Genomic DNA, 115,343 nt, shown 5'->3' with positions numbered 1-115,343 from the left:
CGTCTGGGCAGGGCCAGCAGCTGGAATAATCCCAGCTCCTCGACCATATAACCGAAGCCATGACGCACCAGCGCCATGGCAATCTCTCGGTATCTGCCGACATGTTTAATTCGAACAGCCATCTATTCGATCTCGTTTCCTTGGAGAGGAGGAGAGTCTTCAACAACCGGAGCCGGGGATTCATCAAGTTGAAGCTGTGGTGTCTGTTTCAGCTCAGCCAGCTTTTTTTCCAGAACCGCAACACGTTGCTCCAGAGCAGTCACATCACTCTCAGAGGCTACGCCAACTTCCTGTAACACACGCTTGACCTGCTCCTGAATGATACGTTTGAGCTGACCCTGTTCTTCATCGCCGCGCTCCATCAATCGTTCAATCAACGCTTTGGATTCTCCGGGCGCAAGCTCCCCACGTTTCACCAAATCATCCACGGTTTTCTCAATCTTTTCTTTGCTGACTACCGTAAGACCCAGACCTAACGAGAACGCCTTTTTGAACAAATCGCTCATCTTATTCATCCTCCTCTTTGGTTGTCTCTATATTACACCTCTTCAATTTGAAAATGCAAAAAGGAGAGCTGCATTACACGTACCGCGCTGCCCATTTGCCTGCCTGCAAAACCAATCGACGATACGTTTCATTCGCAAAGGATGGAACAGAATGCCCAGGCATTAAATATACAACTCGCCCCAGTCCATATTTATGTGCCCATGCCGCCGGTTTCAGGCCGTCTTTGGACTGGTACTGCAGTAGAATTTTGGTCTCGGTAAATGAACCGAACTCGAACTCATATGGCTCTTCTTCCATTGTAAAACCGGTAATCCCCTCCGTCACGGGATGACTCTCTTCCGTCACCGTGAATTCCAGCGGCGCATAAGGCGGGTGATGAAGAAACTTGGCTCCGATCATCTGTTTGATCTCATTTCGGTTCTGAAGCGAGATTCCATTATGTAAGATGACCAGCCCACCCCCGTTACTTACATAAGACAACAAACCTGCTGTCTGCTGTGGGGAGACTTTACCTCTCCAATCGTCCATGTATGAGATACATACATCAAACCCGGAAATATTTTCTTGAAGTAGCATATTGCGATTTTCACTGCATTGAACAGTAATGGTATCTTGAAATATCCGGCTGATCTCGCCATCCACCCCCTGCAGCGGATGCCAATCCGGATGAGTATAATCTCCAATTAATAATGCTTTTTTGCGATGATCCATCATAATCATCTCCTTTCTTGTGCTTCTGTTGCTTTAAATTCGTTTGCAAGCTCCGTATCCTATAAATTAACCATACTTTGTATAATCGACTACCCATGAAGCTATACTTCCTAGTATAGCCGCATTATGGTTTGGCATATCCAATCATTCCTATGCAGCATGTATTTCCCAATCTCCATGCTCGCCAAATGCTCCGTCTAACACATTCCACATTCTTCACTAAAAACCTTTAATTGTACAGTCCAATGCTCAACTTCACGACCAAAGTCTCAGGACAATCCAACCGAATTAGAGCCCTTCCGCTCATTGTCGAAGGGGTGACCGCAAGCTGATTTCACAAAGCAACAAAAATCGCCACTATTTCTTGCTGTGTTGCTATTACAGTGGATATGTTTGGATAAAAATGAAATAAGTTCTGATCCATCAACTGGACCAGAACAGAACTGAACATATTCGTAAATATGAAACCTGTTTTATCCCTATTCAAAATGTAGCTGCTCTCCGAACATGTCCTGCCAATGCTGCTCTAATATTCTTCCCGGACACCTACTGGATTGGCGGCAAAATAACGACCCAGTTCAACGATGAGCGCGCCCATCTTCTCGTCCTCTGGCACAACCAGCGCTTCAATTCCTTCTTCACGCATGGCATTCGCCGTGACTTTACCAACCGAAGCGGGGACTACCCCTTCCTTGAAGGCTGTCAGCATCTGCTCCAGTTTGCCTTGGGAAGCTGCATATTCCGTCAAAAATCGAATCTGCGGCCCGCTTGTAAAAGCCACAGCATCCAGCTGATGCTGAATGATCTCATTCAGAAGCTGCTCCAGCTCTGCCTCTTTGGGCGGTACGTGACGATATGGCAATACCTGTCGTACAACAGCTCCTTGTTCTTCTAACCAGTGAACCAGTTTGGGAGCCGTTTCACCATGCAGCTGTAACATCACCTTTTTGCCTGCCAGATCATGCGAGCCAAATTCACGAATCAGCCCATCTGTACTACCATCATCATCTCGTACCAGAGGGGTTAACTTCAGCTTCTTGAGCGCATTCACTGTTTTATAGCCCCGGGCTGCGATGATCGATTCGGATAATACACTTCGAAACTGCCCCGCCATATCCATATCCTCAGCCATGTCGAATAAGGCATCCAGCCCCATGCCTGTCGTAAAAACAGCCCAATCCGGCGGATTGGAAATCCAGGAAACCACTCCATCTCGAATGTTACGATCATCCAGAAATACTGTCCCTTGTGCAGGACGCACAAGAGGGATTCCACCCATTTTCTCCACCAATAAAGACATCTCTTTGGACTTCCGCGGTCCGGTCAAGGCTACGCGTACCCCTGCCAAATGTTGAGCCATTCATGTTCCCTCCCGTTTGTTCAGCCGAATGTTCATCAGTCTGACTACAGTATACAAGGTACTTCTGCGGAGGGAAACCATGTCTGCTCTCTTTCCAGGCTATCTATCTATAACGATTTTTTATAGTTTGTATCAGGAAGGCTGCAGATTGCCACTGCCATGTGATGTTTTGCCTTTCTTGTCTTTAGACTTATCCGCTGACTTTTGACCAGACTTCTCTTCTGACTTCCCTTCAGAATGATCTGATTCATTGGTTGCCTGCTCCTGCTTCTGCTCCTTTTCCTCTTGTTTGCCTCTGGATGCAAGCTCACCCGAGCATGAATTCGGGGCATGCTGTTTTTCCTTTTTGCGCGGACGAAGGAACAGGAATAGCACAATGGGGAATAACACCTCAAAAACAATCGCGACCCACGTCCATTCACGGGTAAACCGGTTCAGTTGAACCGCATTGCGGAAAAACCAGAACGCACATACAAATCCGAGCAGCGCAATCGGGCCGGTTAATACTTTACCCGACACTTTCGGTATCATACGCTTCAATCCCCAGCATACAAAATACAGGTCGAATGCGATCTTGGTAATCGTACATGGCAAGGTTGCTGCCGCAAGTGCCAGATCAAACCGATCCAGGAAGTCACTGATCTGTAGTTGTCTTGCCAGCTCATACGATGGATATACCAGTCTTGAGGCAATGGGTACACCAATGGAGACGATCGTTTCCACAACAATTAACATCAGCACTAAAGCCGTAACAACGGTGCCTGAAAGAATCGACTTTACCCGGAAGTCTTGGCCTCTCACCACAAATGGTAATGCAATCATCTCTCCGTAAAACGAAAAGATATACCAGCTTCCCTTACCGACTCCCGCAAGCTCAATATCGAAGTAGGGTTTCAGATTATCGAGATTGATCTGCTGAATCAGCATAAACGGAACGATGAGGGAGTTAACCAGAAAAAGAGCCACGTACAGCTCCACCATCCCAATCAGGGAGCCCAAGCCTCCGCGAACGATAAACACAGCCATGACAAGCAGAGAAAGCACGATAACGGATATGGGAGTTGTCTCCAGTAAAGTAATACTCACATAGTCCCCGGTCAGCCGGATATCTCTGGCAAACACAAAGAAAAAAAAGGCTATGTACATAAACCCGGCTACCCTTCCGAGGAAAGGGAAGCGTTCCACCATGGACTCAAACAGATCCCTGTCCGGGAAACGCCGCTGGACACGACTTAACATGTACATGGATGTAAGCATAATCAGAACGACAGGTACATAACTGAGATAAGCATGCTGTTCTGCATAAAAAATGGCCTGAGCATGAGGTTGAAGCAACGTGCCCGTTAGACTAAGCAACATCATGATTAAAACTATTTGTCGGTGGGTTACTTTCTGAATCATTTTGCCCCTCCTTTCCTGCACTGTCTTGCTTACTCCCCCTCATACCTCACTTCATCAGGGTAATGGTAGCAGCCGTTGAATCACATGACTCATCCATAAGGTTATATAAATCGTTTTGTTCAACGTCGTTACATACAACCAGCTGGCAATCCCAATTGCAATTAGACCGTAAGACAGCCAGCGATTGATAGGCGCAGCCTGTTTCAGATGACGAAAATCCATGACAAGCACCCCAATAACCATTGCCAGATAGGTGAACAACAGTGGTTTAATCATGTAAGATATCCTCCTCTACAACCCCAATTGGTTTATTGACAATGCCGACATTCTCAACAATGACATGGGGATTCACAGTTACATTCACCTCCGGGTAGAGGACATCCCAGCGATCCTTAACCTTCTTCCATTCCTTAGGCAGATGCTGATGAATAGATCGGCCAATGCCGAGAATATCCGCTTTGAATTTCTTCTGTACCAGATGCACGCCTTCCTCAATATCCTCTTTGATCTTCTGATGGATGGCTTCATTTATTCTAAGGATCTCTTCTTCCTGCCGATCCCCATAGTACGATTCGTTGTCTACAACTACACCTTTAGCGTAAAGTTCAATGGTTACTGTCACCTTGCCATTCTCTACTCGAGGGTGAAGGGAAGCATTATTTTCATTCAGTTTGATGAATAAACTCCCTTTTCCACGCGGGGCTTTAATCATTACTTCAGGTGCATTTGCTTCACCCATTGCAAGAATTAAAGCATCTGCCGGAGCCTTATCCATCATGCCAACCAGTTTGTCTTTTTTGAAAATAGCCAGACCCTCCAGCTTGATATTGGTTATAGAGTCCTTCCAATCCTTGGGTACATTATCCGAGACTGAAGCAATGGGCAAAAATGGATCAATCCCCTCGCTTAAAATGGCGTCAATAAACGTTTTGAGTGAACGCGGGTTTCGCATGTTCAGGAAACATAATTCACGTACCATCTCGGAAGGAAACTTCTCAATGGGGGCATCTGTATCAATCACTTTATAAGCCTCCCCCCGAGTGACCACAGGCATGGCAGAGAGCCGATTGAGCGGGAACCGTGTGAGTAAATCCAGCATGGGGGCGACGCCCTCTCGAGCAAGTTCTTCTCCAATAAGAATGGTTCGTCGGTGTGCATAATAAATCTTACGAGATAGTGACTTCTGACCTTCAAGCGTTGTCCCGCGCAACGTTTGAGCCGTGTTGGAGAGCAAAAACCATGACTTATCACCACTTGTTCCCCCGCCCCCTCCTTCACTGCCCGCTGAACCTGACTGCCCTGGAAGAGCAATCTGCAGGCTGGATCGGTAATTTTCACCTTCTTTGTCGACAGCAATGCCAATTACGAAGGCAACATCATTGATCTCTTCGCGATCCCAGCAGCCCGCAAGCAGGGAAGTACAGAGAATCAGCGCAATGACAGCTCTGTATTTGATTAGAAACTGCATGGAGTCACCATCCTTCCTCTGCTTCCGGCGAACCATTAATATCTCTGGTCATACGCTGACGATCCTGGTGAACCGTCGAAGGACGATTGATCATTTTCCACCAAGGCACCCGAACCAGAATATCTTTGGTATCCCTTTTATGGTATGGACTCAAGCCGGACAGATACGGCACACCAAATGATGTCATTTGTGTAAGGTGCACAGAGATGAGCACCAGACCAATCACGATGCCATACAACCCCAGCATGCCTGCCAGAAGCATGATCGGAAATCGCAGTAATCGAACGGTAATGGCAAAGTTAAATCTCGGGATGGTGAAGGATGCAATACCCGTCATGGATACGATAATAACCATTGGCGCAGATACAATACCTGCCTGCACAGCAGCTTGACCAATAACAAGGGCACCGAGGATACTGACGGCTTGCCCCACCGTTTTGGGTAACCTGACCCCCGCCTCCCGCAACGCTTCGAAGGATAGTTCCATGATGAGCGCTTCAATGAGTGCCGGGAAAGGAATGGCTTCCCTGGCACCCGCAATGCTGAGAATCAGTGTGGTTGGAAGCATGTCCTGATGAAAGGTTGTAATCGCGATATATAGTGCTGGTAGAAACAATGCAATAGCTACAAACAAAAAGCGAATCCATCGAACTAGATTACTAATGAAGAAGCGTTCATAATAATCCTCACTGGCCTGTAACATCTGCCACATGGTCACGGGTGCAATCAACGCAAACGGTGTGCCATCGACCATGATCGAAAATCGACCTTCCAGCAGATTTGCTGCGACTGTATCTGGACGCTCCGAGTAATGCATCTGCGGAAATGGAGAAAAGGGATGATCCTCAATAAGCTCCTCGATATATCCACTCTCCAGAATACCGTCGATTTCAATCTTCTCCAGACGTTTCTTGGCATCCTGAATTAATTGAGGATCAGCGACCCCTTCCAGATAGACCAACACCACATCGGTTTTGGTATCCGTCCCCAGTGTCATACTCACCATTTTGAGTGCAGGTGTCTTTAGCTTGAAACGTAACAAAGCCGTATTCATGCGTAGAGTCTCGGTGAACCCCTCTCTCGGCCCACGAATGACAGACTCCGTCTGCGGTTCCTCTACGCCCCTTCTTACCCCACCTTTGACGTTAAACAGCCACGCTTCACGTTCTCCGTCCATAACAAGTAACGCCGATGAGGCAAATACGCCCTCTGCCGCAGCAGCCCAAGTCTGAACTCGCTTCACCTGTGTTAGCTCAATCCGTGTATCATCAATCGGTACATCCGGCTCATCCGTTCGTTGCTGGACAAGTCCACGAATAAGCGGACGAAGCATATGCTCCTGCACGTCTGCAGAATTCACGATGCCCTCGACGTATACAAGAAGTCCCTGTACTTCCGGTGTAATCATGACATTGCGGAACACTACATCCGAGCAGTCCGAGAAGATTTCTTTTAACGCCTGAATTTGATTGCTATGCATTGTACTGATCGGTTGCTTCAGAATAGGCGGGGACGGCAGTCCCAAGGGTACATATTTGTTGCTGCCAGAGGCTGAGTTTGAAGTCTTGGACTTATCACTGCCTGATGATGATTTACTTGCCATATGCCGCCCCTCCATTCTTGTTTTTATACAAGGTAGCTTGTGCCAGAAGAAAGGGAATTATGTGGTTTTTTCACAAAAAAATAAGCCTTCCGCGAAGGAAGACTTAACCATTGGAATTGGAAAGGAAACTTACACAATGAATGGAACGTGCGCACAGATCATGCAGTTATCCTTGTTATTCAGTCGGCAAAATAGTCATCGGGTATATATTGAATTACTGACTTGGCATAGATGGTAAGTGTGTGCGGCTCGTTGTCATATTTAACGCGGTCCCCATCAACATAATACCAGTTCTTCGTCAGAGGCCGGTCTTTACGCTGTACGAATCGAAATACATTTAATTCCTGTCTCAATTCGATAATCTTCAAGGCGGTCTGCTCATCGAGTCCCGTTACGGTGAACAGGTATCCTGTTCCTTCCTGCTGAAAGCGATAAGACAACTCTGCATCCGTCTTGCTATTCGCCAGCCCACGCCCGGTTACCCCGTGTTTTACCATAAACCATTCCTGCTGCGCCATACGTATCGTTCCTCCTTTGATCTTGGAGTGGAAGTTGATCCATCTTTATTAAGGCAAATCAATCAACATATAAAAGGTATCTTCATGTCCTTCCAACTTCATGGAAGATGTCTGCTCCACACGTGCGGTATCTCCTGTATGGAGTATGTGTTCGTTTTGCAGGCCAAGCTTGCCCTCAATAGAAAAAATGTACATCCGGCGGCCTTCGCTCTGTTCAAACTGAAGTGTCTTGCCCTTGGACAACCGTCCAAGATAAATCGTCATATCCTGATGAACCGTGGCTATCCGCGGTCCCCCCTTGGATGACGCTACAGGCACAAGAGCGCCTTCCAAGGCAGCTGTATCATACGAAGTCGTTTCGTAAGATGGTTGCAGCCCTTTCGTATGTGGCATAAACCACAGCTGGAGAAGTCTTACCTCCTCCGTATCTGAGGCATTATGTTCTGTATGAATGACGCCGCTTCCTGCCGACATGCGCTGAATGCTGCCGAAGCCTGTTACGGCAACATTACCCAGACTGTCTTCATGTCTCAGCTTGCCATTCAATACGATGGATACAATCTCCATATCACTGTGTGGATGTGCACCAAAACCGCGACCTGGTGCGATGACATCATCATTGGCTACCCGCATGGGTCCAAAAGCTGTGTTGTCCGGGTCCTGATACTCCCCAAAGGAAAAGCTGTGACTACCGCGCAACCAGCCCCGATCAAAGCTGGAACGTGCTTCGGATGGAATGACCTTAATCATATCGCGCAACCTCCTCAAATCTATTATTGTACGTGATGAGCACTTCTTATTTTTTCTTAGTAGCATACTTATTCTCATTATATCAAATATAAAGGTAATACGTCCAAACCAAAAAAGTGAGATCCTTTCTCCAAAGTAAAAAGCTCTTTACCTATCAGTTCGATCCGGCAATCACCGTTACCTCGTCGGACTGGTAAGTAAAGAGCTTGGCCGCAAGCATATGCCTGCGCTCTAACGTTTTTCTATTCCACATTTCTATGATTCGTCTATAGTACGCTTTTATTTTATACTCTTCGGACTATACCGCATTGTCCTGTGATGCCGATCAGGCACTCGCATTCTGGCTGTTTTGACGTGCGCTTCCTTGCCGGTTGAACAGATAATCCAGCGCCAAAAAGCGGCTGCCTGTCAGGAGGAGAGTCAACGATCCTGCCATCAGCATGTAGTCCAACTCTGTTCCCATCAAAAACGGCTGACCTGCCTTCGCTGTGAACAGTGCACCCACCATAACGGCGACGAACAACAAGGCAAACACACGTGTACCCAGACCCAAGATCATGGCTGCCCCACCTGCCAGCTCAATAACGGCAACAACCGATGCCATAAAACCGGGAATACCGATACTCTCGAAGAAACCAACCGTGCCGCTGATTCCACCCTCAAATTTACTCCAGCCATGCAATAAAAAAATGAGACCAATCATAATCCTTGAGAAAAAAAGTCCAATCTCAATGGTTTTGTTATTCATCATTTATCTCCCCATTTCGTTCATATTTTTTCCTTATGAGTTTGAGTTTAAGTTTGAGTTCATGGTTGCCCTCTATCCAATTGACCAGACAAACAGAATGGATAGCAGTAGAAACACCATCGCCGAGATCATAATCGCATAACGCGGTAAGCGCAGCGTAACATCCCGTTCTGGATCCAGCAGGCGGGAAATGCGCACATTCACCGACGTATCCGCAAAGGAGGACTGAATTGTCACTGTTCTTCCCTCTCCAGATGGTGAACATGTTTGGAGAAGTTTCAAGAGAGCACTGCCAATGCCCGCTGCGTTACCCGTACGTTCAATCGCTTCATTATCCGCTAAAATCTCTCTCACGATACGATATTGCTGCGACGTATGTTTCAATACGGGAATATACGGCATCATGACAGCGAACACCGAGAGCAATGTCGTTTTCAACGGATCACGATGCCACAGGTGGTGAACCTCATGATATACGACAGCCTTCTCTTCATCGTGATCCAGCATACTCAGCAGTCCCGTTGAAAGTACAATGCAAGGCCTCCACAACCCGATGGTAAACGCAACTGGAGAAGATTTGTCCACAACAAGAAACCGGGGTTTCTTCAGATGTTGATATCTTGCATTCAGTTCTGCCGACCGAACGCGAATTTCCATTGAGCGGAGCTTCGTTACAGCAGCCCGTGTCTGGATAATTCGAACAGCCAGCATCCAGCTGGTGCCCACAAAAGTCAGCACAACCAGCAGCATGAGGAAATGACCTACAGACATCCACCCCATGCGGCTCATCCAGTGATTACACAGCCATAACAGATTTAACCGGATATCCCATCCAAATATTTTGTACATCGCATACATGAACATCTGCATGAGCACGAGTACCGGAATACCAAACCCGACGGTGAACAAAATCTTGGAACGGGTCTTCCACATATTAATCGTTATCCTTTTTCCATTGTTTGATCTTCATCTCGAGTCGTTCAATCAAGCCTTCGTCGGCTTTGTCCAACGCGTCCAGCATGTGATTCAATGCCAGTGTCCCGAATTCGTCCACCAGTTCCTGGGACAATTCCTTGGATTGATCGTTCATAAATGCCTCCCTGCTCTGTACCGGCTGATACAGCGATGTGCGGCCCTTCTGTGTTTTACCGAGCAATCCCTTATCCACCAACCGATTCATCACAGTCATAACCGTATTGAAATTGACGTCTTTATCTTGCTCCAGTGCAGTCTGCACTTCACGGATGCTGCTGCCGGGACGGGCCCACAGAATGTCCATAATCTTAGCCTCCAGCGGACCAAAAAAACGGTTAAGCCCACGCTCACCCACTTTAAAATTGAGTATTCTCATTTTCTGACACCCCTCACACTACTCATTGTAGTGCCCATAAATGAGAAGTCAACCTCTATGTCAGGTATCTTATGTAAATAATTTGTAAATTTGTTTTTCATTTGCGTATCAAATGACATAAGAAAACCGGGCTATTCTGCAAGGTTGCAGTCCTGCCCGGTTCGTATCATAACTTAGCAAAGTCGGCATAAGAACTGCCGCTTGGCCTAAGGTTTAGGTATGCGAACTTCTGCCTCTATGCATGCTTTTGTTTTATTTTGGCATATGCGCAGAGATATCTACGCCTAGGCCCTGAGCCAATCGTCCACCCAGCTGTCCGTCAGCCCGGAAGAAGTGGCATAATGCTCGCATCTGAATATCTACAGGTACGGCTTTGAGATCATTCGTTAGATTATCCAGCAGATGTTGCTGTTCAGCAGGTGTGAACGAACGGAACAGTTCCCCGGCTTGTGTGTAATCATCTGTTTTCTCAATCTTCTCTCTTGTGACATGTCCTTGCAACGGAACCTGAGTTTCACGGTAAGCCGGATCCTCCTGCGGGCTGTTGCTCGAACTGTTAGGTTCATAGTTTACAGGAGACGGATCTTGATTCACATTCATGAGTCCATCACGCTGATGATTGCGGACAGGTGCATACGGACAGTTCACTGGTATCTGCAGATAGTTAGGGCCAAGACGGTGACGCTGTGTATCCGGGTAGGAGAACAGACGGCCTTGCAACAATTTATCTTCAGACGGCTCAATGCCTGGTACAACTGCACTTGGTGAGAATGCTGCCTGTTCCACTTCAGCGAAGAAATTTTGCGGATTACGATTCAATGTCATGGTTCCCACCGTCTGGAACGGAAGCACATCCTCAGGCCATGTTTTGGTCGGGTCCAGCGGATCGAAGGAGAAATCATCCATATGTTCCGGCTTCAACAACTGTACTTGCAGCTTCCACTGCGGAAAATCACCATTCTTGATATGTTCATGCAGATCACGTGTTGCATGGTTGAAATCCTGCCCCTGAACTTCAGCAGCTTCCTGACGCGAGAAAGCGCGAACCCCTTGAACTGATTCCCATTTGTATTTTACATAGTGAACTTCGCCCTGGGCATTGATCCATTTAAATGCGTGTACTCCGAATCCATCCATCTCCCGGTAACTCGCGGGCGTTCCCAGATCAGAGAACAACCAGGTCATCATATGTGTCGACTCTGGTGACAGGGTCATGAAATCCCAATAACGTGCCGGATCTTGAATATTGGTGTCCGGGGCAGGTTTGAGAGAGTGCACCATATCCGGAAATTTAATCGCATCACGAATGAAGAAAACAGGCAGATGATTGCCGACAATATCATAGTTACCTTCCCGCGTATAAAATTTAACAGCAAACCCGCGTGGATCGCGTGCGGTCTCGGGAGATCCCGTACCATGAATCACGGTCGAAAATCGTACAAGTACATCCGTTTCTGTGCCTGGCTCTTGCAGGAAATCAGCTGTTGTGTATGCCTTCATGCTCTGCTCCAGCTTGAACACCCCATGTGCCCCTGCACCTCTCGCATGTACAACCCGTTCAGGAATGCGCTCACGGTCGAAGTGGGCGATCTTCTCGATCAGATGGTAATCCTCTAACAACGTTGGCCCTCTTCTACCCGCTGTACGTGAATTCTGGTTATCCCCTACCGGTGCTCCCTGGTTTGTTGTCAAACGATCTGTCATCCTGTCGTCCTCCTCTATAATAGGTATCATCTCTGCTGTATCTATCTACTAATTCAAATCATATTCGTCGTTTGCTAAAATATACATTTAGACTTGATCTAACTGTTAAAATGATTCTAACATGTCCCACCTATGCACTGCATGAGTTTCACATGAGCTTCCCATGAGGTTGTTGCACCAAAGATGAATGAAACATGAAGAGGGCGAAACAGGCTTCATCTATCAACGAAACATAAAAAAAGCGCAGACCGTTTATTCAACGATCCACGCGTTATCTTCTTTTTTTCATCCGCTTTCCCATTACGTCAATCAGCCAAGCGGTAACCTACACCTCTTACCGTTACGATATATTGTGGCGAAGACGCATTATCACCCAATTTTTTGCGCAAGCTTTTGATATGAACGTCCACCACATTGCTGCCGCCTGTAAAATCAGTCTCCCAAATGTCGCTCAGCATCTCTTCACGCGAGATGACTGCACCTTTGGCATCAATTAACTTGAGTAATAGATCATATTCGGTCTTGGTCAAATGAATTCGCTCATGATCACGCTGTACACTCATCCGTTCGCGATCCAGCGTCAAGTCTTTGAACCCGATCCGCTGTCCATCTTCAGGCAAAAAAGCACGCTTTGGCATGACAGGACTGCTGCCAATCATACGCTGCACCCGGTAGAGTGCCTCCTGCGGACGTGCAGGCCATACCAGCAGTTCCTCCTGAAGCATCGGTCCGCTTGCACTGCCAATCATCTTCTCTCCTACCAGATAGAGGCAAGGTGTCGTATGCTCGGCCTCGCGGTTCAACCGGCTGTGGATTCCCGTAAATGCATCGATCATTCCGGCAACGGAAAGATCATAGATCAATAGATCAAAAACAAGACGTTCATGGAGATCAGGTTCCCAGCGATGGAACACAAGTACGTCAAAACAGCTATCTGTCAAAGCCTTCACCAGTTCATGCACCTGACCCGGCATCGGACTGATCAGAATGACACGTCTCGTAATAGGGCAGTTGTCCACGAGAGGCGCGCTTCCTGAATCTTTCAGAGCAGGTTTGACACGAAGCGGTAGGCGGCGACCCGACCATTTCACCTTTACTTGATTCGTTTGGTTATGCATTCCCCGCAGACACCTCCAAATACGACATGTGCATGATCAATAGCATAACCGGTTTCTGCCGCTACTTGCTTCATCCATTGTGGAGGAACTTCTGTCATCACCTCGTCCACTTTACCGCATACTTCACACATAATATGTTGGTGATCATCCATACGAGCGTCATATCGGCTTGCTGTTTCACCAAGTTTAAGCTCCCTGATCAGCTCTTTGTCTGTTAGATATCGAAGAGAATTATATACGGTGCCATAAGCCAGATTATACCCTTGCTCTACAAGCCGATTCATCACATCGGCAGCTGTTGGGTGGTCTTCTGATTTACGTACGACATCATACACCGCTTGCCGCTGTATCGTCAGATTTAAAGTTTTCACAACCAAGTCCCCTTTTTATATGGTTTGTTTCTCAAGCATTTATTGGTCTCGAACATTTTGGTTCGTTTCAGCTCTTTGGATCACAAAAAAATTTTGATTTAGATTAAGTATAAATCTTAATGTATGTTGAAGTCAACATAGCCTCGATCAGCATTTATTTTGGAATTTTATAACGATTTAGAACCATCCCCTTCTAACATTTGGGATTATATGGTTCGCTACCACACTGATTTTCAGATAAAATAAAGAGATGTGCGTAAAAGGGGGGATGCTGGTTGTTAAGCACGTTTTTTGTCAATCTCTGTGTGATAATTACCTTTTTGTACCTGTCAGGTATTATTGCTAAATTCTACAGCATTCGCTTGCCTTTTCCCTCGCTACGCGTTCAGGTCATCGGCGGCTTCTTATTCGGTTTATACGGCACAGTGCTTATGAATTATTCTTTCCATGTAAATGACACTACGATTGTGGATCTGCGGCATCTAGCCATTGTGACTGCAGCTGTATATCTTGGCGGGATGGCTTCGGTCATTTCCGGGGTTATTATTGCCGTCCTTCGCATCCTTATGTTTGGTATAACTTCCTCCGCAATTGATGCGGCATTCATCATGACCCTTCTGGGACTAGCTGGTGTATACTTTGCCTATGCGTCATGGTCCAGATTAACCAAGATTATCACTATGAATCTGCTAGGGATGAGCATGATTTTTATCGTGCTGCTAATGAACACGCCCAGCTTGAATTCATTAATGAGAGTCTTTCCGATACAGATGACCATCGCTTTCGCTGGCGGCCTTTTCATTTATTTCATCGCTGAATTCATTAATAGATCAAACGATATGTTATTTCTGCTTGAACGACGGGCTTCCACCGACCATCTAACCGATCTGAGCAATCGGCGGCAGTTCGAACATACCCTGCGATCTGAGCTTCAGCATGCAAGGCAGTACCATCAGAAGCTGTCCCTGCTGGTTATTGATATTGATCGATTCAAAAAAGTAAACGATACGTTCGGCCACTCTGCCGGGGATGCGGTACTTAAGCAGCTTGGACAATTACTCGTCGAACATGCACGTTCTACCGATCTGGTATCCCGTAACGGTGGAGAGGAGTTTGCGATTCTTCTGCTCGATTGCGGATATCACCAGTCCATGGCTATTGCCGAATCTGTACGCAAAGCTGTAGGCAGATTTCTGTTCACACTACCTGAAGGACAGACCGTGAAACTGACCATCTCCATTGGTGTAGCCGTTTACCCAGATCACTGTGATGACCATGATGACAACGACCTGTTTGATCAGGCTGACCGTGCCCTGTATGAAGCGAAAAATACAGGACGCAACAAGGTCTGCACTCTGCCTCCCCGCAACATCACGGTGGTGGATGATGACCCGTTTTGAAATCTATACATGAAAGGGATGTCCCTCGTGCCTCAATACAAGGCAAGCCGGACATCCCTTTCGTGGTTTGAAGCAAATTATGCCTGTACAAAGTCTTTATCTTAGGATGAAGTCAGGATTTGTTCAATCTCTTCAATAACAGCAGCATCCAGCTTGATTCCGGAAGCTTTTGCGTTTTCTTTGACCTGCTCCGGACGGCTCGCGCCGACCAGTGCACTGGAAACATTATTTTGCCGAAGAATCCAGGCCAAGGCCAGCTGGCCCACCTTGAGGTTCAGCCTCTCAGCAACTTCAATTAATTGGCGCACTTTGCCAATGCGGTCTGCATTAATTTTTCCTTCATCCCAGCCGAGCTTTGCTGCCCGGCTATTCTCCGGAATTTCCGAGGCAGATGTATATTTCCCTGTCAACAAACCTTGAGCAAGCGGAGAATAAACAACCTGTCCAATGCCTTTACGCTCACCTAAAGGAATAATTTCATTTTCTATATATCGATCAAACATATTATATACTGGCTGATTCACGACAATGCGATCCAGTAGCAGGCGATCTGCTGTCCCAAGCGCAGCTTCCATCTGGGCAGCTGTCCACTGGCTTACACCCACGTACAGCACTTTGCCATGCCGCACCAGATCGTCCAATGCACGAAGCGTCTCCTCAATCGGTGTTTCGTTATGATAACGATGACAATAATAAATATCGACATAATCCGTACCCAATCGATTCAAGCTAGCCTCGCACGCCTCCATAATATGTTTGCGGGACAGCCCGTGATCGTTAGGACCCTCACCCATTTTGTTAAACACCTTGGTTGCAAGCACGTAAGATTGCCGTGAGTACGCTTTCAACGTTTGGCCCAGTAATACCTCCGCTGCTCCCCGCTCATAAGCATTGGCTGTATCAAAAAAGTTAATGCCTTCATCAAATGCCGTTTCAATCGATTTTACCGCATTTTCACGTTCTACATATCCTCCGTACGTTAACCAGCTTCCTAAACTGATCTCGCTTACTTTCAGTCCGCTTCCACCCAACCTGCGATAATCCATGAATGCATGTCCTCCTCTGAGTGTAAAATGATGAAGTTCCAACTTCTATTGTAACCCAACCTGAACCAATGGAAAAAGGTCTACTTAAAATAAGGGCAGCTAGTGTTTTTAGCACCTATTTCAATGTAGACCTTTTTTATAGAGAGTTTATGGCAAAGTAATGCTCAGTGCATTTAAAAGCTCGGTTTGCCTTACGGGCTTCGTCAGCACCGCATCAAAGGCCTCCGTCTGATGAATATCCATATGCATCCCATATGGAACGAGCACAATGACAGGCAGCCCCTCCATCTGCCGTTTCAGTGCAATGACGAAATCGACAGTAACACCTTCACGCAATCCCATGTCCACAACAGCTACGTCCGGTCTAAATCCGTCTTCGATCCATTTATACGCGGTGCAGGAATCAGAAGTCATGTGCACATCCATCTCCCAATTACGCATCAAGGAAGATACCCCTTGCAAAATATCAGGATCTTTGGCAAGCAACACTTTTTTGCCTCTCAGACGTTGCTGCACACTTGTGATTTGTGGCAAATCCCAATATCTGCGTAATGGCAGCGAAATCTGAAACTCCGTCTCATTCCCATGAAGGCTATTCACCTGAATACGACCATGCATCAGAATCGCCAGGTTCTGACTAACGGTCAGACCCAGATTGCTGCCAATCAGCTTCTCGGTGCTAAGTGTCTCCTTTTTGGAAGAGGAGGTTCGCAAACGCTTGTCAGACAACGTCTGCCCCGTGTATCCAACTCGGAGCAGGAGAAGACCTTCCTCACTCATTTGCTCTTCCTTCATCTCGGCTGTCACCAGCACAGCACCTTCCCGGGTGGAATCCATTGCATATTGCATGACATGGCCCAGGAGTTGACCAAGCTTGATCTCATCCCCGATAAAAACCTGCGACACATTCAGATTCAGGTTTAATCCAAGTTCAACCTCTTTGCTGGCTGCTGTACCGGCATAGAGATAAACGGTATTCTCAATGGTGCTGACCAGATCGAAGGGGTCATCATGAATAACTGTTTTTCCCGCCTCGTTGATGTTAAAGTTCATCATGTTGTTAAGCAGTGAAAGCAAAATATTGCCGCTCGTTTCGATCATATTCACATACTCGGCTTGTTCCTCCGACATATCGGGCGTCCGCATCAGATCCGTCAATCCCAATATACCGTTCAGCGGATTACGGATCTCATGACTCATCAGTTTGAGCATCTGTGTTTTGGTCGTTGCCTCGGACTCCGCACGCTCCTTCTCCGCCTTAAGCTTCTCTTGCAGTTGTTCCGAATCACTAAGCTTCTGCTCTTGAACGTGAAGTGCACTCTCCAGATCAACAACATATCCCAAAAATACAGCCATAGCCTCGAGTGTCTTCATATCCGTTTCACTAATCTCAAAATCTGGATCATCCATTAAACAGATCGTACCGTAAGCTTCACCCGTTCTGCGAGTAATGGGCACACCTACGAAAAATCGATTGCCGAGCCCAATCGTCACATCCATTGATCGTGTTATGGAATGCTCACAGGTATTCGGAATGGTAACGACGTTGTGATTATCTTTCAAGACAAGGCTGCAGTAAGATTCCATGAATGGAAGTACTGTACCTTTGACAATTAATTCTTCCTTGCGGTTGAAGGCTTCCAGAATGACATTGGTCACTCCGTCATTCGTGGCTACGAAGATGGTATTCACTCGTAATATGCCACTTAATACGTCCACAATATGAGCCGCTGCTTCTTCAATATTTTCAAAGAAACCTCTGTTGATGCCTTCTACCGTCCCCATGATTCACCCCTCTTGTCTTAGCTGCTTATATCCGATCGACTTAGTAGAATGTCAAATTACGTACAGGGCTCTGTTAGGAAATCCGAAAGATGTCACCAACTATATTTATCTGTTCAACACCACAGAAGTATAAGAGAATCATTGTACATACAAGATAACTACAAATTATACGCTTTTGCTTGATATTTTGATACCTTTAACCCGCGGCAAATCACGGAAATTGTTTGTCCGCCCTCTAGAGGTGTGATCATAATCACACCCAAAAACCCACATATAGTTTATAAATGGATAATACAAAACTACATGTAGTATATAACTCATATATTAATCAAATTATAATCTATTCTAAAATTATTTAGGAGGCACGTTACATGACTATGCTTGAGTATGCCGCACCACCGGCAACCGATCTGTTATCTGACCTGGGAAGACGTATTATTGGCGCTGAAGACGCTGATACGCTGAGGGAAAATGCGAATCTCAATGGAGATTCGTTCAGCGGCAAGATGAGCAGGCTTGGGTCGGAGACAGCCAAGTGGCATGCCATGCGTCATGTATTGCCAGAGACACTTGCAGATGCTGTTGAGCATGGCGATCTGTATGTGCATGATCTGGATCAGTATGCCCTTGGAACAACCAACTGTATCTTCATTCCATTTGATCGGCTGTTGACTGCCGGTTTTAATACAGGGAATGGATCGGTTCGTACCCCCCAAACAATCATGTCTGCGATGGCACTGGTCGCGATCATCTTCCAGTCCCAGCAGAACAGTCAGTACGGCGGTGTATCTGCTAACAAAATAGACTGGGATCTGGCACCTTACGTACGGCGTTCATTCGTCAAACATTTCCGCAAAGGGCAACGCCTCTTTGATGAACAGGTATTGCTGACGGACGAGCAATTGCATCTGGACAGCACCGAAGCGAAGCAACAGTGCCCACGTTCGTTTGCTTTTGCCTATGAAGAGACGGAGCTGGAGACAGGTCAAGCCGCCGAATCTCTTATACATAATCTGAATACGATGAGCAGTCGAGCGGGTGGACAGATTCCTTTTACATCACTTAACTATGGCATGTGTACATCTGCTGAGGGTCGTCTCGTGTCCCGCTCCCTGCTGGAAGCAACGATTCGTGGCCTGGGACACGGGGAAACGCCCGTATTTCCACAGCATATCTTCCAATGCAAGCAAGGGGTTAATCAGGCTCCGGAAGATCCGAACTATGACATGTTTCGCTTGGCGGTAACCTGTTCTTCACGGCGGATGTATCCGAACTTTGTCAATGTGGACGCATCGTTTAATCTACCTTATTATCACCCGGAAGACCCGGATACCATCATTGCTACCATGGGCTGTCGCACGCGCACCCTTGCAGATCGGTTTGGACGGAATCGGCAGAGCGGTAAAGGAAACTTATCCTTCAATACAGTCAATCTGGTCAAATTAGGGATTCGGTTCGGCATCTGTCAGGCAAATCGCGCTGTCGCGGATCGGGAAGGATTCTATGCGGCTCTGGACAAAATCATGCACAAAGCCATGTACGGCTTGCTGCACCGTTATGCCATTCAGAAAAAACAGCCTGCCAAATCATCGGACTTCATGATGCGTGAGGGTGTATGGGAAGGCGGAGAGAAGCTGGAACCGGACGAGCCGGTTGCTGATCTGTTGAAACATGGCACGTTGTCTCTTGGATTCATCGGACTCGCCGAATGTATGACTGCCATGTATGGACGCCACCATGGACAAGATATGAATGTACATCGCGAGGCACTGAATGTGATCCGCACGATGAGAGCGTTCTGTGATCAGATGAGCGAGCGACATAACCTGAACGTTACGCTGTTTGCGACACCTGCAGAAGGCCTGTCCGGCAAGTTCACCAAAATAGACCGAGCCTGTTACGGCCCGATCTCTGGTGTAAATGAACGCGAATATTATACAAATTCATTCCATATTCCGGTCTATCATAACCTACCTGCCTACCGTAAAATTGAACTGGAAGCTCCATTCCATGCCCTGTGTAATGCCGGAGCCATCTCTTACGTTGAACTGGATGGCAACGTGCGGGCGAATACGGCAGCCTTTATGCGTATCGTGCAGTATGCACTGGCACAAGATATTGGTTACTTCTCGATTAATCATCCGATTGATCGCTGTCCTGGGTGCGGATATGAGGGAGTCATCGGTGATATTTGCCCGGAATGCGAGGTTCACGAAAATGAGGTGCACTTCCAGCGCCTTCGCCGCGTAACCGGCTATCTGACAGGTGATTACAAGGTGCGCTTCAATGCTGCGAAACAGGCCGAGGTACGGGATCGGGTGAAACACCGATGAATTTGTTTGGTTACATTCCCGAATCGGTTAATGAAGGAACCGGACTTCGTGCCGTGCTGTTCATCAGCGGATGCCGTCACGCATGTCCGGGCTGTTTCAGCCCCGATTCGTGGAGTTTCCGTGCGGGTGAACCCTTTACAGAAGAGCGGCAGCAGCAGATTCTGCAGGAAGTCACGAACCATCCACTGCTGGATGGCGTGACGTTATGCGGGGGTGATCCCTTTTTCTCCGCAGCAGATTGTACCAGGTGGGTGCGTCAGTTTCGAGCTGTACGACCGGATCTGACCGTATGGGCCTATACCGGATTCGAATACGAGGAACTCGTCACCGACCCGGAGAGAGCAGAGCTTGCACAGCTATGCGACGTCATTATCGACGGACGTTACGTTGCAGTTGAACGCGATGTGTCTCTGCCCTTCCGCGGAAGCCGGAATCAGCGTTTGATTGATGTGCGTGCAACACAGACATCTGGAAACATCGTTACATTGCAGATTAATGCATTGTAACGATGTTTTTGTTTTTCTATTTACACCTGAAATCTTTGGATGACCTGATTCAGTTCGTAAGCCAAACTTCTCAGCTCATGGGAGAGACTTGATACTTCTTCCATAAGCGCCAGTTGTTCTTCCGAAGAAGCACGGGCCTTGTTCGCATTACCGGATGAATCTGAAGCCACCACGCCCAATTGTCCCAGGGAAGCAGCAATCTGATCACTGCTGGCTGACATCTGCTCGGAAGCGGCAGACACTTCGTAGACTTGTCCGGAGACCTTTTGAATAGATTCGACAATCTGGCGGAATGTTTCGGCCGTTACTTCGGACGTTTCGGCTCCTCTTTTGGCTACATCCACCGACTCCTCAATGGAGGTTACGGCCTTCTCCGTATGATTCAGAATGCCTTGCAGGATCTGATCGATCTGATCGGAAGACTCTTTGGAGCGCGCCGAGAGCTTCTGAATCTCTTGGGCAACCACTGCAAATCCTCGCCCCGTCTCCCCTGCTCTAGCTGCTTCAATGGAAGCATTAAGCGCAAGCAGATTCGTTTGATCTGCTATATCCCGAATCATCGACATGATTCCCCCGATACTACTGTTCAGTTGTTGAAGATCATGAAGAACCACAACGGTACCGGACATGTTATCTTCAATCTTCTGCATCTGATCAACCATGGTTGTAATATCTGCCTCGCCTCGGCTGGCCAGATCGGTCGTATCGGAAGCCAGTTCAGCAACTACCTGTGATGAGTCCGCAATTCGTTTAATCCCAATGATCATCTCACCTATGGACTCTTGGCACTCATTGGTTGATTGACGTTGCTGTTCTGCCCCGGAAGATACTTGTAACATCGACTCTGTAATCTCCTGTGAAGCTTCGGTTGTTCGCTCTGCACTCATCTGCAGGTCTGCTGCTGAACGGGTCACACTCGCAGAAGTGGACTGAATCCCTGTGATCAATTGTTGCAGACCTCCAAGCATGTGATTAAATGCCGTAGCCGTTTGACCAATCTCATTGTTATTACGTACATCAAGACTCACCGTCAGATCACCTTCAGCCGCCTGTTTGGATACTTCCGCCAGCTTCTGTAGTGGACGAAGTACAATCCGCGCCAGAATCATCAGAACCAGAATCAAGATGATGGCAATCACTAATCCACTTCCCAGACTGTACAAAAACATCCAGAGCTGATCCTGCTTTACTTTCGCTGCGTCCAGATCCAAACCAAAGATAGCTATCGCCTTACCACTATCATCTTTAATCGTGCTTAAATAGGTCACCCATGTTCCTGCACTATCGGTGTAAGACTCTGTAAAGGCGGTTCCTTCCTTCAATGCTTGATCATATGTATCTTGAATTATTGCTGGAATTTCATATTCGACACCAGGTACCATGCCCAGATCATAGAGTGCCTGATTGACTTGCAACCCGGTCAAGATCTGTTTCCCCTCACGTTCAACAATATCCGATTTGAATATATAAGCGTTTGCAATGGAAGCAACACCGGTCATCGCATCAAGTTGTTCTTTCAACGCTGTAGGCTCAGGAGATGATGGGTTAGATGAAGCCCCCAACTGCAGATTCGCTTGTTCTACCCATTTATGGTTGAGCTGAAGCTGATTGGACAGCGCCTTACCGACCTGATTGATCTCTTCATAATAGGCCTTCTGACTCTGCTTAAAATTCAGAACACTCATGCTGATAATCAAAACAAACATGATGATGGCAATCAGGACAGAGCTGGTGAAAACCAAACTTCGATTGCGGAAGTAGCGTAACATTGGAGATTCCCCTTTTCCTTAACTTTTCTAGCTTACATATCCGTCCTGATCCAGAATGTGTTCGGGATCGACTCTTGTCCACCGTTGTATCCAGTATATGATATGAGACTATATAGTATATATCGTGATATAATTGCTATTTTTGAATGGGGATTATGTACAAATGAAAAAAAACCAACCTGTACAAACGGTTGACCTCGTGTAACAGAGAATAGGACAGAAGAAGATCAGTGACCTCCTCTATCCTGCTCTCAATCTTTTACATTTTCTATTGTTAACGAATCTCAAAATGACGAACACGGGCGCCCCCAGGCAACAACAGATAGACATCTTGCACTCCCGCTGCACCTGTCAGTTTGGCTGTCACCGTAGACCACTGCTGGGCACTGCCTTGTGACAATTCGACACGTCCTGCAATTGCACCATCCGGTGCACCCAACCTCACTTCCAGCACGCCCCCTTGCTGTTCTGCAGAGATGCGAGCTTCAAACGTAGTGGCCTGCTTACCAAGGTCTGCATCCTTAAAGGCAATCCATCCTAACTCACCAATAACACGGACAGCTGTCCCGCCCTCCTTGCACTCATCCAGCTCCACACCCAGATATGCATCATAGTTCTCGGCGCGTGTAGTCACACTCAGATGACGTGCAGGGATCATCTCTCCTTCTACCTTCAGATCCGCGACTAACTGCACATCCGAGGAAGATTTGGCTGCCATAATGGAATAGATGCCGTCCTCCACCACATAGCGATCACGGGTAACATCCCAGATGGCCAGTTCCTGGACAGGCAGGTCGAAACGAACCGTTGCTGTCGTACCGGCTTCAATATGAAGGCGACGGAACGCTTTTAGCGTTTTGAGTGGACGTTTAACTCTGGACTTACCTGCGCGCACATACAGCTGCACCACTTCGTCATTGCTGATTGAACCGGTATTGGTCACATCTACACGGATCGTAACGGTTTCATCTGGGTCTGCCTGTGCCGGGTTAATCTCTAGATTGCTGTATTTAAATGGAGCATAAGTCAGACCGTGTCCGAACGGATATAACACACTTCCTTCAAAATACTGATAGGTGCGACCTGCCTGAATAATATCGTAGTCCCGGATGTCTGGCAGTTGATCAGCCGATTGCACCCAAGTCATGTTCAAACGTCCAGCAGGCGCATAGTCTCCGTACAATACGTCCGCGACTGCATTCCCCAGTTCCTGTCCGGCATGTGACGTATAGAGGATCGCCGGAATATTCTCCTGAACCCAGTTGCAGGTAAATGGATAACTTCCTACAATTACCACTACGGTGTTCGGGTTAGCATTATACACAGCCTGCACCAGCTGAAGCTGTGATTCAGCCAGTTCCAGACTTGGACGATCCACTTCCTCTTTACCGTTAACGAGCGGGTTGTTACCGACAAACACAATCGCAGTCTCTGCTTCTTTGGCAGCAGCAACGGCTTCATCCATCCCATTAACGACGACATTTTGCTGGAATGTCTCGGCTGCACCGAATGTTTTCAACTCTTCGGACATCTTAAGTGCATCATTTCCATGATTCGGTGTGGTTACGATTTTATTATTCCATGTCGTCAATCCTACACCGCCATCTGGTTGTGGAAGCAAATGAAATACTTCCTTAACAAACCAGCCGTACACCTCATTAGCTGAGGCTGTGACAGACTCTTCATCTGTGGTCAGGTATTTGCCATTGCTCTCAGCCTGCAACGTGTAACTACCAAAACCCCAGTCCGTCACCCGGAACGTTTCGGCTTCTTCCGAAGCTTTCACCGCCATGACAGTTGAGCCTTCTGCTCTGACCAGACCTATCTTTTTGCCACTTGCTGCAGATGTCAGTGTGATGCGATTGTCACCGTCCCGGAAGGTTACATGATCACTGCCGACCTTACTCCGAATTGCTTCCAGCGGGGTTACGCTGTAGGGCATCGTACCCGCATACCAATCTCGATAGACCGTTCCGCCAAGCTGACCAATCACAGCTACTTTGCCTGCTTTTGTTTTGTCCAATGGAAGGGTACCTTTATCATTTTTGAGCAATACCACTTGCTCTCTTGCCGCCCGGAGAGACAACGCTTTGGCCTTCTCCGTCATCATGGATTCTTCACCGATTGCAGCGTATGGATTGCCTTCTTCCGGATCAAACTCCCCAAGTCGGAACCGCACACGGAACGTGTTGAACAAGGCTTTATCGATATCCTCCATGGTAAGTAGCCCCTGCTCAAGCCCTTCACGAAGCGCTTGCTTGGACAGCTCGGCATCATCGGTGATGCTGTCGATACCTGCTTTGACCGACTCCACCGTACCTGGTATGTGCGAATCATAATATTGATGATCGTTCTTGATGCCCATCACGTCGCCCGCGTCACTGACGATAAAACCATCCATGCCCCATTCACCTTTAACAATCTCGTTCACAAAAGGATGCAGCAGAGCAGGGGTGCCATTAATGGAGTTGTACGCTGTCATCATCGACTGTGCTCCACCTTGCTTAAACGGCTTCTCGAATGCTTTCAAATAATATTCGCGCATATTGCGCGGATCAATGCTGGATGAACCGCTGCCACGATCCACTTCGTTGTTGTTGCCGAGGAAATGTTTGAGCGTCGCTACGGCCTTGTAATACTTGGGATGGTCGCCCTGAATACCTTTGACCAATGCCGTTGTCAGTTCTGCGGTCAGTTCCGGGTCCTCGCCATACGCCTCTTCATTTCGTCCCCAGCGCGGGTCACGTTCCATATCCACCGTGGGTGCCCAGAGCGTAAGACCGTTGACCGCAGGATTGCGCTTATAAAATACACGCGCCTCGTCTCCGATGACGGAGCCGATCTCTTTCATCAGGTCTGTATCCCACGTACATGCCAGCCCAACAGGCTGTGGGAATGAGGTAGCTTCACCAAGCCAAGCCAACCCGTGAGCAGCTTCTGTTCCATGTTTGTAAGCAGCAACACCCAGGCGTTCTACGGCTGGCTGGTATTGCAGCATGGATTCAATTTTTTCATCATCCGTCAAGCGGGACACAAGGTCCTTCACTCGATCGTTAAGTGCCATTGTTGTATCTTGAAACGGATATTTCGTTTGATGAGTTGTCATATCTAATCTCCTTCTATCCATAAAATATTAACCTGTATGATAGCGAATACATTTTATTTCACAAAACCAGTATAAACCTGCTGGATTACCTCTCTAAATTGATGAACAAATCCTTGTTATTAATTGACTTTTGTTAGTTTGTAAGTAAGACGATATTTCATCTAAAACGATTTCGATAATCTTACTATAAAGCATTCTGAAGCAAAAAAACAGAGGGCTGCCTGAGGAAAATGTGACTCTTCCCTCCGTAAAATATACCGTCGTTCGTTTTTTTCTGGCATACTCTGGCAATCCTGATTAGAAGTACAGGGATGTAAGCACCTAAACATCCCCTATTATGCTGTGATCAAGACTAGGAGGAAGAACTTAAATGAGTGACAACGAACCGTTGAAGTCAAACTTGCCGCCCTTTCCGGAATCCTTATGGCGTGCCGCGAATACATTGGAAACCTATCCAAAATTGACAGAGGACACCACTGCTGATGTAGCGATTATCGGAGCTGGAATCGCAGGTATCACAACAGCCTACTTGCTTGCACAGTCTGGTCTTAGTGTTGTATTGCTTGAAGCGGGCAAAGTACTGGATGGCACAACCGGACATACAACAGCCAAAGTATCTGCACAGCACGGCGTCATCTATGATGAAATCATGCATCACTTCGGACATGAGCAGGCACGAATGTACTATGAAGGGAATGCAAATGCAGCGAGTTGGATGCGCAGTCTGGTTAAGGAAAAGCAGATTGAATGCCAATGGGCCGATGAGGATGCCTATGTCTACATTCAATCGGAGGACAATATCAAAAAGCTGGAGATCGAGTTGACCGCTTATGGCAAACTGAACATCCCTGGTGAATGGACAGACCCACTTCCGATCCCTGTCCCCGCCAGAGCAGGCATTCGTATGCCCGGACAAGCACGGTTCGATCCGTTAGCTTACCTGCATTACTTGCTTGCTTCAGCCGTAAAGCAAGGGGTCCGTGTGTATGAACATACAACGGTAACCGATGTGGAAGAAGAAGCCTCTCTGAAAATAAGAACCTACAATGGTTCATTCGTGACGGCCGAGCATATCGTTGTCGCTTCCCATTTTCCTGTATACGATCCCGGATTTTACTTTACGCGACTTCATGCAGAACGCTCCTATGCGGTGATGGTTGAACCTGAGAAACCGTATGCAGGCGGCATGTACATCTCCGACGATGATCCGGCCCGTTCACTCCGTGCTGTTATTCATCATGGTAAAGAGCACATTCTATTCGGTGGAGAAAATCATAAAACCGGACAAGGCATCTGCACCTTTGGTCACTACGAGCGCCTGGAGCAATATGCAGCCGAAACGTTTGGTATTCGTAACATCCCGTTTCGCTGGTCTGCCCAGGACCTTATCTCTATAGATAAAGTGCCATACATCGGGCCGATTACCGGAAGACATGAACGGATCTATGTCGCTACAGGTTTTGCCAAATGGGGCATGACCACGGGCACGATGGCAGGACATCTGCTGGCGGATCGTATTATCGGGCGAGACAATCCTCATGCCGAAGTATTTGATCCAGCCAGATTTAAAGCCGATCCGGGTATGAAGAACTTTATCGTAGAAAATGTCAATGTCGCGAAGGAGTTAATCTCCGGTAAGGTCGGTATCGTGCACAAAAATATAAATGAAATCGGCAATGACGAAGGTGCCGTCGTGCGTCATAATGGCAAAAGAGCCGGTGCCTATAAGGACACCAGCGGCAAACTGTTTCTCGTCGATACAACCTGCACCCATCTGGGATGTGAGGTGGAATGGAACAATGGTGAACGCTCATGGGATTGCCCATGCCACGGCTCCCGTTTCAATTATGAAGGCCACGTGATCGAAGGCCCTGCTGTAGAAGACTTACCTATTCTGGATGTGCAGCAGTAACTTCGGGCAATTGCACGACATGAAACACAAGGAAGCAGTTGGAAACGTAAACGTGCACCCTCTACTCCATCTTATGAAACGTACGCTCTCCATGCCGTACATCTCATCTCTTAGACCGGATCGGTTATCCGTCTCCAGACGGAAGTAACCGATCCTTTTTGTGCGTATACTGATGTAGAAGTGATTTATAAACACTACCTTGCATTAAACACTACCGAGTGCTATGATGATTTCAACACTACTGAATAATACACACTAGTAAACATCGAAACAACCGAGGAGGAACCTGTGTGAATGTGAATATCCAGTTCAAAAAAGGAGTGCTGGAGCTGTGCGTCCTGGTCTTGATTCATCGTCAGGATCGGTATGGCTATGAACTGGCTCAGGCGGTCTCCAAACATATCGAAGTAGCTGAAGGTGCACTATACCCTTTACTTCGCCGACTAGTGAACGAAGGGTACTGTACAACTTATCTTCAAGAATCCAGTGAGGGACCACCGCGCAAATATTATCGCCTGTCCGATAAAGGCCGTGAATATATGACAGCATTAACGATGGAATGGCAGACTTTTGTGCGCAATGTCGCAAATCTGATAGAGGAAGGAACCCAAGATGAATAGACAACAATTTATGCAGGCCATGGAGATGTATTTACGTCCGATGGATCGAATGGAACGGGCCGAACTGCTCACAGATTATGATCAGCATTTTACTATGGGGCTACGTGAAGGCAAATCAGAGGAGGAGATCGCACAAGAGCTTGGTAGCCCAGAAGAAATTGCCCGTGAAGCGCTCGGCGAACGGTACGATGCTCATACGAATGCTGAGATGTCTGCTACGGATCCCTTCTACGCCACCACGTTTAAAGAGATGCGACCACCGGAGAGCAGAAATCGGGCAACTCGGAATTTTTTTGTGGCTACCGGCCTGATCTTCCTTAATCTGATGTTTGTGATCCCCATTGGCCTTAGTCTCTGGTCAGTATGGCTCATTATAGCAAGTATGTCCTTACTGACTCTGGCTCCTGTTGCTGCTGCTGTCGACTATCTGTTCCTGAATCACCTCGAAAAAGCAGAAATTTTTGTTGCTATTGGTCTGTTCGGCATTGGCATTTTATTTGCGATCGCCTCCAAATTTGTTTTTAGGGCATTTAAAAACATCACACTTCAATATATCCGTTGGAATGCAAGAGTGATAAAAGGGGATGTTTCCGTATGAGTACCAAAAAGTGGATTGCACTAGCTATCGTCTGTATTGGAATTGGTTTACTTGGAACATCGATCTATGGCGTTCAGTTCGGAGATAAACGGGAGGCTTACGCCAAAAGGTGGGATTTCTCTCAGGGAGAACTGCAGAACCTTCAGATGCATGGTAACTTTGGAGCGAATATCGAATTTGTTGTCAGCCCCGATCACCAAGCGTACATCGAAGTGGACGGCAAATGGAATTCCACGGTAATTGAAAGTTTCGAACAAGCACAGCTCGTCAATGGCACATTCAAGTTAGGACAGAACCAGCGTGAACCTTTCCAATTTTTTACCCTCCATTGGGATGATCGAGATTCTAGAATTACAGTAGCTTTACCACAAGAATATCACTTGAATGATGTCACATTGCAATCTTCCTCAAGTGACTGGGATCTGACCGGCTTAAATGCTCAATCACTGGAGATGAAAAATTCATCGGGCTCCATTCGTTTACATGAAATCAAAGTTCCTCATATTGAGTTGTCACTGACCTCCGGGGACATTGAAGCTTCGAAGATTAATGGCGATATGACGGTAAAACAGACATCAGGAAGCTTTACTGCAGAACAGGTCGCGGGAAAGGTAAACACCAAGATTGAATCAGGGGATATCGAGATTACGAAATTAAATGGTGCTGCGGATGCCGAATTCACTTCGGGCAGTATCCATATTGAACAGTCACATGCAGCTTCCATTAACGCTTCCGGAACATCGGGAGACATCTTCATCCAAACAGCTCCTGATTTTAAGGGCATCTATGATGCCCAGGCCACTTCTGGCGATGTTAATATACCTGAATCACCGGGGGTAAGCCAGGAACTGATCAAAGCACGTACGACCTCCGGCAGCATTAAAATTACTCAAGCACGATAAATGGTGATGAAGCATATTTCCGATCGTTGGGTAAAGTATAGTATAATCAAGTGCTAACCCAAATGCTGAGGAGGAATATTCCCATGGAACTTAAAAATAAAACAGCTATTATCACAGGTGCCGGTAAAGGTATTGGACGTGCCATCGCTGAAGCACTTGCCAAAGAAGGCGTTCATCTCGGACTGATCGCCCGCACGGCTTCCGATCTGCAAGCTCTTCAAGAATCTCTAAGTAAGGAATATGGCGTAAAAGTAACGAGTGCTGTAGCCGATATTTCGGATCGCTCTCAAGCTGAAGCAGCTGTAGCAGCCATTGAGATGGAGCTTGGCGCCGTCGATATCCTGATTAACAATGCAGGGATCGGAAGTTTTGGAACACTGCTGGAGATGGATCCTGAAGAGTGGGAACGTATCTTGCATGTGAATGTCATGGGTACATACTACGTAACTCGCGCCATTCTTCCAAGCATGATCAAGGAAAGCAGTGGCAGCATCATTAATATCGCTTCAACAGCAGGTGAGCGTGGATTCGCTACAGGTTCAGCGTATTGTGCCTCCAAGTTTGCATTGCTTGGTATGACAGAATCTCTGATGCAAGAAGTACGCAAATCCAATATTCGCGTCACCGCTCTGACACCAAGCACCGTGAATACAGAACTGGCTGTGAATGCCGGACTCAAAATCGGTGACGAAGAGCGCATGATGCAAGCCGAAGATGTAGCCGAGCTTGCGCTGGCAACACTCAAGCTGTCTGATCGTGTATTCGTCAAAGCCGCGGGCATCTGGACAACCAATCCACAGTAAGACGTGAGTGAAGGTTTGTCTTCACTAGCTTAAGATATCGGAGCCACCAACTAAAATACTGGTTGGTGGCTTTAGTTTTGTTATACATGTTACAATCTCAAAATGAGTTTGATATAATAGAGAGATAGGTATCAGTGTACGAAAGGTGGGCAAGCTAAGTGAATATAAATGTTATAAAACGTTATGAAAAGAGGGTGCTGTTCGTGAAGAAATACACTCAGAAGGAAAAGCTTATTGCACTTAAAAATGCCAAAGCCTCGCTTGCAATTGAAGGAATGTACCTTACAGCGCTAGAAGAAGACTTAATAATGGAAAGAATAAACGGCAGGATGAAAAATGAAGAATTCCTTGCTCAGGCAATGGAACTTGCCCGAAATGTATGAACAAATATTGTTATCCCACTCCGAACAGCACACTACTAACTAACGGAGGCATAACCCATCCAAATATGCCTCCTACTTACTTGTTCAACAGATGGTCCAGCTCCAATTCTTTGGACACCGCAATTAAAACAACCGCAGGCCCCTCACCGATATTAGTCACTTCATGCGGTACAATCGCGTTCCATGTAAACGAATCTCCTTCTTCCAACGTCTCGACATCTTCCCCCTGCTTTGCTTGGATGACACCTTGCAGTACCAGATGGCTTTCCTCTCCCGCATGTTTGCTGATCCCCGTCGAAGCTCCTACTGGCAGTTCTACAATGGACATACGCATCGCGCCTTTTGCCGTTAACTGCTGTACTTTGATCTGCCCGCTACCTGCTGTGGTTTCCTTGCGTTCATGCTTGCGCACCACATTCATACGCTGCTCCGACGTGAGTAATAAGTAAGGCAGCGGTACGCCGAGATAGTCCGCTATGCTTTCCAATGTAGCGATGGACGGTGATGTTTTGTTATTTTCCACATTGCTAATGAAACCTTTGGATAACCCCGTTCCCTCACAGAGCTGCATAATCGTAATCTGTTTCTGTTTGCGTATCGTTCGAATGGCCAAGCCAATATCCATGTGACCGCCCTCTCTTCTCTCTAACTGCCGTTTCCTTGAAATCAAGATTCAACCAATGTCTCTACAAAAATAAGGCGATTGCCGAATGGATCGGTAATGGTCATTTCCCGTGAATCCCAAGGTTTTTTTTCGATACCCGGTCTCGCATATTTATATTTTTGCAAAGAAATCCGCTCATGCAGCTCCTCCAGATGCTCCGTCTCAATACGTAATGCCGCACCAGGAGTACAGTCTCCGTGATGTTCGGACAGATGAATGACAATATCTTCCTGCGATACCTGCATGTACAGCGGCATATCGGCCTCAAATCGATGTTCCCAGTCCACTTTGAAACCCAAGTAATCCGTGTAAAATTCCTTAGCCTTCGCTTCATCAAAAATTCTAAGAATAGGTACGATTTGTTTCATCATCTTCTTCACACCCTCCTCTACAGAAATAACAGTATAAAACTGCTGCTCAATCCAAGTTCCCTTATACAAAACATATTTTCATCATACAAAAAAAGTGTTGACCCTACAATGAAAGCATGATAAATTTTGTTCATCAATAAGAATATTATTTTCACATTGGTGAACTTTTTAGTTTTAGTTTAATCCATGTCACTACTTCGTTTCACTCTTTTGCTTCATTTGTTTGCTCTATGCATTTTTTTTGATCTATGCATTCATTTTATACATTTGATTCATCGTAACTCATATTCCACCCGGAGGTGTATTGGTTTGAATTCTTCTTACATTCATGAGGTGAAACTGCCTCCACATTACGATAAAGACCAGCAATATCCCGTTATTTTTGCCCTGCATGGCATGGGATCAGATGAACAGGACATGCTTCGGTTAATGGAGCCATTGTCTTCCGATTTTATTATTGTTGCCATTCGTGGACCTATTGTACAGGGCGGAGGCTATGCTTATTTTCAGATCAAAAGTATAGGAAACCCTGTACGCGAGTTATACGATGCCTCGGTTCATGGGCTGCAACAGCTCATCATCGAGCTGTCGGCTCAATATGCGATTGATCCTGCACGGCGTTATATCGTCGGATTCAGCCAAGGCGGCATCATGGCCATGACGCTGGCTTTGGTTATGGGTGATGCCATCAAAGGCATCGTTGCCATGAGCGGATACATTCCGCAGTTTGTGAAAGAGGAATATACGCTGCAACCTTCTTCCAACCTGTCTGCTTTTATCTCCCACGGAGATCAGGATCACCTTTTCCCGTTACAGTTGGGTGAAGATAATGCTGCATTTTTCCGGAGCCACACGAATCAGGTTACTTATGTACCGTACAACGGCGGTCACCACGTGACCCCTGAATTATATGCCAAACTCCAACACTTCCTTCGGACGGATGCCGGGGTAACTGCCGAAGACACGAAAGGAATGAATGAACGATGATGCCATCTTTCTTTATTGCTCATGGTGCCCCTTCACTGGTGCTGGAGGAGAATGCGTACACTGAATTTTTGCAAAAACTTGGGCAGGATCTGCCCAAACCTAAAGCGATCGTCCTGTTCTCCGCTCACTGGGAATCCACTACACAGCTCGTATCTGCTGTAACCGGCCCATATGACACGATCTATGATTTCGGCGGTTTTCAACCCGAACTGTACCAGATCAAATATCCAGCTCAAGGACATGCCGAACTGACCTCTGAGGTCGTCAAGTTATTCACCGAAGCCGGAATTCCGGTAAAGACCGATGATGTGCGTGGCCTGGATCATGGAGCATGGGTCGTGTTGCGCCTGCTCTATCCTGAAGCGGATATTCCGTTGGTGGCTCTGTCCGTTAACCGTTATCTAACCGGTGAGCAGCAATATCAAGTCGGCCAAGCACTTGCTTCTCTCCGTGAGCAGGATATTCTCGTCATTGGTAGCGGCGGGACGGTGCACAACCTGCGCCGTCTGAACTGGGAAAGTCAAGGCGTGGATTCATGGGCCATGGAATTCGATAACTGGCTACAGGATAAGCTGGAGCGCTGGGATACGGACGCCCTCTTCGCGTATGACAAGCTTGCTCCGTCTGCACAGGCTGCAGTTCCTACACCAGAGCATTTTGTACCACTCCTGATCGCCATGGGTGCAGGGCATGAGAAGAAACAGGCCTCCCTCATGTTCCGGGCGTATCAGCTGGGCAACTTGAGTTTGTCTTGCTGGAAATTTGAATGACATGAGATTTACTCAAAACATATAAAAAAGCGTGAGTCACAGGGAAATCCTGCAACTCACGCTTTTTTTTGCGATTTCTCTCCGAATCATAACTGAACACAATAGAGCACAAATGTACCTTGCCACATGATGATTAGCTCAATTTATTGAAATATCACTTGGGTCTATGGTTTCTTGTACGAGCTTCCAGAGTAAATCTATACTATAAGTGGAATTATTCATTCACACAACAAACGGAGAGGACAGAAGAAACCTGAAAAAGTGGAGCAGTCGCCTGAAAGCTTTCTGAAAGAAAGCTACATCGGAAGCCTACGCTTATCACCGAATTTGCCCTTCAGACGCATCGTCAGATGTAGTAGATGAACACTAAATATGAATTCACATAAGGAGGCGAAACATGATGTCAGAGCCGATATCAGAACAACGTATCGATGAACTAATGCATGAGTTGCTGGAACTGCTGGAAGAAAAGGTGCAGGATGAAGAAAACTTGGAGCTGCTGGAGGCCTACCGCGACCGGGAAGGGGCAACCGATGAGGAACTGGACGCATTCGAGCAACACTACGGAATACGACTACCCGCAGACTTTCGGACATTCTACAAACGTAAAAATGGCAGCGGATATGCCTTTCACGTCCTGTTTCCAGGTGATGCAGCACAAAACGAAGATACGGTCTTCTACATGTTATCTCTGGAACAAATGAAGAGAGACAACGACGGCACTGTAGAGATCCGGATGGAAGACTATTTTTCTGAAGAAGAGATGCGTGAGCTGGATCCGCGAATCAAGCCTTATCTGCATCAGAAGTCGTGGATTACCTTTGGTAAGCTGGGAGGCGGATCGCTGTATTTGATGATGGATTTTGACCCGACAGAGCAAGGAACGTACGGACAGATGATTATGTTCAAACACGATCCTGACTTTGTCTATTACGTAGCCGAAACCCTCACCGAATTGCTGGAGCAATCCAATCGTAACTTGCGTGAGATCGACGTGATCGAATACTAAATCAATTAGATTACATCCATTATATCGGCAAACATTGTCGTACGGATGGTGATATGATCATTTTTTTATAATGCTGGGAGTTGTAAAGGCAGTTATAATAACATTTAGTGGAAATGCACAAGCTACCGGAAGAAGGACTGTCTTTCTACATCAACTACATATCTGGGAGGAACTACCGAAGTGGCTGAACAACCGAAGTCAGAGAGCTTTATGTCTCTCATCAAAAAAGGAAATACATCCTCTGCTGTAGCCATGGCGGGAAACGCCGTACTTGCACTGTGTAAAGGGGGAGCCTTTATATTCAGTGGCAGTGGTGCGATGTTTGCATCTGCGATGCATTCACTGGCTGATGCCATTAACCAAGGGTTTGTATTTGTCGGAAGTGTATTATCCGAGAAACAACCCACACGCCGCTTCCCGACCGGATTTGGACGGGTCATCAATATTTTCTGCATGATTGCCGTTATTGTGGTGACGATCATGGCCTATGAAACGATTCACGAAGGTATCCATCTACTCCAGCATCCTGCTAGTCACTCAGGCGGACTGTGGATCAACATTGGTGTGCTTGTGCTTAATATTGTGATCGATGGAGCCATTCTCATCAAAGCGATGAAGGAAATTCTCAAGGAAGCCCGTGCGCCTAAAGCGACCGGATTTGCCCTCGTTCCTGCTGCCATCAAAAATGTAGGACGCGCTGCACCACCAACCCGCCTTGTATTTTACGAGGATGTCGTGGCCGTGCTTGGAGCAACCCTTGCGCTAGTGTCTGTTATTGTCATTGCACTGACGAACTTTGCCTTGCTGGACGGTATTGTAACTACCATCATTGGATGTTTGATGATCGCTGTTGCTTTCCGTGTCGGCTACGACAACATGATTGGTCTGATCGGTGTCGCCGCACCGCAGGATGTGGAGGACAAAGTGTCCAAGACGATTCTGGCAGACAGCCATGTGGCTGATATCCAAATGATGCGTATCATTCAGGAAGGCCGGTATTACCATGTTGAAGGTCTGATTGAGCTGACCAAAGGTCTCACTCTCGCGGATGCGGATGATATCAAGTTCCGGATACAGGAAAAACTGATGTTAGATCCTGATATTGCAGATGCAGCAATCTCCATTATTGAGGATGACGGTGTGAACAGCTGGGGCAAGAAACACTCGGATGTTTTGAAAAAGTAGTGAATTCACAATAGAATCACTGGATTATCGTAAAAAGATGTACCGCAAATAGACGAAGCAGGAATTACCCTGCCTCGTCTATTTTGTGTCTTTTTGTTCTGTATCTTTGACCCTTACTCTTTATGAGAGTTACTTATATGTTACTACCCATCTGTCGTGACTCTCTCTGAAACCATCCTTGGAAAATCACCTCTTAGGTTCTCTCCTTCAACCCATGCTGATCAGAAGATCAACGGGCGTGCTTCATTCCCATTTCATTCACCTTATCCAGCCATTTCTGACGGAACGCATCTGTCGACTTGCGGATTGGACTAATATCGGTCACACGTATAGGGGATACACCACTGAATTTAAGGATGTTGGATTTCATGATTCGGTGCCCTGCCTGTCTATATACCAGTTTATTGTACAAGCTTGGTGTATCCGATGTTACGATGAGGTGCGCAGACTTCCCCTTGAGCAATTTATCCCAGAGCGGTGAGTTGTCGCGATATCTCATAGCAAACCCGGGCAGGAAAATCCGATCAATAAAACCTTTCATTACAGCGGGCATCGTTCCCCACCACATTGGATAAACAAACACCAGATGATCGGCCCAACGGATCAACTCCTGCGCTTTCAGCAGATCAGGCTCAAGCTCTGTCCGCTGGCGATAGCCGTATCGCAGATTCGGATTAAACTCAATCTCGCTCAGATCGATCAACTTCACAGTCGCACCGGATTTCCTCGCTCCCTCTGCGTAAGACGTTGACAGTGCTTTGCAATAACTTTGCGGGTCAGGGTGACCGTTAATGATGAGAATTTTATTTGCATTCATACTTGTGTTCCTCCTGTATAATATGATCTATGAAGACCGATGAAACGGACATATCACAAGCATAGAGTGAACGAAGGTATAAACAAATGATCAAGGGCGCTGAATCATTGCGGATTCGCGCAAACGGAGGAATTATGAAACATCTCAATCAAAGTGTCTCGATTAGCATGGTGTACCCCATCCTGAAAACACTGGTGTATAAGGGTTTCGATCCCGAATCCTTTTTCAGAGACATGGAAATCGATCCTGTAATTACGGACAACCCGGATGCACGGATTCCCGTCAACGAACTGGAACGGATCATGCGGCGCGCCGCCGATTATACAAATGATCTGTATTTTGGATTACACCAGGGTGGACGGCTGGATTTTGCAGACTTGGGCCTGCCTGGGTATGTCATGATGCATTCCAAGACGATCGGGGATGCGCTGACGGCTTATCAGCGGTATAACGATATTTTGTATAGTGGATTTCAACTGGAGTTGGGAGTCAATGGACCGGATGTGATCATTCAGTTGTCTGTGCAAAATGAAGATATGCCTATGTCTCGTCATTGTGTCGAGGATATGGCTGTTTCTGTGCTGCATTTGATCAACAAGCTGGCTAATCGCCGGGCTGTCGTGAAAGAAGTACATTTCCGTCATGAGGCACCTGATGCTACCGGAGACTTCTCTCCTTACGTCACTTCATTTGGGGTCACTCCCCAATTTGATGCTGCCCATACCCACCTGCGTCTATCCAAAGATATTCTGACACAGCCTGTTTTGTATTCAGATGCCAAGATGTTAAAGGTGTTTGAGACGATGGCCGAGGAGAGCCAAGCCGATCTGTACTCCTCCCAGCCTTTCTCCAGCAAGGTGAGCCGTTGGATCACGGAGAGTCTGCCTTCCTTCTTCCCCACATTACAACATACGGCAGCACATCTAGGCGTGAGCATTCGCACACTTCAGAGCAGATTGCGTGAAGAAGGTACAACGTTCCATGAAATTTCTGTTCAGGTACGGAAGGAAATGGCACAGCGTTATTTACAAAGAGGCACCTATTCTGTGGGTGATATCGCTTATGCCCTGCACTTTTCAGAACAAAGTGCGTTTCAGAATGCGTTCAAAAAGTGGACCGGACAGACCCCTGGGCAATACCGGGCTAGCTTGGCTAGAACGCAGACATAAATAACGGCGTGGTACTATCAGTCAGGCATAACTGCCTGCTGCCATGGTCCCACCTCGTTCAATTGCCAGGATTTTGTAAAGAAATAAGAACGAATACAGCATACCTAGACTTTAGTCTAGGTTAAGGTTAACGCCAAAGACGGAGGTTGCCGTTTTCCAGTTCATGGTATGCTGTGAGTAACGAAAGCAAGGATACATAGGCACGGATGAAAGATTCCATATTCAAAAGGAGAGAAATTATGGCTAAACGTACGATTCTTGCACCTGTCCTGATTTTGCTGGGTGTGTACCTGATTCTGAATCAAGGCGGCACGATGGGGCCAGGCACAATCTTTGCTACCTTCTGGCCAACACTGTTTGTTATTCCGCTGGGTCTGTTCTTCCACTGGCTGTACTTCGCCATGATTGGCCGAGGGGTGGGGCTGCTCGTTCCAGGCGGCCTGCTGATGACCGTTGGTATCGTATGCCAGATTGCGATGCTGTTTAATAACTGGGGCACGATGTGGCCGGGATTCATTCTGGCGCCAGCTGTCGGTTTGTTCGAACTCTACTGGTTTGGCGGCCGGAATAAATGGCTGCTCATCCCGATTAATATTTTGACGGTTCTTTCGCTGCTGTTCTTCAGTGTGATGTCGATTGGCTCCGTACTAAGCAACATGAGTTATATCCAGCCGTTTGTAGCGATTGTGCTGATTGTGGGTGGGGCATACCTCATCATGGGGCGCAAAAAGCATATGTAGTGACGTGATATCCGATGAATTGGACTAGATTACACTAAGCCACTCCGGGGACAGAACAACTGCGGATCGCTGTTACCCTCGGATTTTTTTGAATCTCATATCTTATGAGAAAATCCAGTTGTAAAGGCGAGCGCTTCGCTTCCTTCGTCTGTCCTGTCCCCTCCGTTAACGTGTAATCTCATATTCATCGAATATCGCACTGCAAGGCTATTGCTATAAAACAGGTGAAAGAAGGTGAACATCCCCGATCTATATATGATCAGGGGATATTTTTATTTTTTATGGAGGATCTAATTTGGGTGGCACTGCCTATTGGCTTGGTTTCGATTGAATGGCGATGTTGTATTTGATCCAGAAAAAGAGGATCAACGGCAGGGCCGTGTTGGACGCGATAAAGAAAATCAGTGAAGGTAAACCGGCAAGTGGCATGTAGCTTAACCCTGTCACTTGAACCAGCAGCTGCTCGCCATTCGGACCATCAGAGAACAGGATCGATGATGCCCCGTTCCAGCCTAGATGGCTGCCGGCTGCAATAGCCATGGAACCGGATTTGGCATAGGCATATGCCCAAACGAATCCCATGATGAAGGTCGTGGCAAAGATAATGATCATAACCGGGATGTTGCCGATCACGCCGCCTGAGAACCAGTGATACATACCAAAGGCAACAGACGATAAAACAACTCCCCATCGCACTCCCAGCCAGTGAATCAGAAGCACAAGCAACGCACCGCGAAATAACAATTCCTCGAACCACACCGATTTGAAGTTCCACCAACTGGCAGCCCCAAAATCGGCCCATGAATAGCCCGGGTTTACCTGCCAGCTTGACATGGTAACCAAGGATTCAGTCCAGTGAACTGCCGAGGAGACAAGCATTCCCAAAAGCAAAGCTATCGTGAATTGTTGCAAGCGCAGCCCTGCTGGATGGTAACCCAGCACGGATAATGGCTCCCTGATCGTAAAGTGAAGCAAAAGCCAGGATATCAGGACAAGCACGATCATGCCTAACATTATGACCCTCCTTCCTACTTCATTTTAGTAACACAATTGAATTCCAACGTCACATCTACACCTTCAGAAATTCCGTTCCATTTCATCCCGTTCCGTTCCCCTCCATCCTGATATACTTTTCATATTCGGGGTTATGGGCTTTAGTACGCACGGATGTAAATAAAGTTCCCGGTAATCAGAACTCTCGGAACCGGAGCAGGCTATGCTCCAAGCTCTGTTCTAAGCGCTGTTCCACATCTCTTCGTTTTGTTTCCAAAGTACTTAGAGTACCTAGAATCCTTTCAACGTCAAACACCCCCTGAGCCACAATAGGCTCAGGGGGTGTTTGACGTGTAGTTGTTATATCCGTTGCAGATTCATGCTTTCTACGCATAGCGATGTTCCAGCCGTTTCGCACATTTGTGGGAAGTTATTTACTATGCATTTTAAACTCCAGGAACAAATCGTTATAATGCGATAGCATTTTTTTACCCAGATTGTTGTAAATCTCAAGCTTGCTTGTCAGTGTCTCGTCTGGATAGAAGCGTTCATCCTGCGAGATATCTTCTGGCAGCAGCTTAAATGCCTCCGCATTCGGTGTGGAATACCCCACATACTCGGCATTGCGCGCGGCATGATCCGGGTTCAGCATGAAGTTGATAAACTGGTGTGCTCCCTCCACATTTTTAGCTGTTTTCGGGATGACCATGCTGTCGAACCAGAGGTTGGAACCTTCCTCCGGCACCTTATAGTCCAGCTTATCGTTCTGATCCATAATCTCCGATGCATCTCCCGACCATACGAGACCAACTGCGGCCTCTTCGTTTGCAAGCAGCATTTTGATCTCGTCTCCAACGATGGCTCGCACATTAGGGGTCAATGTAGATAGCTTTTTAAGTGCAGCCTGGAGGTGGTCTTCGTTCGTGTCATTGAGCGAATAACCCAAACTGTTCAGACCCATTCCAATGACTTCACGTGCCCCGTCGAGCAGGAGGATTTGGTTTTTCAGACGCGGGTCCCACAAGTCATTCCAGCTATCAAACGTCAGACCACCCACCAGCTCTGGATTATACACAATGCCAACTGTTCCCCAGAAATACGGGATAGAGAATTGGTTATCCGGATCATAGTTCAAGTTCAGGAACCGGGCATCAATGTTTTTCAGGTTGGGCAGTTTGCTGTGATCGATCGGAACGAGCAGGTTTTCTTCTTTCATTTTGCTAATCGCATATTCGGAAGGAATCGCCACGTCGAACGTTGTGCCGCCCTGTTCAATCTTGGTTAACATCGCTTCATTGGAATCAAACGTCTGATAGATGACCTTCATGCCGGACTCTTCTTCGAATTCCTTCAAGAGATCCGGGTCAATATAATCGCCCCAGTTGTAGATGGTCAACGTGTTTCCACCGGAGTAACCCTGACTTTTGTTCAGATACGAAGCGAGAATCATCAGAGCGAATGCAGCCACAAACACAAGCGCGAATGTCCGTACCAGCTGTTTCATGGACGCAACCCCTTTCCTCCGGGTGGTATCCGTGTTGCACGGCGATTAATGAAGTAATATCCAACCACCAGCAGCACCGTAAGCAGGAACAGCAGGGTAGACAACGCATTAATGGACAGTGACACACCCTGTCTTGCTCTGGAGTAAATCTCCACCGAAAGCGTGGAGTAGCCGTTCCCCGTCACAAAGAAGGTTACAGCAAAGTCGTCGAGCGAGTACGTCAAAGCCATGAAAAATCCAGCGAAAATACCGGGCTTCACATAAGGTAGCACAACGCGCGTTAGAATTTGCCATGACCCTGCGCCCAGATCGCGAGCCGCATCCATCAAGGTTGGACTCATCTCCTGCAGCTTCGGCAGCACCATAATCACAACAATCGGCACACTGAATGCGATATGGGATAGTAATACCGAAGTGAAGCCCAGTTTGATACCAATCATCGTAAACAGAATCAGGAAGGATGCACCGATAATAACATCGGGACTAACAATCAGCACGTTGTTCAGGGATAACAGCGTGTTTTTGGTCCGTTTGCGACGTACATGATAAATCGCCAGTGCCCCTGCCACACCCAGAATGGTTGAAATCGCCGAGGACAACAGCGCGATAATAAACGTATTTAAGACGATAATCAGCAGCCGGGTATCCGCAAAAACTTCCTTGTACCATTTCAGCGTAAAGCCCTCGAACCCCCGCATATGGCCGCCACTGTTGAAAGAATAGAAGATCAGATAGGCAATCGGTGCGTACAAAATGGCAAATACAATCGCCAGATAGGCATTAGACAGCTTTCCGTTTCTTCCCATTTCGCACCTCCTTCTTGCCTGATCCAGTCAGAAACATAATGACCGCCATCGCGATAATTAAAAAGACAGCAATCGTTGAACCCATGCCCCAGTCCTGGGTCACGAGAAAATGTTGCTCAATCGCTGTACCCAGCGTAATAACACGGTTCCCCGCAATGAGACGGGTGATCATAAACAGGGACAACGCCGGGATAAATACGGCCTGACAGCCTGACTTCACTCCGCTGATCGTCAGCGGAAAGATCACGCGTCGAAACGTCAGCCACGATGAAGCGCCGAGATCCCGTGCAGCATAGATCAGGGATGGATTCATCTCTTCGAGCGCGTTAAAGATTGGCAAAATCATAAATGGAATGAAAATGTACACCGAAACAAAGATAAAGCTGAAGTCAGTGAACAAAATCTGCTGTGTACCAATGCCCACCACTTCCAGCAGAGAGTTGGTCAGCCCGTACGTACCGAACAAGCCGATGAAGGCGTACGCTTTTAACAACAGATTAATCCAGCTCGGCAAAATGATCAGCAGCAGCCACAATTGCTTATGCTTCGTTCGGGTCAGCATATACGCCGTTGGATACGAGATGAGCAGCGAGAACGCCGTAATCAGAAATGCGTACCAGAACGAGCTGAGCGTCATCTGCATATAAACTGGCGTAAAGAACCGCGCATAGTTGCCAAGTGTGAAGTTGCCCTCCACATCAAAGAACGAGTAATAAATGACCAGCAGCACCGGCGCTACAACGAACAACACCATCCATAACACATAGGGAATCAGATACGCATTGCGCGTGCTGTCTTTAGTCTGCATGAGCGGCCTCTTGATAAGCTTCGAGCCGTTTGTCGAACTCTTCCTCGGTTTCATTGAAACGCATAACATGAATGGCTTCCGGGTCAAAATAAAGCCCGATGCGCGATCCTACGACCGCTTTCTTCGTCGAATGAATCAACCATTCGTTGCCTGCGTCATCGTAGGTCGAGATTTCGTAGTGAACGCCGCGAAACAGCTGCGAGTCCACCTTCACCTTGAGCTTGCCTTGCTCCTCGGTTGTGATCTCGAAGTCCTCTGGCCGAATGACGATCTCAACGGGCTCGTCCTGCTGCAATCCCTGATCGACACATTCATACTGTGCACCTGCAAACTCAACAACAAAGTCCTGCTTCATCTTGCCTGCCACGATATTCGACTCTCCAATAAAGTCTGCCACAAAACGGTTAATCGGCTCATCATAAATATCATTCGGTGTGCCGCTCTGCTGAATAACACCGCCGTTCAGGACAAAGATTTCATCAGACATTGCGAGTGCCTCTTCTTGATCATGCGTAACAAAAATAAACGTGATGCCCAGACGTTGCTGCAACTCTCGCAGCTCATACTGCATCTCCGTACGCAGCTTCAAGTCGAGCGCTGACAAAGGCTCGTCCAGCAGCAGAATTTCCGGCTCGTTCACAATCGCACGGGCAATCGCCACACGCTGCCGCTGTCCGCCGGACATCTCCCCAATCTCCCGGTTCTCATAACCCGACAGATTGACAAACTTAAGAGCTTCCAGCACTTTGCTACGAATCTCGGATGTTTTCATTTTTTTAATCCGCAAGCCAAAGGCTACGTTCTCAAATACATTCAAATGTGGAAATAACGCATAATCCTGAAATACCGTATTCACCTGCCGCTGATGCGCGGGCACCCGGTTAATCAGTCTGCCGTTAAAATAAATGCTGCCCTCTGTCGGCTCCGCAAAGCCGGCGATTAGCCGTAATATCGTTGTTTTTCCACATCCGGACGGGCCGAGAAGTGTATAAAATTTACCACGTTCAATCTCAAAGCTGACAGCCTTCAATACAGCCTCATCCTGGTCGTATTGCTGCGTCACCCGCTCGAACCGTATGATCGGTTGTTGTTCTGACATGCTTCACGTCGCCCCCTTATCCTTGGGTTTATCCTAAGAAACCTAACCTATTATACACGACTTTGAATAAGTCATATCTCGAATATGATTAATTTACCCCATTTTCTTTTGTTTTGAAAGTTCCGTCGCTCACACACTTCATAACATTAATATGGAAATAAATCTATTTTCTTGATAATTAGTCTTCCATACAAACGAATTAATAGATTCGGAATAGTATATCGTATATCCAATTCAAGGAGGTAATTTTCATGGCTAACTACTTGTCCCCACTCTCTCCGAAGAGTAAAGCGGCAAACAAAAGCAAACTGGTTTCTAAAAACCGCGCGAAAAACAAATCCAAAAACAATGCAGGTAACACAAGCAAGTCACAGCATATTCAAGAAACCGTCGTTAATGTCATTCTGCCTGAATCTAAAGAGAAAGATACACACCATCATCATCCACACGGTCATTCTCATCACCACTGCAATCCTTACTGTTAATCTATCTATTTCATGATGTTGTTCTACTCTATAAGAATGGATAAATTCAAAAATAATATAAATGATGCAGATTATGCATTAATCAGGGAGGCATTCTTCATGGCTAACTTCTTCTCTCCACTCTCTCCAAAAAGTAAAGCTGCGAATAAAAGCAAACTGATCTCCAAAAACCGTGCGAAAAACAAATCCAAAAACAGCGCAGAAAACACAAACCACACAACCCATATTCAAAAAACCGTTGTTAATGTTGTTGTTCCTGACCATGAAAATAAACACCCTCACCATCACCACTGATTACAGACATTACTCACCATTGATGCAAATCCATGAAAGTTCTCAAAAAACGTAGCAGTTATTTATTCTGCTACGTTCCTTTTTGAGTTGTTTTGGCGTTGTTAGAAAGAATGAATGACGCCGGAACTCAATATCATGGAGATGAGGTGAGAATCATCATGGAGATGCGCCGTAATATGCCCCTGTTGATGGGGATCTGTTTTCTAAGCCAGATGGGCGGATTTATGATCCTGCCTCTCTTTCCACTATATATCGACAAGCTTGGGCTATCGGGCTGGGAGATGGGTTTAATCTTTGGCATGTTCTATCTAGGTAAAGTAGCCGGCGGGGTGCCCGCGTCTGCTCTCTATCACCGGGTAGGTGCCAAAATATCTCTGGCCCTTATGCTGCTAATGCTTGCCTTATGCACAGCAGGCTTTGCCATGACGACTGCATCCCTGCTGCTTGTTGGGCTGCGGCTAATGCAAGGAATAGCCTCAACCGGGCTGACCGTCATCGTACGTTCTATCATCAGTGATGGGGGAAATAAGGATAACCGGGGATTATACAATGGATATATCAGTAGCAGTGAGGGTGGGGGAATGATTCTGGGGCCAGTCATCAGTGGCTGGCTTGCACTCCATGTACCGTTGTCCGTTCCGTTCTGGCTGGTCGCATGTTGCTGTCTGGTGGCGATGATTGCTGTGACAGCCATGCAAAACGAAGCAACTCCTATGTCGTCCGGCTCAACACCATCTCCAGGATTGAAGAATAGTGAGACTGCCATCTTGGCTCCAGCAGAGCAAGCTTTTCAGCAGAAAGAGACTGCTCAGGATCATGCCTCGGATAATACACAGTCTGGCCCGAGTAGTAGTTGTGCGGGTTCTATTCCTGTCCCGCTCACGGGATATATCATGGTGCACGTTCTGGAGATGAGCGCCTATGCCGTCTTCCTGACGTATTTTGCACTCTATGCAACTCAAATCATGCAGTGGGATGCCTTTTCCGCCAGCTTAGCCTTTACCGTAGCCGGAATCTCTACTCTAGCCGCAGCGCCCTTTGTCGGTTTTCTTTCTGATCGCTTAGGTGATCGGCTTCTGCTGTGTATGCTCGGCATGTTATTAATCGGGGTCGAAGTCGTTGTATTTTTAAGTACGTCTGCCCATCTCTGGGTGTACATTGGCATGTTCATCGGCGGCATTGGCGGGGCTTGTTATATGGATTCCTTTTTTGCACATATCGGTGATCACACTCCTGAAGCGAATCGAAGCAGCGTCATTGGTAAAATAGTATCCTCAGCCGAGATTGGCTCCATCGCTTCTCCCCTGATTGCAGCGCTTTTGATGGAAACTTCATCGCTCAATGCTGTATTTGTCTTCAACCTCATTCTGATTGCGGCAGCCATCACCGTTCAAGCCATCATGCGGAGCAGGTATCGGATGACATAGTGATGCTGTGGCAGTCAAAAAATAAACCCGCTCACACAACTTAATGTGCAAACGGGCATTTCATTGATGCATTCTCCACCTGTGGCTGCGTAGCTCCATCTAACGGATGGTCTTGGTACTCTGGATAATCCGTGTTCTCATGGTGCTTGGGGTGCTGATCACTTCTACCCGCTTCTGCGGCAATAGCCATCCCATCTTCAAATCTGTATGCCGGGTCCTGATGAAAAAAGTTCGGCTTCACAATCGCATTACGATAGGAGCTGTGGAATATATGGGTAGTGGCTGGGGACACCGGTGGAATCAGCCACACCCAGTCTCCGGTCAGCTCGCGTCCAGCCTTCTCTTCCCGCTGTTCAAACAGAGCAAATTGTGCTGCAGCCGTATGATGATCCACGATACTCACGCCCGCTTTCTTGAATGAATGCAGCACAGCGACATTCAGTTCCACCAGTGCACGATCCTTCCATAGTGTCCTTTCACTCGACATGTTCAAGCCCAGTGCAGCAGCTACAGCGGGCAACTTGTTATACCGGAACGTATCGGCAAAGTTACGCGCGCCAATCTCGGTTTCCATATACCAGCCGTTGAACGGTGCAGCCGGGTAGTTAATGCCCCCGATTTCGACCCGCATATCAGCGATCATGGGCACGCCGTACCAACGCATGCCGAGTTTGGCGATCTCCGCTCGTTCCGGATGCTCAATGTGAACTTCTATGATTTCCTGCTCAGGTATCACATACCACACTGGAGCCTGTCCCTGAGCTTGAATAATGAGTGGCAGCACATCATAATCTCCACCAGCACCCTGCCAGCCAAGTGAACTGGCCGCTTTGGTCATCTCGACGGATGCAGGATCACCCACAATCCCTTGTTCTGTCTCATATCCCGCATAACGAATCAGTTGGTGATTCCAGATGCGAATCGGCGCTCCACTCGGCCCTTCCGGTGGCAAAATGGTGATAGTGGGGATGACCTTTCCGCCATTGGAAGCTGTATGGATATGATTCAGCACGGCCTGCGCAGCCGACCCTGCGGTATCTGCATGACGTGCATCCACGATGCGCAGCTTGTCCCAAAACAGCCGTCCGATACAGCGGTTGCTGTTCCGCCAGGCCATTTTACAGCCATGCTCCAGTTCTTCAGCGGTATGAGTGTAGGTTCCTGTTTTCTCCATCTCGTGTGCAATGGCAATAAGCCGGGCCTCCGCGTCTGCACGCGTATAGCCCAGCTCTTCGTAACTTGTATATATAAACCGTTCAGCTTCTACCTGCAATCGATCCAGGTCTGTCCGCATTGTTCATTCCACCATTCTGTACATCTTGGATGCCATTATTATACGTGAAGCACACCGGATTTGTAAGCGAACGGGACGTTTGTTCACGGACTCTACATATCGTTGTCAGGATACAGGTTAGCCTAGATTATTTGCCCAAAAATGCGTTTAACATCCAGATCTCTTTATCCAATGCAGCTGTGAACCCGATCATCATATCTTCGGTTGCATTATCTTCTGCTTCTCCAGCTTCATGAATGCCTTGACGAATGACATCCAGCATTGCATTCAGATCCGCAACAACCTGTTCAACCATCTGTTCAGCAGGCATATGTCCTTGTACCTCTTCAATTGGGGACAGGCGAAGTTGTTCTGCGATTGTTGCTACAGGACGACCTCCAATGGTCAGAAGGCGCTCAGCAACCTCGTCCATATTAGCCGTAGCCAGATTATACAGTTCTTCAAATTTGGCGTGAAGTGTGAAGAAGTGTGGCCCTTTAACATACCAATGGAAGTTGTGCAGTTTCGTGTAAAGGACAGACCACCCTGCGATCTGACGGTTCAAGACCTCTTGAAGTTTAGCTGTGTTTGTTACAGAAGTGTTTGGGTTAGTTTGGATTGTACTCATGGAATTTATCCCCTTTCGAATATCTCACTTTAGTTTTGTTTGTAATATGATTTGTTTGGAATCACTTCGTTATTCTCTTCTTTTAATTTAGACTTAATCTAAATCTTGTTTTAATTATAACACTGACTATTTACTTTGAAAAGAGCTTTGGCCTCTCTTTCAAATGAAGATTCCATGAAGCTGGGCTTCATGATGAACTTATGACTGCTTCCACTATGAACAAGGTTGCTCATGTAGTTATAACGCCAACCTTACCGACCTTCAGTGAACATTCTCACACGTCTGAGTGAAAATAAAAAACAGCCCTTCATCTGCAATCACAGATGACAGGGCTGAATGCGTTGTTACAACATGATGATTATTCAATTCTAGAAATGCTTAGGTTCTCCGTGTTCCCCCCTATGAACGAACCTGTTCAAACGTAAGAAGATGACTGATTCCCTCGTAGTTCCGTGCCGTAAAATGAGGTTGATGTTCCGATTCGGGCGATGCCTCACGGTGGTTGAACCAAATGATCTTCCAACCCGCATCAACCGCGCCAGCAACATCGTTGCGCCACGAATCTCCGATATAATAGCTGTGTTCTGCTGTCGTACCTGTCTGCTTATTCACGTGTTCAAACAGCCTGCCGTCGGGTTTGCCATAACCAACTTCGCCGGAGATAAAAATCAGTTGCTCGTCCACCAGACCGAACACATTCAACGCTTCTAACTTGCGCCGCTGATGCTGCCCTTCACCATTCGTAATCAAACCTACCGTGTGCCCCTTCGCCTGAAGTCTGCGAATCAGTTCATAGGCTCCTTGGAAAGGAGTAATCTCAAACTGTCTGCTTAGATACTTGCTCTGCAGTTCTTGTGCTTGTCCAGGCTGCAGCGCAATTCCGAACTCCTCCATGGTCAGCTCAAACCTGCGGTTTCGCATACGCTCCACCGCATCCGGTTCAGGAACTGCTGATAGATCTTCCTGTGCAGATAACCAGTCACTGTAGTACCGAAAACGATGATATGCCAATGCATAATCAAACGGTTCTGGCAATTCCAGTACTTCCTGCAATGCACCCCGAAGCGGCTGCAAATGATCATATAACGTATCATCCACATCAAAAAATATGGCTTTGGCTGTACGTGTGGTGTCCATCATCTGTGCTTGTCCTCCTGATCTGCTCTCTCTAATCTAATTCAAGTTCTAATCTATTCGTAGTATCTATTTAACACGTATTCTAAACTACTAATTATCAATTCATATGTAATCAGTGTAGTTTAAGAATGAGGGAGATTCAAGATGATTACCAAATCGAGAATTGCTCCAACAAGTTTAAAAGAGCAACTTAACAATTCCTCAAATTAAAACCTCACTGGCGAGATAATATCGGCTACACAGACAATGATCCTTTGCTGCGCCGCTCATCAAGGCAAGAACAACCCAACCATTAAGTTGAACGACATGGATAACACATCTTGCGTAAAAGACAGAAAGAACCTGGAGTAACGATGGGTTCGCCTTTATCCACAGATTTCCACCTTAATTAAAGGCAAAAAAAAATTTTGGGGATAACAGCAATCCAATGGTCTTTCTGATTTGCGAAGAATTGACTGTATTACGCAGGGCTAGTTCGACTTAAAAAACAAAAAGAAAAGCATTCTTGTATAAACAAGAACACTTTTCTTCGTAAACAAAGGAAAGCGACACCCGCTGCCGATCCATCCTAGGCCTGTTCCAGAATCACATTCGTGATCGCCCACTGGGTGGACGCATCATATTCCCGCAATATAGCTTCAATAGGCAAACCCATGTGTTGCTCGAGCTTCTCCCGGAATTTCTTCTTATATAAGACAGACATGCGGAAGTCCACTTCCAGCTTCAAGCCGGGGGCCTCCCCTTCCAGGGCATCAGAGCCCGGCGAACGTCGGTGCTTCGCGTAGAAGGTCACTATGTTCTGATCAATGGTCACTCTCAGGAGAGTTGTAACAAATCCGAATAGCTCCTTCGAGATTTCGTTATAACCATTACTGTTGCTTCAGCACCCACTTTTGATGCTCGTTATCTTCAAGAAGTTCACCCATCACCAAATTTGACCCGTCCTCAGTTATGCCGAGTGCGTTCCCATTATGAGCACTGGTAATGCGTATCGTCCCATCCTCGTTCTTGGAAATGTGCCAACGTTGATTCGCATACCCGAGATAGGAATAGAGCTGAATGCGATTCTGTCCTACATCCCAATCCAGCGCCATTCCGTTCAAAGTTCGAATAGAGTAAGAGCCGGACTCATCCCCAGTTGGTACCAACACCCATTTGAAACCTCCACTTGCATTCACATGCTGAAAGGATGCACTTCCTCCAAATACATGAACACCGAAATGCCCTTCGGCAAACTCCCCATCCTGAATATCCATCATTTGCTCTCCATTAACATCAACCTGAATCCGGGGACCGTATGCCTGAATTCGAATATGATACGTATGATCCTTTCGAATGAATCTCGGAATTTGGGCAAGCACCTGCCGATTTTCAAACTTTCCGTTCACTTTATAAAAAAGTCGGACGGCCTTCATGTTGGGGTCCACATTCAAGTAATAACCGCTTCGTCCATCCTCGCTTGCACGGAATATAATAGATCCTGCTCCCCCCTGTGCATCCAGCATCAGGTCAACATCATATTGAAAATCTCCTGCCGTTTCCCGGGCAACATACTGTGCATCGCCAGTAGAATTGCCCTGTATGCCTTGTTCGGTAACAAGCCAATCGGCAGATGATGTATCCGACTTCCAGCCAGATAAGTTGGTATGGAATGTCCCACTGGATACCACAATAGGGATTTTGGCAGAAGCTTTACCATTAGCCGTTGAAGCCGTCACCCAGACTTTTCCTTTGCCTATAGCACGAACCGTCGCTTTGGTTTGGTCAGAATGAACGATCTTCACCACTTTAGGATTACTTACTTTCCATTTCAACGGTTGAACACCTTTTCCCGGTCCGCCCTCCACCGTCGCGTACAACGTATGGGTCTGTCCTACACTAGCTGTTCTTCTGTGAGTATCTGCAATGACCTGAATCCCGGAAGATGTGCCTTCTCTCCAAATGTTGTCCAAGGCGTGCACCTTCATGGAACTCACCTTCACTTCCCCGCCAAGGCTATAGAAAGCCATTGTTCTTCCCGCAGGGTTTGGAAAAATGACATCCGAGAAAACAACCTTTCCATCATTGCCGAAGACCTCAACGGAGGATTCATCCATAAATAGTTGTAGCTTGATCTTTTGATTTTCCGCTTGTAACGGCGCCTCATGAACTTTGGTGAACAAATTGGAAAAGTTCACGTCTCCCGATGCAGTGCGATCCACAAACATGTTTTGCCGATCCACCTTGTATCCTACTGTGGTTTTCTGCCCCTCCCCTTGACGAAGATGAAAACCGAACTCGCTTACAGCACTGTTAGCTGGAATTTCCACTTCGGCTTCAATTTCATACGCTCCTGCGGTTACGCCATCAAGCGGATTTTTGGATTCAGGTGCCACCCTCAACTGTTCCGTGCTGTACAGGTTTTGCCGCAGTGTCTGAAGCTCATGGATTGGTGTTTGTACCAAACGAACTCCTTCGTTCGTGGTTCGAAGTGATACTTCTCTCGGTATGGTTAGTTGCCCTTTCCAAGTGGAGGTTGGAAAGGCAAACGGATAATCCCAATTCGTCATCCATGCAAGCATGACTTTCCGCTGATCAGGCATATTTGCAAAGGACATCGATGCGTAGAACTCCTTGCCGAAGTCCGTCCTCAACACCTGACCTGCCGGAAGATCATTCAGGAATTTCCCTTCTGCTGTCAGCTCGCCCACAAAATATTCTGCATCAGATCCTTGGGTTTTTGGATTCGCTCCTGTACTGATCATCAGCACCCACTTCTGCTGCCCCGTTCCATCTACAGGTAGCTGGATGAGATCGGGACACTCCCATACACCACCACGAACGTAATCGCCATATCCAAAGTTATCGGTTAACTTCCAATCGAGCAGATTCGTTGAAGTAAAGAACCGGATGTGATCCCCGCCAGACACGACCATCATCCAGCGTTTATGATCTTCATCCCAGACAACTTTGGGATCACGAAAATCCCAGCTTCCCGGATCATCCCCTTTCCTGCCAGGATTATCAATCACGATCGGACGATCAGAAGCATACTGCCAATTCCGGCCTTGATCGGTGCTGTACGCGAGACCGATACGTTGATTGCCCCCAGGCCTGTCCGGATGATAGGAAGTGTAGTACGCAATCAGACCTTTCCCACCCGAATCCGTGAACAGACCGGATGTATTGTTCAGATCAGCAACCGCTGATCCCGACCACACATGACCCTGATCATTCCAAGGCAAGGCAATAGGTAAACGCTTCCATTTTATGAGATCAGTACTAACCGCATGAGCCCAGGTGCCTCCATCCTGATGAAACAGATGATACTCCCCTTCGTAATAGACCAGTCCATTCGGATCACTGACTGATCCCCGAATGGGAGAATAATGGTAACGTGGTCGATAGTTCTCCTTGTAGTATATGGACTCTTCCGTCACATAGATATCCTGAAAATAAGCCCTACCTTGTTGAACTACAAGTCCGACATTCCCCTTGGCATAACTTGAGTCTGTGACTTCAACAGCCGGAGGGGTGTAACCATCCACATACACCTGAATCAAGCTGCCCGAAGCGATAATTTCGATGTGATGCCTCGCTCCCAATTGACTTGGAAACTTCCGATTTGAACTGGCAAGTAGGGTACCATCTGCTTTTCGAAGTTGTACCTGAACTTCTTCTCCTTCCCTCATCAGGACTGCTTCGTATCCTTTCGTTCCGTCTGCATTTCCCCTGAACAGCAGTGCTGCCGAAGAACTTGCATTCGTATAAGACATGGATATATTTCCCTCATATACAAAGTTAGATGCCGCCTTCTCGTAAACAACCCTTCCTTTTCCCGGAGCGTCTCCCGTCCCTCGATAACCTTTCACATCCGGCTGCCAATCGCCTGCACTGTTAATCATTTTGCCTATGTTGTTATTCATGGTACTTACCTGCACATTCTGAAATAAAGCCGATCCATCCCATACATGGAGCCCCAGATGTCCTGAAGAATAGGTACTGTCCTTCACATCCATTACCGGGTCATACCGATTATCCCAATATACCTGAAGGCTCTCCCCGTCCGCTTTTACCTTCAGATGATAGATACCTCCCAATTGCAGACTCGTCTTATGTTCTACATTTAATGTTCCCAGATGCCCGCTTGCATCTCTTAGACGTATCACACCAGCCTCTGGAACGACTTGCAGCATATAGGAAGACCAGCCTGTATCATTGGATCGAAAAATAAGACTGGCATCAGCCTTCATATTCTGAATCATCACATCAGCTTCATAAATAAAATCATCAGCTCTTGTGGCTGATACAGCCATTACGTTCTCCCCAACATCCGAAGTTAGATGGAGTCCTTCATCCGTATCTTCCAGACTGCCTCTACCCTGTAATGTCCAATCCGACAGATTGGTATCTGCTTTGGACCCATCAGTCAACCCGGCACTCCCCTTTCCCTGTTGTTTCGCTAATCCCTCAGATGTCTGCTTTCCTCCTTGCTGAGTATCCCTATCGGTATCCGTTAGAGCGGCGGTCGAATATGCTCCTGCAGAAGATGAACCAAGGACACATGATAATAGAACACAACGGATGGATCGGAAGATCCATTTCATAAGCATTCCCTCTTTTCCTGTTGTAGTGGATGACACAAAAATCCCGTAAGGGATGGCGCAGCAGTCTCTTCAAGCGAACATCTCGCATACATTCAGCCTTGCGACTTCCCATGCAAAACGCTGAAGCAAAAGTAAACCTGCAACCATCCCCTACGGGATACAAAGGATCAAATACTATGGATTCAACATGGCTTGTTGCTGTAACGCTTCCAACCCCAATGCAAGAGCACCGCATAGTCCGGCGTGCTGTCCCAATCCGGGTTGGACAATATATTGGTCGATATGTTGCGTTATCTGAGCTGCATTCACATATCCATTCAGGTTCTGTACAACCCGCTCCCGGATCATGGGAAACAGATGATGTTGCTGCATCACTCCACCGCCCAAGATGACCTTTTGCGGCGAATGAAGCAGAATGGCGGTCGTAATAGACTCTGCAATGTAAAAGGATTCTATCTTCCATGCCGAGTGGTCTGCTGGAAGTTCACTACCTGGACGCTGCCAGCGGGCCTGAATGGCCGGTCCTGCAGCCATCCCCTCCAAACAGTCGCCATGATACGGGCATAATCCGGCAAAATGATCCTCTGGGTGCCTTCTCGTCCGGATGTGCCCGCCCTCAGGATGCAATAATCCATGCACGCGCTTGCCACCCGCCACAAGTCCGACCCCAACACCTGTACCGATGGTGTAATACACACAGTTGTCCATGCCTTGCGCTGCTCCCCAGGTAACTTCTCCCAGAGCAGCTGCATTCACATCCGTATCCCATCCGAAGGGAACTGTGAATTCACTTTTCAGGGTTCCAACTACATTGCAGTTTTCCCAGCCAGGCTTCGGAGTTGTTGTAATGTAGCCATAGGTGGGACTATCCGGTTGCAGATCAATGGGACCAAAGGAGCCAATGCCGATAGCTGCAATGTCTTTATCCCTGAAATAGTCGATAACCTTCGCAAGTGTCGTATCGGGATGTTCCGTTGGAAAGCTGCACCAATCTTCAATTTCTCCTTGTTCATTACCTATTCCACAGACAAACTTTGTTCCGCCCGCTTCAATTGCTCCTATCCGCATTTCCTTGTCCTCCTTGCGCTCATTTCGACTGACCTTTGGCTTGGATGGGGGATATTTCGTAGATATGAAGCGAATTAAATATCATATCATTCTGTTCGGCATGAACAGCGATTCCTATGGAATCCGCATCCGGATAGATCAGATCGGTAATCACAGCCTGACCATCATTGGCAAATACCTCTACGGAGGAATGATCCACAAAGATACGCAAACGTTGATTGCCACTCACCGCTGTTAACCCAGCCGTATGCCGACCCAGGAAATGCTCATGGAAATTGATAATACCGGATCGACTGCGATCGACGTATACTTCACCCTGCGTAGCGTCCATGCCTACAAGCGTTTCATGATCCGTGCCACTTCGTAGTGCAAATTGAACGGAGGATGCAGAAGACCATTCCGCATCAATCTCATAGTTCACAAGATGCAATGCATTCAACTGCGCGCTCACTTGTCTGATCGACACATTCTGTAGCGACAATACGGGCTTGCGGGCCTGCTCCAGCTCACGTGCAGGATGCTGAACCAGCATGACTTCTCCGTCCCTTGTCTCCAAGGTCAACTCCCTCGCAATCGTCATTGCGCCGCGGTAATCTTCGGTTGGCGTCTGGTTGGCGTACATCCAGTTGCTCATCCAGCCCATAAACAGGCGTCTGCCATCTTCTGCCGGAATGTCGGACCAACTGACCCCTGCATAATTATCCCGGCCATGATCAAGCCAGCGAACGGTATGCGAAGCTTCGTCTGGAACAAATGCTATTCCATCAAATTCTCCAGTGAAGTACTGAGTTCTGGAGCCTTCCTTGAAAGCAGGATCTGCACCAATGCTGACAAGCATCACCCATTTTTCCTTCCCTGGCTCCCCATCTACTGCTAATGGGAACAGGTCAGGGCACTCCCATACGCCGTCATGTGAACCAATCCCTGCGCCGAATTCACTGCCAAGTATCCAATCCTTCAGATTAGGAGAATGATACAGACATACCGTTTGACCACAAGCGATAATCATGATCCATTCCTCAGTCTGCTCATGCCAGAATACTTTGGGATCACGGAAATCCACAAACGACTCATGCTCCAGCACTGGGTTGCCCTCATATTTCACCCATGTTCTGCCGCTATCCTTGCTATACGCGAGGCTCTGCCGCTGAATCGGGTGATCATTCGGTACTTCTAGATGATGGGTGAAAATCGCTACCAATCCTGGCTCACCTTCAAAGAATCCCGAAGTATTGTTCCAATCTACCACAGCACTGCCGGAGAATATCATGCCGAGTTCATCCGGTACCAGGGCCACAGGAAGCTCTTCCCAGTTAACCAGATCCTTAGTTACCGCGTGTCCCCAATGCATCGGTCCCCATGTGGTGCCAAACGGATGATGCTGATAGAACAAGTGATACTCGCCTTTGAAAAATACCATACCGTTCGGATCGTTCATCCATTTCTCTTTGGGTGAGAAATGATATACACCCCGGTAATCAGAAGTTGAAATTGTAGACATGTTGGTTAACTCCTTTGGACAAACCCGTGCTGGGAGACCCTACTTCACTCGCACAATGGCTGCTATGTAGGGCAGAGTCCCCCATTCAGTTTGTTTTATTTGTTGTTGCGGTCATATCCCGCTTGTTTAATCTGAAGCCATTCTTGCAATCCAAGACGATCCAGTTCTTTCAGATAAGTGTCCCACTCCTGATCGACCTTTCCATTCTGATACCATTCCGTGCGCATACGAAGCACATAAGCGAACAAATCCGTCTCAATGGTAGAAAGGCGGTCAAGTTCATCAATGGAAAAGAACACGCTTGGATAGACGTTTTCCGCTTTCATGTGTGGAACCATAACTTTATCGAGAAGCTCCATACGCCATGCGGCATCTTCCGGTTTGGTTGTGTATTTACCGTAGTAACTGTCGAGAATCGCCAGCGGTCCTGCAATACTTGTTTTTTGTCTAAGCTCAACAGGTGCAGCGCCTTCCAGCGGAAGATGCTTCAGCATACCCTTGGCTTCATCGAATTCAAAAATATTCTGCTGTGTCTCATCGCCGTACGTTCCCCAGTTGTTCTGTACCGATTGGAGCGGATCGTACAATTGATCCACCCATTTCGCTGTTGATTCCAGGTTTTTGTTGCTGCTCGTAATGACCATGCGTCCCCGATCTAGGCCGATTCCGTTCGTTCTTGTCACATTGGCCTCGCCACTTGGTCCAGCAACGGGGGCAAGCACATCATAGGTATCATTCATGCCTGTGATGTTGGCCTTATCCCAAGTGAAATACATACCATACTTGTTGTCTTTGCCCTTGGCCAAATACGTATTCCAATCCTGCTGATATGCTTCCACATCCACAAGACCTTCCTTAACCAGTTCGTGAATATATTGGACCGCTTCCTTGTAACCTTTATCAGCTGCTGTGAAGACCACTTTGCCTTCATCAGTCACCACGGTATGGTCCCAGTTCTCCCCGATTCCAAATGCCGCAAAGAGAAAAGTCAGGTCTTCTCCACCCGGCTTGTTAATGAAAGATAACGGAATTTCGTCTGCTTTGCCATTGCCGTTCGGGTCCTGAGTTTTGAATGCGATCAACACTTCTTTCAGTTCTTTGGTCGTTGTCGGCATCTTCAGTCCGAGCTTGTTCAGCCATTCCACATTGATCCAGGGTAAGTTATCCACCGACTGAATCCGTTGTTTACCACTGCCGAGTTCCTCAATCCAGGGAAATGAATAGATATGTCCATCCGGAGCTGTGATCATGCTCTTGTATTCGGGAGCTTCCTCCAGCACTTTTTTCAGGTTGGGCATGTGTTGCTCAATCAGATCTTCCAGTGGAATAATGGCTCCGTCCTTCGCCAGCTTCAGAAGATCATAATCCCCATAACCTGCGTCAAAAATGGCATCTGGTAAGTCACCGCTGGCTACCGCCAGGTTTCTTTTTTCTGCAAACACATCACTCGTATAGTTTTTCCAGTTGATATGCACATTGGTTTTCTCTTCGAGTCTCTTGTTAATCAACTTATCGTTTGGATCAGCGGGTGCCAGTGGAGAGCTCTGGGTTATAAAATTCAATGTCACTTTGCCATCAGGTGACTGGGCTTCACTCGAAGCACCGCCTCCACCCCCACCACAGGCTGAGAGCAGAAACATGGCAGACAGTATGGTTACAGATGCGGTAGTAACAGCTTTTTTAGACTTTTTCACTTTTTTCATGATAATGACCTCCATGGATTGTGTTGTGTCAAACTTTTCCATTATAAGCGGGCCAAACGTAACAATAATTCTAGCTATTCATTATTTGAGCGAACCTACCATGACACCTTTCTCGAAATATTTCTGAAAGAACGGATACATGATGATGAGTGGCAGACTCGAAATAACGATGGCTGAATATTTGATCATTTCGGAGAGCCGTTTCAGTTCCGCCATCGCCAGCTGATCACTAATCATACCCGGCGCAGCCTGATTCTGGATCAGAATGGAACGCAACACGAGTTGTAATGGATGCAGGTTCGGATTATCCAGATAGATCATAGCGTCGAAATAGGAATTCCACTGACCTACAAACGCGTACAACGCGAGGACAAAAATGATGGGTTTGGATAAAGGGATGACGATCTGGAAAAAAATCTTCATCTCAGAGGCACCATCTACATTAGCGGCTTCTTTCAGCTCACGCGGTACGCCTTTGAAGAAGGTTCTGGACAGAATGATGTTCCAGACGTTGACAGCTCCAGGAATGATGACCGCCCACACTGTATCCAACATGCCGAGATTACGCACAAGCAGATACGTCGGGATCAATCCGCCACCGAAGAACATCGTGATGATGAATATAATCATGAAAAATCCCCGTCCTGCCAGCCTTTCATCCGATAAGGCATAGCCTGCAAATATGGAAACGGTTACGGTCAGCAATGCAAAGGAAACCGAGTACAGCACCGCATTCGCGAAACCCCGGATCATGGCCGGATTGGACAAAATCATCTGATACCCATCGAGACTCCAGTCCGATACATGGAAGGACAGTCCGCGGTTCAGCAGCACGGTCGGGTCCATGAATGAGGCGATAACGATGTAAATCAGGGGCACGACCACAACCAGTACAGCACAGGTGAGAAAAATCGCGTTCAGTGTGAGGATCAGACGATCCATTCCCGTATGTTTGACTACCATGCATAACACTCCTTTCCTAATAGAGGCCTTCGCCTTCATTTAATTTCTTTACGATCAGATTCACAGTAACCAGCAATATGACATTGATGACCGAGTTGAACAATCCCACCGCCGCAGAGTATGCGTAATCTCCGGACTGCAAGCCCACCTTGTAGACATACGTGGCAATAATCTCGGAGGAAGGAAGGTTCATGGACGTTTGCATCAGGTAGGCCTTCTCAAATCCAATGGACATGATCCCGCCAGCAGCCAGAATAAAGACGATGGCCATAATTGGACGAATCGTTGGAAGATCGATGTGGCGAATACGCTGAATAAGGTTTGCTCCGTCCAGATTGGCCGCATTGTGAAGTTCAGGATCAACATTAGCCAATGCAGCAACATAGATGATGGAAGCCCAGCCTGCTCCGGTCCAAATGTCCGACAAAATGTAGATCCAGCGGAAATATTCCGGCTCAGACATGAACATGATCGGCTGACCAGTAATCCATGTAGCAATTTGATTAATCGGCCCTGTCGGTGACAGAAAAATAAACAGCATACCAACAACGACAACCACCGATATGAAGTTGGGTGCATACAGAAACAATTGAATATTTTTCTTCACGCCGGCTTTCCGTACCTGATTCAGCATGAGAGCAAGTATAATGGGCACCGGAAAGCTGAATATCAAACCAAAAAAGCTAAGTTTAAGCGTATTCATAAAAATGACATCAAAATTGGGCGAAGCCAAAAACTTCTCAAAATGCTTCAAGCCTACCCACTCACTGCCCATGATGCCTTTGATTGGACTAAAATCCTTAAATGCGATAATGGCTCCGTACATCGGGATGTATTTGAAGATAAGGGTCAGAACCAGAGCTGGTGCGAGCAACAAATACAAAAAATAGTTCTTTTTGAGTTGCTGTATCTTGTGACTGGTCGATGTCCTTTCTTTCTGTGCCCTTCTTGCACCCTTTTTGGTATCCACTGTGTTATCCAACACATGACCTCCGTTCATTCCTGAAGTTGACAATTGTCTTTAGTAAGGGTTTTCAATATTTACAATTGCTCATTTAATAATTTACAATTTAGCAGGTATTACAGGCATTAGTCAATACAATGTGTAAAAATAAATTGTGCATGTGAAACATTTTCGTGTAATTTCTATACTATATGTGTATAGAAATGCACATATAATGTTTGTTCAAATGTTTAAAACGCTTCTACTCCCTATGAAAACAAAGAACAAAACTTAGCAGTATACATATCAGAGACTACAAAGAAACAAACAAGCAAAATAAACAAACGAAAATGTAAACCTAATTGTTCATATGTAAAATCAAGATTGCTATTTAATCCAATCTATTATACATTTGACTTAAGATAATACTATGGACGATCATTTGATCAATTAGAGGTGAAGTACTAGATGGCAAAAGAAAAAGTCACGATTCAGGACATCGCGGATGCTCTAGGCATCTCCAGGAATACGGCCTCCAAAGCCCTGAATGACAGTGGGAAAATTCCAGTGGAGACACGTAATCGTGTTATTAAGAAAGCAATTGAGCTTAAATATAAACAGTTCGCCTATATGGAAAGTGAACATGTTCTAACCAAGGCCACACGCAATATCGCTCTGTTAACGGAAAACCTGCCTAATACGTCCCATTTTGGTTCATTGTTGATTAGTGGTCTGGAGAAACGAATCAGTGCAGAGGGGTACAATCTCTCCATCCATATTGTGCGTGAGATGGATCAGGATTCACTTACACTTCCTAACAATTTTGATACTTCCAATGTGGACGGTATCATATGCATTGAGTTATTCGATCTGAATTACTCTCAGCTCATTACCGATCTGGGAATTCCCACAATCTTTATCGATTGCGCTTCCAACGTATGTTACCCGGAATTTCATGCAGATCTGCTGCTGATGGAGAACGAGCACAGCATCTATCAGTTAACCAGAAGTTTAATTGAGAGCGGCTACAACAATATTGGATTTGCCGGGGATTACAATCATTGCAAAAGCTTTAACGAACGATGGGTAGGATATCATCGGGCCATGCTGGAAGCAGGGTTACAAGTCGATCTATCCCAGTGTATTGTGGATGATGACCGCCTCTTCTTCTCGAAGCCCGGCTGGTTGAACGAGCGAGTGCGCGACTTGAAATCCCTTCCTGATGCGTATGTTTGTGCCAACGACTTTATCGCCGTTGAGCTGATCAGGGCACTACGAGCGAGAAATGTTAAGGTGCCGCAGGATATTGTTGTATGCGGATTCGATAATGCGTCTGAATCCCGGATTATTGAGCCACCATTAACGACAGTTCACATCTATAGTAACGAGATGGGTATTAAGGCGGCAGAGATGCTGTTATCCCGCATCCATAACCCTTCCCAGCCATATCAAATTTCACATATTGTGACCAAACCGATTATCAGGGAGTCCACCCCCGCGTTAATGAAGGCCAATCCATAGACTGTCTAATCTGTCTATGTGGGGCTCTCCAGAAGATGTTGTTCCAATCTTAACCTTGCTATTTTCCTTCTAAAAGTCTGTTCGTCTAAAAAATAGAAAGCCGTATCTTTCACATCTAATGAATTGTGAAAGATACGGCTTTCTGTATAACTGATCGTGTCCGCTAGACAGTGACCATTACCCATGTCATTGTCAAATTGTGGAAGGGATATACACTAATTCGATTTCATCGCTGATCTGCAGCTCCGTTTTACACGGAAGCTTTCTAAGATCCCTTGATCGAACGCACCTCCGTGCGAATCAGGTTGAAAATCACCAAGATCAGAACAACCATTTGAGGGGTAAAGGTTTCCCACGTCGGATACATGCCAAGCCAGCCCATCGTTGGCAGACTCCGCGCAACATGAGCACCCAGCGCTGCCGACACCTGAAGTGCGTGGATACTTTCACCCAGAAAACGAAAGACCAGATAATAGATTAGCAGTGTAGCCGTAAGGAAAAACCATCGCACCGGCAGGCGCACACTGAATTGAATAATCGCTATAGCCAGAATAATCAGAATCACCAAGGCTACCCCCACCCCGATGAACAGCTGGAACAGCTGAATAGAAGGAGCCATACCGATGTAAAAGATGGCGGTTTCCGCGCCTTCTCTTAATATGGCAAGCCCAGCTACGGCAAACAAAGACCATAAACTTCCGCGTGCAAGTGCCCCTCCAACCTTGCGCTCAACATAGCTATTCCATGAGCGAGCGTTCGATTTGTTATGCATCCATTGCCCAACGGTTAACATCAGGATAACTGCAGCTAGACCTGTATATCCTTCAATCATTTCGCGTGTACTGCCTGATGATGCTGCAGCCAGTACCAGCGTTAACACCACTGCCAGCGCTGCACTCAGGAGCAAGCCGCCAATACCAGAATGGCCTCCAGTCCTTCACGGAGAAGAATTAAAGCTGCATCCCATGCGGTATAAGAGGTTGGCTCCGTCAAAGGCTCCAATCGCTCCATCATCTGGGATACCACCTTGGTTGCTTTCGCTGTATTCGGCGGGCTGGAGACCAAATAGCCGGATGCCTCCGTCATTTCATTCTCTATGGCCGCATAAGATGAGGGCGAAGGTATCTGCACCTGGCCTTCAACGATGAACACAGTAATGAAGCAAACAACAAATCCCCCGAAAACACGGCACAGATTATTAAATCCATTCCCACCTTACAAAGACCTCAAATCTCATTTAAAAGGATCCTGCTTTCTTTGCTCGGTTTAAAACATGTCTCTAATCTACTCTGTATTTATTTGATAATGATTATCAATTTCGATAATGACATCATAATTCCGCCCCATCTTTATATCAATATGAAAATATGACAACTGAACTCTCCTGTTTCATAAGGGTTATTTTGGGTATTTAATTCTGCGATACATAGACAAAGTTCGTCATCAAACGTTAAAATGAGACACAATGTAAACCTGATCACATTTCAAAAAATTGGAGGCTTATGACATGAAATGCCCAGTATGTAATCATGAAAATGGAGATGCCCAGTTTTGCGAGAGGTGCGGCTCTAACCTGAATGGAACTCATGCTTCTTCTGAACCTGTGGATTCTGTAAGACACACAGATTCGGCGTCTGCCGACTTGGAGTACACCCGTTGGTCCAGCACCCAGGAGCCTGCTTCTCATGATCCAGGACCCACACGTCCCTCATCCGTTTCACCGGTTCCATCACTTGTTAAAGAAACTTTCACAGTAGATGCTAATAACAACGATCCTGCAGATCATGGTTCTGCGCAAAGTAATACTGGAAATCAGTGGAACAACCTTGTGCAAAATGAGAAAGTCCAGCAAGCGAAAGAAGTAAGCAAACAATACCTGTCCTATTTCCTCAGCGTACTGGCTCGCCCATATCAATCGATGAAAACCGTCGGTGAACAACATGTCCTGCATGGCTGGGTAACGATGGCACTGTTTGCTATTTTGACCTCTACATATATTCTATTTACATTTAGCCGCCTTGATGCGGAAGGCCTTTTTATCAGTGGATTCCTGCGTCCATTGCTGTTTAGTGCAATCATACTGATTGCCGCAATTGCATTGATCTATGGTGTACTGAAGCTGGAACGAATCACCTTCCGTCCCAAAATTCTGATTGCCCAGTTCGGAACCTTGCTGGTTCCTGCAATCGCTACGCTGTTGCTCGCTAACTTGATGATTGTAATCTCCTACTCGTTTGCTATCTCGCTGCTGGTGTTATCGTATATTATTGTTTTTGTTGCTATGAATATAGTACTGTTCCATCATCCGCTGAATCGAACCAAAGCGGCCATTGACAGCATGTATAGCGTGCTGATTGTTAATGCCGTGTTGTTTTATTTAACGTATCGTTTGTTATATTCCGTTATAGCTGGCTTCATCGGGCCCCTGTTCTCACCATATGGGCGCTTGTAATTAGGCTTTTTCGCAAAAAAAGTGCTGGAGGCTTCCCTAATGTAGGGGAGCCTTTCTTTGAACAGACAGAACGTAGTAAGACACCACAACGTATAATGCGAGCGTTAACCTCGCCCAATCCCTAATCCTTTTCCAATCTTATGCCGATAAATTGAAGTAGAACTTCGTAAATAACATACACATTTATTAATACGCTTACATTACTAACCTATATTACATAAAACACAGAGTAACCTTAGTTACACCTATCGAGGGGGATCCATTAGAACGATGAATAGTTTGTTTATGAGAATTTTTTTGTTTTTTTCCTGTTTGATGCTGGCCGCGGGGGCCATTCTGGGCGTCACGATGTACCGGGCATCCGCCCAATTGGTTGAACAATCCATGGGGATGCAGGCACAGGCTGTAGCTGAACGGGCTGCTGCTTTGATTGATACGACACTGTACACCCCACTCAGCACGGGGCAGGACAAAACTGCGTATTACGATACGCTACGCGCACAACTTAGCCAGCTGCGTGAGGCCAATGGTCTTAAATATTTGTATACACTTGGCACACGCGAGGAAAATGGAAAGTCCGCTTACTATTACGTGGTCGACGGAGCTGCACCAGATGTAGCCGAAGATGACTTTTCCCCTTACGGCAAAGCAGAGGAAACACTGTACGATGGCATGCTGCAAGCCTTTGCACAAGACACATCCGTTCGCGGAGAGCTTACCCGGGATGAAGATTATGGTGCTACCATCACAGCTTATGTGCCGATTCATGGGCCCGATGGCAAGATGTTAGGTATCGTGGGAGCCGATCTGGACTCTACTGCGGTCTATGAATTGATGGCTAGCAACCGGATCACGATGGTCTGGACAGCCCTGGCGATTGTATTGCTCAGCGTATTGCTGGTATACATATTTGCGCGTTATCTGACAAGGCCACTGGTGAAGCTGAAACAGCTCATTGCTGAAGTGGGAAAAGGAGATCTGACCGTTAACGTGGAGCTTGGACGTAAAGACGAAATTGGACAGCTCGCTTCCGAATTCAAGCACCTCGTTACCGACACCCGGCAAGTCATGACAGGCATTCGCCAAAGCTCTGATTCCCTGCTTCACGCTGCGGAAGGTGTGTCCCGGCATTCCCAGGCAACAGCCGAGGCCAGTCAGCGGATTGCAGAGCACACGAATCACACTGCACATGGAGCTTCCGAACAGGTGGTGCGCGCTGGAGAAGTCACGGTGGCCATGGAAGAGATTACACGCAGCATGCAGCATATTGCTCATTCTTCTTCCAGGGTTGCTGACGTGTCACAGCAGACAACGAACGATGCCATGCAAGGACAAGCCCAGCTGGACACAGCCATCCGCAGCATGGAAGACATTCATCAAGCCAACGTACAGATGGCAACATCGACGACACAGCTTACGAATTACTCCAGCCAGATTGAGTCGGTAGCCCACCTGATGAAAAATATTGCTTCACAGACAAATTTACTCGCACTTAATGCCAGTATTGAAGCTGCACGTGCAGGTGAACATGGCAATGGTTTTGCTGTAGTTGCTTCTGAGGTACGTAAACTCGCGGGGGAATCCGAACAATCCTCAGAGCAGGTAACTGAGCTTATTGCCGAGATCACACGTCAGACCACTTTGCTTGCAGAGCATATGTCGGCGAGCACCACAGCGATACAATCCGGCATGACTGTTGTGCAAGAAGCAGGTCATTCGTTCTCCTCCATTCATGGCGGCATTGAAACGATTAACAAACGACTACATGAAGTGTCCGCAGCTTCCGAACAACTGTCAGCCAGTTCAGAGGAAGTGTCGGCATCCATTGAAAACATGGAACATATCTCGCGAGATTCCTCGTCCAGCATCCAAAAGGTATCTCAGGCTGCCGAAACGCAGCTACAATCCATGGGCGAGATCACTGATTCCGCCGAGTCGCTGCGTGTCTTGTCCAGTGAACTGAATGGCCTGATCAGCCGCTTTAAAATCTAGGGTGTGTCCTCCCGCTTCCATACGAGCCGAATCATGGCAAGTAATACGTCGTCGCAGAGGACACCTTGAATTATATCCAGGCACTTGGCTGTGACATTCAAGCCAAGTAGCCACACCAAAAAAGCCGCATGGCATGTGTTCATGGAATCGGGGTTCACCCGATCATCGGAACACAGCCTGCGGCTTTCTTTAGCTCTTGCCTTTATACGAGATGTATCGTTGATACGTCTCGTATAAAGGTCTTTTTATCTTCAATGAAGGTCAGCCCTACGGCTGCCGATCATTAGTAACGCTGCGGAGCAGCTTTTTTACCTAGGTCAGTCATGTATGTGAAGAATGCTTCCGGGTCTGTATCATAGACCAGTTGCACCGGACGTCCGTCTGCTTGCTCCACCGTGCGACCTTGGCTCGGGCCATCTGGAATGACGATGCAGTTCACCGTTTTTTTCTTCACGATGTCCTCGCGGCCTACGGAAGCCGTAGTCAGCACATCCCACAGATAATACGTGGAGTTGGTCTCACTGTACACCAGTGGCGGACACCCTGCATAACAGTTTCCCAGGAAATCCACACCTTCGAAGCGGCGCTCTGCTGCCCAGCGGTTACGAACTGCGGGTGTAAGAGGTACTTTGTTTGTGCTTTCCAGGGCAACCAGATCAATCTGAATGCCGCTCTGCCACACACGATATGCCGCTTCCGGGTCCCAGAATACGTTCCATTCCGCCGTACCGTCATGCTCCGGCTCTTCTACGTTTCCACGTTCGAATGTACCGCCCATCCATACCAGTTTATCGATTTTCTCTTCGATATCCGGTGCTTCGTCAAGCGCACGCGCAAGGTCCGTGAGCGGGCCTGTGAACAACAGCAACGTTTTACCTTCGGTATTGCGTACTTTTTCGATCAGATGCTGATGTGCTGGAACAGCCGAGAGCGGCGCTTCCATTTTGCCGGATTCGTTCAGAACAGGCAGTGCATCTACATAGAAGGAATGCAGTCTCCACGCTGCCGGGAACGGGTTTTTGCCTCTGGAGTTCGATTTGGATACTTCTACGGAATACGTTCCAAAACGATCGATAATTTTACGGCTCGCATCGGTCGCCGGCTCCAAATATCCGTCTGCCGGAATAACCGATACACCGGTTACGTTTACATTGTCCATTTGCAGAAGCATAAACAGCGATACGAGATCATCCACGCCGCCGTCATGATTGAAATACACATTCAGTTTGTTCGTCATGCTTGCTTTCATCCTTCCTCTGGTTCCCCATTGATGTGAACTTGTCCGTCCGCACAAGGCCGACGCTTCTTCTATTATGTCCCATAACCCTAAGCCGAGTAAACCTTACACATCCAAAGAATCCCGTTCCTACAGCATTTTATGCGCATTTTTACCAGCTTATCCATTCCATCTCAGACAAACCTCAACACTCTCGCCTCTGGTAAAAAAGAAAGATGGACCACGGGCATGAAGCCCCGCCGTCCATCTGTCCCTCTCCATGGTTTACAAGGATCGGGTTGGTTTCTTTTCTTGTTTCTCAGCAATCGGCATATACTTGCCTGGCCAGAAAGCCCATTTGCCCAGCAGCGCTGTAATCGCTGGCACCATGAACGGACGAACCAGGAATGTATCCAGCAGCACACCTACGGCGGTGATGATACCGAACTGCACCAGCACCTGAATTGGCAAAGTAGCCAATACAGCGAACGTGCCCGCCAGAATCAGACCCGCAGAGGTTATAACTGAACTTGTCTCACCTACACCTTCTCTAATCGCCTGACGGAGCGGCATCGTTTTGCGTTTCTGCCAGATGCTTGAGATCATGAAGATATTATAATCCTCGCCGAGTGCTACGAGGAAGACAAAGGAGTAGAGCGGAATCGCTCCCTGGATCGCCTCTGCTCCAAGCCCATAGTGGATGATAATCCAGCCCAGGCCCAGTGCGGAGAAATACGACAGGACTACGGTAATAATCAGATAGGCCGTCGCAACAACCGAGCGCAGATAGAGCAACAGCAGCAACGTGATCATACCGATAACGACGGGAATAATAATCTTAGCATCCCGCTCGCCAGCCACTTCGATGTCATACTGTTCGGCCGTCTGTCCATCAATCCACACTTGTTGAACCACGTTCGTAACTCCGGCATCTTTCAATGCCGCTTCGGCTGTAGCACGCAAGTCAGGAATATGCTGCATCGCTTCAATCGAGTACGGATTGAGATTGAACTCTACGTTATACGCCGTAATGTTAGGGTTCTCTGCGCCTTGCTGCGCGTCACTCACCTTGCTGATATAATCCAGTGATTCGAGACGCTCTTTCAGATCCGTATTTTTGCCCCCAGCATCTACGATCACTTTAACTGGAGCCAGCTCTCCTTGGGAAAATTGCTCCCCAATGACCTTAAAGCCTTCACGGGAAGGTACATTTTCCGGGAAGGAAGATAATAAGTCGTACGTAAATTTCACTTGAGTTGAGAAGGCAGCCAGTCCACCGAGCAGCACCACCGTAATCGCCAAAACCGCCCACGGTTTGGTCGTTACGATGCGTCCAATCCAGCTTTCACGGACTTTACGCGGAGCTGGAGCCGGTTTGCCTTTTTTCTTCGCCCGCTCCACTTCCATCTCGTGAGTACGTGGAATAAACGGATAGAATGATCCCCGTCCGAAGATGGCAAGCAGGGCCGGAACCAGCGTCAGACTTGCAATAAACATGATGAAGATGGACAAACTGAATGGTACGGCAAAACGATGATATGCGCCATATTCAGCCAGCAGCAACACCAGCAAAGCGGCGACCACCGTAAATCCACTCATTGCAATCGCGCCGGATGATCCGGTGATCGCTTGGAATATAGCTTTCTTTTTGTCCGGCTCATGATAGAGAATTTGACGGTATCTGGAGATCATGAACAGACAGTAATCCGTTCCGGCTCCGAACAGCAACACGGTCATGATCGAGATCGACTGAGCATCAACCGTAATCCAGCCTTGGTCTGCCATAAATCCGAGAATCGGACTGGTGACCATATAGGCGAAACCCACGGCAATAATCGGTATAATCGCCAGTACAGGCGAGCGATAGATAAGCAAAAGCAGTACAAGTACAAGCACCACCGTTGCAATCAGCAAGGACACATCGGCGGATGAGAACAATCCCGTCGCATCAATGGATATGCCCACAGGTCCGGTTACACGTGCGATCAACTTGCTTGGATTATCTATAGCTGTATCAAACGGATTCATGCCGAAGATCGCTTTTGTTTTTTCCTCTAATCCTTCGACACCTGCCTTCAGCTGTTTAGCGTCGGCATCTTTGTTGAAAAATAGCGGCATGACCATTGTACTTCCGTCTTCCGAAAGCTGGCCTTTAATCGCCTGCGGTGGCAGCTTATAGAGCGGTACAACGGACTGTTGCTGCTCCACCGGGTCTTGATCCAATCGCTCGGTTAACGCCTGAATCTGTTGTATCTGATCCTCTGTGAGTCCGGCAGGGTTGCGCCAGACGATCAGCGCGGGTAATCCCTCGCCGCCAGGGAATTCTTTTTTCGCCATCGCAGCGGCCTGAACGGATGGTTTCGAATCGCTCAAATCCTGTGCATTGTTGGTCTCGCGCTGATTTACTGCTGGCCACACCATACCAAGCACAACTGCAATGATAATCCATACGAGCAGCGTGACCCATTTACTTCGTTTGCCCGCTATAAAGCGGCCATACCCTGAACCTTCTTGCATGGTCTATTCATCTCCCTAGTTTTGTTTTAATCCATATAAGTTGAACAGAAAGATGGTTTGCACAGACACTCCGATGACAGAATAACCTTCCAATCGCTGTTATCCCCAGATTTTTTTGAATCCCCTTTTATGAAGGGAAAAATCCGGTGATAAGCGTATGCTTCCGATGCAGCTTTCTTGCAGAAAGCTTTTAAGCGAACGTTTCGCTTTTTCAGGTTTTTTCTGTCCTCTCCGTTCCAGTGCAAAATAAATGGTTCAACTTATAGAAGCAATCATTTGATCAAAATAGCTGTTAAATTACTGTCATGGTATGGAAATGAACCATGGGTCATAATATAATTGAGTTAATTATATATACCGGAAGGTTAATTATGCAATCCCTAATTTTTTGCAATGTCGCAATACGTTATTTTATCCGTAAATGAGGTTGATTATGATGAACAAAAAACCAAGAAAAGAAACAATCTCCATGCGTGCTCCAGGCAGACCCAAAGCAGGTGCAGATCAAGCTTCCGCCTACAATGACATCCTAATGACGGCCTCACGGCTGTTTATGGAATATGGATACGAAGCCGTTTCTCTTCAGCAGATCGCTTCGTTATGTCAGGTTACCAAGGCGTCGATCTATTATCATTTTTCCAGCAAACCTGAACTGTTTACCATAGCGATTACCCGCATGATGGCAATGGGTATGCAACAGACGACACTGCGTCTCGAAGAACCCGGCACGTTGAAGGAACGACTAGTCAACGTGGCGGCTGCCAAGATGCAGCAGTCCCATGTCGATACTGAAACGATGATGCGTGAGGCCGAAACATATCTGAATGCCGAGCAGTTTGCTCAAATTCGAGATGCAGAGAATCGTATCTTTGGTGTGCTCGCTACACATTTTCAGCAGGAAATGGATCACGGGTATTTGCGAAGAGCCAACCCCATGCTGCTGGCTCAAGCCTTTACGTCCCTGCTGATGCTCGCCAACCGTGAGGATGTACGCCAGATGCACGGTACAATTGTTGAACTGGCAGAGGAACTCGTGGGACTCTTTTTGAATGGAGCGGTTAAGCAGCCCTTACGAATATGTTTTCCCAGTTCCCCATCTTGAATGAATAATTCCAATGTTCGCTGGTACAGACGTGAGGCCGACTGTTCAAACAGAACGCTTCTGTATACCTCGGCAAAATAGGGCAAGAGTTCCTTGGGTATTACCATGTAATGCACGCAAAAGGCAGGCGCAAGCACCTGAGAGAATCCCCCCCATATAGATGACAGGTGCGTTCTCTCGCAGACCTTGCATTGAAGAAGGAATGGGACGACCGGAATATCTGAATTCGCCGTCATAATCATCTTCTATGAGGTAGGTCCCTGCACGTTCCGCCCAGTCCAGCAAAGCAAGTCTGCGGCTAATCGGCATCATCATACCCATGGGGAACTGATGCGACGGGGATACACCAGCTAGTTGCCTGATCCAGTTCATCCAGGTTCATGCCTTCGTTGTCCAGTGAGATCGGGATAATCTCATATCCATAATTCCGAAATGTACCGGGCAGTAGACGGTATCCGGGATTCTCTACAGCGATCGATTTAAGATCTCCCTTGTACAGCATGGTCTGTGCGAGCAACGACATTAGCAGATGTTGCTCCGCACCGATTACAATCTGCTCCGGTATACATCGAACACCTCTGAATTGTCCTAAATAGTCTGCAATCTCTCTCCGTAATCCCGGCTCACCTTGAGGGTCTCCGTAAAATAACAAGTCCCTGGATTCGTCACGCCAAACACGATTCGCGTACTGCTGCCATTTTGTATAAGGAAACAGGCTAAAATCATTGTGTGACATATGAAAATCATAGGAAACACGCGTCACCGGACGTAAGCTCTGAAGCCTGTTGAAACTGCCGTAGAACCTGCTTGATCCTGCCTATTCGTTGAGGTGGCGTGTGTGTATCCCATTTTCCCAGCATTATATCGTGATAACCTTCAACTACAGCTCGAACGCGATAACCTCTGCGCGGCTGGCTATAGATGTATCCTTCCGCAATAAGCTGCTGGTACGCAGCTTCCACCGGTGTTGTGCTTATACCCAGCAGTTCTGCACATTTGCGAACAGAAGGCAGGCGGCTGTGTTCCACCAGTTCTCCACGGAAAATCTCCCGTTTGATATGATCCGATAGTTGAACGACTCACGACTGAACCTGCTTATCGCATTACAAAGTACAGACGAAATCATCGGGGATGTTGCCCTGATGGACATGCACGCCAAAAACCGCAGTGCACACATTCGCATTGCCATCGATCAGCCAGCTCACCAAGGTAAGAGATATGGGAGTGAAGCAGTGCTTCTTATGCTCGATTACGGATTCGGCATCGCCAATCTGCATCGAATTGAGCTGGATGTCTTTGCTTTTAACGAACGCGCTATTCGCACGTATGAGAAGCTTGGCTTCCAGCGTGAAGGCGTTAAACGGGATATGTTGTATTACAACCACCAGTATCATGATGCCATTCTGATGAGCATCCTTGAGGATGAGTTCCGGGAGAAACATCTGAAAGCAACAGCCAAATAGTTAGGATATGCTTGGAAACTCGTGCTTGAAAGCTGGTAGCATTTCTACTCATGAATAGCAGTGAAAGCGTACAAAAACCATAAAAACCGGGGAGGTTATTCCTCAGCCCCGGTCAGAAAATGCAGATGACCCGCCAGCACCGACAGCTCGGCGGGTGTCTTCATGTACAATTCGCCATCCGTATCGGCTGGCATCGGTACCTCTGTTTTTATTTTCAACGTAGACGCCTTGAAATAGGAAATACTCTCATGCCGGGGTTGCCACTCCCCCTCCGGCTTGTGCGACAGAATTTCCCGCATCAGAGGGATGCCTGTCTCATGGATAATGAGCACATCCAGCTTACCGTCCTGCAATGCATCCGGAGCAAAAGGTAACGCATTCGTGCCCAGAAAACGCCCATTAGCAGCATAGATCATTACCGCTTCGCCTGTCGTGCACTCTCCGTCGATCTCTAGCTCATATTGAAATGGCTCGGAACGGCTTATCGTCTGAAGTGTGCTGATGAAATAACTGACCTTGCCGAGCGTGCCTTTCAAATTCTCGTTAATGTTCTGTGAGGTATCACTGATCAGACCAATCCCGAAAAAGTTCGTAAACACCCGGTCATCTGCTCGTCCGATATCCACCGATATAACCCGCCCTGTTAGCAGTTCTTGTGCCGCTGTCTCGGCATCCGGTGAAATGCCCAGTGAACGTGCAAAGTCATTACATGTACCGCCTGGAAGTACGCCGACCTGTGGAGGATTTTGCAAGGATGCCAGCCCGTTTACACACTCATGCACCGTACCATCTCCGCCCAGAATGAACACCACATCGAATTCTTCCCCGCGCTCCCGGCACAACCTCTCTCCTTCACCCGGTTCATCCGTCCGAACCACGACCAGTTCATGAATGGCTGGAGCAAGTACACCTGTGACCAAACCTAATGTATTTTCCCGATTGGCTTTCCCTGCATGAAGATGATGAATTAACAAGGCTTTGTTCCATTCCATGCCACTCTTCCTCCATTCCAATGCTGGTCTCCCTTTACCCCAAAAGGTTGAAATGCTAAACAAGTCATAGGCTCAGGATATTTTAGTGATCGTAAACCGTGATTGATTGTACAAGCGTAACTTCATAAGAGGAAGCGACATGCGGATTATGCATCGTTTTTGTTTTTCATGCGTAATACCAGATAGCTGTACAGGACAAGCTACTTTCATTTCATTCAAGCAACATGAGCTGTATGTATTATTTTATAGCCATTACCTGCATCGACCGGATGTATGCATGAGAAAAAAGGTTAATCCGCAACCTATAATATATAGGCAACATCTTAGCGGGAGCAACCCATTCAATTCGCCTCAAAACGGTTATATGTACACTATACACGAATGGAGGAATTCCCTATGATTCCAGCTACATTGGAGCAATTAGAGCAAGTTCGCAAGGAATGCCGTACCATGGTTCGCAAAAGAGCTACCGCTTCAGCCGGCTCCACACTCGTGCCCCTTCCCGGTACAGATGTCATCGCTGATGTGGGCATGCTGATGCAGTTGTTACCTGCCATTAACAATAAATTCGGATTATCGCAAAAACAACTCGAGGGCATGGACCCTGAGACGAAGTCCATGATTTACGGTTTTGTCATGTCGATCGGAAGTAAAATTATCGGCCGTATGGTCACTAAAGAACTGGTCGTTCAGGTGCTCAAACGTGTAGGCATTCGAGTAGCAACCAAATCGGTTGCCAAGTTTGTTCCGTTGGCAGGCCAAGGCCTTGCCGCCGCCCTCAGCTTCACCGGCATGCGTTATGTGGGCAACAAACATATTGACGACTGTTACGAAGTAGTCAAACGCATGATCGAACAGCGTGAAGCACTGCAGGGTGAACCAGCACCGCCATCACTAGAGGATGCTACACGCCATAACCTTGAGGAAAACTCGCAGGACAAATCCGAACATGAAACAAACCATCGTGCTGATTCGGAAGATGAAATCAAACAGGACCATCAGGTCACCAGTGAAAGTAAAAAGGGTTTCCTGTGGAGACCAAGGCATAAATAGTTTATAGCTTGCTTACCATGCCTTTCATATCTGCGAGCAAACACAGCCAGGTACCATGAGGCACGACGTTTGCCCGCAGGAAAATGCTCGGGCATAGCAGTGATAACACAAACGGGACGAAGCAATGCAACGACTGCGACGTCCCGTTTGTTTTGATTTATCTTACACCAGAGGTGCCTAGAGCACCTTGGTGGAGGTTCTATTTTTCTAAAAAATTGGTTTACATACGTTCTTGAATGGGTCAGACAGCCTTACCATCCAGTCTATTTCGTTAGATCGCCTGCGGCTGCTGCTCCGTAAACTGACTGTTGTACAGATCGGCATAGAAGCCCTGCTTCGCCATCAGCTCCTCATGGTTACCCTGCTCAATCACATTACCATGATCCATGACAAGGATCAGATCGGCGCCGCGAATCGTGGACAGACGGTGGGCAATGACAAAACTTGTACGGTTTTGCATCAGTACATTCATCGCTTTCTGGATAAAGACCTCGGTACGTGTGTCCACGCTGCTGGTTGCTTCATCTAGAATCAGGATGGACGGGTTCGCCAGAATCGCTCTCGCAATCGTGAGCAGCTGCTTCTGACCTTGCGAGATGTTCGACGCCTCTTCATTCAGCACCGTATCGTATCCGTCCGGCAGTGTGCGAATAAAATGGTCTGCATGGGCGGCAACAGCGGCTTTGACTACGTCCTCTTCCGTTGCATCCTCGCGTCCATAGGCAATGTTATCGCGAATCGTACCGTTAAACAGCCACGTATCCTGGAGTACCATGCCAAACATACTACGCAGATTACCGCGTGTCATGTCTTTAATATTGATGCCATCGATGGTAATCCGGCCACTCTGAAGCTCATAGAAACGCATCAGCAGGTTGATCAACGTTGTTTTTCCGGCTCCTGTCGGTCCTACGATGGCTACGGTCTGCCCTGGTTTAACGTCAATATTCATATTACGAATGAGCAGTTCATTTTCCTTATATCCAAAATCCACCGCTTCAAACGCCACAGCCCCTGACGGGTAACGCAACGTTGCAGGTTGTTTGGACTCAGGAACTTCCTCTTCCTCATCCAACAGCTCGAATACCCGTTCTGCCGATGCAATTGTGGATTGAATAATGTTAGAGATGTTGGCAATCTGATTAATCGGCTGTGTGAATTGACGCGAATATTGTGTAAAGGCCAAGATGTCCCCGATGGAGATGGAACCCCGTGTAACAAAAATCCCGCCGACCACACAGATCAGCACATATCCCAGATTCCCGACAAAGTTCATCAGTGGCATAATAATCCCCGAAATAAATTGGGCTTTCCAGCCCGATGCATACAACTCTTCATTTACTTTCTCGAATTGCTGTACAGATTGCTCCTCGCGTCCAAAGGCTTTGACCACCTTGTGACCCGTATACATTTCTTCGACATGACCGTTCAATTCACCGAGTGACTTCTGCTGTCCCGCAAAATGTTTCTGCGAACGGGAAGCCACCAGCATAACCACCACGACACTAAGCGGCAGGGTCAAAATCGTAATTAAGGTCATCCATGGACTAATCGTCAGCATCATAATGATGACACCCACAATCGTCACCACGGACGTAATAAACTGAGCCAAACTTTGTTGCAATGTGTTACTGATATTGTCCACGTCATTGGTTGCACGGCTAAGCGTCTCACCATGTGTACGGGAATCAAAATATTTCAGCGGCAAACGTCCAACCTTGGCACTGATCTGCTCACGCATATCATAGACTACCCGCTGGGCTACACCAGCCATCAGGTATTGCTGTACATACGCGAAAGCAGCACTGAACAGATACAACCCAAACAGCAGGTACAACACTTTCATTAAGGCTGGAAAATCAATCCCGGCTCCCTGCACACCTTGCATAATAGCAATAGCTCCGTGGGCAAGAATATCTGTACCCTCAGCCATAACCTTTGGACTAATAATACCAAACACTGTACTTAAAATCGCAGCGACCAGTACACCGATCAGACGACGACGGTGTGGTTGGAGATATTGAATCAGGCGATGCAGTGTGCCCTTGAAATCTTTTGCTTTCTCAACTGGAGGCCGCATGCCCATTCCGCCGCCAGGGTGGCCCGGCCCGCTTGGGTTACTTGGTGCTTTCCGTGCTGTTGTACGTTCACTCATGCGATCTCCTCCTCAGTCAGCTGGGAAGATACAATCTCGCGATACACTTCATTGTTCTCCAGCAGCTCTTTATGTGTTCCGGAACCGACAATTTGGCCTTCATCCATGACGAGAATCCGGTCAGCATCCATAACTGTGCTCACTCGCTGAGCTACGATTAACACAGCCGCTTCCGTCGTTTCTGATTTGAGCGCAGCACGAAGTCTGGCATCGGTTTTGAAATCAAGAGCCGAGAAGCTGTCATCAAAAATATATATTTCAGGACGGCGAACCAGTGCGCGTGCAATGGACAAACGTTGTTTTTGTCCTCCCGACACGTTATTCCCGCCTTGTGCAATCAGACTGTCATACCCCTCTTTCATCTCGGAGATGAAGTTTTCGGCTTGTGCTATGCGCGCCGCATGAATGACTTCATCCATACTGGCATCGTCTTTACCTTGGCGAATATTCTCCGCTACGGTTCCGGTGAACAGGACGGCTTTTTGCGGAACAAACCCGATTTTGGATCGTAGCTCTTCCTGTTTAATATCCCGTACATCTGTTCCATTCACACGCACAGTACCTTCGGTCACATCATAGAAACGTGGAATAAGGCTCAGTAACGTTGTTTTACCGGAACCTGTACCGCCGATAATTGCCGTCGTTTCACCGGAGCGAGCCGTGAACGAGATATCGGACAGGGCAGCATTCTCTGCACCCGGATAACGAAAAGTAACATGATCGAACTCAATCGTTCCCTGCAGGGATTTCATCGTGTGAGGCTGTACAGGGTCAGACAGATCCGGCTGCATATCCAGCACTTCATTAATCCGCTCTGCCGAAGCAGACGCTCTGGGAATCATGACAAAAATCATGGATACCATAATCAGTGAGAACATGATCTGCATCGCATATTGCACAAAGGCGATCAGGGAACCAATGTTCATATGGCCACCATCAATGCGCAGACCACCGAAGTATAGAATCGCAATCATCGAAAAGTTCATGACCAGCATCATCACAGGCATAACTGTCGCCATCAGGACGTTGACTTTGATCGATGCATCTCTTAATTCCGAATTTGCCCCGTTGAAACGAACACGCTCATGTTCACCCCGGTTAAAGGAACGAACGACACGAATACCTGTCAGTTGTTCACGCAGCACAAGGTTGAGGCGATCCAGCTTTTTCTGAATTTGCTTGAACAACGGAAATCCTTTGGAACCGATCAATGCAATAGCGCCGGCTAGTACAGGCAGGACAACCAGGAAGATCGTCGACAGCTTCGCATCTTGAGAAACAGCCATGAAAATCCCCCCGATACACATCATCGGAGCCATAATCATCATACGCAGCATCATCGTTAGCACGTTCTGTACCTGCGTAATATCATTCGTTGTGCGAGTAATCAGTGATGCTGTTCCCAGCTTGTCGAATTCTTGTAATGAGAAATTCTCGACATGCCGGAACACTCTGCTGCGCAGCTGTTTGGCAAATCCGCCAGCCGTGCGTGAGGACAAATAACTGGCGATAATGGAACAGGTTGTTCCGCCAATGGCAATCAGCAGCATGAAACCACCAATTTTCCAGATATAAGGCACATCACCTTTGACGATACCGAGATTCACGATATCCGCCATTAACGTAGGCAAGTACAGCTCCGCCATCGTTTGCAGAAAAATAAGCGCCAAAATAAAAATAATGGGGATACGATAAGGCTTAAGCATGCGAAATAATTTCATCATGGCGTATCATCTCCTTGTTTGGATACTTCCGGTTTAGTTTCTTGATTGATTGGTTCAGATGCATCATTATCTTGTTCCACTGCCTTGTTTCGTTGCTCAGGTGCTTCATTCTGCCCGGAAACCTGTGCATCAAAAAAGGTGTACACCTTGCTGAGCAATCCAGCCAGTTGCAGGCTGTCCTCCTCGCCCAGGTGTTCAACCAGCCTGTTAAATGTTTGCATGCGCTCTTCATGAGCTGCGCGAATGATCGCACGCCCCGCGTCCGTAATTGTAATCCGCACAGCCCTCCGATCCTCGGGGTCCATCGTCCGTTCAACCAGGCCTTCATCCTCCAGGCCGCGAATAACCGGTGTAATGGTTGGTGATTTCACACGCATTAATGCGCTGATCTCAGATACTTTTAATCCCGGGTGCTCCTGGTTCAAATGGCTTTCGAAATCAGGCGGATTATCCCGCCAATCCATACGCTCCCCCGGATGTGAGCCATGAAGCAGACAAGCCAGTACCATAATTTCATTGTGATTACGCCCATGTGGTTTATGTTGTCTCCATTTGGCTTTATTAAACTGCATAATGGAGTATAAAAGCTTCTGAGCCACCGGATCTATGCCAGTCATCACATCGTCCTCCTTCTTCGGAACATCACATTTCCATAAATAACAATTGTAGTCTGCTTATTAAGTAGGCATTTTATTTAATAGACAACCAATTTAATAGTAAACCAATTTAATAGTGAATCAATTAATTAGGTTACCTAAGTATATTCTCGACGTAGAGTTATGTCAATTACTCATTTATGTCAAATGCATCTAATGTCCAAGAGCCTTCCAATGCTATCTGAGCACCCATATAATCACTCGCGCTTCAACATGACAAAAAGCCCCCAATCCCTCCGTTTGGTTCAATCCAAACAGAGGAAATCGAGAGCATTTTTAAAACAGAATTTTTGAAATCAATTTTATTAAATAGATCGTTGAATCACTATTTATTTAGAAGCAGACACACTCTTCGGCACAGCAGCAAATGGAAAATAGGTCTTCGCATTGTTATAGGCGATACCTTGTACGATCTGACCGAGCAGCTCCATATCGTTTGGTGCTTCACCTTGTTCTGCCCATTCACCAATCAGGTTACAGAGCAAACGGCGGAAATATTCATGTCTTGTATACGAGAGGAAACTTCGGGAATCCGTTAACATGCCAACAAAACGGCTAAGTAGTCCTACGTTTGCCAGTGCCTTCATCTGGGCCAGCATGCCATCCTTCGTATCATTGAACCACCATGCAGCACCAAGCTGGATTTTACCTGGAACGCCTCCACCCTGGAAGCTCCCAATAATGGCAGCCAGCACTTCATTATCCCGTGGATTAAGGGAATAGAGAATCGTTTTGGGCAAAGCATCCTGTTGCTCCAACGTATCCAGCAAGCCGATTACAGCTGATGATAATGGTGTATCATTGACAGCATCATAACCCGTATCCGGGCCGAGCTGTTTAAACATCTTGGTGTTGTTGTTACGTGCTGCATTGATGTGGAACTGCATCACCCAGCCGCGCTCTGCATACAGTTTGCCAAGGAATGTCAGTGTAACTGTCTTGTATCCGTCCTCTTCGGTGCGGGAAACCTTCTCTCCAGCAAGTGCTTTGGCAAAAGAGGCTGCCGCTTCCTCGCGAGTTGCTTCAGCGTAAGGCACGTAATCCAGTGCGTGGTCAGAGACACGGCCACCTACGGAATGGAAGAATTCCACACGGGATTCAAGCGCAGCCAGGAATGAGTCATAATCCGTAATTGCTGTGCCTGCAACCTGTGAAAGCTTGCCCACCCATTCGATAAAGGTATCCCGGTTCAATTCCAGTCCTTTATCTGGACGGAACGACGGCAGAACTGCTGTATCAAAACCTTCAATCTCCTGAATTTTCAGATGATATTCCAGAGAATCGGTTGGATCATCGGTGGTGCATACCACAGTAACATTGGATTTGGTAATCAGATCACGCGCACCGAAGCCTTCGCCAGTAAGTTGGGCATTTACTTTTTCCCAGATCGCAGGGGCACTTGTCTCGTTAAGAACGTCATGCACATCGAAGTAACGTTGTAATTCCAGGTGAGACCAGGCGTACAACGGGTTGCCAATCATCATGGGCACCGTTCTGGCATAAGCAAGGAAGCGGTCATAATCCGTCACTCCTTCGCCGCCCGTTACATATTTTTCTTCAACGCCGTTAGCCCGCATCAGACGCCATTTGTAATGGTCGCCATATAACCAGGCCTCTGTCAGATTGCCAAATGTTTTGTTTTCGTAAATTTCCTGAGGACTGAGGTGACAGTGATAATCCATAATCGGCATGTCTTTTGCATACTGCTCGTACAGCTTGACCGCCGTTTCATTGTGAAGTAAGAATTGTTCATCCAGAAAAGATTTCATTCGCCTTGCACGCTCCCTTTAGGTGAGTTTACGTTCATTCAGGTTCACTTTCCATCTTTAAGCTACACCCTTTGGCGTCAAAGTTCAATATAAAATGATAGCGTTCTCAAAAAAGGTTGATTTAGGCATACTCGTTGGAAACACGGTATACTGGATTTAACGCGAGTGATACTGATTTTAAGATCGATGCGAGATCAACTCTCTTATTAAAAACAATACGGATATGGAGATCGATCTGGATATCACAATCCAAGACTGACTATATACCGGTCCTTACATCAGCCATACTAAGGAGATAAAATGCGATGAAAATCACTTTTCTAGGTACAGGAGACATGTTCAGCGTGGAGCAACATCATAATAGTATGCTGGCTGAATTCGGCGGTACCCATCTGGTCATTGATTTTCCAGAGTCCAACGCCAAAGCACTTAAGGAATACGGGTTCGCGATGACGGGCATTCATAATGTGTTCATTACCCATCTGCATGAGGATCACATTAACGGGGTTCAGATGCTCGGCTATTACGCCCAGATATTAGGGGATCGCAAGCCGCGTCTGTTCATTCATGAGGACCTAGTTGAGCCGCTGTGGAGCATTCTTTCACCAGGTATGCGATATACGACGGACGGCGAACGAACGATGAGTGATTATTATGATGTGGTTCCACTGCCGGATGGCGGAAGTTTTGAACTCGGCGGGGTAACGTTCGAGACGTTTCGCACGCAGCATGTTCCTGGCATGGTCAGTAACGGACTGATAGCAAAACCTTATTTTTACTATAGTGCGGACAGCACGCTTGATCGTGAGCGAGTGGAACAGGTCGCACCCGAAGTGCAGTTGATTTTCCATGAATGCCACATGCATGATTTGGTCATCAAATCCCATACGTCTTTGAAGGATCTGGAGCAACTCCCCGCCGAGGTGAGACGAAAAACGGTACTGATGCATTATCATGATGAATACGCCGAAGCGGATAAACGTGCAGAATTCAATTGCGAGCATGCGAATGATCTGCGCATCGTTGGTACACTGGAGTCTTTTGAGTTGAGCGAGTAATTAGGAAGATCAGGATGAGGATCACCCTCATCCCCCACCCGCTCGTCCCTTTACACACTTCGCCCTAACCTTATCTGGTAAACTCAAAAAGGTCATCCGCAGATGACCTTCTTGAGCAATTCAAAACTTGGACATTTAAAAATCAATTTTTTTTATCAGCTTTATTTAATTTGTTACTTATTTCAAATCATCGTGTGAACATAAACGACCGGAGACTAACCATTCTGCTCTGGCAGTGCCCAGACGGACACACCTCCGCCGCATACGTGGAACGTAGCCCAGCCATCTTCCTCAATGGTGATTGCGTCCTCGCAGCTATGCGTCAGGTCTTCCCAGACCTCTCCTGCACGATGCTCACCGACAAACATTCTCTTCTCACCGTCATCCCCGTTGGCGATGACCACCGCGCAGCCAGAACCTTCGATCTCATCAACACCAAGGCGCACCCAACCGATGGTATTAGGATGATCGAAATAGTCTTCTTGCTCCCCATAGGCTTTGTTGCAGCGAGCTGACAACAGAATGTCCAAAATCTCTTTTTTGCCATCCACCGGTTCAGGTCCGCCAATCCCGTAATAATCGCCGTAAAAAACGACGGGATATCCATCACGACGCAGCAATGTCAGTGCATACGCGCTCGGCTTGAACCAATCTCCAACCCAAGATTCCAATGCCTCATGAGGCTGTGAATCATGATTATCCACAAAAGTTACCGCATGGGTAGGATGCGTCTGAACGAGGGTATCGTCAAAGATTTTGGAAAGATCGAAATTGCGCCCCGCCAGAGAAGCCTCGTGAAACTTATAGTGAAGGGACACATCAAACAGGTCAATCTGGTAATCCACCGTGTCCAAAAACGTACGACAGGCATCCAGGTTCGAGTTCCAGAACTCGCCTACAATGTAGAAATCCTGACCGCGTTTGCGAATCATCTCCGCAGCAAATTCCTTAATGAACTCATGGTTGATATGTTTGATCGCATCCAGTCGGAAACCGCCGCATTGCAGCGTATCGATCAGCCATTTGCCCCAATCGATCATCTCACGCCGCACATCCGGGTGGTTATAATCTATATTGGCAAACATCAGATAGTCATAGTTGCCAAACTCATCATCGACATTTTCATTCCAGTTTTTGTTCTCACCCGCAATACGGAACACACCCGTCCGCTCTTCCCTGGCATCAAAATCCGTGCCGTTGAAGTGTTCAGATGTCCATTTGAAGGAGGAGTATTGATCTCCGCGTCCAGGAAATGTGAACTTCGTCCAGCCTTCAATCTCAAACGGTTCGGAAATTTCCTTGGTCCGGTCATTGGGATCCACCGCAATCACCTTGAATACTTCCTTCTCGTCTGCTCCAGCCTTATGATTCATCACGAGATCGACATAGACAGCGATGCCGCTCTTCTGACACTCAGCAATGGCCTCCACCAGCTCCTGCTTGGTGCCATACTTGGTGCGTACCGTACCCTTTTGATCAAATTCGCCCAGATCGTACAGATCATACACACCATAACCTGTATCTTCTGCAGACACAGCTTTAGTTACAGGAGGCACCCATACCGAGTCTATGCCTTTTGCTTTCAGTTCCGGGGCCATGTCAGCCAGTCGTTTCCAATGATCGCCGTCTGCAGCCAAATGCCATTCAAAAAACTGCATCATCGTATGATTTCTCTTCATCACAAACCGACCTCCTTGATTTGCATTCGAAGCGGACCGCGGAACAGATAGGGTATCACCGTTGTTCGTTCGTGCTAACCAAGTTATAACCCGTTTACCCTATGTTTCAATCATAAAAATGAAAGAATGTTAAGAAAATCAAGAAAAATTTTCGTGAATCATTGAAAAACAGAGCTAAAAATGTGGAAAATCCGTCAAATTCGTTTATAATCCAGCCATTCTTCAGGTAACAAGGAACGATACGGTTCTTGCGTGAAACGATCATCGACCAGCACCAGCACACCTTTGTCTTCTTCGGTTCGAATGAGCCTGCCTCCAGCTTGCAGCACCTTGTTCATACCCGGAAATACATAAGCATAGTTAAAACCGTTGCGTCCCGACTTATCAAAATAATCCTTCAGCACGTTGTTCTCCAGACCAATCTGCGGTAATCCCGCGCCCACAACAATAACACCATTTAGTCGATCTCCCGGCAGATCGACCCCCTCTGAGAACACACCGCCCATCACGGCAAAAACGAGACGGGTACGCTCAGGGTGTGGTTGAAATGCCGCAAGGAACTGCTCTCGTTCCTGTTCATTCATGCCTTGCTCCTGCATTACTGTATCCGCATCACTCGCCCCTGGAAGCTGTGTATATGCTTGATAAATCTCACGCATGTACGGATAGGAAGGGAAAAAGACCAACAGATTGCTTCGCGGCCACTCGGATACAAGCTGCTGTAACATCTCGGCAATCGGACGCTTGGAACGCTCCCGGTCTTTGTAACGCACGGACAGCGGCATGAGTCGCACATCCAGCTGCTCTCGGTTAAACGGAGAAGGAATCTGTAGCGTATAATCCTCCTCCTCTGCCCCCAGCATATCCCGGTAATAGCGAAGCGGTGACAGAGTCGCCGAGAAATGAATGGTCGAGCGAAACCCCTTTACTGTCTGACGCAGCTGCTGAGACGGGTCCAGACAAAAAAGCTTCACTCGTACCTCACTCCTCACACACTCCGCATACGTGATGAATCGCTCGTCATACAACTTGGCGATCCGTACAAAGTTTTGCGCCGTGAAGTAGGCATCCAGCAGCAGTTGATCCATCTCGGCACTGCCCGATCCACCTTCGACAAGACATTGCTCTGCCACCATAATAAACGGCTCCAGCCGTTCAATTAACTCCTCCGGTGCCTCCTGTTGAATGATTTTGCCCTCTTCTCCGCCGTTCTTGCGCAGGGTAATCAGATACTTGTCGATTGCTCCGGTGTAGTCCACAATTGCTTTCGCGGCGGGCACATGGCTGCCCAGCGTCTGGAACTCTCTTTTGACATCAAGGAATACGGCTTTTTCCAGCTCCGCGGAGAACATCATGCGCCCGCGATCCACCAGATTATGTGCCTCATCCACCAGCAATACTGTCTTGCGCTTCTGTTCCTCCAGCATGCGCTTAAGCGATATACGCGGATCGAAGATATAGTTATAGTCGCAGATCACCGCATCGACTGCATACGCCGCATCCAGTGAAAACTCAAACGGACACACCCGATGTTTACGCGCGTACTGCTCAATGACGGGGCGTGTCATTAACGTTTCATTCCCCAGCATGTCCAGCACAGCACCATTGATTCGGTCATAATACCCTTCACACATGCCGCACTGGCCTGTATCACAAGCTTCCTCGTCCTTAAAACAGATTTTGTCCTTCGCCGTCAGGCTGATGACATGCATGTTCAACCCTTCCGCCTGCATCCGGGCAAAAGCTTCCTCCGCCGCCACTCTCGTTGTCGTTCTCGCTGTCAGATAGAACAAACGGCTGGCCTCGCCTTCACCGATGGCCTTCACCGCAGGGAAGAGCACGGACATCGTTTTGCCGATGCCTGTAGGTGCTTTCGCCATGAGCCCCTGTCCTTCACGAATGGTTTTGTACACTGCCCCTGCCAGCTTGCGCTGTCCCTCCCGATATTTGCGAAAAGGAAATGGCAGCTCGCGTACACTCACGTCCCGCTCCGCTTCATAAGCAGCAATCATCTCGGCATACGGTGCATATCCAGCTATCACCTCTGCTACAAATTGCTCCAGTTCCTGCCGCTCCGCCATGCGGCGAAACCGCCGTTCCTCCCCCGTTACCGAATGTACATACGTCAGCTGCACCTGCATCCGTGGCTCATCATGCTGTGCAGCATACATATAGGCATACATCTTCGCCTGCGCCCAGTGTACGTCGAGCCCACCGTCCAGCTCGTCCAGGTTACCTGCCGTGGATTTGATCTCATCTACCGTCAGCTGTCCCTCCAGGCGAATCAGTCCGTCACATCGGCCTTCGATGACGTATGTCAGATCTCCATGCTGAAGCTCGGCTTCCAGTACGATTTCTTTCAAATCCTCTTCGGTATACGCCTTCTGCACCCGCTGATGAATCCGCGTTCCCTCCTGCATCGATGCATTGGTACGGAATCCCGGACGTATGCTGCCACTGCGATACACGTACTCGACCAATGGTCTCACTGATATCCGAATTGTTGTTGTCATGCGATCACCCGTTCTACTTGTAGTGGTTCTACTTTATCATGAAATGCTGTGCTCAAACCAGATTTTTGGTAAATTGGACTCGTCCGTTCCCATATGCTATGTTGAAAATATACGTTGAACTATATAAGTTGAACTATATAAGTTGAACTAAAGATTTTACACAGTCCACTCCGATGACGGAATAACCTGGAGAGTAGCGGTTATCCCCAGATTTTTGATCCCTTTTCCAAGGGGAAAATCCGGTGATAAAGGCGAGGCGTATGCTTCCGATGTAGCTTTCTTTCAGAAAGCTTTTAGCTCCGCTTTTTCAGGTTTTTTCTGTCCTCTCCGTTCAAGTGTAAATGAATAGTTCAATTTATATAGATCGCGTTCTCGTGTACAAGTATAGGCAAACTTATGTATATAGAATTCAACTAAAAAAAGGAGGCAAACTTCCTATGTATATTTATTTCGTTCCATCACCACTGCCAGATGCACTTGCAGCATATCCACATCTGACACTACGCGCAGAAGATCAGGTACTTCTCTCTATCGAAGCATCCGAACGTTTACTGAATATTGAATCGGATGACCAAGTGGCTGCTTACGAGGCTTTTGACGATGCAGGGTCTTGGACAGGCGGTGGATTTGCCGTGCTGAACAATATTCCTGTTACTGAAGATGGCCGGAATGATTTTGAGGAACGTTTTAAGAACCGTGCCCGCAAAGTAGAAGATGAACCCGGATTTGTCGGTATTCGTGTACTTCGTCCACTTAAGGGGGATACGTATGTCGTACTGACACTCTGGCAAACGGAAGAACATTTTAAGGGCTGGCAACAGTCGCAAGCCTATAACCATGCTCACCGCAATCGCAGCACAAGTGAAGGCCTGACCGCACAGAAACCAACCATGTTTCCGCGACCTTCGTTTGTGACAACATATACGATCGAGTAAAGAGAATAGAGTAGAGTTGGCGAGTTACGTGTAAGTGGAGTTGCTGGGTGTGGAGTGAGTGGAAGTTAGGAAGTTAACCGCAGGAGCAGGCGCACATCAAGGGAAAGCGACGTAGCAGGGCGACAAGGCGGTAAAAGATGCAATTAAGTGGGTTGCAAGACACACTTCAAGACACGCCTAGATTTGAAATTCTAACGATCTCAGGAGACGTTATTTTAGCAAAATTCATAGTTTCAGCTTGAAAATGGTCCCTTTTCGCTAAAATAAGATCTCTCCGGATCGTTAGGATTTTGAAAGTGTGCCGAAACGCCGAAATAAGGCTTTCTGAGATCGTTAGCGCATTCGCCTATCTTCATTCAGGAAAGCTTATGCCGTGCGACAGCTTACAATGGGCGCAAAGCTACCGACTCACGCGCATTCAGCTGCTCTACCATGGCCAGCCATTCCTGCGGTTTGTTTGGCAGCACAGCATAGTACCGATTCAGGAAATCGGCAACCAGACTGGCCGGCAGCTCCGCAAGTGACTCATCACCCGGCATAAAGCACAGATCCAAGCCTCCTACCGCCTCACCATCTCCTTGCCAGGATGGATGCACATAAGGGAAGTCGAGACGCTGATACCCCAGATGGGACAGCACTTCACGACGTACGTATGGATCCATCGGTTTGATGCCACCAAACGCATGATCCTGACTCAAATATGGATTGTAGATTTCAGCAAACATTCCAAATAGCGCTTTACCATTGGCAGCAGCAAGCTGTTGCAGATCACGCTTGCGGTGGTTCGCCAGGAATGCTCCAATGCCCAGACCTTCACGCCCAATAATCGTAAAATCGGTCATGGCTACGTTCCAGTCCTCATAATAACGGTACTCCGTCGCACCAACCACTTGTCCTTCATGTACAGCGACAAACACCCGGATGCCCGGGTCTTCCAGCGGTTCAGCCCATAACGGGAAGTCCAACACTTCCTCCGGCGGGAAAATTTCTTGCATCAGCTTGTGCATTTGAGCAAACAACGGATCTTGGATGGATGTAATACGTGTAAATTCCATAGATAAAGCCTCCCTAATCTAAATATGGTTTTGGATCAATATCGTTCGTTTTAACTCAGGTAGCAATCTCAAAAAAAGTTAGCAGGAACGTTATCGACAAATAGAATCCTCATCTAAACGGATTACGCCACTCCATCAGAGCCGCATAATGACAGGATTCCTCGTCATCCAGATAATCGGCAGCTACACCAACAGGCATACGTCCACATCGCAGCAGAAAAGAAATGACGGGATCATGCCTCTCTCCAGCAGCAACCTGATCCAGATACTGCTGTGCTGACATTTGCTCAGCCACCCGATGATATCCCGGCATCCGCCCTGCTCCAAGCAGACGATCCAAACCTTGCGCGATCACAAGATGGTACATAGCCTGCATCATGAGCTGAGCCAGCCCCCACTTACGATATTTCGGACGTACACAGAGGTCAACAATATATAACGTATTCCCATCCGGCTGGTGATTACGGATATATCCATCATCTGTAACCTCCGCCCACGTATGGCTGGATGGGTTCGCAGGGTCCCACTGCATTCGCAGTGAAGTCATGGAACCAGCCAGTTCACCATCCACCTCGATGCAGATGGCTCCTTCAGGATAGTGCTGGACATGGCTACCAAGCTGCTCTTGGTTCCAAAGCAGTTCCTCCGGATATGGCGGCGGGAAACTCTCAGCCTGAATGCGAATCAACTCTTCAAAGTCAGGGGCCGCATAATTGCGGATGACCGCTTTGGCTTTACCCTTTTTGCCGACTGCATGGGGATCGGTTATCAGCATTTCTTTGACATACATCCTGCTTGTCTCTCCTTTCCACTTCCGCTACTCCAAAAACAATCTATTCCCAATCTGTGTACAGATCGGTACGGCGATCACGCCAGGTTGTTACGGAGCCACGTTCGCGTACCTCATACAGCAAATCCAGATCAAGGTCGGCGGTAACGATCATATCGTTGTTAATCTCACCTTCTGCCAGAATACCGCGCGGCGGGAATGGCACATCATTTGGCGTAATAATCGCAGCTTGTCCATAATTGGCACGCATGAAATCAACCGTCGGCAGATGGCCTACCGTTCCCGTTAATACAACGTATACCTGATTCTCTACCGCACGCGCATGACTCGTATATCGTACCCGGTAAAATCCGTGGCGGTCGTCCGTACAGGAAGGACAGAAAATCACATCTGCGCCCTTAGCTTTTGCCATACGTACGATTTCGGGAAATTCAATATCGTAACAGGTCAGCATCGCAATGCGGCCTTTGTCCGTATCAAACACTTCCAGTCCGTCACCCGCAGCCATGTTCCACTCCGTCACTTCAGTGGGTGTAATATGAATCTTGGCCTGGCGTGCAATCCGTCCATCCGGGTAAAACATATGCGCCGTATTGTACAGCTTGCCTTCCTTCCGAATAACGTGTGTGCCTCCGATCAGATGCATATTGTATTGGGCAGCAAGGGAGATGAACAACTGCTCGTACTGCTCTGTAAAATCAGGCAAGTCTTCAATCGTCAGTGCATTCCCCTGCGCGTCTCCAATAGACATTAATTGTGTTGTAAAAAATTCTGGAAACAGTACGAATTCTGTTCCAAATTCGGAAGCTGTCCGTATGTAATGCTCTGCCTGAGCGGCAAATTCCTCAAATGAGCGGATCGTTTGCAATTGGTATTGTACAGCGGATACCCGCAGTTTCATAAGTCCCACACCCCCACCAGTATTTGTGTTTATATTGTATCAATGATCCGGCATCATTTCATCTGTTCCCCCAGCATCGACTGGGTAAATGCAATCCACTCCCTGGTGGCAAAAGAAAGATATCGATCCTTCCGCCAGATCATGCCAAGCTGCCATGGAATGACCGGCTCCATGACTGGAATGATCCGCACACGCATATGATCGACCTCGCGGCAGATCGTCTCCGGCAGCAGGGCAACACCGAGATTGGCTGCAACCATCGCACTCAGCAGATCCCACTGGGAACTTTCATACACCACTCGTGGCTGAAATCCAGCTTGCTGGCAAGCTGCAATAATGCGATCGTGGAGCGCGAAATCCTGCCGGAACAATACAAATGCGTCCTGCTCCAGTTCATGGAGCGCGACTGACTCTTTTCCAGCAAGCGGATGTGAGGGATGGACAAGCAGATTCAGCTTTTCCTGCACAAACACAAAATGATCCAGCAGCTCATCCACCGTTGGTAGCACGGCCACACCGATATCCAGCACACCGCTAATGACATCGGCCTCTACTTTCTTTGCCCCATCTTCGAACAGTTGAATACTCACTTCAGGATACGCTTTGTGGAACTCACCGATAATCATCGGAAAGAAGCTTGATCCCACCATCGGCGGCAAACCGATCCGCAGGTGCCCCTTCTTCAGATTCATCAGATCGTCCAGTTCAGACGACAGACTGCGGAACGACTTTTCAATCTCCAGCGCTTGCCGAAAAAAGACATGCCCCGCATCCGTTAACTTCACCTGTTTACCGTACCGATCCAGTAATGTTATGCCTAGTTCGTCCTCCAGGCTTTTGACCGTTTTACTGATCGTCGGCTGGGTGATGTACAACACCTCGGCGGCCTTCGTGAAGCTCTGCTGCCGGGCAACTTCCAGAAAATATTGTAGATGGCGAATATCCATAGCTCGTCCCACTCCTCCTTTTCCATCGTTATCGTGATAAGCCCATCTTCTTCCTATAGATAAATGGAATAGAAAACATTCTTAATATGCATTTTACTCATGAAAGAATGCGATGTAAAATTTGTGATACGAAGCAAACCTTCCATTCATTTTCACAAATACTTAAATCAAACTTATCCAATATATGTTGATATATAAAAGGAGGGATTCATGTGAAAAAGTGGGGCATCGGCATTGCACAAGTTGCACTGTTAATGGTTTTTTCACTACTTATGGACCTGTTGGCCCGCGCTCTCCATCTGCCTGTACCCGGTTCGATTCTCGGAATGGTTATCCTGTTCATTCTGCTGCAGACCGGTGTGGTAAAACTGCGCTGGATCGAAATCGGTGCAGCGTGGCTGCTCGGTGAACTGCTGTTATTCTTTATCCCGTCAGCGGTTGGCATCATGAATTACATGCCCATGCTGGAGCATGACGGATTGCAGATTTTATTTATCGTGCTGTTGAGCACGTTTCTGGTTATGGCCTGTACCGGCCTGGTTGCTACACGTATTGCCAAACGAAAGGAGCGTCACACCGGATGATTGGATTTTTATGTTTGCTGTTAACGGTTGGGATCTACGGGGTCGCCAAGCGGATGTATCGCAGTCTGCCCAAAGTGTATCTGTCCCCATTGCTCATTACACCGTTGCTGGTTGTAGGCATACTCTTATTAACTGGAACAAATTATGCGGCATATAGTAGTGGAGGCAAATGGCTCAGTCTTTTGCTGCAACCTGCTACGATTGCTTTTGCGGTACCCCTCTACACCTTTTTTCATGTGCTCAAAAAACATATTTCTGAGATTGTGGTCAGCGTCATGACCGGCTCAGTTGTTGCTGTGCTTTCTTCCGCTATGCTCGCCAAGTGGATGCGCTTGGACTCCGGCTTGATTCACAGTTTGATTCCACGCTCCATCACAACACCGATTGCCATGAATGTGTCGGCTTCTATTGGAGGAATTCCGGCGGTTACGGCCGTATTCGTGATAATGACGGGGCTACTCGGAGCTATTATGGGGCCTTCCATCGTCAAAATGCTGCATATTGATGGCGAGATTGCGCGTGGTACCCTGCTTGGAACCGGTGCTCACGGCACCGGTACTTCGAAAGCCTTCGAACTAAGTTCGCTAACAGGAACCATCTCCAGTATCTCCATGGTTCTGGCTGCGCTCTTCACTTTAGCCGTCGCTCCCGCGCTCTCTAAACTTATTTTCCCATAATAGTTGGAATAATCCCTTTTTTTTGAAATATTATTGTTGTATTAAAGCCCTTTCTTCCTTACAATAAGGACAGAGTTTAATGTTAATATTGCGGGGGAGATGCGATGAAAAGAACCGGAATGAAGAGATCTCTGGACCGTCTCGGACGAATTGTGCTTCCTAAAGAAATGCGGGATACAATGGAAATCCATATCGGCGATCCGCTTGAATTTTTCATTGAAGGGAAAGAGTTGATTTTAAGAAAGTACAAATCAACATTGTGTATTTTTTGCGGTGACGTGGATACGGAAATGTATTTCAAAGAGCAATTTATCTGCCGGACTTGTGCGATTCAATTAAAACACCCAGATGACACTCCCAACTGGTTCGTACCTGAGAACAAACAGGCTTCTGCACCCAAAGAACGTCCTGCTGCTAAACCCGCGGTTACCTCAGCTTCCTCATCGGAAGAAGGAGATGCTGCTGCGAGTAAGGACTACCCCGACCTGCGGCCGAAGACGGCGCGCATGCTGCAACAGATGAAAGAAATTATTGAACAGCAGCCAGGCCTGGCCCAACAGCAAATTGCGGAGAAGCTTGGCATTAGCCAAGGACGTGTCTCTCAATTAAAAAAGCTATTATAAATTAGAATGGCATGTGATTATAAATAGAAGGCTCCTTTCATTTCAGAGAGGTAAGCTGCCAAAGAACCCGCTGATTTCATTGGGTTCTTCTTTTTTTGTACACAGTAATAATGGAAAGGAGAAAAGACCTTGGATAAAATTCTGTATTTATCTCAATTCGACCTCATGTCCTCCTTGGAAGAAGCGGATCTCGTTGAAATGGATAGCATGACGTCCATTACATCGTTCCCTAGACAAATCACAATTCAAACACCCGATACATTTAAGGAAGGTTTTTATTTTATCAAGCGGGGGAAGGTTCGCATATACACATTAAGCCCTGAAGGAAAGCAGTTTACGGTAGATATTTTGAGTGAAGGTAACGTTTTTGGAGAGTTGAATGGTATTTCTCTTGGCACACGCGATTTATATGTTGAAACGATAGATATATGTGACATCTGCTTAATGGATAGAAGCCGATTTGAGCAGTTTTTGATCGATCATCCAGCATTTATGATGAGGATGATGAACGTGCTGAGTGTACGAATCAAACGAATGAGTGAGCTTACACAGACACTGGCACTGGGAAATTTGCATGACAAAATCATGCATAATTTATGTCGGCTGGCCGAGCAGGTCGGTTGGACTGAAAAGGAGGGATATTGCCTTATCCAGTGTACAATTACACATCAGGAGATTGCTTGGATGGCTGGTGCTTCCAGAGAATCGGTAACAGCAGCTATGAAAGAACTCTCGCAAACCGGCCGCATACGTACCGCATTCAAATCTGCGGCCCTTCATCCAAATGAAATCAAGACCTATCGCAAAATGACTTCTCCGCAGTAAAACTTGTACATAACTTGTAAGTTTCCTTACATCCCTGCACGCCTGTTCTATTGTATGGTATGCCTATTAAGTTTAGGCAAGTAAGGAGGACACACCATGGAGACAAACTCCGACTTCATCATCTCTGAAGATATTCTTTCGCGTAAAGGTGCACGTAAAGCTGTCGAAATTCCAGAACACATCCGTCACCTGCTGCAAAGTGGAACAATTGAATCCGTAAATTTGACAGAATGGCTGGCTGTGGATCATCTTGTTCTATTGGAGCAGATCACCTGTGAACGTGACATACCAGTCTCCGCCCAAGATGTCGCCTCAAGATTGGAACCAAAAGATCAACAGCGTATTATGAAAGTCATTCCAGCGATTGGAAGGCAATGGTTGGAATATATGGAGAGGATACCTGTGGAGGAAAAAACACATCTTTTCACATTCCTTGCAGAGCACCGTTCAGACAGTGTTCGCTGCTGGGCAGCTTATATTATAGGACTGAATCCTGATCTTGATATAACAGAAAAGCTGAGGCAGATTCGAGGGTTTGCGAAGGATTCTCACTTTGGTGTAAGGGAAATTGCATGGATGGCCGTGCGGGATTCTATTCGTGCAGATCTATCCGCAGCAATCCAATGTTTAACCCCCTGGAGTACTGACCCTGATCCGATGATCCGGCGTTTTGCCATTGAATCCACTCGGCCTCGCGGAGTATGGGCCAAACATATCCAGCCGTTAAAGGATAATCCGGCAATTGCTCTTACCTTAATATCCGCCGTGAAATCGGACGCACACCCTTATGTACAGGATTCGGTTAGCAACTGGCTGAACGATGCAGGTAAAACAAACCCGGATTGGGTGCGTCAAGTATGTGCCGCTTGGGTTGAACAATCCGATACCAAATACACACAACGAATTGTTAAGCGCGGTCAACGAAGTATCTAACGTATGCTGAGGATGTAATAGCAGCCATGCAGTTGACTGTATACATCCTCCGATATACGCTCACTCTGCTGAATAAGGACTTATGTTCTCTCTTATGCCTGCACCATATCCATGTTGCTTTCCTCTTCTTCCAGTCTATGCAAACTCACCAGCAATACTACGATATTTGCCACAAGCAATATAGCGGGGAGCGGTACAGCCGCATATTGCGCATAGATTAGATGGCTGCCTACAGCTCCAATCAGAATGAAAGTCAGTATCCCGGAAGCCAGAATACGTGTACGCGGAATGAGCAACCCTACTGCACTAAGCAGTTCCAACGCACCGATCAAGTACATGGTCCATGTAGGATAAGAGAAACTATCAAAGGTCTCAATCATCATCTCTGCTCCCGTAATTTTCGTATATCCTGTCATGACGAATACACCCGCCAGCACAACCAAAAAAATATATCCCAACACCATTTTCATATCTTTCATCTCCTATTCATCTTAGTGTTATTGAATTACTGAGGTTTAACAACTACTCTGATCACATGTGCATAAATGATCCGCAGTATAATATGTACATGTACTATACGTATTATTATTCATAAACTTACTTTTATAAAGTTAGTATATAATAACAAGATAATTTCATCAAGTAATTTTCCGTAAAATGATGTATAATACATACAAAAGGTATGTTACAGTATATTTTGTAGTAACCTCCTTCACATGAAGGTGTTTGTATTTTTTAGAGCGGCAGAACGTTTTGTCCTTTTATATAGGTTTGTATTGCACATTTTTCATGAATCGAGGTGAAACACGTTGAAGCTGAGAAAAGTAAAAGCCCCAAGTCGTTGTCTAATTACACAAGCAATGGATATCATCGGGAAAAAGTGGGTACTGCTGATCATGTATCAGCTGTTGTCTGGTCCAAAACGATTTACAGAACTGGAGGCCGAGATGGCCATTAGCGGGCGGCTGTTATCGGAGCGGCTGAAAGAGATGGAGACGGAAGGCATCGTCACCCGGCATATGTATCCCGAGATACCTCCCCGTGTGGAATATGAGCTTACCCCTAAAGGTAGAGCGATTGAACCTGTCATTAATCAAATTTACAGCTGGTCTTCGGACTGGTTAAAAGAACAACAGCAAGTGAAGTAGTTCAAACATCATAAAAACGCCTGCACCGGAACCACAGAGAACATGGTTCTGGTGCAGGCGTTTTTTGAACTGTAACTTTCTGTTGAAGCTTGGACAATATTTTAAGATATAGCTTCTCAATTCAATACAGTAGACACAACTTTTAACGTATGAGGCACGATGAAACTAAAGCTTTACAGGCAGACCCGAATCTACAGATTCCAGTGCAGCGGTTGTGATCCGCTGTGTACGGCATGCATCTGCGTAATCGGACAAAATACGGGAGCGATCGCCCGTACGAAGCGCATGAATAAAAGCTTCATTCTCACGTTCATACGGGTTCTGTCCCGCTGAAACCTCAAGCCCGGCCATCGAATGTGAAGCCGCACTTGGCAACAGAAGGCGCTCGGGTGTCCAGTCCCATACACCGGCATCGGTATAAAATTGCAGCCCGGCTCCACCCTCACCATCAGGCAATAAGCACGTATTCGCAATGCTTGCAATCGCACCACTTTCCAGCTTTAACGTCACGTTCGCTACATCATCAACCGTCACATGCTCATGCTTTTCATGCATGCTGCGCTGGGCAGCTACGGCATAGACCTCTGTCACTTCGCCTGCACAGAAACGGAGTAAATCTACGATATGGGTCGTCTGCTCCACGAACTGGCCTCCAGATCCATCTTGACGACGCCACCAGCTAACTCCAGGCATGCCACCCATCCAGCGTCCCAGAGCCATGCCCACTTTCTGTTCCTGCATCGCTTGTTTCATGACCTGTGCAGCACCCTGATAACGGAAATGATATCCTACAGAGGTTAACAAGGAGGACTGCTGAATCTGTTCCAGTATACGGAGCGGTTCGTCCATTCCGGTACTCAATGGTTTTTCCACCAGGAACGGAATGCCCCGTTTAATCAACTCTAACTCAATGAATCCGTGGGACATGGGAGGCACACAGATGTATACGGCATCCAGCTTATTACTGTCCAGCATATGTTCAAGATTATCATAACCTGTAGCATCATATACAGAGGCCATTGCTTCTGCCTTTTCGATTGTTGTTCCACATACACTTGCGACACGGACATCTTCCATGCGTGTAAGAATATCTGCGTGTACCTTACTGAACCAACCTGTTCCTATGATTCCGATCTGTAATGTCATGGATGTAATCCCCTCTCTGTTACGCGCTTACATGTTCCATTCGACCCAGACTCGCGAATTCCTGCCACCTTAGCTCTTTCCGGATGCTTCCAGCAACAGTTGATCCAGCTCTTTCGCGTAATCCGCCGTCTTCTGCTCTGACCAGCCAAGTTGTTCTGCCATGTAGATGCTGACTGCTGATTTGTAACGTCGTACCTCATCGATGCGGAAAAATAAGTCCCCCGTTCGGCGTACCCAGAAGTCGGCTGGCGTCGCCGCCATCTCTTCCTCCATCGCATAACGAAGCATTAACAAAAGCTCCTGTGGCATGCCGTGAAGCTCGGCTTTGGCTCGCGGATCAGGCATGCGCTCATACAATGCATCCACGTTGGAACCATACGTACGGGCCAGGCGCTCCGCTGCCTGCCGATTTAACCCTAATGCAACGCCATCTTTGATCTTTCGTTCGGTATAGGATACGAATCCAGCCGAACCACCAACGTCTCCCCCGGAGATTGGCATCTTTTTGGTTACACACGGACCCGGGGTGTACCCGAACTCCTTCTGCATCTGACGTGCGACCAGATCCACGACCATCTCCGCCATTTTGCGGTACCCCGTCAGTTTCCCCCCGGCAATCGTAATCAGGCCCGAATCCGATACCCAGACTTCATCCTTACGCGAAATCTCCGAAGGGCCTTTGCCCTCCTCATGGATCAGTGGACGCACGCCTGCCCAGCCAGACTCCACATCCTGTGCACGAATCTGAACATCCGGGAACATGCCGTTCACCGCATCAATGACATAATCGCGGTCTTCCTCCGTAATTAACGGTTGAGCCGGGTCGTCTCGGTATACCGTATCCGTTGTGCCCACATAGGTTTTGCCATCCCGCGGCACAGCAAAGACCATGCGTCCATCTGGCGTGTCAAAATATACGGCTTGCCGCAGCGGAAAACGTGCGCTGTCGAATACCAGATGAATGCCTTTGGTCATCTGCAGCGTTTTGCCTTGGCGTGAGCCATCCACTTCACGCAGGGTATCCACCCATGGACCTGAAGCATTGATTACTTTTTTGGCCCTAAGCGTGTAGCTATTTCCGTTCAGTTGATCCACCGCATGGATGCCCGTAATCGTTCCATTCTCCTTCTGGAAAGCGGTAGCTTTCACATAGTTAACCGCCAGTACCCCGCGACGTACCGCCTCCTTCATCACTTCAATTGTAAGTCTCGCATCGTCCGTACGGTACTCCACATAACGCCCGCCGCCCAGCATCCCCTGCTTCCGCAGCAAAGGTTCACTCGCAGATGTGTCACTGGCATTCAACATCTGTCGCCGTTCACTGCGCTTTACCCCGGCAAGCCGGTCGTACACCATGAGTCCAAAAGACGTACTGAACTTGCCAAATGTACCATCCGTGTATATGGGTAATAACATCGGCTCCGGTGTCGTTACATGTGGCCCATTTTCGTAAACAACCGCCCGCTCCCGTCCAACCTCGGCTACCATCTTCACTTCAAACTGCTTCAAGTAACGCAAACCGCCATGCACCAGTTTAGTTGAACGGCTCGATGTGCCTGCTGCGAAATCCTGCATGTCCACAAGTGCCGTCTTCAATCCACGAGATGCCGCATCCAGTGCAATTCCCGCCCCTGTAATACCACCACCAATGACCAATATGTCAAAATGTGCATTCGACATCTGCTGCATAACTTCGGTTCGCTGTGCTGCCGAGAACGATGCTGTCATGTCAGAACCCCCTATTATTTCCTTTATTTTTCTCTAAAAAACAACAAAAAAAGGACCACGTCATTCGTTCAGCAATTGCTGAACGCACGTGGTCCCTCCCGATCTCCAGACATCATTTTTAACTTGTAACCTAATCCTATCACAGATTTTCGGCGGCGTGAAGGCCTGTTTTGACACATTATTCAAAAAAATTTTAAAAACTTTATTTATAAGAGGATGGAATTTCAAAGCAAACCACTAACTCTCCAATTTTCCTTATTGTGGACAACCGGTTTAGCCGATACAGGAATATAATCCCTGTAAATAATGTATCATTTTCCACCAGTAAATATCATTTATAACATATGTTTAACGAAAAAGTACAAATGACCATGTACAAGAAAAAGGAAGTCTTCTGTCATTTTATTTAAATGCCATCGCTGCTTTGATTGCTCGCTGCCAGCCGGAATACAATTGTCCCCGCTCATCCTCAGCCATTACTGATGCAAAGATTCGCTCTGTATGATCATGCCGGTTCAATTCATCTGTGTTAGACCAGAACCCGACGGCCAGGCCTGCCAGATAAGCTGCCCCAAGCGCAGTCGTTTCGTTCACGGATGGACGCTCCACCGGAATGCCCAGAATATCACTCTGGAACTGCATCAGAAAATCATTCGCCGCCGCACCGCCGTCAACACGCAAAGCATGTACAGGGTATCCCGAGTCAGTTACCATGGCCTCCAGTACATCCTTGGTCTGGTAAGCTAGTGCCTCCAGTGTGGCGCGGATAAAATGCTCCTTCGTGGTGCCGCGAGTAAGGCCAAATACTGCCCCCTTCACCTCGCTATCCCAATACGGACTTCCGAGTCCAACGAAAGCAGGTACCATGTACACCCCATCCGTTGAAGCCACCCGCTTCGCATAGTCCTCACTGTCTTTGGACGACCGCAACATGCGAAGGCCATCTCGCAGCCACTGCACGGCTGAACCCGCCACGAAAATGCTGCCTTCCAGTGCATATTGAACCTTTCCATCCATACCCCAGGCAATCGTCGTAATCAGCCCGTGATCCGAATGTACCGGCTCCTCCCCCGTGTTCATGAGCATGAAACATCCGGTACCGTATGTATTTTTCATACTGCCTTTTGTATAACATCTTTGACCAAACAGGGCCGCCTGCTGATCCCCTGCCGCTCCCGCAATCGGAACCCGGTGACCGAAGAAGTGATAATCTGTTGTGTGCGCATATACCTCGGAAGAACCTCGCACTTCAGGCAGCATCGCCTTAGGAATATCCAGGATATCCAGCAACTCTTCATCCCACTGCAGCTCATAGATGTTATACATCAGGGTACGAGAAGCATTGGATACGTCCGTAACATGTGTGCCGCCACTCAGTTTCCAGATCAGCCAGCTGTCGATGGTGCCAAACAGCAGCTCCCCTTTTTCTGCCCGCTCATGGGCACCCGAGACATGATCCAGAATCCATTTTACTTTGGTTCCCGAAAAGTATGGATTGATCAGCAGACCTGTTTTCTGATGAAACAGGTCGTCAAGCCCTTGCGTTTTCAACTCATCACAGATGGATGCCGTCTGTCTGGACTGCCACACCACCGCATTATAGATCGGTCTGCCGGTTTGTTTGTCCCAAACCACCACGGTTTCCCGTTGATTCGTGATGCCAATACCTGCAATCTGTGCAGGCTTGATGCCACTCTCCGCCAGACATGATGCCATAACAGCCAGAATGGAACTCCAGATTTCGTTGGCATTTTGCTCCACCCAGCCCGGTTTGGGAAAATACTGAGGGAACTCCTGCTGTGCCATGTGCACAATCTCTCCGCTATGGTTAAAGAGAATTGCTCGGGAACTTGTTGTTCCCTGATCCAGAGCCAAAATAAATTTTTCCATACCGTATGCCTCCAGTGTCGTTATTGTGTAAGCGATTTCTTAAAATGTTTGATCAAATCATCATTCGACGTCGTCACGGCCGCCGCTCCCACCCCAAGCGCAAGCTCTACCTCTTCAGGTGTGCGGATCAGTCCGCCTGCTATGATGGGAATGCCGGTACGTTCAGACACCTCCGCAATAATATGCGGGATGACACCAGGCAATACCTCGATGTAGTCAGGCTTTGTTTTGGTGACCAGCTGATAACTTTTCTCCAAAGCATGGGTATCGAGCAGAAACACCCGCTGAATCGCCGTGATACCTTTTTGTTTCGCTTTTTGAATGACGCTCGCCCGGGTGGAGATCAGTCCTGCCGGACGAATATGCTGACACAGATACTCTGCGGCGTACTCATCATTCTTCAGCCCCTGCACCAGATCCGCATGCAGCAAAATCTTCTTCCCATACCGCCTAGCTTGCTCCATCATGCTCTGCAGCTGTGCGATATGCGTTTCCAGCATGACCCCGTAGGTATAAGGGCCTTCGATAATCGCTTCAAACTGCTTCATGCTCTTCGCAGCCGGCAAAATACGTTGTCCCTCAAATGCCACCATCGTTCCTCCTACGTTCATCAGATGCCTATATTGTATAATCCGTCACACATTAACAGCAAGCTATTTGGGGAAGCACCGGATTTAGGCAAAAAAAAAGACTGTTACAACACTTTTCTATACGAAAAGCATCGTAACAGCCCATCGATTCTACGCAGTACAGTGTCACATACTGATGTGCACTACTCGCTTAAATCTCCAATCTAAACTGCGAACGCTGCATCAAGCCTGTGCGTGTGGAATACGCGCCTCTGCCTCCGCATCTCCCCAGCCATCGACTTCTGCCAAGTGACCTGAACGGTTCACTTTGGTTTGCAGATACTTCTCATTGTATGCCGAACGATCTCCCCACAGTGGAACACGCCCACCCACATCGAGCCCTGCTTCTTGCAAAGCAGCCAGCTTGCGCGGATTATTCGTAATCAACGTAACCGGAGCCGAGCGAAGTGCACGCAATACGGCGATAGCATCGTCATAATTACGGGCATCATCCGTGAACCCGAGCTGCAAGTTCGCATCTACTGTGTCCAGACCTTCTTCCTGCAAAATGTAAGCCATTGCTTTGCTGAACAAGCCAATGCCCCGTCCTTCATGGTTGGCAAGATAGAACAGTGCACCTGCGCCATGTGCTGCAATCATCTTCATGGACTGCTCTAGCTGGAAACCGCAGTCACAGCGTTTGCTGCCGAAAATATCACCCGTGTGACAGATGCTGTGCATCCGAATCAGGGCATCCTGCGCTTCAGCAAAATCGCCATACACCAGTACGCTGGATTGCTGGCGCTCTGCCAGTTCAGCATCTGCAAGAGAGGCAATCAGCTCGCCGCTGTCCATCGCTTTGTCCGTCTTCAGCCAGCTATACCACTGAAATGTTCTGGTTTCCCCATCCAGGTTGACAGGCAATTTAATTGGCCCCACCAAATGCACGAATTCTTTTCCACTCGGAAAAGTCTGAATTTTAGGGGCAAGCAGTTGAATAATATGTGAATTGATCATCGTTTGTTCCTCCTGTTAAGCATCTTCATCTAAAATTGTCATAATATCATGCATTCGCAGTCGCGTTGATTTTGGATCACTTGTTCAAGCAATACAGCAACCATAGACACAAGTGTACAGCAAAATATTACGTATCTATATATTCCTCACTATAATTAGTTACTTAATGTAAGTTAGTTTAAAATAAAAACATTATTGTGTCAAGTAACTTTTATTTTTAAAGTAACTACCTATTTTATGTTACGCAATGGACACAAACCACGTGTTTCATTGGAGGAATATTGGGTATGAGTTTAGAAACTACTCATACACTATTGGTGTAGTCCATGAAGCTCAGCTTTAGTCCTTGATACTTCTTGCGTCAAACCTAATGATGAGGGGGTTAGCATATGAACCGCCGTAGAAGAAGCTGTTGGATAGCCATCACCATGGTCTGTGTCCTGCTAATCAGCGGATGCTCCATCTGGCCGGGACAGGATGATTCAGCATCCAACAAAAAGGTAACGCTTACACTGTGGTATTGGAACCGATCCATTGACGACAAACTCATTGCCAGAGCCAAAGAGAAGTTCCCGAATATTGAACTGACTGCCCAGAAGATCGGCGGGGATTTCAAAGCCAAGCTCAAAACAACCCTCGCTGCACGTTCAGGTGAGCCAGACATCGTTGCCCTTAACGACTGGATCATGGAGTTATTCCCAAGTGAAGATCGATTCTATAATCTGTATGACCTTGGTGCAGGCGAGGTCGAAGATCAGTATCTGCCATGGAAATGGAAGCAGGGTGTAACGCCAAATGGACAGATGATCGGATTCCCGATGGACACGGGGCCGACAGCCCTTTTCTATCGTGCAGACCTTTTCAAAGAGGCGGGTTTACCCTCCGAGCCGGAGCAGGTCGCACGTCAGATCGATAACTGGGATGCTTACGCTGCTGCCGGAGAGCAGATCAAGGCCAAGTTCGGCGGTAAGGTTTTTCTGACCGATAATATTGGAAGCGTTTACAACAAAGTGCTTTCCCAGGCTTCGGAACGATACTTCCGCCCAGATGGTTCGTTTATCGGCATGGACTCACCTGCTGTACACAAAAGCTGGGATATGGCCGTTGCTTTCAAAGAAAAAGGGCTGCTTGCTAACGCTGACGGCTGGACGCCCACCTGGAATGCAGCGATGAATAACAGTGAGATTGCCTCCTTTGTTGGTGCAGTCTGGATGAAGCAGGTGCTTCAGGAGGCGGCGCCGGATACTTCAGGCAAATGGCGTGTTACTCGCGCTCCTGGGGGAGACGGCAATAACGGCGGCTCTTTTCTCTCTATTTTAAAATCGAGTAAACATCCGAAAGAAGCCTTTGAATTGATTCGCTGGCTGCAAAGTCCAGAGAACCAGTTGGAGCAGTATCAGACGCTCAATCTGTTCCCGTCAGCTCCAGGTGTGTTTGATAAACCAGCCATGAAAGAGAAGGAACCTTTCTTCGGCGGGCAAGCAACAGGCCCGGTATTTGCCGAATCGGCACAACATGTGCCGGATGCTTTTTTTGGCGAACGATACCCGTCGGTACACAATATCATCACCCGGCGGCTGAACGATGTTGCCAAACAGAACGCTGATCCACAGCAAGTCTGGTCGGATACGGTGCACCGTGTCGAGCGGGAGTTACAACGTTAAGGCAGACATCTAATTTCAGGCTGATATCTCTTGATTTTTTAGCCTCACTGGGTCTCGTTTGATGTGGATTCGTTATCCGTAAAGGAGGAGTTGTTATGGCTGTCACCGAACCTCGCACGTCCCCTGAGTCCGGTCCGTTCCAGCCCGATCTGGATCGCCAAAAATCACTCTGGGCCCGCATATGGGAGCATCGCGCGCTCTATGTTGCCATCTCGCCTTTTTACATTCTGTTCGCCGTGTTTGGACTGTTCCCGATTGCCTTCTCGCTGTATCTGGCCTTCCATAAGTGGGATGGTATCGGTGTGATGACGTATAACGGCTTGAACAATTTCAAATATATGCTCACCGATGCTGAATTCTGGCAAGCGGTAGGCAACACGTTTATGATCTGGATCTATTCGACCATTCCAATGCTTTTTTTCGCCCTCATTATTGCGTTTCTGCTACATGCGCCTTTCATCAAGTTCCGCACCTTGTTCCGGGTCGGTTACTTTCTGCCCAACGTCACATCCATCGTGGCTGTAGCGATCATCTTCGGCGCACTGTTTGCGAACAATTACGGTTTCCTTAACTACCTGCTGCAGTCGGTCGGTCTTCCGGTGGTCGAATGGCTGAATGCACCATGGGGTATTAAAATCGCCATTTCCTCCATGGTTGTCTGGCGCTGGACGGGATATAACGCCATTATTTATCTGGCCGGACTTCAAAGCATCCCGCAAACGTTGTATGAAGCAGCCAAAATCGACGGGGCATCTGCCGTGCAATCCTTCTTCCGTATTACGATTCCGATGTTGCGCCCGGTCATCCTGTTCACAGTGATCACATCTACGATTGGTGGTATGCAACTGTTCACTGAACCGCAGGTGCTGGTAGGGAATGATGGTGGGGCCGGAGCAGCGGGAATGACGATTGTGCTGTACTTGTACCGTGAATCCTTTATCAACAATTATTTTGGTTACGGCGCTGCCGTTGGCTGGGGTATGTTCCTGATCATCGCTCTGTTCTCGATTGTGAACTGGAAGTTAGTTCAAGGTAAATCATCCTGATGTGACAAGGGGGAGCGCTCATGGCGTCCAAACATCTCAAGTCGCTGGTGCTGTATACCGGCCTGATCGGTGGCATGTTTATATCCATGTTCCCGTTCTACTGGCTAATGGTTATGTCAACACGAACAACGTCCGATATCTACAAGTTTCCACCCCAGCTCTGGTTCGGCGGTGAACTGTGGAACAATATTACACGGGTCTTGCAGCAGATTGATTTCTGGGGAGCCTTCCTGAATACCTTATTTGTATCAGGTGTCGTGACCCTGCTGGTGTTGTTCTTTGATTCACTGGCGGGATTTGCGTTTGCGAAGTTTGAGTTTCCGGGCAAAAAATGGCTCTTCGTCCTGCTGCTCGCCACCATGATGGTGCCTTCCCAGCTGTCGCTGGTGCCTTCCTTCGTGCTGATGGCTACGTTCGGATGGGTGGGTTCCTTCAAAGCCCTCATTATCCCGGGCATGGTCAATGCCTTCGGCATTTTCTGGATCCGTCAGTACGCAACGGAATCCATCCCGAACGATCTGCTGGATGCAGGACGGATCGACGGATGTAATTTCTTTCGCTTATACTGGAACGTAGCTTTGCCGATTCTGCGACCTGCGTTTGCCTTTCTCGGCGCGTTCACGTTTATCGGGGTGTGGAACGACTACCTCTGGCCGTTAATTGTACTGACCGATGCACGCAAATACACGCTTCAGATTGCATTATCTCAATTAAACGGACTCTATAATACGGACTATGCGATGGTCATTGCAGGTACACTGCTCGCCGTTCTCCCGCTCATCATCATGTTCCTGTTCATCAGCCGCCAGTTCATCTCGGATATTGCCGCAGGAGCGGTGAAGGACTAACTGAGGTAAGGGAGGGTAAGGGGAGCAAAGGCTGCACGTGAAGCCATTTTGATCCTTCTCTCAAGTCTGATATTCTTATTCTATAGATGAGATACCAGACGTTAAATAGGCTTAGGCTTGGATGAATATTTGTGTATGCTTCATTTATCCAACATATATGTTCAAGTGAGAGAGGGAGGATCATCATGGCGGCTTCACCTTATATGATTGGCGTAGATATCGGCACAACTTCCACCAAGGCTGTGTTGTTCAAGCAGGACGGCAACATCCTGGCACAAGGTAGTGCAGATTATCCGCTGCACACACCAACACCCGCGATTGCGGAGCAGGATGCGGAGGACATTTTCCAAGCAGTCATTACATCCGTACAGCAAGCTACTTCCAAAGCCGGGGTAAAGCCAGACGACATTCTATTGGTTTCGTTCAGTTCGGCTATGCACAGCGTTCTGCCTGTAGACACACAAGGTAAACCGTTAATGCGAGCGATGACCTGGGCGGACAATCGCAGTGCCGAGTGGACGGAAGTACTCAAATCAGAGATGAACGGGCATGAAATTTATCTGCGAACGGGTACACCCATTCATCCGATGTCTCCAATAACTAAAATCATGTGGCTCACCCGGGAAGAACCGGACTTATTCAGACAGACACATAAATTGATCTCCATGAAAGAATATGTTTTTTATAAATTGTTCTCTGAGTTTGTCATCGATCATTCAATGGCCTCCGCCACCGGACTCATGAATCTCGAAAAGCTGGAGTGGGATTCGGAAGCACTGCATGTAGCCGGCATTACGCCGGAGCATCTGTCCAGCCTTGTACCTACAACTCATGTATTAAAAGAGGGGCTTAACCCCGAGTATGCCAAAGCGATGGGCATTGCGGAGACAACTCCTTTTGTGATTGGAGCAAGTGATGGTGTACTCTCGAATCTGGGCGTGAATGCCATTGATCCCGGGGTTGTTGCCGTGACCATCGGCACTAGCGGTGCCATCCGTACTGTCGTGGACCAACCGGTAACCGATCCGAAAGGGCGTTTCTTCTGTTATGCACTTACGGAAGATCAATGGGTGATTGGCGGCCCGGTGAACAACGGCGGGGTGATTTTTCGTTGGATTCGGGATGAATTTGCGGCTTCTGAGGTGGAAACGGCGAAACGGCTTGGTATTGATCCATATGAAGTCCTGACACGTGTCGCTGAAAATGTACCGCCAGGTTCCGAGGGACTATTATTCCACCCTTACATGACCGGAGAACGCGCACCACTCTGGAACGCGAATGCACGCGGCTCATTTTTCGGCCTGACGCTGCATCACAAAAAAGAGCATATGATTCGTGCTGCGCTGGAAGGTGTACTGTTTAACCTGTATACGGTCATGCTGGCGATTGAAGAGAAGATTGGCCGTCCGAAAAAGATTCAGGCCACCGGCGGTTTCGCCCGCTCCGAGCTGTGGCGACAGATGATGGCTGATATTTTTGATCAGGATGTCATTATCCCCGAAAGCATCGAAAGTTCCTGTCTCGGCGCCGCCGTGCTTGGGCTGTATGCTACAGGCCGCATTGATTCCCTGAGTGCCGTCTCTGGCATGATTGGATCAACACACCGCCATCAGCCACACCCGGACAGTGTACGTGTATACCGTGAACTGCTGCCTATTTTTATTCGCATCTCACGCAAATTCGAAGAGGAATACGCAGATATCGCGGCATTCCAGAATCGAATGATGCAGGAGTAAGAGAGCGAAGACTAGTGATCTCCATTATCGAGATGGTGCAGGTACAAGATACTAACGAAGATACCAATTGGTACAGATGCAGGAAGCTAACGATCACCAGGAAGCTTATTGGATGGTTTTGGCGGGGGTTTGAAATCTAACGATCACCAGACACCTTATTTCCGAATTTTCAGGCTAAAAGTGGCCTAAAAATAGCTATTTGGGGTAAATAGCGTCGCTGGTGATCGTTAGACATTAGGAAGCTCTGGACGGCTTCGCCTCTTCCTCCCTCGCCTCCTCTGCCTCTTCTGCATCCTCACATCCCTCGCCTAAACCTAAATAAACCCCACAGCCTTACACTGTGGAGTTCACCAAATAACTCAACTTACAATAAGTCAGAAATGATTACTACCTAAATGATGTTACACTTACGTACTTATCGCTCTCGCATACTTATAACTCTTACGTAACTTTAGCTCTCACGAACTTATAACATTTACAGATTAAATTCACTCTTATGAGTGACCTTAATGCTTAGGCATGTTTACTCTTACGAATTATATTTGCTAAATGCGTTCTCGTCTGCTTGCACGTTTTCCAGATACACAATCTGTCCCTCATCATTCACACGTGCAATATCCTTACCCGCCTTCGCATACACCGATCCATCGGCTGCTTGTCCGCACACGGCCCAGTTCGTTTGGTAACTGCCGTCAGGCTGAAGCACCCATGCATCCCACATATGTTTAATGTCTTGGTTGTATTCGTAGAAAGCCTTCATAAATCCCTCAAACCCTGTGTGACTGTTGCCATTCAACACAATCTCGGCATCTGGCGTAAACAGGGATAACAAGTCCTGCATAGCCCGTTTGTCTGTGCGTGAAGCATCAAATAATCGGAAATAGTTATTTAACATCGTAATGTTCACTGCTGTATTTATAGCACCGGTACTGTTGTGGGTTCCTGTTGCTGTATTCATTATCGATTGCCCTCCTGTAGTTCATGCTGTCTTAAACATTTCATTTCAAAACATCTCGAACAGTATATCTTCTTATCAATTCGAATAATTTCGAACAATTTGATACAAAAAGAACCTTACCATACTTCAACGCCGAATCGCAAGATATAATTCGAAATTTTTCAAACATTGAAAGAAGTTGCCGAATATGCTAACGTCTATTTCATGAGAACTTTAACGATACCTACAGCTTCGGAGATGAGTCTGACCACGGTTTGCAATGCACTCGGTGACCCGATACGCATGAAGATTGCACACTGCCTAGCCAGCTCGGGTGAGAAAAACTGCTCGGCTTTTGAAGTCGACCATATCTCCAAATCAACGTTGTCCCACCATATTAAAATGCTGCGTGAAGCAGGCATTATTCAGCCTCGCATCGAAGGCAAACACCACTTTTATTCGCTTAGAAAGGATGAACTTAACGAGCGATTCCCCGGCCTTGTTGCCATGATCCTGAACACAACTATTTAAGGTACACACCCAGTTACTACACTTTATAGAACAGATACAGCCACAGCTTCTCTCACTCGATTGAATAAATAGAATCAGGACAGGAGGCTCCTTCTAATGGATAAAAAAGCAGTCAAAATTCTAATGAACACATTCTGGGGAGGTGGCGGCTGGAAATCACCCCGCGACCCTTTTTCGGGTGATGACTTCGAATTTGCCAAAAGCAAGGGCGTCATGTTCGACCCACTTACCATCACGCATGATGAGATCGTACAACGCCTGCATAACATTCATCAAGAACCTTCGCTCAAAGAGCGAGTCATCACAGCATTCCTCCATAGTCTATCCACCAAAAAAGTTTATCTGCGAAGCGCATTATCCAGCTGGGCATTGACACGAAACATGCCTCTGCATACGTTCGAGGAACGCCCGGCTTTACATGCAAATACAAGCTCCTGCGGGGATTGCAACTTTCTTCGTTTACAACCGGACGAGCAATATGTTAACGCGGATTTGAATGTACTGAATTTTGAACGGATGAAATGGGGCGGTGTGCGTCACGGGTGGCTGCTCTACTGCCTGATGGATCTGGAATTACTGCTTCAAGCTTACAACGGTAATAGCACCAGCACTGAGAGAAATCATATTCACCCGTACGAAGTGACTGAGGAAGACCAAACGATCCTTGCCAGGCTGCTGGAAACCGCACAGACCGGAGATCCAAAAGACAGCGCACGCTCTCTGGAGAAAAAGTGGAAAGATTGCCTGCCCTCCAGCAAACATGAACGGGATGCCCTGCTCGAAATCTGGGCAGCCGCAGGCATACTGGTTCCCGGGGATACACCAAGGAAACCTAAAGGTGGTTCAGGTGACTTTGTTTTTGCTGCAACCTGGCAAGGCGATGATGGATATCATGCTGAAAACGTACTTGATTACTTTGGCCCCTATCTGCCTTAAAGGAATGTCCAAACTTTGCCTGACACATTACATCTGACGCGCATGACCATCGAAGCTCCAGGTTACAATACTGACATCGACAGATTTCGGGTTAAACTCGTATAATAAGAGGAAATGGGATGATGGGAGTGAACCAAGCGAGTTTATGATATACATACTGGCTTTCATATTGTCTTTTGCTGTCGTGGTGCTGCTGATTCCGCCGCTGGGCCGACTGGCGCATAAGTTGGATTTTGTGGACAAGCCCCGGGAAGATGTGGAGCGCAAGCTGCACAGGCAACCGATACCACTGACCGCTAGTTACGCGATATTTGCTGGATTTTTCCTGACATACATTGCTCTGACGAAGGAACTGACTTGGGAAACCGCTGCGCTGGTTGCAGGTGGTATGCTTCTTCTGACGATTGGTACGATTGATGACTGGTACAAAACCAAAGGTAAGGATTTTCCCGCACTACCTAAAATGATTATTCAAGTCTCGGCTGCGGTGCTCGTCTTTGCGTCCGGCATTGCGTTTACCGGCTTTGTGAATCCGTTCAATGCGGAATATGTGTTGTTGCCCATCTGGCTGCAATTCATCCTGACGATCCTGTGGATTTTCGGGGTAACAACGGTGATCAACTTCTCGGACGGTATGGATGGACTGGCTGGCGGTTTATCTGCGATATCAGCAATCACGCTGTTTATTGTAGCGATTACGAAGGGCCAGAGCGATTCTGCGCTCATGTCCATCACATTGGTCGGGGTAACACTCGGTTATCTAAAATACAACAAGGCTCCAGCCAAAGTATTTATGGGTGATGCCGGCGCTACGTTCCTTGGATTTATTTTGGCGGTTATCGCACTTGACGGTGCATTCAAACAAGCGACGATGCTGTCCATTTTCATTCCGATTCTGGCGCTGGGCGTACCGATTTTCGATAATATTTTTGTCGTGATCAAACGTTTCCTGCAAGGCAAAGCGATCTACCAAGCCGATGCGAGCCAAGCCCACTATCGCTTGCTACGTGCCGGTTTGAACCACAAACAGGTCGTTGCTGTGCTCTATCTGGTCAGCACCTGTCTGTGTCTGTCCTCCATTATTTTGTTATTAGTGGATATGTAAAAAAACATCGCTTCATTATCTGATGCAAGCGGCGCAAATGAATAATTCAATAGAAATACAAGAAGCCACCTTCACGTCAATGAGGGCGGCTTTCTTTTCGTATTCGATATCTCGTTACATCGACATCAATCAACACATCGACATCAGCCGTTTTTTTCTAAATCCACAAAACCTATGATTTAACCGCACCAGCCATCGCACCACCCACGATGAAACGCTGCAACGCAACGTACAGCACAACCAGTGGTAATGTCACAATCAGAATACCACACGCCAGTAGCGGCCAGTTATTCATATACTGCCCATAGAAGGTAAACAAACCTTTGGTCACCGGCTGATAATTCGGATCAGACAAATAAATCGTTGGCCCAATAATATCATTCCATACCCCGATGGCCGTAAGAATAATACCTGTTGCGAGGATTGGCTTCATTAACGGAACCAGGATGGTGAACAAATAACGGGTGTACCCGCATCCATCCATGGCAGCCGCCTCATCCAGCTCGCGGGATACCGATTTGATATAACCGACAAACATCAGGAACGCTATGCCTGTGCCCGTCGTTTTCAGCAAAATGTAACCCGTTTGGGTATTATACAAACCGAGTTGATTGATCAAAGAGAACTGAGGAATCAACGGATTCGGCAAATACATCGAGATCAAAAAGAAAATGTAGATCAGCGTGCTGAACTTCACGTATCTGCGAGCAAGCGGAAATGCTGCAAATATAGACAAAATTAAGGTTAGCAGCGTGGACATACCCGTGTAAAGAACACTGTTCCACATATATTGCGAGAAGCTGCCCTTTGTCCACGCTTCAGCGAAGTTCTCCAGCCGAATGCCTTCCGTAAGTGCTACGGGATTCAGCAAATACTCCGTCTGTGTTTTCATCGAGACATTAAACAGGTAGAACAGAGGGAAGACGTATAACGCAAGCATCAGCATCACAATGATGTAACTGATCGTTCTTGACGTTCTGCTCTGCTTCATTATACTTCCACCTCTCTTTTGCGAAGATAGAACAAAGCGATCATTGAGATCGTAAACACAAACAGGAACTGAATCATCGCTACCGCAGAAGCCAGACCATAATCGGCGGAGCCACTGCCAAACGCTGTTGCATAAACGTCAAACGCCAGTGTTGTTGTATTAAATTTACCTCCAGTGAGGACGTAGATAATGTCAAAGGTTTGCAAAGCACCGATGATGGACAACAGCATATTCACGGTAAAAGAAGGAGCAATCATCGGGAACGTAATGTTGGTAAAAGCTTTCCATCCCGATGCACCATCCATGTAAGCCGCCTCGTACAGATCACTCGGAATCGTCTGCAGCCCCGCAAGGAAGATCGTCATGGAGTACCCCATGTACATCCAGATTTGCACGAAAATAATTAGCTCGAAGGCAATGTTATAATCCCCGAAAAAGTTCGAGCTGGTGCCAAAGAAATTCAGAAGTGACTGTGCCGGCCCACCAAGCGGATTCGCTACGAGCTGCCAGATCAACCCGGACACCGTTACACCAAGCACGACGGGCAAAAAGAATACCGCACGATACAGCTTGTCACCTCGAAGCTTTTTGTTAATCAGAATGGCCATGAACAGACCCACTGCGTTTTGAATAATGACTACAGCAAACGCAAAATATAAGGATCGCCCAATCGCGTCCAGACGATCTCCTGCATTGGATGCACCAAAGAAGGTTTTATAATTTTCGAAACCGATAAAGCTCCATTCCTGTCCCCGCACACCTGTCGCATCCGTAAACGAAAATAGTACGGTCACGAGTGATGGACCAAAGCCAAATACGACATAAAGCAGCAGCGGAATGCTCAAATACAGATAAGGAATCAGCCGTGCCTTCCCTTTTCCAAACGGATACATCATCCTCACACCTTTCATCGGGTAAAACCAAAAAAACCGGAATAACTGCTTGTATGGTTTGGCCTGAAGGCTCTATCCCCAAGCGCTATTCCGGTGGTTACTATACTAGCCTAGGAAGCTTAGATCAATAACTCGGATGAACCTGTAGTGCACAAATCCAATCATTCGTTTATTTCGGAGCTGCTGCATCCCAATCGGCTTGTGATTTGCTTGCCAGTTCCTCCGGTGTAGCAATTGGGCCGGCTGGTTTGAGCATCTCAGCGTGAACACTGGACTCTGCGATATACTGTCCTACGTTCTGACGATTAATGAACAGCTGATCCCAGGAAAGCTTGAAGTTTTCCAGGTATGGCTGAATGTCTTTGATAAATTCACTCTTGATCTCCACATCAGGCTGCGTTGGAAGGAATCCGGCTGCATTGACAAAATCCGTATAGTTCCCTTTCTCCGACAGCATTTCAAGCCACTTCAGCGCATAATCCTTGTTCGGTGATTTATCTACAACCATCCAGGTCATATCGTATTTACCAGCCAAGTCTTTGTTCTTCGCTGCATCGTTGCTTCCCGGAATCGGGAAATAACCAAATTTCAGATCCGGGTTAGCCGCCTGAATCGTCGTTGCATCCCACGTACCGTCAGCAATCATCGCCACCTTACCTGTGGCAAACAGACTTGGCAGTGTTCCATAGTCAATCCCCATGAACCCAGGCATGGCACTGTTCATTAACGTTTGAGCTTTCTGCAATACTTCGATCTGCACTGGATCAGTCAGCTTGGATTGTCCTGTCCACAGACCTTTGATATAGCTAAGTTGGTCGTCATGAATGGAGGCTTGAAGTCCTTGCACCGCAAGACCGATTGGCCAAACATCTTTACCTGCGAAGCCAAGTGCTTCTACACCGTTATCTTTGAAGACTTTGATGACGTTTTGCAGTTCATCCCACGTGGTGGGCACTTGCAGATTGTATTTGGCAAAGAGGTCTTTATTGTAGAACAGACCTGTAAATGCCACTTTACCCATGTTGACACCGTACACTTTGTCGTTGTACGTCATCGCATTTTGCACGTCAACTTCGTTGTAATTTTTGATAAAAGCCTGACCGGACAGATCACTGATCAGCCCTGCATCGATCCACTGCTTCCACATCGGATCAGCCGCGCCTTTGGACCAGTCTTGCGGAGCACCAACAAAGCTGGACTTGAGCGGGATGATATCCACATCGCCAGTATTTCCAGCGTTCATCCGCGTTTGCATCAACTGATCGTACGTTGCATCTGCCGGAACTGTAGTGTACTCAACCTTCACGTCTGGATATTTCGCTTCAAATTTTGTATTGAATTCTTTGATGTAATTGTTGATATTTTCTTGTTGCCAGTGAATAATCTTTAATGTCACCTTTTTGCTTCCATCGGTAGACGCTTTCCCATCCGAATCGGTAGAACCGTTACCGCAAGCTGCAAGCACAAACATTAAAGCGGTTACAAGTGTAATAGATAAAATCTTTCTCTTCATATCACTTTCCCCCAGCCATTCAAGATTAATTTAACGAATTTACGAAATCAGTTTCGTTAATTACACCCTCATTATGACTTCACCTGATAATTTTGTAAATAGTTTATTTGAATTTTTACAAATTATTAGGCGGAAACCGCACCACATCTGGGGTTTATAAGCATTTTCAAAACGAATACGAACTCCATTTTACGAAACACCTATTCGGTGCACTATGATTTTTCACATCTACTCTTCCAGTAAATCTAGTTAAATTGAGCCTGAATTATCTGAAAGATGAGCTAATTCTACTAAAACTGCTTAATATTTTCGTTAAATAAGTGAGAAAACATTGAAAAACATCCATACATATCATAATCACCTCGATAATCACCCTTTCTGTTATTGACTCTCTAGGTGTTGTGACATAGAATGTTGGCAAGAAAGCATAAAAAGACACAGCCACAATCTACGAAACTAGTTTAGAACTTGAGGGATGTATATGAATATCAAAACGATAGCTCGTTTGGCCGGCGTGTCTGTTGCAACGGTGTCCAAAATTATTAACAACTACCCTGACATTGGCGAGGAGACGCGCCAACGTGTGCTTAAGATTATGGAGGAAACAGGTTATCGCCCCTCATCTTCAGCCAAAACGCTGGCGACCAAAAAATCCAACCTGGTGGGTGTTGTGTTTGCAGGGAAGCTGAACGTGGATTTCAGTCACCCTTTCTTTGTAGAGGTCATTAACGCCTTTAAGAAACAAATCGGCCTTTTAGGATATGATTTGCTTTTCTTTTCGAATGAGAAGTTCCTTGATCAGGGTGAGGATTACCTGGCACGTTCCAAATATTTTCAAGTGGATGGTTGCATTATTATTGCGGGGGATGAGGTGGAGAGCAGCGTATTCGACCTCGATGCCAGCACCATTCCGTGTATCGGGATAGATATCGAATTGACGGGACAGAACTCCTGTTACATCATGTCGGATAACGAGAAAATCTCGACCAAAGTGGTGGAGCAGTTCTATATGAATGGTTACCGGGATCTCGGATTTATCGGACTCCAGCGCGCCTCCCTCGTGATGCAGCAGCGGGAAAAAGCATTTAAACAATCCCTAAAGCAGTTTAGTCTTGAAGAGAAACCGGAATGGGTGGTATACAGCAAAGATTATGCTGCAACCGACGGGTATGAGGCAGCCAAGCAGCTATTAAAAGCGGACGTTTTGCCACGAGCTGTATTTGCCGCTACGGACTTGCTCGCATTTGGAGCAGTACGAGCCTTCAAGGAAGCTGGACTCCGCGTTCCCGAGGATATCGCCGTTGCGGGATGTGATGACATTGAAGCCTGCCGTTACAGCGATCCGCCGCTCACAACCGTTAAGCAGGATACAGATAAAATCGGACGTCTTGCCGCGATGATCCTGTTTGACCTGATGAACAAACAAATGGATAATCGCTGCATTAAAGTAGAGCCGGAACTGGTACTTCGCGGCTCCTGCGGCACTCTGCTGGCATATCAGTAAATGTGGCGTTATAAAGAGGGCTGGGCGCGGGGCTAGGTTTAGCGTTATTCAAGTTGAGTAACATTGTAATTTGAGAGCGCTAGGGCTTAGGAACATCATTCTTTGCACTAAGTAAGTGTTGAGCTAAGTAACAGGTAGGAACTCTAACTCTCTTCCCACATCCTCCTGCTCTAACGATCACCAGAAGCCTTATTTGCCTAATTTTACATCGGTAAAAATTCTAACGATCACCAGCGACGCTATTTGAAGCAAAACGGCTTTTCAGCTGCGATTTTCGGGCAAAAATCGATAAATAGCGTTCCTCCT

At 47.3% G+C, this 115,343-nt stretch carries 103 protein-coding genes and 2 pseudogenes (1 of these 105 cut by a window edge); 40 read left to right on the top strand and 65 right to left on the bottom strand.

Translation table 11 applies throughout. From position 1 onward, the window contains the following. The 16 genes from ACR8BL_RS19035 to ACR8BL_RS18960 form a co-directional block, all read right to left on the bottom strand. On the bottom strand, positions 1-122 hold the 5' end (the start) of the coding sequence (locus tag ACR8BL_RS19035; protein WP_434749065.1) for an ABC1 kinase family protein. The gene continues 1,549 nt to the left of window position 1, outside the view; the window shows 122 of its 1,671 coding nt (coding positions 1-122); its start codon is at positions 120-122; its stop codon lies off the left edge, out of view. Then, positions 123-506: a phasin family protein gene (locus tag ACR8BL_RS19030; RefSeq protein ID WP_434749064.1), complete on the bottom strand. Its 384-nt coding sequence runs from the start codon at positions 504-506 to the stop codon at positions 123-125. 73 nt (positions 507-579) lie between these two features. Continuing rightward, on the bottom strand, positions 580-1,218 hold the full coding sequence (locus tag ACR8BL_RS19025; protein ID WP_434753174.1) for a ThuA domain-containing protein: 639 nt from the start codon (positions 1,216-1,218) through the stop codon (positions 580-582). A 526-nt stretch (positions 1,219-1,744) separates the two neighbouring features. Then, a complete protein-coding gene (locus tag ACR8BL_RS19020) occupies positions 1,745-2,578 on the bottom strand; it encodes a uroporphyrinogen-III synthase (RefSeq protein ID WP_434749063.1) in 834 nt (277 codons plus the stop codon). A 132-nt stretch (positions 2,579-2,710) separates the two neighbouring features. Beyond that, positions 2,711-3,979: a GerAB/ArcD/ProY family transporter gene (locus ACR8BL_RS19015; RefSeq protein WP_434749062.1), complete on the bottom strand. Its 1,269-nt coding sequence runs from the start codon at positions 3,977-3,979 to the stop codon at positions 2,711-2,713. A gap of 54 nt (positions 3,980-4,033) precedes the next feature. Then, complete coding sequence (locus tag ACR8BL_RS19010) at positions 4,034-4,255, bottom strand: hypothetical protein (protein ID WP_434749061.1); 222 nt, start codon at positions 4,253-4,255, stop codon at positions 4,034-4,036. After that, the gene (locus tag ACR8BL_RS19005) at positions 4,248-5,447 is read right to left on the bottom strand and encodes a Ger(x)C family spore germination protein (RefSeq protein WP_434749060.1); all 1,200 of its coding nucleotides are present in this window, start codon (positions 5,445-5,447) and stop codon (positions 4,248-4,250) included. Before ACR8BL_RS19005 ends, ACR8BL_RS19010 begins: the two co-directional genes overlap by 8 nt. Positions 5,448-5,451: 4 nt before the next feature. After that, positions 5,452-7,050, bottom strand: coding sequence for a spore germination protein (locus tag ACR8BL_RS19000; protein WP_434749059.1), 1,599 nt, complete (start codon positions 7,048-7,050; stop codon positions 5,452-5,454). 179 nt (positions 7,051-7,229) lie between these two features. Beyond that, positions 7,230-7,568 carry a hypothetical protein gene (locus ACR8BL_RS18995; protein ID WP_434749058.1) on the bottom strand — a complete coding sequence of 113 codons (339 nt, stop codon included), beginning with the start codon at positions 7,566-7,568 and terminating at the stop codon, positions 7,230-7,232. 48 nt (positions 7,569-7,616) lie between these two features. Continuing rightward, on the bottom strand, positions 7,617-8,318 hold the full coding sequence (locus ACR8BL_RS18990) for a pirin family protein (RefSeq protein WP_434749057.1): 702 nt from the start codon (positions 8,316-8,318) through the stop codon (positions 7,617-7,619). Between the two features lie 325 nt (positions 8,319-8,643). Beyond that, positions 8,644-9,069: a DoxX family protein gene (locus ACR8BL_RS18985; protein WP_434749056.1), complete on the bottom strand. Its 426-nt coding sequence runs from the start codon at positions 9,067-9,069 to the stop codon at positions 8,644-8,646. A gap of 69 nt (positions 9,070-9,138) precedes the next feature. Further along, a complete protein-coding gene (locus tag ACR8BL_RS18980; protein WP_434749055.1) occupies positions 9,139-9,999 on the bottom strand; it encodes a M56 family metallopeptidase in 861 nt (286 codons plus the stop codon). Position 10,000: 1 nt separating this feature from the next. Next, on the bottom strand, positions 10,001-10,417 hold the full coding sequence (locus ACR8BL_RS18975) for a BlaI/MecI/CopY family transcriptional regulator (protein ID WP_434749054.1): 417 nt from the start codon (positions 10,415-10,417) through the stop codon (positions 10,001-10,003). 252 nt (positions 10,418-10,669) lie between these two features. Next, positions 10,670-12,121: a catalase gene (locus ACR8BL_RS18970; RefSeq protein WP_434749053.1), complete on the bottom strand. Its 1,452-nt coding sequence runs from the start codon at positions 12,119-12,121 to the stop codon at positions 10,670-10,672. 305 nt (positions 12,122-12,426) lie between these two features. After that, the gene (locus tag ACR8BL_RS18965) at positions 12,427-13,239 is read right to left on the bottom strand and encodes a winged helix-turn-helix domain-containing protein (protein ID WP_434749052.1); all 813 of its coding nucleotides are present in this window, start codon (positions 13,237-13,239) and stop codon (positions 12,427-12,429) included. Further along, on the bottom strand, positions 13,215-13,610 hold the full coding sequence (locus ACR8BL_RS18960; RefSeq protein ID WP_434749051.1) for a Fur family transcriptional regulator: 396 nt from the start codon (positions 13,608-13,610) through the stop codon (positions 13,215-13,217). The genes ACR8BL_RS18965 and ACR8BL_RS18960 overlap by 25 nt, the downstream gene beginning before the upstream one ends. A 305-nt stretch (positions 13,611-13,915) precedes the next feature. Here ACR8BL_RS18960 and ACR8BL_RS18955 point away from each other — a divergent pair, with 305 nt between their 5' ends. Beyond that, entirely contained in the window at positions 13,916-15,010 is a 1,095-nt protein-coding gene (locus ACR8BL_RS18955) for a GGDEF domain-containing protein (protein ID WP_434749050.1), read from the top strand. A 101-nt stretch (positions 15,011-15,111) separates the two neighbouring features. Here ACR8BL_RS18955 and ACR8BL_RS18950 read toward each other — a convergent pair whose 3' ends face one another. After that, entirely contained in the window at positions 15,112-16,056 is a 945-nt protein-coding gene (locus tag ACR8BL_RS18950; protein WP_434749049.1) for an aldo/keto reductase family protein, read from the bottom strand. 147 nt (positions 16,057-16,203) lie between these two features. Continuing rightward, entirely contained in the window at positions 16,204-17,841 is a 1,638-nt protein-coding gene (locus tag ACR8BL_RS18945) for an ATP-binding response regulator (protein WP_434749048.1), read from the bottom strand. 371 nt (positions 17,842-18,212) lie between these two features. Between ACR8BL_RS18945 and ACR8BL_RS18940 the strand changes: the two genes are divergently transcribed. Then, positions 18,213-20,174 carry an anaerobic ribonucleoside triphosphate reductase gene (locus tag ACR8BL_RS18940; RefSeq protein ID WP_434749047.1) on the top strand — a complete coding sequence of 654 codons (1,962 nt, stop codon included), beginning with the start codon at positions 18,213-18,215 and terminating at the stop codon, positions 20,172-20,174. Next, the gene (gene nrdG, locus ACR8BL_RS18935; RefSeq protein WP_434749046.1) at positions 20,171-20,680 is read left to right on the top strand and encodes an anaerobic ribonucleoside-triphosphate reductase activating protein; all 510 of its coding nucleotides are present in this window, start codon (positions 20,171-20,173) and stop codon (positions 20,678-20,680) included. The genes ACR8BL_RS18940 and nrdG overlap by 4 nt, the downstream gene beginning before the upstream one ends. A gap of 20 nt (positions 20,681-20,700) precedes the next feature. Here nrdG and ACR8BL_RS18930 read toward each other — a convergent pair whose 3' ends face one another. Beyond that, positions 20,701-22,449 carry a methyl-accepting chemotaxis protein gene (locus tag ACR8BL_RS18930; RefSeq protein WP_434749045.1) on the bottom strand — a complete coding sequence of 583 codons (1,749 nt, stop codon included), beginning with the start codon at positions 22,447-22,449 and terminating at the stop codon, positions 20,701-20,703. A 274-nt stretch (positions 22,450-22,723) separates the two neighbouring features. Then, complete coding sequence (locus tag ACR8BL_RS18925; protein WP_434749044.1) at positions 22,724-25,555, bottom strand: glycoside hydrolase family 3 C-terminal domain-containing protein; 2,832 nt, start codon at positions 25,553-25,555, stop codon at positions 22,724-22,726. 370 nt (positions 25,556-25,925) lie between these two features. On the opposite strand from ACR8BL_RS18925, the gene ACR8BL_RS18920 reads away from it, so the two are divergent. From ACR8BL_RS18920 to ACR8BL_RS18895, 6 genes are all read left to right on the top strand, one after another. After that, positions 25,926-27,467 carry an FAD-dependent oxidoreductase gene (locus tag ACR8BL_RS18920; RefSeq protein WP_434749043.1) on the top strand — a complete coding sequence of 514 codons (1,542 nt, stop codon included), beginning with the start codon at positions 25,926-25,928 and terminating at the stop codon, positions 27,465-27,467. 290 nt (positions 27,468-27,757) lie between these two features. Beyond that, entirely contained in the window at positions 27,758-28,087 is a 330-nt protein-coding gene (locus tag ACR8BL_RS18915) for a PadR family transcriptional regulator (RefSeq protein WP_434749042.1), read from the top strand. Next, positions 28,080-28,685, top strand: coding sequence for an HAAS signaling domain-containing protein (locus ACR8BL_RS18910; RefSeq protein ID WP_434749041.1), 606 nt, complete (start codon positions 28,080-28,082; stop codon positions 28,683-28,685). Before ACR8BL_RS18915 ends, ACR8BL_RS18910 begins: the two co-directional genes overlap by 8 nt. Beyond that, positions 28,682-29,587 (top strand): DUF4097 family beta strand repeat-containing protein, encoded by a 906-nt coding sequence (locus ACR8BL_RS18905; RefSeq protein ID WP_434749040.1) that lies wholly within the window; start codon positions 28,682-28,684, stop codon positions 29,585-29,587. Before ACR8BL_RS18910 ends, ACR8BL_RS18905 begins: the two co-directional genes overlap by 4 nt. Positions 29,588-29,670: 83 nt before the next feature. Continuing rightward, complete coding sequence (locus ACR8BL_RS18900; protein ID WP_434749039.1) at positions 29,671-30,390, top strand: 3-ketoacyl-ACP reductase; 720 nt, start codon at positions 29,671-29,673, stop codon at positions 30,388-30,390. Positions 30,391-30,548: 158 nt separating this feature from the next. Next, positions 30,549-30,773, top strand: a complete 225-nt coding sequence (locus ACR8BL_RS18895; protein WP_434749038.1) for a hypothetical protein — start codon at positions 30,549-30,551, stop codon at positions 30,771-30,773. 76 nt (positions 30,774-30,849) lie between these two features. Here the strand turns inward: ACR8BL_RS18895 and ACR8BL_RS18890 are convergent, their stop codons facing one another. Then, positions 30,850-31,398 (bottom strand): helix-turn-helix domain-containing protein, encoded by a 549-nt coding sequence (locus ACR8BL_RS18890; protein WP_434749037.1) that lies wholly within the window; start codon positions 31,396-31,398, stop codon positions 30,850-30,852. Between the two features lie 41 nt (positions 31,399-31,439). Beyond that, entirely contained in the window at positions 31,440-31,808 is a 369-nt protein-coding gene (locus ACR8BL_RS18885; RefSeq protein ID WP_434749036.1) for a glyoxalase superfamily protein, read from the bottom strand. 309 nt (positions 31,809-32,117) lie between these two features. On the opposite strand from ACR8BL_RS18885, the gene ACR8BL_RS18880 reads away from it, so the two are divergent. The 4 genes from ACR8BL_RS18880 (at position 32,118) to ACR8BL_RS18865 (ending at position 35,759) form a co-directional block, all read left to right on the top strand. After that, entirely contained in the window at positions 32,118-32,795 is a 678-nt protein-coding gene (locus ACR8BL_RS18880) for an alpha/beta hydrolase (RefSeq protein WP_434749035.1), read from the top strand. Next, positions 32,792-33,565, top strand: a complete 774-nt coding sequence (locus ACR8BL_RS18875; RefSeq protein WP_434749034.1) for a DODA-type extradiol aromatic ring-opening family dioxygenase — start codon at positions 32,792-32,794, stop codon at positions 33,563-33,565. The genes ACR8BL_RS18880 and ACR8BL_RS18875 overlap by 4 nt, the downstream gene beginning before the upstream one ends. 397 nt (positions 33,566-33,962) lie before the next feature. Continuing rightward, positions 33,963-34,574 carry an SMI1/KNR4 family protein gene (locus ACR8BL_RS18870; RefSeq protein ID WP_434749033.1) on the top strand — a complete coding sequence of 204 codons (612 nt, stop codon included), beginning with the start codon at positions 33,963-33,965 and terminating at the stop codon, positions 34,572-34,574. Between the two features lie 210 nt (positions 34,575-34,784). After that, complete coding sequence (locus ACR8BL_RS18865; protein WP_434753173.1) at positions 34,785-35,759, top strand: cation diffusion facilitator family transporter; 975 nt, start codon at positions 34,785-34,787, stop codon at positions 35,757-35,759. Positions 35,760-35,988: 229 nt separating this feature from the next. Here ACR8BL_RS18865 and ACR8BL_RS18860 read toward each other — a convergent pair whose 3' ends face one another. Then, complete coding sequence (locus ACR8BL_RS18860; protein ID WP_434749032.1) at positions 35,989-36,576, bottom strand: NAD(P)H-dependent oxidoreductase; 588 nt, start codon at positions 36,574-36,576, stop codon at positions 35,989-35,991. A 134-nt stretch (positions 36,577-36,710) separates the two neighbouring features. Here ACR8BL_RS18860 and ACR8BL_RS18855 point away from each other — a divergent pair, with 134 nt between their 5' ends. Beyond that, positions 36,711-37,745: an AraC family transcriptional regulator gene (locus ACR8BL_RS18855; protein WP_434749031.1), complete on the top strand. Its 1,035-nt coding sequence runs from the start codon at positions 36,711-36,713 to the stop codon at positions 37,743-37,745. A 239-nt stretch (positions 37,746-37,984) separates the two neighbouring features. Then, positions 37,985-38,485, top strand: a complete 501-nt coding sequence (locus ACR8BL_RS18850; protein WP_434749030.1) for a hypothetical protein — start codon at positions 37,985-37,987, stop codon at positions 38,483-38,485. A 309-nt stretch (positions 38,486-38,794) separates the two neighbouring features. Here the strand turns inward: ACR8BL_RS18850 and ACR8BL_RS18845 are convergent, their stop codons facing one another. The 5 genes from ACR8BL_RS18845 to ACR8BL_RS18825 form a co-directional block, all read right to left on the bottom strand. Beyond that, complete coding sequence (locus tag ACR8BL_RS18845; protein WP_434749029.1) at positions 38,795-39,499, bottom strand: lysostaphin resistance A-like protein; 705 nt, start codon at positions 39,497-39,499, stop codon at positions 38,795-38,797. A 409-nt stretch (positions 39,500-39,908) separates the two neighbouring features. Further along, positions 39,909-40,982: an ABC transporter substrate-binding protein gene (locus ACR8BL_RS18840; protein WP_434749028.1), complete on the bottom strand. Its 1,074-nt coding sequence runs from the start codon at positions 40,980-40,982 to the stop codon at positions 39,909-39,911. Next, positions 40,979-41,788 (bottom strand): ABC transporter permease, encoded by an 810-nt coding sequence (locus ACR8BL_RS18835; RefSeq protein ID WP_434749027.1) that lies wholly within the window; start codon positions 41,786-41,788, stop codon positions 40,979-40,981. The genes ACR8BL_RS18840 and ACR8BL_RS18835 overlap by 4 nt, the downstream gene beginning before the upstream one ends. Next, a complete protein-coding gene (locus ACR8BL_RS18830; RefSeq protein ID WP_434749026.1) occupies positions 41,763-42,596 on the bottom strand; it encodes an ABC transporter permease in 834 nt (277 codons plus the stop codon). Before ACR8BL_RS18830 ends, ACR8BL_RS18835 begins: the two co-directional genes overlap by 26 nt. Then, the gene (locus ACR8BL_RS18825; RefSeq protein WP_434749025.1) at positions 42,586-43,695 is read right to left on the bottom strand and encodes an ABC transporter ATP-binding protein; all 1,110 of its coding nucleotides are present in this window, start codon (positions 43,693-43,695) and stop codon (positions 42,586-42,588) included. Before ACR8BL_RS18825 ends, ACR8BL_RS18830 begins: the two co-directional genes overlap by 11 nt. Positions 43,696-43,946: 251 nt before the next feature. On the opposite strand from ACR8BL_RS18825, the gene ACR8BL_RS18820 reads away from it, so the two are divergent. From ACR8BL_RS18820 to ACR8BL_RS18810, 3 genes are all read left to right on the top strand, one after another. Beyond that, positions 43,947-44,180 (top strand): hypothetical protein, encoded by a 234-nt coding sequence (locus ACR8BL_RS18820; protein ID WP_434749024.1) that lies wholly within the window; start codon positions 43,947-43,949, stop codon positions 44,178-44,180. A gap of 99 nt (positions 44,181-44,279) precedes the next feature. Then, complete coding sequence (locus ACR8BL_RS18815) at positions 44,280-44,474, top strand: hypothetical protein (RefSeq protein ID WP_434749023.1); 195 nt, start codon at positions 44,280-44,282, stop codon at positions 44,472-44,474. A 146-nt stretch (positions 44,475-44,620) separates the two neighbouring features. Then, the gene (locus ACR8BL_RS18810) at positions 44,621-45,901 is read left to right on the top strand and encodes an MFS transporter (protein ID WP_434758262.1); all 1,281 of its coding nucleotides are present in this window, start codon (positions 44,621-44,623) and stop codon (positions 45,899-45,901) included. A gap of 40 nt (positions 45,902-45,941) precedes the next feature. On the opposite strand, the gene ACR8BL_RS18805 is transcribed toward ACR8BL_RS18810, so the two are convergent. The 10 genes from ACR8BL_RS18805 to ACR8BL_RS18760 all read right to left on the bottom strand — a co-directional run bounded on the left by ACR8BL_RS18805 (position 45,942) and on the right by ACR8BL_RS18760 (position 59,760). Further along, positions 45,942-47,195 carry a nitric oxide synthase oxygenase gene (locus ACR8BL_RS18805; protein ID WP_434749021.1) on the bottom strand — a complete coding sequence of 418 codons (1,254 nt, stop codon included), beginning with the start codon at positions 47,193-47,195 and terminating at the stop codon, positions 45,942-45,944. Between the two features lie 127 nt (positions 47,196-47,322). Further along, the gene (locus ACR8BL_RS18800) at positions 47,323-47,802 is read right to left on the bottom strand and encodes a Dps family protein (RefSeq protein ID WP_434749020.1); all 480 of its coding nucleotides are present in this window, start codon (positions 47,800-47,802) and stop codon (positions 47,323-47,325) included. Positions 47,803-48,201: 399 nt separating this feature from the next. Then, a complete protein-coding gene (locus ACR8BL_RS18795) occupies positions 48,202-48,942 on the bottom strand; it encodes an HAD family hydrolase (protein ID WP_434749019.1) in 741 nt (246 codons plus the stop codon). 565 nt (positions 48,943-49,507) lie between these two features. Further along, the gene (locus tag ACR8BL_RS18790; RefSeq protein ID WP_434753172.1) at positions 49,508-49,795 is read right to left on the bottom strand and encodes a DUF2294 domain-containing protein; all 288 of its coding nucleotides are present in this window, start codon (positions 49,793-49,795) and stop codon (positions 49,508-49,510) included. A gap of 13 nt (positions 49,796-49,808) precedes the next feature. Next, a complete protein-coding gene (locus tag ACR8BL_RS18785) occupies positions 49,809-53,525 on the bottom strand; it encodes a GH32 C-terminal domain-containing protein (protein WP_434749018.1) in 3,717 nt (1,238 codons plus the stop codon). 174 nt (positions 53,526-53,699) lie between these two features. Beyond that, positions 53,700-54,593, bottom strand: coding sequence for an ROK family protein (locus ACR8BL_RS18780; protein ID WP_434749017.1), 894 nt, complete (start codon positions 54,591-54,593; stop codon positions 53,700-53,702). A gap of 19 nt (positions 54,594-54,612) precedes the next feature. Next, positions 54,613-56,094, bottom strand: coding sequence for a glycoside hydrolase family 32 protein (locus ACR8BL_RS18775; protein ID WP_434749016.1), 1,482 nt, complete (start codon positions 56,092-56,094; stop codon positions 54,613-54,615). A 95-nt stretch (positions 56,095-56,189) separates the two neighbouring features. Beyond that, on the bottom strand, positions 56,190-57,797 hold the full coding sequence (locus ACR8BL_RS18770; protein WP_434749015.1) for an ABC transporter substrate-binding protein: 1,608 nt from the start codon (positions 57,795-57,797) through the stop codon (positions 56,190-56,192). A gap of 81 nt (positions 57,798-57,878) precedes the next feature. Further along, entirely contained in the window at positions 57,879-58,760 is an 882-nt protein-coding gene (locus tag ACR8BL_RS18765; RefSeq protein ID WP_434749014.1) for a carbohydrate ABC transporter permease, read from the bottom strand. 16 nt (positions 58,761-58,776) lie between these two features. Beyond that, entirely contained in the window at positions 58,777-59,760 is a 984-nt protein-coding gene (locus tag ACR8BL_RS18760) for an ABC transporter permease (protein ID WP_434753171.1), read from the bottom strand. Between the two features lie 411 nt (positions 59,761-60,171). Between ACR8BL_RS18760 and ACR8BL_RS18755 the strand changes: the two genes are divergently transcribed. Continuing rightward, positions 60,172-61,224: a LacI family DNA-binding transcriptional regulator gene (locus ACR8BL_RS18755; RefSeq protein WP_434749013.1), complete on the top strand. Its 1,053-nt coding sequence runs from the start codon at positions 60,172-60,174 to the stop codon at positions 61,222-61,224. 265 nt (positions 61,225-61,489) lie between these two features. Here ACR8BL_RS18755 and ACR8BL_RS18750 read toward each other — a convergent pair. Then, positions 61,490-62,367: pseudogene (locus tag ACR8BL_RS18750) on the bottom strand (FTR1 family iron permease); the annotation flags it as partial. Positions 62,368-62,731: 364 nt separating this feature from the next. Here ACR8BL_RS18750 and ACR8BL_RS18745 point away from each other — a divergent pair. Further along, entirely contained in the window at positions 62,732-63,676 is a 945-nt protein-coding gene (locus ACR8BL_RS18745) for a hypothetical protein (RefSeq protein WP_434749012.1), read from the top strand. A gap of 285 nt (positions 63,677-63,961) precedes the next feature. Further along, positions 63,962-65,668 carry a methyl-accepting chemotaxis protein gene (locus ACR8BL_RS18740; protein ID WP_434749011.1) on the top strand — a complete coding sequence of 569 codons (1,707 nt, stop codon included), beginning with the start codon at positions 63,962-63,964 and terminating at the stop codon, positions 65,666-65,668. 283 nt (positions 65,669-65,951) lie between these two features. On the opposite strand, the gene ACR8BL_RS18735 is transcribed toward ACR8BL_RS18740, so the two are convergent. Continuing rightward, complete coding sequence (locus tag ACR8BL_RS18735; protein ID WP_434749010.1) at positions 65,952-66,905, bottom strand: nucleoside hydrolase; 954 nt, start codon at positions 66,903-66,905, stop codon at positions 65,952-65,954. A gap of 264 nt (positions 66,906-67,169) precedes the next feature. Next, positions 67,170-69,401: an MMPL family transporter gene (locus tag ACR8BL_RS18730; protein WP_434749009.1), complete on the bottom strand. Its 2,232-nt coding sequence runs from the start codon at positions 69,399-69,401 to the stop codon at positions 67,170-67,172. A gap of 433 nt (positions 69,402-69,834) precedes the next feature. Here ACR8BL_RS18730 and ACR8BL_RS18725 point away from each other — a divergent pair, with 433 nt between their 5' ends. Further along, positions 69,835-70,503 carry a TetR/AcrR family transcriptional regulator gene (locus ACR8BL_RS18725; protein ID WP_434749008.1) on the top strand — a complete coding sequence of 223 codons (669 nt, stop codon included), beginning with the start codon at positions 69,835-69,837 and terminating at the stop codon, positions 70,501-70,503. Between the two features lie 45 nt (positions 70,504-70,548). Here ACR8BL_RS18725 and ACR8BL_RS18720 read toward each other — a convergent pair whose 3' ends face one another. The 3 genes from ACR8BL_RS18720 to ACR8BL_RS18710 are packed head-to-tail and all read right to left on the bottom strand — an operon-like array spanning position 70,549 to position 71,531. Then, on the bottom strand, positions 70,549-70,824 hold the full coding sequence (locus ACR8BL_RS18720) for a hypothetical protein (protein WP_434758261.1): 276 nt from the start codon (positions 70,822-70,824) through the stop codon (positions 70,549-70,551). Beyond that, positions 70,802-71,239 carry an aminotransferase class I/II-fold pyridoxal phosphate-dependent enzyme gene (locus ACR8BL_RS18715; RefSeq protein WP_434749006.1) on the bottom strand — a complete coding sequence of 146 codons (438 nt, stop codon included), beginning with the start codon at positions 71,237-71,239 and terminating at the stop codon, positions 70,802-70,804. Before ACR8BL_RS18715 ends, ACR8BL_RS18720 begins: the two co-directional genes overlap by 23 nt. A 7-nt stretch (positions 71,240-71,246) precedes the next feature. Beyond that, on the bottom strand, positions 71,247-71,531 hold the full coding sequence (locus ACR8BL_RS18710) for a GntR family transcriptional regulator (protein WP_434749005.1): 285 nt from the start codon (positions 71,529-71,531) through the stop codon (positions 71,247-71,249). A 51-nt stretch (positions 71,532-71,582) separates the two neighbouring features. Here ACR8BL_RS18710 and ACR8BL_RS18705 point away from each other — a divergent pair. Further along, positions 71,583-71,966, top strand: a pseudogene (locus ACR8BL_RS18705) (GNAT family N-acetyltransferase); the annotation flags it as partial. Between the two features lie 95 nt (positions 71,967-72,061). Here ACR8BL_RS18705 and ACR8BL_RS18700 read toward each other — a convergent pair. After that, on the bottom strand, positions 72,062-72,958 hold the full coding sequence (locus ACR8BL_RS18700; RefSeq protein WP_434749004.1) for a diacylglycerol/lipid kinase family protein: 897 nt from the start codon (positions 72,956-72,958) through the stop codon (positions 72,062-72,064). Between the two features lie 396 nt (positions 72,959-73,354). On the opposite strand from ACR8BL_RS18700, the gene ACR8BL_RS18695 reads away from it, so the two are divergent. Then, positions 73,355-74,011, top strand: a complete 657-nt coding sequence (locus ACR8BL_RS18695; protein WP_434749003.1) for a hypothetical protein — start codon at positions 73,355-73,357, stop codon at positions 74,009-74,011. Positions 74,012-74,282: 271 nt separating this feature from the next. Here ACR8BL_RS18695 and ACR8BL_RS18690 read toward each other — a convergent pair whose 3' ends face one another. From ACR8BL_RS18690 to uxaC, 4 genes are all read right to left on the bottom strand, one after another. Then, positions 74,283-76,166: an ABC transporter ATP-binding protein gene (locus ACR8BL_RS18690; protein ID WP_434749002.1), complete on the bottom strand. Its 1,884-nt coding sequence runs from the start codon at positions 76,164-76,166 to the stop codon at positions 74,283-74,285. Continuing rightward, positions 76,163-77,890, bottom strand: a complete 1,728-nt coding sequence (locus ACR8BL_RS18685) for an ABC transporter ATP-binding protein (protein WP_434749001.1) — start codon at positions 77,888-77,890, stop codon at positions 76,163-76,165. Before ACR8BL_RS18685 ends, ACR8BL_RS18690 begins: the two co-directional genes overlap by 4 nt. After that, positions 77,887-78,507, bottom strand: a complete 621-nt coding sequence (locus ACR8BL_RS18680) for a MarR family winged helix-turn-helix transcriptional regulator (RefSeq protein WP_434749000.1) — start codon at positions 78,505-78,507, stop codon at positions 77,887-77,889. The genes ACR8BL_RS18685 and ACR8BL_RS18680 overlap by 4 nt, the downstream gene beginning before the upstream one ends. Before the next feature lie 368 nt (positions 78,508-78,875). Beyond that, a complete protein-coding gene (gene uxaC, locus ACR8BL_RS18675; RefSeq protein ID WP_434748999.1) occupies positions 78,876-80,315 on the bottom strand; it encodes a glucuronate isomerase in 1,440 nt (479 codons plus the stop codon). Between the two features lie 305 nt (positions 80,316-80,620). Between uxaC and ACR8BL_RS18670 the strand changes: the two genes are divergently transcribed. Then, positions 80,621-81,373, top strand: a complete 753-nt coding sequence (locus ACR8BL_RS18670; protein ID WP_434748998.1) for an MBL fold metallo-hydrolase — start codon at positions 80,621-80,623, stop codon at positions 81,371-81,373. Positions 81,374-81,588: 215 nt separating this feature from the next. Here the strand turns inward: ACR8BL_RS18670 and ACR8BL_RS18665 are convergent, their stop codons facing one another. Both ACR8BL_RS18665 and ACR8BL_RS18660 read right to left on the bottom strand, forming a co-directional pair. Beyond that, positions 81,589-83,052: an alpha-amylase gene (locus ACR8BL_RS18665; RefSeq protein ID WP_434748997.1), complete on the bottom strand. Its 1,464-nt coding sequence runs from the start codon at positions 83,050-83,052 to the stop codon at positions 81,589-81,591. 194 nt (positions 83,053-83,246) lie between these two features. Continuing rightward, on the bottom strand, positions 83,247-85,565 hold the full coding sequence (locus tag ACR8BL_RS18660; protein ID WP_434748996.1) for a helicase C-terminal domain-containing protein: 2,319 nt from the start codon (positions 85,563-85,565) through the stop codon (positions 83,247-83,249). Positions 85,566-86,002: 437 nt separating this feature from the next. On the opposite strand from ACR8BL_RS18660, the gene ACR8BL_RS18655 reads away from it, so the two are divergent. Further along, the gene (locus tag ACR8BL_RS18655; RefSeq protein ID WP_434748995.1) at positions 86,003-86,500 is read left to right on the top strand and encodes an antibiotic biosynthesis monooxygenase family protein; all 498 of its coding nucleotides are present in this window, start codon (positions 86,003-86,005) and stop codon (positions 86,498-86,500) included. A 383-nt stretch (positions 86,501-86,883) separates the two neighbouring features. Here ACR8BL_RS18655 and ACR8BL_RS18650 read toward each other — a convergent pair whose 3' ends face one another. The 4 genes from ACR8BL_RS18650 to cidR all read right to left on the bottom strand — a co-directional run bounded on the left by ACR8BL_RS18650 (position 86,884) and on the right by cidR (position 90,193). Next, entirely contained in the window at positions 86,884-87,555 is a 672-nt protein-coding gene (locus ACR8BL_RS18650; protein WP_434748994.1) for a GNAT family N-acetyltransferase, read from the bottom strand. Between the two features lie 109 nt (positions 87,556-87,664). Then, the gene (locus tag ACR8BL_RS18645) at positions 87,665-88,345 is read right to left on the bottom strand and encodes a GNAT family N-acetyltransferase (RefSeq protein ID WP_434748993.1); all 681 of its coding nucleotides are present in this window, start codon (positions 88,343-88,345) and stop codon (positions 87,665-87,667) included. A gap of 43 nt (positions 88,346-88,388) precedes the next feature. Next, a complete protein-coding gene (locus ACR8BL_RS18640) occupies positions 88,389-89,246 on the bottom strand; it encodes a carbon-nitrogen hydrolase family protein (RefSeq protein ID WP_434748992.1) in 858 nt (285 codons plus the stop codon). 53 nt (positions 89,247-89,299) lie between these two features. Further along, the gene (cidR, locus tag ACR8BL_RS18635; protein WP_434748991.1) at positions 89,300-90,193 is read right to left on the bottom strand and encodes a cidABC operon transcriptional activator CidR; all 894 of its coding nucleotides are present in this window, start codon (positions 90,191-90,193) and stop codon (positions 89,300-89,302) included. A 212-nt stretch (positions 90,194-90,405) separates the two neighbouring features. Between cidR and ACR8BL_RS18630 the strand changes: the two genes are divergently transcribed. From ACR8BL_RS18630 to ACR8BL_RS18610, 5 genes are all read left to right on the top strand, one after another. Continuing rightward, positions 90,406-90,777, top strand: coding sequence for a CidA/LrgA family protein (locus ACR8BL_RS18630; protein WP_434748990.1), 372 nt, complete (start codon positions 90,406-90,408; stop codon positions 90,775-90,777). Beyond that, entirely contained in the window at positions 90,774-91,454 is a 681-nt protein-coding gene (locus ACR8BL_RS18625; protein WP_434748989.1) for an LrgB family protein, read from the top strand. Before ACR8BL_RS18630 ends, ACR8BL_RS18625 begins: the two co-directional genes overlap by 4 nt. A gap of 104 nt (positions 91,455-91,558) precedes the next feature. Further along, entirely contained in the window at positions 91,559-92,077 is a 519-nt protein-coding gene (locus ACR8BL_RS18620) for an AbrB/MazE/SpoVT family DNA-binding domain-containing protein (protein WP_434748988.1), read from the top strand. 129 nt (positions 92,078-92,206) lie between these two features. After that, a complete protein-coding gene (locus ACR8BL_RS18615) occupies positions 92,207-92,902 on the top strand; it encodes a Crp/Fnr family transcriptional regulator (RefSeq protein WP_434748987.1) in 696 nt (231 codons plus the stop codon). Positions 92,903-92,998: 96 nt separating this feature from the next. Then, a complete protein-coding gene (locus tag ACR8BL_RS18610) occupies positions 92,999-93,835 on the top strand; it encodes a DNA alkylation repair protein (protein ID WP_434748986.1) in 837 nt (278 codons plus the stop codon). 92 nt (positions 93,836-93,927) lie between these two features. Here ACR8BL_RS18610 and ACR8BL_RS18605 read toward each other — a convergent pair whose 3' ends face one another. Next, a complete protein-coding gene (locus ACR8BL_RS18605) occupies positions 93,928-94,305 on the bottom strand; it encodes a DoxX family protein (protein WP_434748985.1) in 378 nt (125 codons plus the stop codon). A 390-nt stretch (positions 94,306-94,695) separates the two neighbouring features. On the opposite strand from ACR8BL_RS18605, the gene ACR8BL_RS18600 reads away from it, so the two are divergent. After that, positions 94,696-94,983, top strand: coding sequence for a winged helix-turn-helix transcriptional regulator (locus tag ACR8BL_RS18600; RefSeq protein WP_434753170.1), 288 nt, complete (start codon positions 94,696-94,698; stop codon positions 94,981-94,983). A 165-nt stretch (positions 94,984-95,148) separates the two neighbouring features. Here ACR8BL_RS18600 and ACR8BL_RS18595 read toward each other — a convergent pair whose 3' ends face one another. The 5 genes from ACR8BL_RS18595 to ACR8BL_RS18575 form a co-directional block, all read right to left on the bottom strand. Next, a complete protein-coding gene (locus tag ACR8BL_RS18595) occupies positions 95,149-96,129 on the bottom strand; it encodes a Gfo/Idh/MocA family protein (protein ID WP_434748984.1) in 981 nt (326 codons plus the stop codon). A 69-nt stretch (positions 96,130-96,198) separates the two neighbouring features. Next, positions 96,199-97,857, bottom strand: a complete 1,659-nt coding sequence (locus ACR8BL_RS18590) for a glycerol-3-phosphate dehydrogenase/oxidase (protein WP_434748983.1) — start codon at positions 97,855-97,857, stop codon at positions 96,199-96,201. 402 nt (positions 97,858-98,259) lie between these two features. Next, a complete protein-coding gene (gene glpK / locus ACR8BL_RS18585; RefSeq protein ID WP_434748982.1) occupies positions 98,260-99,747 on the bottom strand; it encodes a glycerol kinase GlpK in 1,488 nt (495 codons plus the stop codon). Positions 99,748-99,767: 20 nt separating this feature from the next. Beyond that, positions 99,768-100,337, bottom strand: coding sequence for a glycerol-3-phosphate responsive antiterminator (locus ACR8BL_RS18580; protein WP_434753169.1), 570 nt, complete (start codon positions 100,335-100,337; stop codon positions 99,768-99,770). Positions 100,338-100,559: 222 nt separating this feature from the next. Then, positions 100,560-101,333, bottom strand: a complete 774-nt coding sequence (locus ACR8BL_RS18575) for a GTP cyclohydrolase II (RefSeq protein ID WP_434748981.1) — start codon at positions 101,331-101,333, stop codon at positions 100,560-100,562. 389 nt (positions 101,334-101,722) lie between these two features. Between ACR8BL_RS18575 and ACR8BL_RS18570 the strand changes: the two genes are divergently transcribed. The 4 genes from ACR8BL_RS18570 to gntK all read left to right on the top strand — a co-directional run bounded on the left by ACR8BL_RS18570 (position 101,723) and on the right by gntK (position 106,627). Further along, on the top strand, positions 101,723-102,997 hold the full coding sequence (locus ACR8BL_RS18570) for an ABC transporter substrate-binding protein (protein WP_434748980.1): 1,275 nt from the start codon (positions 101,723-101,725) through the stop codon (positions 102,995-102,997). Between the two features lie 95 nt (positions 102,998-103,092). Then, entirely contained in the window at positions 103,093-104,043 is a 951-nt protein-coding gene (locus ACR8BL_RS18565) for a carbohydrate ABC transporter permease (RefSeq protein WP_434748979.1), read from the top strand. A gap of 20 nt (positions 104,044-104,063) precedes the next feature. Further along, the gene (locus ACR8BL_RS18560; protein ID WP_434748978.1) at positions 104,064-104,891 is read left to right on the top strand and encodes a carbohydrate ABC transporter permease; all 828 of its coding nucleotides are present in this window, start codon (positions 104,064-104,066) and stop codon (positions 104,889-104,891) included. A gap of 185 nt (positions 104,892-105,076) precedes the next feature. After that, positions 105,077-106,627: a gluconokinase gene (gene gntK / locus ACR8BL_RS18555; RefSeq protein ID WP_434748977.1), complete on the top strand. Its 1,551-nt coding sequence runs from the start codon at positions 105,077-105,079 to the stop codon at positions 106,625-106,627. Between the two features lie 529 nt (positions 106,628-107,156). On the opposite strand, the gene ACR8BL_RS18550 is transcribed toward gntK, so the two are convergent. Next, positions 107,157-107,585 (bottom strand): nuclear transport factor 2 family protein, encoded by a 429-nt coding sequence (locus ACR8BL_RS18550; RefSeq protein ID WP_434748976.1) that lies wholly within the window; start codon positions 107,583-107,585, stop codon positions 107,157-107,159. Between the two features lie 204 nt (positions 107,586-107,789). Here ACR8BL_RS18550 and ACR8BL_RS18545 point away from each other — a divergent pair, with 204 nt between their 5' ends. The 3 genes from ACR8BL_RS18545 to ACR8BL_RS18535 all read left to right on the top strand — a co-directional run bounded on the left by ACR8BL_RS18545 (position 107,790) and on the right by ACR8BL_RS18535 (position 110,136). Continuing rightward, a complete protein-coding gene (locus tag ACR8BL_RS18545; protein ID WP_434748975.1) occupies positions 107,790-108,095 on the top strand; it encodes an ArsR/SmtB family transcription factor in 306 nt (101 codons plus the stop codon). Between the two features lie 96 nt (positions 108,096-108,191). Next, the gene (locus tag ACR8BL_RS18540) at positions 108,192-109,031 is read left to right on the top strand and encodes a hypothetical protein (protein ID WP_434748974.1); all 840 of its coding nucleotides are present in this window, start codon (positions 108,192-108,194) and stop codon (positions 109,029-109,031) included. Between the two features lie 145 nt (positions 109,032-109,176). Then, on the top strand, positions 109,177-110,136 hold the full coding sequence (locus ACR8BL_RS18535) for an MraY family glycosyltransferase (protein WP_434748973.1): 960 nt from the start codon (positions 109,177-109,179) through the stop codon (positions 110,134-110,136). Between the two features lie 172 nt (positions 110,137-110,308). On the opposite strand, the gene ACR8BL_RS18530 is transcribed toward ACR8BL_RS18535, so the two are convergent. The 3 genes from ACR8BL_RS18530 to ACR8BL_RS18520 all read right to left on the bottom strand — a co-directional run bounded on the left by ACR8BL_RS18530 (position 110,309) and on the right by ACR8BL_RS18520 (position 113,533). Further along, on the bottom strand, positions 110,309-111,127 hold the full coding sequence (locus ACR8BL_RS18530) for a carbohydrate ABC transporter permease (protein WP_342553270.1): 819 nt from the start codon (positions 111,125-111,127) through the stop codon (positions 110,309-110,311). Next, positions 111,127-112,020: a carbohydrate ABC transporter permease gene (locus ACR8BL_RS18525; RefSeq protein WP_434753168.1), complete on the bottom strand. Its 894-nt coding sequence runs from the start codon at positions 112,018-112,020 to the stop codon at positions 111,127-111,129. Before ACR8BL_RS18525 ends, ACR8BL_RS18530 begins: the two co-directional genes overlap by 1 nt. Before the next feature lie 169 nt (positions 112,021-112,189). Next, positions 112,190-113,533, bottom strand: coding sequence for an ABC transporter substrate-binding protein (locus ACR8BL_RS18520; protein ID WP_434748972.1), 1,344 nt, complete (start codon positions 113,531-113,533; stop codon positions 112,190-112,192). Positions 113,534-114,014: 481 nt separating this feature from the next. Between ACR8BL_RS18520 and ACR8BL_RS18515 the strand changes: the two genes are divergently transcribed. After that, complete coding sequence (locus ACR8BL_RS18515; protein ID WP_434748971.1) at positions 114,015-115,037, top strand: LacI family DNA-binding transcriptional regulator; 1,023 nt, start codon at positions 114,015-114,017, stop codon at positions 115,035-115,037. Positions 115,038-115,343 lie beyond the last annotated feature (306 nt).

This window comes from Paenibacillus amylolyticus (assembly GCF_051136285.1).
Lineage (GTDB): Bacteria > Bacillota > Bacilli > Paenibacillales > Paenibacillaceae > Paenibacillus > Paenibacillus amylolyticus_F.
This window is presented reverse-complemented; position numbering and strand designations above follow the sequence as displayed.

Bases quoted from the DNA above. Each gene is read 5' to 3' on its own strand.
- ACR8BL_RS18700 (WP_434749004.1), bottom strand. From the start codon at position 72,958: ATGGAATGGAACAAAGCCTTGTTAATTCATCATCTTCATGCAGGGAAA.
- ACR8BL_RS18780 (WP_434749017.1), bottom strand. From the start codon at position 54,593: ATGCGGATAGGAGCAATTGAAGCGGGCGGAACAAAGTTTGTCTGTGGA.
- ACR8BL_RS18815 (WP_434749023.1), top strand. From the start codon at position 44,280: ATGGCTAACTTCTTCTCTCCACTCTCTCCAAAAAGTAAAGCTGCGAAT.
- ACR8BL_RS18545 (WP_434748975.1), top strand. From the start codon at position 107,790: ATGAGAACTTTAACGATACCTACAGCTTCGGAGATGAGTCTGACCACG.
- ACR8BL_RS19000 (WP_434749059.1), bottom strand. From the start codon at position 7,050: ATGGCAAGTAAATCATCATCAGGCAGTGATAAGTCCAAGACTTCAAAC.
- ACR8BL_RS18775 (WP_434749016.1), bottom strand. From the start codon at position 56,094: ATGTCTACAATTTCAACTTCTGATTACCGGGGTGTATATCATTTCTCA.
- ACR8BL_RS18805 (WP_434749021.1), bottom strand. From the start codon at position 47,195: ATGCGGACAGACCTGGATCGATTGCAGGTAGAAGCTGAACGGTTTATA.
- ACR8BL_RS18670 (WP_434748998.1), top strand. From the start codon at position 80,621: ATGAAAATCACTTTTCTAGGTACAGGAGACATGTTCAGCGTGGAGCAA.
- ACR8BL_RS18845 (WP_434749029.1), bottom strand. From the start codon at position 39,499: ATGTTAGGCATGATCGTGCTTGTCCTGATATCCTGGCTTTTGCTTCAC.
- ACR8BL_RS18965 (WP_434749052.1), bottom strand. From the start codon at position 13,239: ATGCATAACCAAACGAATCAAGTAAAGGTGAAATGGTCGGGTCGCCGC.
- ACR8BL_RS19020 (WP_434749063.1), bottom strand. From the start codon at position 2,578: ATGGCTCAACATTTGGCAGGGGTACGCGTAGCCTTGACCGGACCGCGG.
- ACR8BL_RS18945 (WP_434749048.1), bottom strand. From the start codon at position 17,841: ATGGGGACGGTAGAAGGCATCAACAGAGGTTTCTTTGAAAATATTGAA.
- ACR8BL_RS18570 (WP_434748980.1), top strand. From the start codon at position 101,723: ATGAACCGCCGTAGAAGAAGCTGTTGGATAGCCATCACCATGGTCTGT.
- nrdG (WP_434749046.1), top strand. From the start codon at position 20,171: ATGAATTTGTTTGGTTACATTCCCGAATCGGTTAATGAAGGAACCGGA.
- gntK (WP_434748977.1), top strand. From the start codon at position 105,077: ATGGCGGCTTCACCTTATATGATTGGCGTAGATATCGGCACAACTTCC.
- ACR8BL_RS18525 (WP_434753168.1), bottom strand. From the start codon at position 112,020: ATGTATCCGTTTGGAAAAGGGAAGGCACGGCTGATTCCTTATCTGTAT.
- ACR8BL_RS18990 (WP_434749057.1), bottom strand. From the start codon at position 8,318: ATGATTAAGGTCATTCCATCCGAAGCACGTTCCAGCTTTGATCGGGGC.
- uxaC (WP_434748999.1), bottom strand. From the start codon at position 80,315: ATGAAATCTTTTCTGGATGAACAATTCTTACTTCACAATGAAACGGCG.
- ACR8BL_RS18925 (WP_434749044.1), bottom strand. From the start codon at position 25,555: ATGACAACTCATCAAACGAAATATCCGTTTCAAGATACAACAATGGCA.
- ACR8BL_RS18840 (WP_434749028.1), bottom strand. From the start codon at position 40,982: ATGAAACAGCTGGTACGGACATTCGCGCTTGTGTTTGTGGCTGCATTC.
- ACR8BL_RS18900 (WP_434749039.1), top strand. From the start codon at position 29,671: ATGGAACTTAAAAATAAAACAGCTATTATCACAGGTGCCGGTAAAGGT.
- ACR8BL_RS18575 (WP_434748981.1), bottom strand. From the start codon at position 101,333: ATGATCAATTCACATATTATTCAACTGCTTGCCCCTAAAATTCAGACT.
- ACR8BL_RS18740 (WP_434749011.1), top strand. From the start codon at position 63,962: ATGAGAATTTTTTTGTTTTTTTCCTGTTTGATGCTGGCCGCGGGGGCC.
- ACR8BL_RS18825 (WP_434749025.1), bottom strand. From the start codon at position 43,695: ATGTCAGAACAACAACCGATCATACGGTTCGAGCGGGTGACGCAGCAA.
- ACR8BL_RS18540 (WP_434748974.1), top strand. From the start codon at position 108,192: ATGGATAAAAAAGCAGTCAAAATTCTAATGAACACATTCTGGGGAGGT.
- ACR8BL_RS18800 (WP_434749020.1), bottom strand. From the start codon at position 47,802: ATGAGTACAATCCAAACTAACCCAAACACTTCTGTAACAAACACAGCT.
- ACR8BL_RS18600 (WP_434753170.1), top strand. From the start codon at position 94,696: ATGGATATCATCGGGAAAAAGTGGGTACTGCTGATCATGTATCAGCTG.
- ACR8BL_RS18795 (WP_434749019.1), bottom strand. From the start codon at position 48,942: ATGATGGACACCACACGTACAGCCAAAGCCATATTTTTTGATGTGGAT.
- ACR8BL_RS18665 (WP_434748997.1), bottom strand. From the start codon at position 83,052: ATGAAGAGAAATCATACGATGATGCAGTTTTTTGAATGGCATTTGGCT.
- ACR8BL_RS18730 (WP_434749009.1), bottom strand. From the start codon at position 69,401: ATGCAAGAAGGTTCAGGGTATGGCCGCTTTATAGCGGGCAAACGAAGT.
- ACR8BL_RS18920 (WP_434749043.1), top strand. From the start codon at position 25,926: ATGAGTGACAACGAACCGTTGAAGTCAAACTTGCCGCCCTTTCCGGAA.
- ACR8BL_RS18610 (WP_434748986.1), top strand. From the start codon at position 92,999: ATGGAGACAAACTCCGACTTCATCATCTCTGAAGATATTCTTTCGCGT.
- ACR8BL_RS18820 (WP_434749024.1), top strand. From the start codon at position 43,947: ATGGCTAACTACTTGTCCCCACTCTCTCCGAAGAGTAAAGCGGCAAAC.
- ACR8BL_RS18535 (WP_434748973.1), top strand. From the start codon at position 109,177: ATGATATACATACTGGCTTTCATATTGTCTTTTGCTGTCGTGGTGCTG.
- ACR8BL_RS18520 (WP_434748972.1), bottom strand. From the start codon at position 113,533: ATGAAGAGAAAGATTTTATCTATTACACTTGTAACCGCTTTAATGTTT.
- ACR8BL_RS18980 (WP_434749055.1), bottom strand. From the start codon at position 9,999: ATGTGGAAGACCCGTTCCAAGATTTTGTTCACCGTCGGGTTTGGTATT.
- ACR8BL_RS18830 (WP_434749026.1), bottom strand. From the start codon at position 42,596: ATGCAGACTAAAGACAGCACGCGCAATGCGTATCTGATTCCCTATGTG.
- ACR8BL_RS18685 (WP_434749001.1), bottom strand. From the start codon at position 77,890: ATGATGAAATTATTTCGCATGCTTAAGCCTTATCGTATCCCCATTATT.
- ACR8BL_RS19005 (WP_434749060.1), bottom strand. From the start codon at position 5,447: ATGCAGTTTCTAATCAAATACAGAGCTGTCATTGCGCTGATTCTCTGT.
- ACR8BL_RS18640 (WP_434748992.1), bottom strand. From the start codon at position 89,246: ATGAAACTGCGGGTATCCGCTGTACAATACCAATTGCAAACGATCCGC.
- ACR8BL_RS18680 (WP_434749000.1), bottom strand. From the start codon at position 78,507: ATGACTGGCATAGATCCGGTGGCTCAGAAGCTTTTATACTCCATTATG.
- ACR8BL_RS18870 (WP_434749033.1), top strand. From the start codon at position 33,963: ATGATGTCAGAGCCGATATCAGAACAACGTATCGATGAACTAATGCAT.
- ACR8BL_RS18770 (WP_434749015.1), bottom strand. From the start codon at position 57,797: ATGAAAAAAGTGAAAAAGTCTAAAAAAGCTGTTACTACCGCATCTGTA.
- ACR8BL_RS19030 (WP_434749064.1), bottom strand. From the start codon at position 506: ATGAGCGATTTGTTCAAAAAGGCGTTCTCGTTAGGTCTGGGTCTTACG.
- ACR8BL_RS18755 (WP_434749013.1), top strand. From the start codon at position 60,172: ATGGCAAAAGAAAAAGTCACGATTCAGGACATCGCGGATGCTCTAGGC.
- ACR8BL_RS18910 (WP_434749041.1), top strand. From the start codon at position 28,080: ATGAATAGACAACAATTTATGCAGGCCATGGAGATGTATTTACGTCCG.
- ACR8BL_RS18605 (WP_434748985.1), bottom strand. From the start codon at position 94,305: ATGAAAATGGTGTTGGGATATATTTTTTTGGTTGTGCTGGCGGGTGTA.
- ACR8BL_RS18940 (WP_434749047.1), top strand. From the start codon at position 18,213: ATGACTATGCTTGAGTATGCCGCACCACCGGCAACCGATCTGTTATCT.
- ACR8BL_RS18515 (WP_434748971.1), top strand. From the start codon at position 114,015: ATGAATATCAAAACGATAGCTCGTTTGGCCGGCGTGTCTGTTGCAACG.
- ACR8BL_RS18735 (WP_434749010.1), bottom strand. From the start codon at position 66,905: ATGACGAACAAACTGAATGTGTATTTCAATCATGACGGCGGCGTGGAT.
- ACR8BL_RS18620 (WP_434748988.1), top strand. From the start codon at position 91,559: ATGAAAAGAACCGGAATGAAGAGATCTCTGGACCGTCTCGGACGAATT.
- glpK (WP_434748982.1), bottom strand. From the start codon at position 99,747: ATGGAAAAATTTATTTTGGCTCTGGATCAGGGAACAACAAGTTCCCGA.
- ACR8BL_RS18745 (WP_434749012.1), top strand. From the start codon at position 62,732: ATGAAATGCCCAGTATGTAATCATGAAAATGGAGATGCCCAGTTTTGC.
- ACR8BL_RS18655 (WP_434748995.1), top strand. From the start codon at position 86,003: ATGTATATTTATTTCGTTCCATCACCACTGCCAGATGCACTTGCAGCA.
- ACR8BL_RS18885 (WP_434749036.1), bottom strand. From the start codon at position 31,808: ATGATGAAACAAATCGTACCTATTCTTAGAATTTTTGATGAAGCGAAG.
- ACR8BL_RS18565 (WP_434748979.1), top strand. From the start codon at position 103,093: ATGGCTGTCACCGAACCTCGCACGTCCCCTGAGTCCGGTCCGTTCCAG.
- ACR8BL_RS19025 (WP_434753174.1), bottom strand. From the start codon at position 1,218: ATGGATCATCGCAAAAAAGCATTATTAATTGGAGATTATACTCATCCG.
- ACR8BL_RS18785 (WP_434749018.1), bottom strand. From the start codon at position 53,525: ATGAAATGGATCTTCCGATCCATCCGTTGTGTTCTATTATCATGTGTC.
- ACR8BL_RS18695 (WP_434749003.1), top strand. From the start codon at position 73,355: ATGATTCCAGCTACATTGGAGCAATTAGAGCAAGTTCGCAAGGAATGC.
- ACR8BL_RS18530 (WP_342553270.1), bottom strand. From the start codon at position 111,127: ATGAAGCAGAGCAGAACGTCAAGAACGATCAGTTACATCATTGTGATG.
- ACR8BL_RS18725 (WP_434749008.1), top strand. From the start codon at position 69,835: ATGATGAACAAAAAACCAAGAAAAGAAACAATCTCCATGCGTGCTCCA.
- cidR (WP_434748991.1), bottom strand. From the start codon at position 90,193: ATGGATATTCGCCATCTACAATATTTTCTGGAAGTTGCCCGGCAGCAG.
- ACR8BL_RS18760 (WP_434753171.1), bottom strand. From the start codon at position 59,760: ATGAACGGAGGTCATGTGTTGGATAACACAGTGGATACCAAAAAGGGT.
- ACR8BL_RS18855 (WP_434749031.1), top strand. From the start codon at position 36,711: ATGAAACATCTCAATCAAAGTGTCTCGATTAGCATGGTGTACCCCATC.
- ACR8BL_RS18995 (WP_434749058.1), bottom strand. From the start codon at position 7,568: ATGGCGCAGCAGGAATGGTTTATGGTAAAACACGGGGTAACCGGGCGT.
- ACR8BL_RS18650 (WP_434748994.1), bottom strand. From the start codon at position 87,555: ATGGAATTTACACGTATTACATCCATCCAAGATCCGTTGTTTGCTCAA.
- ACR8BL_RS18905 (WP_434749040.1), top strand. From the start codon at position 28,682: ATGAGTACCAAAAAGTGGATTGCACTAGCTATCGTCTGTATTGGAATT.
- ACR8BL_RS18860 (WP_434749032.1), bottom strand. From the start codon at position 36,576: ATGAATGCAAATAAAATTCTCATCATTAACGGTCACCCTGACCCGCAA.
- ACR8BL_RS18560 (WP_434748978.1), top strand. From the start codon at position 104,064: ATGGCGTCCAAACATCTCAAGTCGCTGGTGCTGTATACCGGCCTGATC.
- ACR8BL_RS18690 (WP_434749002.1), bottom strand. From the start codon at position 76,166: ATGAGTGAACGTACAACAGCACGGAAAGCACCAAGTAACCCAAGCGGG.
- ACR8BL_RS18970 (WP_434749053.1), bottom strand. From the start codon at position 12,121: ATGACAGATCGTTTGACAACAAACCAGGGAGCACCGGTAGGGGATAAC.
- ACR8BL_RS18950 (WP_434749049.1), bottom strand. From the start codon at position 16,056: ATGGATTATCGCAGGTTGGGTGGAAGCGGACTGAAAGTAAGCGAGATC.
- ACR8BL_RS18975 (WP_434749054.1), bottom strand. From the start codon at position 10,417: ATGAGAATACTCAATTTTAAAGTGGGTGAGCGTGGGCTTAACCGTTTT.
- ACR8BL_RS18930 (WP_434749045.1), bottom strand. From the start codon at position 22,449: ATGTTACGCTACTTCCGCAATCGAAGTTTGGTTTTCACCAGCTCTGTC.
- ACR8BL_RS18660 (WP_434748996.1), bottom strand. From the start codon at position 85,565: ATGACAACAACAATTCGGATATCAGTGAGACCATTGGTCGAGTACGTG.
- ACR8BL_RS19010 (WP_434749061.1), bottom strand. From the start codon at position 4,255: ATGATTAAACCACTGTTGTTCACCTATCTGGCAATGGTTATTGGGGTG.
- ACR8BL_RS18765 (WP_434749014.1), bottom strand. From the start codon at position 58,760: ATGGTAGTCAAACATACGGGAATGGATCGTCTGATCCTCACACTGAAC.
- ACR8BL_RS18590 (WP_434748983.1), bottom strand. From the start codon at position 97,857: ATGACAGCATCGTTCTCGGCAGCACAGCGAACCGAAGTTATGCAGCAG.
- ACR8BL_RS18875 (WP_434749034.1), top strand. From the start codon at position 32,792: ATGATGCCATCTTTCTTTATTGCTCATGGTGCCCCTTCACTGGTGCTG.
- ACR8BL_RS18595 (WP_434748984.1), bottom strand. From the start codon at position 96,129: ATGACATTACAGATCGGAATCATAGGAACAGGTTGGTTCAGTAAGGTA.
- ACR8BL_RS18715 (WP_434749006.1), bottom strand. From the start codon at position 71,239: ATGTCACACAATGATTTTAGCCTGTTTCCTTATACAAAATGGCAGCAG.
- ACR8BL_RS18865 (WP_434753173.1), top strand. From the start codon at position 34,785: ATGTCTCTCATCAAAAAAGGAAATACATCCTCTGCTGTAGCCATGGCG.
- ACR8BL_RS18835 (WP_434749027.1), bottom strand. From the start codon at position 41,788: ATGGGAAGAAACGGAAAGCTGTCTAATGCCTATCTGGCGATTGTATTT.
- ACR8BL_RS18850 (WP_434749030.1), top strand. From the start codon at position 37,985: ATGGCTAAACGTACGATTCTTGCACCTGTCCTGATTTTGCTGGGTGTG.
- ACR8BL_RS19015 (WP_434749062.1), bottom strand. From the start codon at position 3,979: ATGATTCAGAAAGTAACCCACCGACAAATAGTTTTAATCATGATGTTG.
- ACR8BL_RS18625 (WP_434748989.1), top strand. From the start codon at position 90,774: ATGATTGGATTTTTATGTTTGCTGTTAACGGTTGGGATCTACGGGGTC.
- ACR8BL_RS18720 (WP_434758261.1), bottom strand. From the start codon at position 70,824: ATGGGTATGATGATGCCGATTAGCCGCAGACTTGCTTTGCTGGACTGG.
- ACR8BL_RS18985 (WP_434749056.1), bottom strand. From the start codon at position 9,069: ATGATGAATAACAAAACCATTGAGATTGGACTTTTTTTCTCAAGGATT.
- ACR8BL_RS18645 (WP_434748993.1), bottom strand. From the start codon at position 88,345: ATGTATGTCAAAGAAATGCTGATAACCGATCCCCATGCAGTCGGCAAA.
- ACR8BL_RS18550 (WP_434748976.1), bottom strand. From the start codon at position 107,585: ATGAATACAGCAACAGGAACCCACAACAGTACCGGTGCTATAAATACA.
- ACR8BL_RS18890 (WP_434749037.1), bottom strand. From the start codon at position 31,398: ATGGATATTGGCTTGGCCATTCGAACGATACGCAAACAGAAACAGATT.